The sequence below is a fragment of the Fulvimarina uroteuthidis genome (assembly GCF_034321785.1).
In the GTDB taxonomy this organism is placed as follows: Bacteria; Pseudomonadota; Alphaproteobacteria; order Rhizobiales; family Rhizobiaceae; genus Fulvimarina; species Fulvimarina uroteuthidis.
Map to the genome: position 1 here is coordinate 626,119 of NZ_JAXLPB010000001.1, position 115,343 is coordinate 741,461.

At 65.7% G+C, this 115,343-nt stretch carries 96 protein-coding genes, 1 tRNA gene and 2 pseudogenes; 53 read left to right on the forward strand and 46 right to left on the reverse strand.

Annotation, left to right across the window (positions count from 1 at the left end; genetic code table 11):
* The 9 genes and pseudogenes from U0C82_RS02855 to U0C82_RS02895 all read right to left on the reverse strand — a co-directional run.
* A pseudogene (locus U0C82_RS02855) lies at window positions 1-297 on the reverse strand (DNA-binding response regulator); the annotation flags it as partial.
* Between the two features lie 256 nt (window positions 298-553).
* Window positions 554-997: a tol-pal system-associated acyl-CoA thioesterase gene (ybgC, locus tag U0C82_RS02860; protein ID WP_322185536.1), complete on the reverse strand. Its 444-nt coding sequence runs from the start codon at window positions 995-997 to the stop codon at window positions 554-556.
* A 67-nt stretch (window positions 998-1,064) separates the two neighbouring features.
* Complete coding sequence (locus U0C82_RS02865; RefSeq protein WP_322185537.1) at window positions 1,065-2,312, reverse strand: putative DNA modification/repair radical SAM protein; 1,248 nt, start codon at window positions 2,310-2,312, stop codon at window positions 1,065-1,067.
* 124 nt (window positions 2,313-2,436) lie between these two features.
* A complete protein-coding gene (locus tag U0C82_RS02870) occupies window positions 2,437-2,646 on the reverse strand; it encodes a hypothetical protein (RefSeq protein WP_322185538.1) in 210 nt (69 codons plus the stop codon).
* Between the two features lie 297 nt (window positions 2,647-2,943).
* Window positions 2,944-3,750, reverse strand: a complete 807-nt coding sequence (locus tag U0C82_RS02875) for a formylmethanofuran dehydrogenase subunit C (RefSeq protein ID WP_322185539.1) — start codon at window positions 3,748-3,750, stop codon at window positions 2,944-2,946.
* A complete protein-coding gene (fhcD, locus tag U0C82_RS02880) occupies window positions 3,747-4,667 on the reverse strand; it encodes a formylmethanofuran--tetrahydromethanopterin N-formyltransferase (protein ID WP_322185540.1) in 921 nt (306 codons plus the stop codon). The genes U0C82_RS02875 and fhcD overlap by 4 nt, the downstream gene beginning before the upstream one ends.
* Entirely contained in the window at window positions 4,658-6,295 is a 1,638-nt protein-coding gene (locus U0C82_RS02885) for a formylmethanofuran dehydrogenase subunit A (RefSeq protein WP_322185541.1), read from the reverse strand. The genes fhcD and U0C82_RS02885 overlap by 10 nt, the downstream gene beginning before the upstream one ends.
* 28 nt (window positions 6,296-6,323) lie before the next feature.
* A complete protein-coding gene (locus U0C82_RS02890; protein ID WP_322185542.1) occupies window positions 6,324-7,457 on the reverse strand; it encodes a hypothetical protein in 1,134 nt (377 codons plus the stop codon).
* Window positions 7,458-7,554: 97 nt separating this feature from the next.
* On the reverse strand, window positions 7,555-7,929 hold the full coding sequence (locus tag U0C82_RS02895; protein WP_322185543.1) for a 4a-hydroxytetrahydrobiopterin dehydratase: 375 nt from the start codon (window positions 7,927-7,929) through the stop codon (window positions 7,555-7,557).
* Window positions 7,930-7,982: 53 nt separating this feature from the next.
* Here U0C82_RS02895 and U0C82_RS02900 point away from each other — a divergent pair, with 53 nt between their 5' ends.
* From U0C82_RS02900 to fae, 7 genes are all read left to right on the forward strand, one after another.
* Entirely contained in the window at window positions 7,983-9,005 is a 1,023-nt protein-coding gene (locus U0C82_RS02900; RefSeq protein WP_322185544.1) for a beta-ribofuranosylaminobenzene 5'-phosphate synthase family protein, read from the forward strand.
* 118 nt (window positions 9,006-9,123) lie between these two features.
* The gene (locus U0C82_RS02905) at window positions 9,124-10,023 is read left to right on the forward strand and encodes a methylene-tetrahydromethanopterin dehydrogenase N-terminal domain-containing protein (protein ID WP_322185545.1); all 900 of its coding nucleotides are present in this window, start codon (window positions 9,124-9,126) and stop codon (window positions 10,021-10,023) included.
* A 7-nt stretch (window positions 10,024-10,030) separates the two neighbouring features.
* Entirely contained in the window at window positions 10,031-11,248 is a 1,218-nt protein-coding gene (locus tag U0C82_RS02910) for an ATP-grasp domain-containing protein (RefSeq protein WP_322185546.1), read from the forward strand.
* A 94-nt stretch (window positions 11,249-11,342) separates the two neighbouring features.
* A complete protein-coding gene (gene mch, locus U0C82_RS02915) occupies window positions 11,343-12,317 on the forward strand; it encodes a methenyltetrahydromethanopterin cyclohydrolase (protein ID WP_322185547.1) in 975 nt (324 codons plus the stop codon).
* An 8-nt stretch (window positions 12,318-12,325) separates the two neighbouring features.
* Window positions 12,326-13,264: a RimK family alpha-L-glutamate ligase gene (locus U0C82_RS02920; protein WP_322185548.1), complete on the forward strand. Its 939-nt coding sequence runs from the start codon at window positions 12,326-12,328 to the stop codon at window positions 13,262-13,264.
* A 5-nt stretch (window positions 13,265-13,269) separates the two neighbouring features.
* The gene (locus U0C82_RS02925; RefSeq protein WP_322185549.1) at window positions 13,270-14,166 is read left to right on the forward strand and encodes a triphosphoribosyl-dephospho-CoA synthase; all 897 of its coding nucleotides are present in this window, start codon (window positions 13,270-13,272) and stop codon (window positions 14,164-14,166) included.
* A gap of 242 nt (window positions 14,167-14,408) precedes the next feature.
* On the forward strand, window positions 14,409-14,918 hold the full coding sequence (fae, locus tag U0C82_RS02930; protein WP_322185550.1) for a formaldehyde-activating enzyme: 510 nt from the start codon (window positions 14,409-14,411) through the stop codon (window positions 14,916-14,918).
* 220 nt (window positions 14,919-15,138) lie between these two features.
* On the opposite strand, the gene U0C82_RS02935 is transcribed toward fae, so the two are convergent.
* A complete protein-coding gene (locus tag U0C82_RS02935; protein WP_322185551.1) occupies window positions 15,139-15,852 on the reverse strand; it encodes a HisA/HisF-related TIM barrel protein in 714 nt (237 codons plus the stop codon).
* 64 nt (window positions 15,853-15,916) lie between these two features.
* Here U0C82_RS02935 and U0C82_RS02940 point away from each other — a divergent pair, with 64 nt between their 5' ends.
* Window positions 15,917-16,942 (forward strand): hydantoinase/oxoprolinase family protein, encoded by a 1,026-nt coding sequence (locus U0C82_RS02940; RefSeq protein WP_322185552.1) that lies wholly within the window; start codon window positions 15,917-15,919, stop codon window positions 16,940-16,942.
* Between the two features lie 26 nt (window positions 16,943-16,968).
* Here the strand turns inward: U0C82_RS02940 and U0C82_RS02945 are convergent, their stop codons facing one another.
* The 5 genes from U0C82_RS02945 to U0C82_RS02965 form a co-directional block, all read right to left on the reverse strand.
* On the reverse strand, window positions 16,969-18,381 hold the full coding sequence (locus tag U0C82_RS02945) for an L-serine ammonia-lyase (RefSeq protein WP_322185553.1): 1,413 nt from the start codon (window positions 18,379-18,381) through the stop codon (window positions 16,969-16,971).
* Between the two features lie 234 nt (window positions 18,382-18,615).
* Window positions 18,616-20,214 carry a PQQ-dependent sugar dehydrogenase gene (locus U0C82_RS02950; RefSeq protein WP_322185554.1) on the reverse strand — a complete coding sequence of 533 codons (1,599 nt, stop codon included), beginning with the start codon at window positions 20,212-20,214 and terminating at the stop codon, window positions 18,616-18,618.
* Entirely contained in the window at window positions 20,207-20,662 is a 456-nt protein-coding gene (locus U0C82_RS02955; RefSeq protein ID WP_322185555.1) for a DUF2231 domain-containing protein, read from the reverse strand. Before U0C82_RS02955 ends, U0C82_RS02950 begins: the two co-directional genes overlap by 8 nt.
* 324 nt (window positions 20,663-20,986) lie before the next feature.
* Window positions 20,987-21,934 (reverse strand): prolyl aminopeptidase, encoded by a 948-nt coding sequence (gene pip, locus U0C82_RS02960; RefSeq protein WP_322185556.1) that lies wholly within the window; start codon window positions 21,932-21,934, stop codon window positions 20,987-20,989.
* Window positions 21,935-22,058: 124 nt separating this feature from the next.
* Window positions 22,059-23,192 (reverse strand): carboxylate-amine ligase, encoded by a 1,134-nt coding sequence (locus tag U0C82_RS02965; protein WP_322185557.1) that lies wholly within the window; start codon window positions 23,190-23,192, stop codon window positions 22,059-22,061.
* Between the two features lie 109 nt (window positions 23,193-23,301).
* On the opposite strand from U0C82_RS02965, the gene U0C82_RS02970 reads away from it, so the two are divergent.
* Both U0C82_RS02970 and U0C82_RS02975 read left to right on the forward strand, forming a co-directional pair.
* Entirely contained in the window at window positions 23,302-23,943 is a 642-nt protein-coding gene (locus U0C82_RS02970) for a LysE family translocator (RefSeq protein WP_322185558.1), read from the forward strand.
* Window positions 23,944-24,196: 253 nt separating this feature from the next.
* Complete coding sequence (locus tag U0C82_RS02975) at window positions 24,197-24,514, forward strand: hypothetical protein (protein ID WP_322185559.1); 318 nt, start codon at window positions 24,197-24,199, stop codon at window positions 24,512-24,514.
* 27 nt (window positions 24,515-24,541) lie between these two features.
* Here U0C82_RS02975 and olsB read toward each other — a convergent pair whose 3' ends face one another.
* The 5 genes from olsB to U0C82_RS03000 form a co-directional block, all read right to left on the reverse strand.
* The gene (olsB, locus tag U0C82_RS02980; RefSeq protein ID WP_322185560.1) at window positions 24,542-25,477 is read right to left on the reverse strand and encodes a l-ornithine N(alpha)-acyltransferase; all 936 of its coding nucleotides are present in this window, start codon (window positions 25,475-25,477) and stop codon (window positions 24,542-24,544) included.
* 127 nt (window positions 25,478-25,604) lie between these two features.
* Window positions 25,605-26,597, reverse strand: coding sequence for an acrylyl-CoA reductase (NADPH) (gene acuI, locus U0C82_RS02985; RefSeq protein ID WP_322185561.1), 993 nt, complete (start codon window positions 26,595-26,597; stop codon window positions 25,605-25,607).
* Window positions 26,598-26,675: 78 nt separating this feature from the next.
* Entirely contained in the window at window positions 26,676-27,203 is a 528-nt protein-coding gene (lspA, locus tag U0C82_RS02990) for a signal peptidase II (protein ID WP_322185562.1), read from the reverse strand.
* Complete coding sequence (locus U0C82_RS02995; protein WP_322185563.1) at window positions 27,200-28,054, reverse strand: TrmH family RNA methyltransferase; 855 nt, start codon at window positions 28,052-28,054, stop codon at window positions 27,200-27,202. Before U0C82_RS02995 ends, lspA begins: the two co-directional genes overlap by 4 nt.
* 4 nt (window positions 28,055-28,058) lie before the next feature.
* Window positions 28,059-29,063 (reverse strand): class I SAM-dependent methyltransferase, encoded by a 1,005-nt coding sequence (locus U0C82_RS03000; RefSeq protein ID WP_322185564.1) that lies wholly within the window; start codon window positions 29,061-29,063, stop codon window positions 28,059-28,061.
* Window positions 29,064-29,294: 231 nt separating this feature from the next.
* On the opposite strand from U0C82_RS03000, the gene U0C82_RS03005 reads away from it, so the two are divergent.
* Window positions 29,295-29,774 carry an SRPBCC family protein gene (locus U0C82_RS03005; protein WP_322185565.1) on the forward strand — a complete coding sequence of 160 codons (480 nt, stop codon included), beginning with the start codon at window positions 29,295-29,297 and terminating at the stop codon, window positions 29,772-29,774.
* 230 nt (window positions 29,775-30,004) lie between these two features.
* On the opposite strand, the gene U0C82_RS03010 is transcribed toward U0C82_RS03005, so the two are convergent.
* From U0C82_RS03010 to sppA, 3 genes are all read right to left on the reverse strand, one after another.
* Window positions 30,005-30,427 carry a LapA family protein gene (locus tag U0C82_RS03010; RefSeq protein ID WP_322185566.1) on the reverse strand — a complete coding sequence of 141 codons (423 nt, stop codon included), beginning with the start codon at window positions 30,425-30,427 and terminating at the stop codon, window positions 30,005-30,007.
* 382 nt (window positions 30,428-30,809) lie between these two features.
* The gene (locus U0C82_RS03015) at window positions 30,810-31,094 is read right to left on the reverse strand and encodes an integration host factor subunit beta (RefSeq protein ID WP_322185567.1); all 285 of its coding nucleotides are present in this window, start codon (window positions 31,092-31,094) and stop codon (window positions 30,810-30,812) included.
* 113 nt (window positions 31,095-31,207) lie between these two features.
* Window positions 31,208-32,149 carry a signal peptide peptidase SppA gene (sppA, locus tag U0C82_RS03020; RefSeq protein WP_322185568.1) on the reverse strand — a complete coding sequence of 314 codons (942 nt, stop codon included), beginning with the start codon at window positions 32,147-32,149 and terminating at the stop codon, window positions 31,208-31,210.
* A gap of 221 nt (window positions 32,150-32,370) precedes the next feature.
* On the opposite strand from sppA, the gene lptC reads away from it, so the two are divergent.
* The 7 genes from lptC (at window position 32,371) to U0C82_RS03055 (ending at window position 38,146) form a co-directional block, all read left to right on the forward strand.
* Window positions 32,371-33,138: an LPS export ABC transporter periplasmic protein LptC gene (gene lptC, locus U0C82_RS03025; RefSeq protein WP_322185569.1), complete on the forward strand. Its 768-nt coding sequence runs from the start codon at window positions 32,371-32,373 to the stop codon at window positions 33,136-33,138.
* 2 nt (window positions 33,139-33,140) lie between these two features.
* The gene (locus U0C82_RS03030; protein WP_322185570.1) at window positions 33,141-33,728 is read left to right on the forward strand and encodes an LptA/OstA family protein; all 588 of its coding nucleotides are present in this window, start codon (window positions 33,141-33,143) and stop codon (window positions 33,726-33,728) included.
* Window positions 33,729-33,748: 20 nt separating this feature from the next.
* The gene (lptB, locus tag U0C82_RS03035) at window positions 33,749-34,600 is read left to right on the forward strand and encodes an LPS export ABC transporter ATP-binding protein (protein WP_322185571.1); all 852 of its coding nucleotides are present in this window, start codon (window positions 33,749-33,751) and stop codon (window positions 34,598-34,600) included.
* A gap of 147 nt (window positions 34,601-34,747) precedes the next feature.
* The gene (gene rpoN, locus U0C82_RS03040; RefSeq protein ID WP_322185572.1) at window positions 34,748-36,163 is read left to right on the forward strand and encodes an RNA polymerase factor sigma-54; all 1,416 of its coding nucleotides are present in this window, start codon (window positions 34,748-34,750) and stop codon (window positions 36,161-36,163) included.
* A 223-nt stretch (window positions 36,164-36,386) separates the two neighbouring features.
* Window positions 36,387-36,959, forward strand: coding sequence for a ribosome hibernation-promoting factor, HPF/YfiA family (gene hpf / locus U0C82_RS03045; RefSeq protein WP_322185573.1), 573 nt, complete (start codon window positions 36,387-36,389; stop codon window positions 36,957-36,959).
* Window positions 36,960-37,016: 57 nt separating this feature from the next.
* Entirely contained in the window at window positions 37,017-37,481 is a 465-nt protein-coding gene (gene ptsN / locus U0C82_RS03050) for a PTS IIA-like nitrogen regulatory protein PtsN (RefSeq protein WP_322185574.1), read from the forward strand.
* The gene (locus tag U0C82_RS03055; RefSeq protein ID WP_322185575.1) at window positions 37,478-38,146 is read left to right on the forward strand and encodes a glutathione S-transferase; all 669 of its coding nucleotides are present in this window, start codon (window positions 37,478-37,480) and stop codon (window positions 38,144-38,146) included. Before ptsN ends, U0C82_RS03055 begins: the two co-directional genes overlap by 4 nt.
* A 284-nt stretch (window positions 38,147-38,430) precedes the next feature.
* Here U0C82_RS03055 and rpsP read toward each other — a convergent pair whose 3' ends face one another.
* Both rpsP and ffh read right to left on the reverse strand, forming a co-directional pair.
* On the reverse strand, window positions 38,431-38,877 hold the full coding sequence (gene rpsP / locus U0C82_RS03060; RefSeq protein WP_322185576.1) for a 30S ribosomal protein S16: 447 nt from the start codon (window positions 38,875-38,877) through the stop codon (window positions 38,431-38,433).
* An 89-nt stretch (window positions 38,878-38,966) separates the two neighbouring features.
* Window positions 38,967-40,514, reverse strand: a complete 1,548-nt coding sequence (gene ffh, locus U0C82_RS03065; RefSeq protein WP_322185577.1) for a signal recognition particle protein — start codon at window positions 40,512-40,514, stop codon at window positions 38,967-38,969.
* A 372-nt stretch (window positions 40,515-40,886) separates the two neighbouring features.
* On the opposite strand from ffh, the gene U0C82_RS03070 reads away from it, so the two are divergent.
* Window positions 40,887-41,975 carry an endonuclease/exonuclease/phosphatase family protein gene (locus U0C82_RS03070; RefSeq protein WP_322185578.1) on the forward strand — a complete coding sequence of 363 codons (1,089 nt, stop codon included), beginning with the start codon at window positions 40,887-40,889 and terminating at the stop codon, window positions 41,973-41,975.
* A gap of 101 nt (window positions 41,976-42,076) precedes the next feature.
* On the opposite strand, the gene U0C82_RS03075 is transcribed toward U0C82_RS03070, so the two are convergent.
* Window positions 42,077-43,303: an MFS transporter gene (locus U0C82_RS03075; RefSeq protein WP_322185579.1), complete on the reverse strand. Its 1,227-nt coding sequence runs from the start codon at window positions 43,301-43,303 to the stop codon at window positions 42,077-42,079.
* Window positions 43,304-43,568: 265 nt separating this feature from the next.
* Here U0C82_RS03075 and dapF point away from each other — a divergent pair, with 265 nt between their 5' ends.
* Genes dapF through U0C82_RS03090 form a run of 3 tightly spaced genes read left to right on the forward strand, consistent with a single transcriptional unit; the run spans window position 43,569 to window position 46,107 of the window.
* Window positions 43,569-44,480, forward strand: coding sequence for a diaminopimelate epimerase (dapF, locus tag U0C82_RS03080; RefSeq protein WP_322185580.1), 912 nt, complete (start codon window positions 43,569-43,571; stop codon window positions 44,478-44,480).
* Window positions 44,481-45,755, forward strand: coding sequence for a tRNA (N(6)-L-threonylcarbamoyladenosine(37)-C(2))-methylthiotransferase MtaB (gene mtaB / locus U0C82_RS03085; protein WP_322185581.1), 1,275 nt, complete (start codon window positions 44,481-44,483; stop codon window positions 45,753-45,755).
* Between the two features lie 58 nt (window positions 45,756-45,813).
* Window positions 45,814-46,107: a hypothetical protein gene (locus U0C82_RS03090; protein ID WP_322185582.1), complete on the forward strand. Its 294-nt coding sequence runs from the start codon at window positions 45,814-45,816 to the stop codon at window positions 46,105-46,107.
* On the opposite strand, the gene U0C82_RS03095 is transcribed toward U0C82_RS03090, so the two are convergent.
* Window positions 46,104-46,421 carry a hypothetical protein gene (locus U0C82_RS03095; RefSeq protein WP_322185583.1) on the reverse strand — a complete coding sequence of 106 codons (318 nt, stop codon included), beginning with the start codon at window positions 46,419-46,421 and terminating at the stop codon, window positions 46,104-46,106. The genes U0C82_RS03090 and U0C82_RS03095 overlap by 4 nt on opposite strands.
* On the opposite strand from U0C82_RS03095, the gene ftsY reads away from it, so the two are divergent.
* The 3 genes from ftsY (at window position 46,335) to U0C82_RS03110 (ending at window position 48,451) form a co-directional block, all read left to right on the forward strand.
* Window positions 46,335-47,753: a signal recognition particle-docking protein FtsY gene (gene ftsY / locus U0C82_RS03100; RefSeq protein ID WP_416186607.1), complete on the forward strand. Its 1,419-nt coding sequence runs from the start codon at window positions 46,335-46,337 to the stop codon at window positions 47,751-47,753. The two genes, U0C82_RS03095 and ftsY, sit on opposite strands and share 87 nt — an antisense overlap.
* 153 nt (window positions 47,754-47,906) lie before the next feature.
* Window positions 47,907-47,983: transfer RNA gene (locus tag U0C82_RS03105), tRNA-Pro, on the forward strand.
* Window positions 47,984-48,265: 282 nt separating this feature from the next.
* Entirely contained in the window at window positions 48,266-48,451 is a 186-nt protein-coding gene (locus tag U0C82_RS03110; RefSeq protein WP_322185584.1) for a hypothetical protein, read from the forward strand.
* Window positions 48,452-48,720: 269 nt separating this feature from the next.
* Here U0C82_RS03110 and U0C82_RS03115 read toward each other — a convergent pair whose 3' ends face one another.
* Complete coding sequence (locus U0C82_RS03115; RefSeq protein WP_322185585.1) at window positions 48,721-50,280, reverse strand: tripartite tricarboxylate transporter permease; 1,560 nt, start codon at window positions 50,278-50,280, stop codon at window positions 48,721-48,723.
* A 400-nt stretch (window positions 50,281-50,680) separates the two neighbouring features.
* On the reverse strand, window positions 50,681-51,565 hold the full coding sequence (locus U0C82_RS03120) for a GntR family transcriptional regulator (RefSeq protein ID WP_322185586.1): 885 nt from the start codon (window positions 51,563-51,565) through the stop codon (window positions 50,681-50,683).
* Here U0C82_RS03120 and U0C82_RS03125 point away from each other — a divergent pair.
* The 7 genes from U0C82_RS03125 (at window position 51,552) to U0C82_RS03155 (ending at window position 58,710) form a co-directional block, all read left to right on the forward strand.
* Window positions 51,552-52,538 carry a tripartite tricarboxylate transporter substrate binding protein gene (locus U0C82_RS03125; protein WP_322185587.1) on the forward strand — a complete coding sequence of 329 codons (987 nt, stop codon included), beginning with the start codon at window positions 51,552-51,554 and terminating at the stop codon, window positions 52,536-52,538. The two genes, U0C82_RS03120 and U0C82_RS03125, sit on opposite strands and share 14 nt — an antisense overlap.
* Window positions 52,539-52,615: 77 nt before the next feature.
* Window positions 52,616-53,134 (forward strand): tripartite tricarboxylate transporter TctB family protein, encoded by a 519-nt coding sequence (locus U0C82_RS03130; protein WP_322185588.1) that lies wholly within the window; start codon window positions 52,616-52,618, stop codon window positions 53,132-53,134.
* Between the two features lie 9 nt (window positions 53,135-53,143).
* A complete protein-coding gene (locus U0C82_RS03135) occupies window positions 53,144-54,715 on the forward strand; it encodes a tripartite tricarboxylate transporter permease (protein ID WP_322185589.1) in 1,572 nt (523 codons plus the stop codon).
* Between the two features lie 40 nt (window positions 54,716-54,755).
* Window positions 54,756-56,492 carry an L-arabinonate dehydratase gene (araD, locus tag U0C82_RS03140; RefSeq protein WP_322185590.1) on the forward strand — a complete coding sequence of 579 codons (1,737 nt, stop codon included), beginning with the start codon at window positions 54,756-54,758 and terminating at the stop codon, window positions 56,490-56,492.
* A gap of 23 nt (window positions 56,493-56,515) precedes the next feature.
* Window positions 56,516-57,424 (forward strand): dihydrodipicolinate synthase family protein, encoded by a 909-nt coding sequence (locus U0C82_RS03145; protein WP_322185591.1) that lies wholly within the window; start codon window positions 56,516-56,518, stop codon window positions 57,422-57,424.
* 27 nt (window positions 57,425-57,451) lie between these two features.
* Window positions 57,452-57,997 carry an aldehyde dehydrogenase family protein gene (locus U0C82_RS03150; protein ID WP_322185592.1) on the forward strand — a complete coding sequence of 182 codons (546 nt, stop codon included), beginning with the start codon at window positions 57,452-57,454 and terminating at the stop codon, window positions 57,995-57,997.
* A gap of 2 nt (window positions 57,998-57,999) precedes the next feature.
* Window positions 58,000-58,710, forward strand: a complete 711-nt coding sequence (locus tag U0C82_RS03155) for a ribonuclease activity regulator RraA (RefSeq protein WP_322185593.1) — start codon at window positions 58,000-58,002, stop codon at window positions 58,708-58,710.
* A gap of 336 nt (window positions 58,711-59,046) precedes the next feature.
* Here U0C82_RS03155 and U0C82_RS03160 read toward each other — a convergent pair whose 3' ends face one another.
* A complete protein-coding gene (locus U0C82_RS03160; RefSeq protein ID WP_322185594.1) occupies window positions 59,047-60,039 on the reverse strand; it encodes a glycosyltransferase in 993 nt (330 codons plus the stop codon).
* Between the two features lie 205 nt (window positions 60,040-60,244).
* Here U0C82_RS03160 and U0C82_RS03165 point away from each other — a divergent pair, with 205 nt between their 5' ends.
* A complete protein-coding gene (locus U0C82_RS03165) occupies window positions 60,245-61,309 on the forward strand; it encodes an acyl-CoA dehydrogenase family protein (RefSeq protein WP_322185595.1) in 1,065 nt (354 codons plus the stop codon).
* Window positions 61,306-62,637 (forward strand): bifunctional PIG-L family deacetylase/class I SAM-dependent methyltransferase, encoded by a 1,332-nt coding sequence (locus U0C82_RS03170; protein WP_322185596.1) that lies wholly within the window; start codon window positions 61,306-61,308, stop codon window positions 62,635-62,637. The genes U0C82_RS03165 and U0C82_RS03170 overlap by 4 nt, the downstream gene beginning before the upstream one ends.
* Here the strand turns inward: U0C82_RS03170 and U0C82_RS03175 are convergent.
* Entirely contained in the window at window positions 62,573-63,739 is a 1,167-nt protein-coding gene (locus U0C82_RS03175) for a glycosyltransferase (protein WP_322185597.1), read from the reverse strand. The genes U0C82_RS03170 and U0C82_RS03175 overlap by 65 nt on opposite strands.
* Window positions 63,740-63,833: 94 nt before the next feature.
* Between U0C82_RS03175 and U0C82_RS03180 the strand changes: the two genes are divergently transcribed.
* Window positions 63,834-64,466: a glycosyltransferase family 29 protein gene (locus tag U0C82_RS03180; RefSeq protein ID WP_322185598.1), complete on the forward strand. Its 633-nt coding sequence runs from the start codon at window positions 63,834-63,836 to the stop codon at window positions 64,464-64,466.
* A gap of 206 nt (window positions 64,467-64,672) precedes the next feature.
* On the forward strand, window positions 64,673-65,767 hold the full coding sequence (locus tag U0C82_RS03185; protein ID WP_322185599.1) for a glycosyltransferase: 1,095 nt from the start codon (window positions 64,673-64,675) through the stop codon (window positions 65,765-65,767).
* A gap of 42 nt (window positions 65,768-65,809) precedes the next feature.
* Here U0C82_RS03185 and U0C82_RS03190 read toward each other — a convergent pair whose 3' ends face one another.
* Window positions 65,810-66,673 carry a glycosyltransferase family 2 protein gene (locus U0C82_RS03190; protein WP_322185600.1) on the reverse strand — a complete coding sequence of 288 codons (864 nt, stop codon included), beginning with the start codon at window positions 66,671-66,673 and terminating at the stop codon, window positions 65,810-65,812.
* Window positions 66,670-68,751: an HAD-IIB family hydrolase gene (locus U0C82_RS03195; protein WP_322185601.1), complete on the reverse strand. Its 2,082-nt coding sequence runs from the start codon at window positions 68,749-68,751 to the stop codon at window positions 66,670-66,672. Before U0C82_RS03195 ends, U0C82_RS03190 begins: the two co-directional genes overlap by 4 nt.
* A gap of 61 nt (window positions 68,752-68,812) precedes the next feature.
* On the opposite strand from U0C82_RS03195, the gene U0C82_RS03200 reads away from it, so the two are divergent.
* The 4 genes and pseudogenes from U0C82_RS03200 to U0C82_RS03210 all read left to right on the forward strand — a co-directional run bounded on the left by U0C82_RS03200 (window position 68,813) and on the right by U0C82_RS03210 (window position 73,764).
* Complete coding sequence (locus U0C82_RS03200) at window positions 68,813-69,859, forward strand: glycosyltransferase family 4 protein (protein WP_322185602.1); 1,047 nt, start codon at window positions 68,813-68,815, stop codon at window positions 69,857-69,859.
* Window positions 69,856-71,052, forward strand: coding sequence for a glycosyltransferase family 4 protein (locus tag U0C82_RS03205; RefSeq protein ID WP_322185603.1), 1,197 nt, complete (start codon window positions 69,856-69,858; stop codon window positions 71,050-71,052). The genes U0C82_RS03200 and U0C82_RS03205 overlap by 4 nt, the downstream gene beginning before the upstream one ends.
* 411 nt (window positions 71,053-71,463) lie before the next feature.
* A pseudogene (locus U0C82_RS18915) lies at window positions 71,464-71,763 on the forward strand (PAS domain-containing protein); the annotation flags it as partial.
* A 9-nt stretch (window positions 71,764-71,772) separates the two neighbouring features.
* Window positions 71,773-73,764: a hybrid sensor histidine kinase/response regulator gene (locus U0C82_RS03210; protein WP_416186618.1), complete on the forward strand. Its 1,992-nt coding sequence runs from the start codon at window positions 71,773-71,775 to the stop codon at window positions 73,762-73,764.
* 73 nt (window positions 73,765-73,837) lie between these two features.
* On the opposite strand, the gene U0C82_RS03215 is transcribed toward U0C82_RS03210, so the two are convergent.
* The 10 genes from U0C82_RS03215 to U0C82_RS03260 form a co-directional block, all read right to left on the reverse strand.
* On the reverse strand, window positions 73,838-74,290 hold the full coding sequence (locus U0C82_RS03215; protein ID WP_322185605.1) for a response regulator: 453 nt from the start codon (window positions 74,288-74,290) through the stop codon (window positions 73,838-73,840).
* The gene (locus tag U0C82_RS03220; protein ID WP_322185606.1) at window positions 74,287-75,426 is read right to left on the reverse strand and encodes a histidine kinase dimerization/phosphoacceptor domain -containing protein; all 1,140 of its coding nucleotides are present in this window, start codon (window positions 75,424-75,426) and stop codon (window positions 74,287-74,289) included. Before U0C82_RS03220 ends, U0C82_RS03215 begins: the two co-directional genes overlap by 4 nt.
* Window positions 75,427-75,870: 444 nt before the next feature.
* On the reverse strand, window positions 75,871-76,974 hold the full coding sequence (locus U0C82_RS03225) for an extracellular catalytic domain type 1 short-chain-length polyhydroxyalkanoate depolymerase (RefSeq protein ID WP_322185607.1): 1,104 nt from the start codon (window positions 76,972-76,974) through the stop codon (window positions 75,871-75,873).
* A gap of 335 nt (window positions 76,975-77,309) precedes the next feature.
* Window positions 77,310-78,314: an ABC transporter ATP-binding protein gene (locus U0C82_RS03230; protein ID WP_322185608.1), complete on the reverse strand. Its 1,005-nt coding sequence runs from the start codon at window positions 78,312-78,314 to the stop codon at window positions 77,310-77,312.
* A 13-nt stretch (window positions 78,315-78,327) separates the two neighbouring features.
* The gene (locus U0C82_RS03235) at window positions 78,328-79,158 is read right to left on the reverse strand and encodes a carbohydrate ABC transporter permease (protein WP_322185609.1); all 831 of its coding nucleotides are present in this window, start codon (window positions 79,156-79,158) and stop codon (window positions 78,328-78,330) included.
* Window positions 79,159-79,175: 17 nt separating this feature from the next.
* A complete protein-coding gene (locus U0C82_RS03240) occupies window positions 79,176-80,048 on the reverse strand; it encodes a carbohydrate ABC transporter permease (RefSeq protein WP_322185610.1) in 873 nt (290 codons plus the stop codon).
* Between the two features lie 282 nt (window positions 80,049-80,330).
* Complete coding sequence (locus U0C82_RS03245; RefSeq protein ID WP_322185611.1) at window positions 80,331-81,659, reverse strand: ABC transporter substrate-binding protein; 1,329 nt, start codon at window positions 81,657-81,659, stop codon at window positions 80,331-80,333.
* A gap of 369 nt (window positions 81,660-82,028) precedes the next feature.
* Entirely contained in the window at window positions 82,029-82,835 is an 807-nt protein-coding gene (locus U0C82_RS03250) for an FAD binding domain-containing protein (protein ID WP_322185612.1), read from the reverse strand.
* A 138-nt stretch (window positions 82,836-82,973) separates the two neighbouring features.
* Window positions 82,974-85,319 carry a xanthine dehydrogenase family protein molybdopterin-binding subunit gene (locus U0C82_RS03255; protein ID WP_322185613.1) on the reverse strand — a complete coding sequence of 782 codons (2,346 nt, stop codon included), beginning with the start codon at window positions 85,317-85,319 and terminating at the stop codon, window positions 82,974-82,976.
* A 106-nt stretch (window positions 85,320-85,425) separates the two neighbouring features.
* Entirely contained in the window at window positions 85,426-85,914 is a 489-nt protein-coding gene (locus tag U0C82_RS03260) for a (2Fe-2S)-binding protein (RefSeq protein WP_322185614.1), read from the reverse strand.
* Between the two features lie 543 nt (window positions 85,915-86,457).
* On the opposite strand from U0C82_RS03260, the gene U0C82_RS03265 reads away from it, so the two are divergent.
* The 9 genes from U0C82_RS03265 to U0C82_RS03305 all read left to right on the forward strand — a co-directional run bounded on the left by U0C82_RS03265 (window position 86,458) and on the right by U0C82_RS03305 (window position 106,509).
* Window positions 86,458-88,416 (forward strand): autotransporter assembly complex protein TamA, encoded by a 1,959-nt coding sequence (locus U0C82_RS03265; RefSeq protein WP_322185615.1) that lies wholly within the window; start codon window positions 86,458-86,460, stop codon window positions 88,414-88,416.
* Window positions 88,417-88,418: 2 nt separating this feature from the next.
* A complete protein-coding gene (locus U0C82_RS03270) occupies window positions 88,419-94,979 on the forward strand; it encodes a translocation/assembly module TamB domain-containing protein (RefSeq protein ID WP_322185616.1) in 6,561 nt (2,186 codons plus the stop codon).
* Window positions 94,980-95,190: 211 nt separating this feature from the next.
* Window positions 95,191-95,784: a dioxygenase family protein gene (locus U0C82_RS03275; protein WP_322185617.1), complete on the forward strand. Its 594-nt coding sequence runs from the start codon at window positions 95,191-95,193 to the stop codon at window positions 95,782-95,784.
* A gap of 289 nt (window positions 95,785-96,073) precedes the next feature.
* Entirely contained in the window at window positions 96,074-97,438 is a 1,365-nt protein-coding gene (locus U0C82_RS03280; RefSeq protein ID WP_322185618.1) for an NAD-dependent succinate-semialdehyde dehydrogenase, read from the forward strand.
* Between the two features lie 298 nt (window positions 97,439-97,736).
* Complete coding sequence (gene pgi, locus U0C82_RS03285) at window positions 97,737-99,359, forward strand: glucose-6-phosphate isomerase (protein WP_322185619.1); 1,623 nt, start codon at window positions 97,737-97,739, stop codon at window positions 99,357-99,359.
* A gap of 6 nt (window positions 99,360-99,365) precedes the next feature.
* Window positions 99,366-101,840: a glycogen/starch/alpha-glucan phosphorylase gene (locus U0C82_RS03290; protein WP_322185620.1), complete on the forward strand. Its 2,475-nt coding sequence runs from the start codon at window positions 99,366-99,368 to the stop codon at window positions 101,838-101,840.
* A 209-nt stretch (window positions 101,841-102,049) separates the two neighbouring features.
* Window positions 102,050-103,315 carry a glucose-1-phosphate adenylyltransferase gene (glgC, locus tag U0C82_RS03295; protein ID WP_322185621.1) on the forward strand — a complete coding sequence of 422 codons (1,266 nt, stop codon included), beginning with the start codon at window positions 102,050-102,052 and terminating at the stop codon, window positions 103,313-103,315.
* Between the two features lie 111 nt (window positions 103,316-103,426).
* Window positions 103,427-104,884: a glycogen synthase GlgA gene (glgA, locus tag U0C82_RS03300; RefSeq protein ID WP_322185622.1), complete on the forward strand. Its 1,458-nt coding sequence runs from the start codon at window positions 103,427-103,429 to the stop codon at window positions 104,882-104,884.
* Entirely contained in the window at window positions 104,881-106,509 is a 1,629-nt protein-coding gene (locus U0C82_RS03305) for an alpha-D-glucose phosphate-specific phosphoglucomutase (protein ID WP_322185623.1), read from the forward strand. The genes glgA and U0C82_RS03305 overlap by 4 nt, the downstream gene beginning before the upstream one ends.
* A 134-nt stretch (window positions 106,510-106,643) precedes the next feature.
* On the opposite strand, the gene U0C82_RS03310 is transcribed toward U0C82_RS03305, so the two are convergent.
* Window positions 106,644-107,822, reverse strand: a complete 1,179-nt coding sequence (locus U0C82_RS03310; protein ID WP_322185624.1) for a GAF domain-containing sensor histidine kinase — start codon at window positions 107,820-107,822, stop codon at window positions 106,644-106,646.
* 302 nt (window positions 107,823-108,124) lie between these two features.
* Between U0C82_RS03310 and glgX the strand changes: the two genes are divergently transcribed.
* From glgX to U0C82_RS03325, 4 genes are all read left to right on the forward strand, one after another.
* Window positions 108,125-110,185: a glycogen debranching protein GlgX gene (gene glgX / locus U0C82_RS03315; RefSeq protein WP_322185625.1), complete on the forward strand. Its 2,061-nt coding sequence runs from the start codon at window positions 108,125-108,127 to the stop codon at window positions 110,183-110,185.
* A 173-nt stretch (window positions 110,186-110,358) separates the two neighbouring features.
* Window positions 110,359-111,738 (forward strand): L-lactate MFS transporter, encoded by a 1,380-nt coding sequence (locus tag U0C82_RS03320; protein ID WP_322185626.1) that lies wholly within the window; start codon window positions 110,359-110,361, stop codon window positions 111,736-111,738.
* A 90-nt stretch (window positions 111,739-111,828) separates the two neighbouring features.
* On the forward strand, window positions 111,829-111,948 hold the full coding sequence (locus U0C82_RS18920) for an MFS transporter small subunit (RefSeq protein ID WP_416186608.1): 120 nt from the start codon (window positions 111,829-111,831) through the stop codon (window positions 111,946-111,948).
* A gap of 121 nt (window positions 111,949-112,069) precedes the next feature.
* Complete coding sequence (locus U0C82_RS03325) at window positions 112,070-112,531, forward strand: MgtC/SapB family protein (protein ID WP_322185627.1); 462 nt, start codon at window positions 112,070-112,072, stop codon at window positions 112,529-112,531.
* Here the strand turns inward: U0C82_RS03325 and U0C82_RS03330 are convergent.
* Window positions 112,500-113,528: a COG3904 family protein gene (locus U0C82_RS03330; protein ID WP_322185628.1), complete on the reverse strand. Its 1,029-nt coding sequence runs from the start codon at window positions 113,526-113,528 to the stop codon at window positions 112,500-112,502. The genes U0C82_RS03325 and U0C82_RS03330 overlap by 32 nt on opposite strands.
* Before the next feature lie 127 nt (window positions 113,529-113,655).
* Window positions 113,656-115,008 (reverse strand): hypothetical protein, encoded by a 1,353-nt coding sequence (locus U0C82_RS03335; protein ID WP_322185629.1) that lies wholly within the window; start codon window positions 115,006-115,008, stop codon window positions 113,656-113,658.
* Window positions 115,009-115,343: the final 335 nt, after the last annotated feature.

The following is a 115,343-nucleotide window of genomic DNA, read 5'->3' on the forward strand; positions in this document are numbered from 1 at the left end:
GACGACGTCGTCGATGCCCGCCGCGAAGAGATCCAGCGTGCTGTCGAGGTTGCGGCTTTCCGAAAGCGCGATCATCGGCGCCTTGGAGCGGCTGCGGATCGTGCGGGTCGACAAGGCGCGATCATCGAAGTCGCCCAGGAGAAAGCCTTCCACGGCGGACAGGTCGGCTTCCGGCGCGGTTTCGATCCAGCCCTGAAACTCCTCGGCGGAAAATCCAGCTGCGGACACGCCTTCGCGTGCAAACAGAGACTGGTAGCCGTCTGTGACGAGTTCGCGGTTGTCTACGATCACGATCATGGTCTCAAAATCCCCTCGGCCCCCGCCGCTTTAACTTGTGATTAATCATTAACCCCACGGCGAATCGGCCGGTATCCTGAAATTTAGTGGTCCGGCGCCGATCCGCGTGCGATTTCAAGCAAGCCGTTGAAGACGCATTATAAATTTTCTTAACATTTTTTATGATCCGGCAGCGTCCGGTTCGATCGAGGGCGCTGCGGACGAATGTCGCGCGCCCTTCTCCCAAGCCGAACCCGTTTGCCCTGCCCCCCGGGGGTCAATCGAACTCGGGCTTGAGGACGGCAAGCACGTCCTTGGGCATGCGCATCGGCTTTCCGGCCGGCGAAATGACGGCGATCTTGACGTTCGCCTCGATGAGCGTCTCGCCGCTGCGTGAGATCGTCTGGTCCAGAAGAACCCGCGCACCGCCGATCTGTCGCGTGCGGGTTTCGACGAGAAGCACGTCATCGACGCGGGCCGGGCGCAGGAACTCGATCTCCATCCTGCGCACGGCAAACGACATTGGCTCGCCGAACGCGCCGTCCAGCAGTTCGCGATGGCCGATGCCCTTCAGCCGCAGGAAATCAGAGCGTCCGCGCTCCAGGAAGTGGAGATAGCGGGCATGATAGACGACGCCGGAAAAATCCGTGTCCTCGAAATAGACGCGGACATCGAGTTCGTGGCCGCTGTCGGTCAGACGGCCTGCAAGTTCAGAGTTCATGGCTGCTTGTTCCACGCCGGCCGATCGATCGCAAGCAGGCCTATGCCCGCGCTTTCGTCCGAGCGTTTCAGAAGAGTTCCAGCTGTTCGGTCCGCTTCTTGGCCTTCGGCAGAAAGCGCTCGCGCAGACCGTCGCCGTCGGTGAGACGGCCCGGCGACCAGTCGAGCGCCATGATGAAGGGCCGAACCTTGTCGATCGACTGGCAAAGCTTGCCGATGTCGTCGAGCCGCAGGGTCCGGTAGCGTCGGGTCGAGAGAATGCGCTTGACCGCTCGGGTTCCGAGCCCCGGCACGCGCAGGAGCATCTCGCGGTCTGCGCGGTTGATGTCGACGGGAAACCGCCCCCGGTTCTTCAGCGCCCAGGCAAGCTTCGGATCGATGGCGAGATCGAGCATGCCCGCCTCCCCACCCGAAACGATTTCGCCGCGGTCGAACCCGTAGAACCGCATCAGCCAATCGGCCTGATAAAGCCGATGCTCGCGCATGAGGGGCGGCTTGGACAGGGGCAGCTTGATCGAGGCGTCGGGAATCGGCGAGAACGCGGAATAATAGACGCGCTTCAGCCGGTAGTTTCCGTACAGATTTTCCGATCGACCGAGAACCGCGTCGTCGTTCGCACCATCGGCGCCGACGATCATTTGGGTCGACTGACCGCCCGCGGAAAACTTGGCGGGCTTCGTCCGATCGCGCCTGTCGCCCTTGTGCTCGTCGATCTTCTCGCGCAGATGCGCCATCGCGCGGCGAATGTCGCGCGGATCCTTCTCCGGCGCGAATTGCTCGAGCGCGATATCGGTGGGCAGTTCGATGTTGATCGACAGCCGGTCGGCAAACAGTCCCGCCTCCTCGATCAGCTTCGGGGCGGCATCGGGAATCGTCTTCAGATGGATATAGCCGGAGAAATTCTCCTCCAGACGCAGCTTTCGCGCGATCCGAACCATCTCCTCCATCGTGTAGTCCGAATTCCTGACGATGCCGGACGAGAGGAACAGGCCTTCGATATAGTTGCGCTTGTAGAAGTTCATCGTCAGATCGACGACCTCCTGCACCGAAAAGCGCGCGCGCTGCACGTTCGACGAGGACCGATTGACGCAATAGACGCAGTCGTAGATGCAGAAATTCGTCATCAGGATCTTCAGGAGCGAAATGCAGCGCCCGTCCGGTGCATAGGCATGGCAGATCCCCGAGCCTTCGGTCGAGCCGATCCCTCCGGTTTTCGCGGACGTCCGCTTCTCCGCTCCCGAAGACGCGCAGGAGGCATCGTATTTCGCGGCATCGGAAAGGATCGCGAGTTTGTCTCTGAGGGAAAGCTTGGCCATCTGGACAGTATAGCGTTCCCGATCCGTTCCGGCCAGCGCCCGAATGTCACAGGGGAAAACGCGGCCACGAACCGATCCGCCCGCAAGTGGCGAACCCGATCGCGCCCGACCACCCGACGAGGAGTCAGATCTTCTGCTTGCGCTCGTCCGGCCAGCCGCACTTCCAGCTCTTCACCTTCCAGTTCGGGTGATTGCCGGCCCACTGAGCAACGTAGGGCGTCGAAAGCATGACGCACTGGGCAAGCGAGTTGCGCGCCTGATAGGTCAGCCGTTCCTCCCGGCACGAGTCCGGATTGGTAACCATGCAGATTGTCAGGATCAGATCGACCATCATTGCCTCACGTTCCTTTCAAGAACGAACCGGTCCGGCGAAAGATCGCGAAACGCCGTGCCGCACGAGGTGCCCGGAGGCGATCATGCTTCGCGGCACGTCGTGATCGCAACCCTTCGAAGAAGGGTCATGACGCCGCAGGTTTCCCCTGAGGAAGCCCTGCGGCGTCCGCGTCCCGTCCCATCCGGGTGCGCATGCAGCTACGACCCCGCCATCCCGATGGTTTCATCGACCGAAGGAGATCCGGCGTGCCGTCCGTACGGATCCGTGGTCGGTCCGGCCACCGGACGACGGACACGGTCAGGCCGGCAGATAGATCTCGCCGAGCCCCAGAACCGCGGTGTCGCCGCTGATCTTGCGCATCGGAGCGCCGTCGAACGGGATGTCGCCGATGGTCGCCTCCAGTTCCCTGGCCATGAGGGTCAGTATCAGCAAATCGTGAACGCCCGCGTCGATGAAGGTCGCGGTGAAGCGCTCGGCGCCGCCCATCAGAAACAGGCTGCCGCGCTTCATCAGGCGGCCCGGCGCGCCATGCGTCCGGCCGCCGACGATCATCGTACCGGCGATCATGCGGCTTGCGGCGTCCTTGGCGCAGTCGCCGTCGATGAGGATCACGCCGCGCCGCATCCTGTCGCCGGCCCGCTCGCCCGCATTGCCGGACACGCGGATGACGCCGTTGCCCATCCCTTTCATTTCGCCGGCATCCGGCCCGCCGAGGCGCGCGCCGCAATCGCCTTTCACGCGGATGCGCCCCCCTTGAAGGCCGGAGCCGCAGAGATCCCCCACGGAGCCTTCGACCATGAGCTGTCCGCCGCGCATGAGGCGGCCGGCCCGGAAGCCCGCATCGCCCGAGACGCGGATCGAACCGCCGGACATCGACTCGCCGATCCGGTCGAGACGCGCCGAACCGCCTTCGAACCGGATGTCGGATGCGTCGTCGCCGGAAATCTCGAACAGGTCCCCAGCCCTCAGGCCGCGCCTCGTCGTGCCGACCGGCAGCTTCTCAATATCGGCCGTCGAACGCTTGGCGAGATGGTCGGGCACGAGCGACGAGCAGTCGATCCGCTGGTCCGGTTCGCCCTTCAGCCGAAAGGTCAGCGCGCTCATGGCAGAAGCTCCTTCAACCGGAAATGGTGCGGCCCGAGCCCGCCGCCGTAATTGCCGGCACCGATGCGCAACGCGCCTTCGTCGGGTCCCAGATCGCAGATCGCCTTGATGCCGGCGGCCATGGCCTCGGACACGGCCTTCGCGGACAGGCCGTCGATCACGATCTCGAGCACGGAGCCGATATCGTCGTCGAGCTTCGACTGGGTCGCGCCCTTCAGGGTCGGGCAGTATGCATCGTTGGAGGACGCCATCATGCCGGGATATTTTCCGCCGAGCTTGGAGCCCGAACGCACGATCCCGCCCGGAAACGGCAGGATCACGTCCTCGATGGCGCGCATCGCCTCGGCGGCGGCTTCCGACGCCTTCAACGCGTTCGCGGCATTGGCGGCCATGATCAGGAGATTGCCGCCGCCCACGCCTTCGTCGGTATAGCCGGTCATCGCCTCGCAGACGAATTCGCCTTCCATCACCGGCATCCGCCAGTAATGCCTGTCGCCGAACTTCTTCGACACCTGAAACCCGTCGGCGAAATAGCGGATCGCCGAACCGAGCTCGATTTCCTTGTCCGAGCAAAAGTCGGCATAGCAAGCCGTCGAGGGCGCGGTCAGGACGCACTGACCGAGCCGCGTGCCGAGCTGCCCGGCCAGGCTCTTCCTGTCCATGGCGAACAGGAGGACGCGCACGCCCGGGCGCCCGTCGCGCGTGCGCGACGCCGGCACCACATGATCGATGCCGCCTTCGCAGCCGCAGGCGATGACGGAGGTCGCGAAACCGGTCATCTTGCGCGCCGATTCCACCGCCCATTCTTCCGTCGCCGCGGTGATCTGGATCGCCGTACCGTGCATCGGAAAGGCTTCCGCGAAATCGTCGTCGATGCGCACGCCATTGATGGTCGCGGCAAGTTCGATCAAAGGCATGGGACCTCCCGGAACGGCGTTTCTCGGCGCAATGCCTGTCCCTCGACCCTGAACCAGCTCGACTTCAGCCCGTAGGCATCGTCGAAATAGGTGTCGAGGCGGGCGTTCATCTTCGCGTCGGACTGGGTCTTGAGCGTCAGCGCCCGGCCGTAGGGCTTGGCGACGACGACGCCGTTCTCGACCACCTTCACGCCGTCCTTGAAGAGGTAGGCGGCCGCGGCGAACATCTTCGCCTTGTCGTCGCCGGATCTGTAGACCGAGACGTCCGCCGTCGCGCCGACGCCGAGATGGCCGCGATCGCTTGTGCCCAGAAGCCTTGCGGGCGCCGCACGCGTCATGGTGGCGATCTCGTTCAACGTATATTCGCGATCGATCTCCGCAAGGCTCGTCCACCGGGACACGCCCTTCGGCAGGGCTTCGATCCACCGGGCGCGCACGTCCCGATCCATCAGGAGCGCGAAGATGTCCGGATAGGTCGTGAACGGGGCGCCGTTCGGATGGTCGGTGGTGAAGAAGACGCGGCTCGGATCCTCGATGAGCAGGAACAGTTCGAGCCCGATCGCCCATTGCACCGCATTGAAGAAGCTCTTCTCCTTGTAGTCCATCGGCACGACGCCGCCGCCATTGGCCTCGCCGTCCATGACAATGGACTTGCCCGGGCTTGCCTGGGCGCGGCCCGCGAACTGGCGCATCTCGTCGGACGAGATCGTCACGGTCTGGCCGAACATGACCTGGCCGATATCGACCGTCACCTCCTTGTTCCGGTTGACCAGCGCGGCCAGCTCCTGGCCCCTGGAGGAAAAGGCGCGCCTGCCTTCCGTGCCGTAGCCGTAGAACTGGATGTGGGCGAGGTGGAGAGGCGAGCCCTCGGCTGCCTTGATGGTCGCCTCGGCGGCCTCGGCGGATTTGCCCGGCACACCGAGATTGTTGCAATGGACGTGCAGCGGATGGGGGATGCCGAGATCGCCGACGGCCTTCTGCAGGGTCTTCACGATCTGCCTGGACGAGACCCCGTAATCGGGCACGACGGAATCGAAGGCGTAGGAGCGGACATTCTCCTTGAACGCCGCCGAACCGCCCGCATTGATGCATTTGACGCCGAGCGCCTTGGAAGCGTCGACCGTCCAGGCGACGTAATCGGCGATCGCCTCGTCGCTTTCGCCGTCGCGGATCATCGACATCAGAAGATCGTCATTGCCGAGAACGACGAGCGTCGCCTTGTCGATGATCGGAATGTCGGCAAGCTCGAGATGGGCGTGGAGCGCGGATTGCGGCCCCATGGCCGGCTCGACCACGGTGGTGAAGCCCATTTCGGCGTAGCGGCAGCCGGTCTCGTCGGTCGTCCAGCCGATCTTCGACAGCGCCGTCTCGCCGGGCCGCGCGGAAAAGGCGCGGTGCCATTCGGGCAGGAGCAAACGGGCCGTGTTCACGTGCCCACCGGCGATATGCGAATGGATGTCGATGGCACCGGCCATCACGATCATGCCGCTGCAATCGACGGTTTCGTCCGCCGAATCGGGCTCGGCGGGTGCGGCGACGATCCTGCCGTCCTCGATGAAGAGATCGCGGATCTCGTCGATGCCGTTCGCCGGATCGACCACATGGCCGCCTTTCAGGCGCTTCAGCATGGTTCTGCCTTTCTAACCCGCGTCACGGTCATGCGCGGGCCTCGTCGTTTGAAGAAGAACGTTCGCCGAGAAGATCGGCGATCGCGGACAGAATGTCGGCAGCGTTCACCGCCATGCCGGAATGCTCGGCCTGGCGCGTCACGAAGCTGCCGAAGCGCGGCTCGTGAACGACGCTCGCATGGTCGATGCCGGGCCGGCCGACATGGAAGGCGATCCGCGCACCCGCGCCGTTCGGGGTTTCGGCGGAGGAAAGGAGAATGGTCGGCACGCCGGATCGGTCGGGCGCCTGATCGCCGCCCGCCGCCTCGCCGTGGGTCACCAGAACGCGGCAATCGGCTTCGCCCGCGCTCACGAGCCGGGCACCGTCGTTCAGAACCATGTCGTGCGCCGGACCGCCCCGTCCGAACGCGGTGCGCAAGGGAAACCCCGTCGTCCACAGGGCACCTTCCGCAGCGCCCAAGGCGCCACCGGACAGGAGCGGCAAAGCCGACGCCCGTGTGCCCGCGTTGAGATCCGAGACGAGACCGGCGACCATCTCGATCGCGATGGCGTCGAGTTCGCCGGCGTCGAAGACGATCGCGGCAAAGCCGGCATGCTGCAACCAGCCGGCCAGCGCGCGGGCGGCGCCCTCCTCGAACGGGCCGTTCCCGAACGGGCGTCCGGCAAGGGCCGCGCGGAGAATGCCGACGGCATCGCCGAGATCGCCGATCCCGCATGGGACCGTCCGGACGCTGCCCCTGGCCGCCGCAAAGCGGCCCGGCCCATCCGGCCCGAGCAGCACGATCTCGCGCAGCCCCCCTTTGGCACCGGCACCCAGATCGGGATCGACACTGAAGATCTGTTCGAACAGTGCGGGCTCCGCGGCGAAGGCGTCGCGGCCGATCACGAGAACGCGGTCGGCCCGGCGGCGCAGTTCGGCGGGCGCGATGCGGATGATGCCATTGTCGCGCAGCGCCTCGATCAGCGGAACCGCAGGCGCCAGCCCCTGATGATCGAGGACACCCCTTGCGAGACCTGCGAGCCGTGCGGCCTCGCGCAGGGCGGACATATCGTCGAGGGCACCGGTCACGAGAGGAAGCCGGCATTCCGACAGGAGCGTCACGGCCTCGCGAATGGCCTCGCCGGTCGAGACCGGTCGGCCTTCGATCCATGCAGTCGTCACGTGTTCATCACTTTCTGTGCCCGGTTCAGGAGATATCACGTCGCCACGATCCGGCAACCCGCCGCGACCGTGGCGTCCCCGATATTCGTCTTCGAAATCAGGACGATTTCTCATAGTTGATGTAGGCGAACCGCGCATCGTCCGGCACGCCGGACAGGGGGCCGTCCTCCTTGCCGGGCTGCCACATGACGACCTGCTCGATCATCTTGGCCAGCGCGAAATCGGAATCGGTGATGCCCTTGGCGGCATGGTTCATCAGGCGCACCTCGACCCAGGCGTAAGACGCCGTGATGTCGGGATGGTGGAACGCGGCCTCGGCCAGATGGCCGACGGCGTTGATCACCATCAGCGTTCCCTTCCAGCCATGGGTCTTGTAGGTCCGGCGAATCCAGCCCTCCTCCAGACGCCAGGAGGGCAGTTCCTTTTTCAGGCGTTCTTCGACTTCTGCGTCGGAGTAGGTCTTGGCAGCCATCGGTCTCTCCCTTGTCCGATCGATTCTGTACTCAATAATAGGCGGAAAGCGCGATGACGACAGGATCGAATGTGAAAGAGGACGCCGTCCACATTTCTGCGCCGGCCCGCCTTCACCTCGGATTTCTCGATCCGGGCGCCAATTTCGGCCGACGCTTCGGCGGCATCGGCCTTGCGATCGACGGGCCGGCGACCTCGCTTTCGATCGCGCGTCATCGCGAAACCAGCGTCGAGGGCCCCGAGGCTGCGCGTGCGAGATCCTATCTCGAGAGCCTGATGGCCCATCTCGGCCTCGGCGAGGGCTACCGCGTCGAGATCGAGACGGTGATCCCATCCCATTCGGGCCTCGGCTCCGGCACGCAGCTCGCCCTCGCCCTCAGCTGCGCGTTGCGGACCCTCGAAGGCCGGCCGCTCGACGTGGAGGGTGATTCGGCGATTCTCGGGCGCGGCCAGCGTTCCGGGCTCGGTGCCGCCTTCGTCACGCGCGGCGGCCTCGCCGTCGACGGCGGCAAGGGCGAGGAGGATACGCCTCCCCCCCTCGTCGCCCGGTTTGATTTTCCGGACGACTGGCGCGTGATTCTCGTCTTCGAGACCGATCTTGCCGGCATTCATGGCGAGGCCGAGCTCGACGCGTTCGCCAGCCTGCCGGCGTTTCCGAGGGACGCGGCGGGCGAGGTCTCTGCGCTGACACTGATGCAGGTCCTGCCCGGGCTCGTGGAACGCGACATCAAGACCTTCGGGCATGGTCTTGCCCGGATCCAGGCGATCGTCGGCTCGCACTTCGCGCCGGCGCAGGGCGGCGTCTTCACCAGCCGGCGGGTCGCAAGGGCGATGGACGCCGTGAAGGCCCACGGCGGGCATGGCATCGGCCAGAGTTCGTGGGGGCCGACCGGCTTCGCCTTTGCGCCGAGCGAGGCGAGCGCCCGGCGGATCGTCGAGCGGGCGACGGCGGACGGCGCGCTCGACGGGCTGGCGGTCCGCATCGCGAAGGGCCGTAACGAGGGCGCGCGGATCGAACGCGGGACGGGTGCCGGCCGGCACGTGCGGGTGCTCGCTGGAGCCGGATCGCGCCTTTAGCGCCGGCCGGTTGGACATTTCTACCCGTTCGGGTCCTTCGCCAATCGTGTCCATCGATGCTAGACAGGTCCGGAACTCAGGGCGCCGAAGACGAAAAAGAAGCGAACGGGAAACGCATATGCCTAAGAACATTCTCCACATGCTCACGCCGCACAAGCATGTGAGCCCCTTCGACGTGAACCAGGCGCTCGATGCCGGCTATGATTCGGTGACCCCTTACGAGATGGTCGACATCTCCGAAGTGAGCGACCTCGTTCAGGACGTGATCTTCTCGCGTCCGCCCGATCACGGCCAGGCATCCGCGATCTTCTTCGGCGGTGACGATGCGGTGCTCGCCCTCGACATGATCGAGAAGGCGAAGGCCGCGCTCGTTCCGCCCTTCACCTGCAACATCATGGCCGATCCCGCCGGCTCCTTCACGACGGCCGCCGCGATGGTCGCCAAGGTCGAGAAGGCGCTGAAGGACAAGAAGGGCGTCGCACTCAAGGACACGACGATCGCCGTCTTCGGCGCGACCGGCGTCGTCGGCTATTGCGCGGCGGTGATCGCGGCGTCCGAGGGCGCCAAGGTCAGGATCGTCGGCTATTCGGGCGTCGAGCGCGTGCAGAAGCGCGCCGACGAGATGAAGGAACGGTTCGGCGTCGATGTGGAAGCGGTCGACGGATCGTCCGACGACAAGAACACCGCCATCGTCTCGGACGTCGAGGTCATCCTGTCGGCGGCCAAGGCCGGCGTGCAGGTGCTGGCCCACGACCAGATGAAGAAGGCGTCCAGGCTCCTCGTGGCGGCCGACGTCAACGCGGTGCCGCCGGTCGGCCTCGAAGGGATCGACGTGATGGACGACGTGGTCGCGATCGACGGCACGGACGCGTTCGGCATCGGGGCGCTCGCCATCGGCATGTTCAAGTCGAAGACCGAATACGGACTTCTGCGCCAGATGATCGAATCCGAAGAGGGCCAGGTGCTCGATTTCCGCCACGCCTTCACGCTGGCGCGCAAGCTCGTCAACGAAGGCTGATTAAGACTTGAACGGTTCGAACCCGGTGGCGGCGCGGCCGACGATCCTGTGCGCGGCGTTTTCCGCGCGCCAGATCGCGGAAAGCGCGCGCCTGTCCGGCTTCGACGCGCTCGCCGTCGATTTCTTCGCCGATCACGACCTGACGGCCGCATCGAGGAAGGCCGCCCTCCTCGCCAGCCACTTTCCCGACGGGTTCTCCGATGCCGACCTTCTGGCGGCCCTCGACGGGCTGGCGGAGGGCGAGGCGCCGGTGGGCTTCGTCTACGGGGCGGGCTTTGAGGACAGGCCGGCTCTCCTGCGGCAGATCTGCGAACGCTGGCCGCTTCTCGGCACCGATGCCGCAAGTTCCGCCAAGCTGAAGGACCCGGACGCGTTCGCCCTTCTGTGCCGCGAGGCGGGCGTCGCCCATCCGCAGATCGCGGGGGAGCGTGGCGAACGCCCCGGCGACGGCAGATGGGTGTCCAAGCAGGTCGGCGGATGCGGTGGCAGCCATGTGCGCTGGGCCGGCGAGGGATCGCCGGAGCCGGCAAACGACGCCGCAAGGCGCTACGTCCAGCGGTTCGTCGAGGGTGAGCGCTGGTCGCTGGCCTTCCTGGGGTGCAAGGGCGCCATCGCGATCATCGGTTTTTCGAGACAATGGGCCGACCCCGGCCTTGACGAGCCGTTCCGCTACGGCGGCGCCGTCGGACCGATCGATCCGCCCGAAAGGGTGCGCGAGGCGATCGAACGCGGCGTCGCGGACCTTGTCCGCACGGCCTTCGAGAACGGCGTTCACGTGACCGGTCTTGCCAGCGCGGACTTCGTCGTCACCCGGACGCAGGCCGTGTGCCTCGAACTCAACGCCCGCTTCGGGGCGACCGTCGATGTGTTCGACAGCGCCCGCGCGCCGCTGTTCGCCGCCCACCTCGCCGCCTGCCGCGGCGCGTTGCCGGACGGGCCCTGGCCGCGCGCGGGCCGGGTGCGGGCCGCGGGCCTTGCCTGGGCATCGGGCGGCTTCGATCTCGGCGAAGATTTCGCGTGGCCGCACTGGTGCCGGGACCGCTCGTCCCTGCCCCGCAGCTACGAGGCGGGCGAGCCGATCGCCACCGTTTGCGCGGACGCCGACACCGAGGGCGAGGCGGCCGCGCTGTTCTTCGAACGGGCGGCGATGCTGAACGATCCGGACGCGCGTGGGCGCCTGACGGAACAGCTGCCGGACCAACGGACCGCGTCGGCGAAAAAATGAAACCGCTGCGGATCGAAATACCCTTATAAGCATCGGGCGCCGGGTTTGCGGACGGGCCCCGACGAGACGAAAACAACAAATCGGGAGGAAACCGATGACTTCGGACAGAATGATGATTTCGGTCAACGAGGGTGTCCTGCCCCTGATCGAAACCTTGACCAACAGGGCCGACGCCTTGCGGGTCAAAGTCACCAGGGGCGCGGCGGGCGAGACCATCATCGATGCGGGCGCAGCGGTGCCGGGTTCCTTCGAGGCCGGACGGATCCTCACCGAGATCTGCCTCGGCGGCCTCGGCAATGTTCGCCTCGACGCAGGCTCCTACCTCGATCGCTGGCCGTTCACCCTGACGGTCACCACCTCGCAGCCCGTCATCGCCTGTCTCGGCAGTCAGTATGCCGGCTGGCAGATGACCTATGGCGAGGGCGACAGCGCCTATTTCTCCATGGGCTCGGGTCCCGGCCGCGCGCTCGCCGGCAAGGAGGACATCTTCCGGGACATCGGCTACGCGGATCGCTCCGACAATGCCGTCTTCGTCCTCGAAACCGATACCGCACCGCCCGAAGGGCTCGTTCGCCAGATCGCGGACGCCTGCGATGTCGCGCCCGAAAGGCTGACCTTCGCGATCGCGCCCACCACCTCGCTCGCCGGCTCGATCCAGATTGTCGGCCGCGTCGTCGAAGTGGCGCTGCACAAGGCGCACGAACTGAAGTTCGATCTCTCGCGCATCGTCGAGGGCATCGGCACGGCACCCCTCGCCCCGCCGCATCCCGATTTCATCACCGCCATGGGCCGCACAAACGATGCGGTCATCTATGGCGGACGCATCGTGCTTTACGTCACCGGTCCCGCCGAGGACGCGAAAGCCTTGGCGGAAAAGCTTCCCAGCGCGACGGCCGCCGACTACGGCAAACCGTTCGCCGAGATCTTCAAGGCGTACGATGGCGACTTCTACAAGATCGATCCCATGCTGTTCTCGCCGGCCGAGGTGCAGATCGTGGCGATCGATTCGGGTGAGACGTTCCGCGGCGGATCGATCGACCCGAAGCTGATCGACGCCTCGTTCGACTGACCGACCCCATGCAGAACGCCCCCCGAATCCTGATCGTGACCGCCGCCATCGACCGCCACGCGCGGCAGATGAAGACGGCGTTCGAGGCGCTGGGGGCGGTCGCCCGGTTTTCGAAGCTTTCCGAGATCGCCTTCGATTCCGGGTCCGCGTCCGGCTTCTCGATCCCCGGCTTCGGCGAGACATTGCCCGATGCGATCTGCGTCCGGACCATGGATGGCGGATCCTTCGAGGCCGTGACGCGCAGGCTCGGCATCCTGCACGGCCTCGAAGCGCTCGGCGTTCCGGTTTCCAATTCCGCCCGGTCGATCGAACTGTGCGTCGACAAGGCCGCGACCAGCTTCCAGTTGCGATCCGCGGGTCTGCCCAGTCCCCGCTCGATCTGCGTGGAGCGCCGCGACGACGCGCTGGCGGCAATCGCGGCGGCCGATCGCCCGATGGTGCTCAAGCCCCTCTTCGGCAGCCAGGGCAAGGGCCTGAAGCTCCTGCGCACGCCCGAGGACCTGCCTCCCGACGAGGCGATCGAGGGCGGCGTCTTCTATCTCCAGGAGTTTGCCGGAAAGGCCGTCGGCACCCGCTGGACGGACTTCCGCGTGCTGGTCTCCGATGGCAGGGCCGTCGCCGGCATGCGCCGTGAGGCGGCCAACTGGATCACCAACATCAAGCAGGGCGCCATCGCCCTGCCCATGGAACCGGATGGCGAGATGGAGCGCATCGCGGTCGCCGCCGCCAAGGCGGTCGGAGCCGATTTCTGCGGCGTCGACCTGTTGCGCGACGGGGACGGCGCGATCCAGCTGATCGAGGTGAACTCCATGCCCGCCTGGACGGGGCTGTCGAAAGTGACGCCGATCGACATCGCCATGACGCGCGCCCGGGACCTCCTGGCCCGTCTCGGCGCAAGGGACCGGCCGGGGACCCTCGCCGAAACCCTGCTGCCCAAGGCCGTGTGAGCCTCATGGCGTCCGATCCCCGCATCGAGGCGGCGTTCCTCGCCGCCTGCCGGGCCGAACTCTGCGCGATCAAGCCCGGCAACGTCCACATTCATGCACCCGGCCACGCGATGGACGCGGCAACCTTCGAACGCGCCGCGCTTGCCGCAGCGCCCCTCATCGCGGACGCGGAGCTCGGGGTCGGGGACCGCGTCCTCCAGGCGACACGGGCAAGCTTCGAAGCGGCCGGCTGCAACGCCAATCTCGGCATCGTGCTTCTGGCCGTCCCCATCGCCCGCGCGTTCGAGGTGGCGGAGACGGCCGGCCATGACGGCCTTCGATCCGCGATCGGGCCGGTTCTCGCCGAACTCGGCGATGCGGATGCGAGACAGGTCTTCGCGGCCATCGCCCACGCCTCGCCGGGCGGCCTTGGAGAGGCGGGCGCGCACGATGTGAGGCAGGCCCCCACCATCGGCCTCGTCGACGCCATGCGCCTTGCGCAGGGCAAGGACCGGATCGCCCGGCAATATGCGACGGGCTTCGCCGACCTGTTCGCGACGGGACGTTCCGCCCTTGCCGCGACCCCGCCGGCCGTTCTCGCCCATCCGGCGCTCGGGCCGGCCTTCGCGGTCTATGGCGCGTTCACGGTGGCGTTTCCCGATTCCCACATCGCACGCAAGTTCGGCGTTCCCACGGCCCGGGCCGTGCAGGAGCGATTCGCGGCCTTCTTCGATCGCACGCGACGTGAAATCGACACGCGCACGATCGCCGCGGACGCGCTCCGATTCGATGCGGAACTGAAGGGCGAGGGCCTGAATCCGGGCACGTCCGCCGATCTGACGGTCGCGACGCTGTTCCTCGCCGAGCTTTGCGGCCCGGCTTTTTTCGCGCCTCCCTTGCGGAACGTCGTCGGCAGTGATTGACTGCGCCGCGTCGAGGTCCATGTGACAACGTCGCTATCCAGATAACCGGCCCCGTCTCGGGGCGCCGCCAGCAAGGATAGCCGTATAGGTGAGGCGAGCGTCGCTTCACCGGCCGGGAGGAAGATGGTCTGTACGGCTTGATGAAGGTGGTTTCAAAGCTATCTGGATTCCCGGACTTCAAGAAATTCGATAGGCTGGGCAGGTGAACAACCGGCCTGGCTCACCAACAGGAGGAATTGCTCATGGCAACCATCAATAAAGTCATGGTCGGCGAGTCGCTCGTCGGCGACGGCAACGAAGTCGCACACATCGACCTGATCATCGGCCCCCGCGGTTCGGCAGCCGAGTCGGCATTCTGCCACTCGCTCACGAACAACAAGGACGGCTTCACCACCCTCCTCGCCGTCGTCGCACCGAACCTTGCGTGCAAGCCGAACACGGTCATGTTCAACAAGGTCACCATCAAGGGCGCCAAGCAGGCTGTCCAGATGTTCGGCCCGGCACAGACCGCCGTCGCGCGCGCAGTCGCCGATTCCGTCGAAAAGGGCATCATCCCGGCCGACGAAGCCGACGACCTCTACATCTGCGTCGGCGTCTTCATCCACTGGGAAGCCGAGGACGACGCGAAGATCCGCGAGTACAATTACACGGCCACGATGGAAGCCATCGAGCGCGCCATCAAGGGCACGCCGACCGCACAGGAAGTCGTTGCCGCCAAGGGCACGGCCGAGCATCCGTTCGCCGGCGCTTAGACAAGAGACCATCCCGGGGGAGAGGAAGAATCGGCGATGTCCGGTGGACTTCTCCGGCGATTGGCCGCCAAATTCGGCTTTCAATAAGCCGAGATCCGCTCTCGCGGATACGCATGTGGAAAGGGAGCCGAAAGGCTCCCTTTTTTGTGCGCGGGGTTTCTGGATTCAGGAAACGCCTGCACGCGCTGCCCGGTGGGCCCGCTTGTGACAATGCCCTTCGTCACCCTGCGAGACTGCCCCCATGAAGTGCGCTTGCGACCAGCGCCCCTGCGACGCCGGCCCCTTGGAGGGCGGCAAGATCCTCCGGCCCCCGCACGCCGCCGGCCGCGAACACGTTCCGCGAGCCCGCGTTCGCACCGATCTGGCGAAGCCGCCCGAGATCGGGGCCTGCGTTCGAGCCGACCTTGGCGAGCGTCATGACGATGATGTCGTCCGGCCAAAGGTCGGAGCGATCCAGAAGTCCGGACGGTCCGCGAAAACCCGCACCGTCGAAGTCGAGCGAGAGCACCGAACGCGACGCACCCGACGCGATTCCGGCCCCGCCGGACATACTGAGATCGCCGAGCTGCCCGAGCGTTTCGGACCCGAGGACCGGTACGATGCGGTTCTCGTCCTCGCCGAGACGGAGCGAGACGCCGAAGGCGTGCGCCTCGGCAAGCGACCTGAACCCCGCATCGATCCAGAAGGTTACGGTTGGAAAGGTTGCGATGAGGCATGTCAGGACATCCGCCTGCGCCCGCCCGTGCATGATCGCATCGAGATCGGCGATGTAGAGCGTCGTTGCGCCGGATGCTTCGAGCAGCCCGGCGGCGACATCGATCGGTTCGGCGCTCGGCGCGAGCGGCGTCTCGATCGGGCGATAGCTCTCCCGGTCGCCGCCTTTGCCACGCACGACGAGGCCCTCTTTCAGGTCCAGAACCGGGATCAATCGCATGATGTATCTTTCGGCCAGCTTGGTGCTATGAACGCGGCAACGACAACGGCGTTCGAGGACGGGCATGGCACGGGCATTGGGTTGGGATATCGGCGGAGCGCATCTGAAGGCCGCGCTCTCCGAAGACGACCGTGTGTTGAAGGTTTGGCAGATGGTAACGCCGATCTGGCGTGATTTCGAGAGCCTGCAGTCGGCCGTCGACCGGATCGACGAAGAGGCCGGGGACGTTGTCAGCCACGTCATCACCATGACCGGAGAGGTCGCCGACGTCTTTCCCTCGCGCCGCACGGGCGTCGAGCAGATCGCCCGCATCATGGGCGAGAGGCTTTCGGGCGATATTCGGCTCTATGGCGGCGAAGCGGGCTTCCTGTCCCTCGGCGACGCCCGGTCCAACGTTTTCGACATCGCATCGGCCAACTGGCATGCCAGCGCCACGATCACCGCCCAGCGCATCGAGGAGGCGTTGTTCATCGACATGGGATCGACGACGACGGATCTCGTCCCGGTCTCGGACGGCAAGGTGCGCGCCAAGGGCCATACGGACCGCGACCGTCTCGTGTCGGGCGAACTCGTCTATCAGGGCTACACACGCACCGCGCTGATGGCGGTCGCGCGCGAGGTGCCGTTCATCGGACGCTCGATCCCGGTCATGAACGAATTCTTCGCCACCATGGCGGACGTGCAGCGCGTCATCGGCAATCTCGAGGAAATCGACGATCTGCACGAGGCGGCCGACGGCACCGACAAATCGATCGAGGGCTCGCGTCGGCGCATCGCCCGCATGGTCGGCATGGACGCGGCCGATGCGAGGGACGGCGCTTGGGAATGGCTTGCTCACGCCTTCGCCGAGGCGCAGGTGCGCGCGATCCACGATGCGGCCTTGAAGGTCCTGTCCCACGACGAGATCACCGACGATGCGCCCCTCGTCGTCGCCGGTGCCGGCCGCCCGGTGCTGAGGCGGCTCGCCGCGCGGCTCGACCGGGGCGTCGTGGATTTCTCCGATCTCGTCGATTGCGCCTCGAACGTTCGCGACGACATACGCCGCGCCGCGCCCGCAAGCGCCCTGTCGCTGCTGGCGGCGGGCCGGTAGAGCGGCGAGATTGCCGCGCGCGCGCCTCAGCACTCCGGCAGGTTGACGGCAAGCCCCCCGCGCGAGGTTTCCTTGTAGCGGTCGGACATGTCGATGCCGGTCTGGCGCATGGTCTCGATGCAATTGTCGAGCGGCATGAAATGGGACCCGTCGCCGTGCAGGGCGAGCGAGGCGGCCGATACCGCCTTGATCGCCCCGAACCCGTTGCGCTCGATGCAAGGCACCTGAACGAGGCCGCCCACCGGATCGCAGGTCATGCCCAGATGGTGCTCCAGTGCGATCTCTGCGGCATTCTCGACCTGCTCGTTGGTCCCGCCGAGGGCGGCGCACAGGCCGGCGGCCGCCATGGCGGACGCCGATCCGACCTCGCCCTGGCATCCGACCTCCGCGCCGGAAATCGACGCATTGTGCTTGACCAGCGCCCCGATCGCCGCCGCCGTCAGGAGAAAGACGCGGATGCCCTCGTCGCTCGCGCCGATGCAATGGTCGCGATAATAGCGGATGACGGCGGGGACGACGCCGGCCGCGCCGTTCGTGGGTGACGTCACCACGCGCCCGCCGGCCGCGTTTTCCTCGTTGACGGCCATGGCGTAGACCGAAAGCCAGTCGCTTTTCGAATAGGGCTGGGTCTGGTTCCGCCCCTCGTCCGCGCGCAGGCGCTCCGCGATCGCTTTCGCCCGACGCCTGACCTTCAGGCCGCCGGGCAATTCACCGTCCTGGGCCATGCCGCGATCGATGCAGTCGCGCATGGCGAACCAGATGCGGTCCAGACGGTCGTTCAGAAGATGCCGCTCGACATGGATCTCCTCGTTCGCGCGCTTCATGGCGGCGATCGAAAGCCGCGCGCTCCGGCCGGACGCCAGCATCTCGGCCGCCGTGCCGAACGGAAACGGATAGCCGAGCGCCTTCTTGCCGGCTTCGAGCCCGCCCTTGCGGGTCTCGGCCGACGCCGCGAGCTCGTCCGCCGACAGAACGAACCCGCCGCCGATCGAATAGAAGATCGATTCGACGACCAGTTCGCCGGCCGCGTCATAGGCCTCGAATGTCATGCCGTTGGCGTGGCCGTCGCGCTTCGTCTCGTAGTCGAAGACGAGATCGGCCTGCGGATCGAAGGCGACGTCCCCGAGGCCGGGCACTTCCACCCTCTTTTGCACGTTGAGCCGGTCGAGAAGCGGCACGATATCGTCGGGATCGATCTCGTCGGCTTTTTCCCCCAGCAACCCCAGGCAGCATGCCGTGTCGCTCGCATGCCCCTTGCCGGTAAAGGCCAGCGAGCCGTGCAGGCGGACCCGCAGGCGTCGGGGGGCCTGGGCTTCGGTGGTTGCACACAGTGCCCGCAACTCTTCGAGGAACCGCGAGGCGGCCACCATCGGTCCGATGGTGTGGGAACTCGACGGCCCGATGCCGATCTTGAAGATATCGAAGACGCTGATGAACATGAGGTGCCCTGCAGGTTCCCGGCCACCGACGGCCGTATCCGACCAACGATACGGGGAAATTCGTGCGAGGCAATGCAAGGCGCGTTGGTTTTCAGGCCGTGACGATCCCGGATGAAGACTTTCAGCACCCCTTGTCGCCCGGCGCCGCCGACCCTCATGGTCCGGCGACTGACGTCACCACGAAAAAGGCCCGGCAAAGCCGGGCCTCAAGCAATCGTGGCAGGCGCGCCCCGCCTACTGGTTCGAGGCGTCCGGCTGCGGGCTGGCCGGCTCGATCATGCCCTGCGGCCGGACCGCCGGAGCGATATCGGTCTGCGGCGGCGTGGCGGCACCTGTGCCGGATGGCTGCGCGGCCGGGGCCGGTTCGGCGGAAACCGGTTCATCCGGCGTCCCCGCCGTGCTGTCGCTCGGCTGGGTTTCGCCCGGCGCCTGCGGCTCCTGCCCCGCTTGCGCGCCGACCCGATCGGTGCCGATCACCTGTTCGACCGTCGAGCCATCGCTAGCGGCGACACGCCACACCGTATTGCCCGCATCGTCCGCAACCAGCAATGCGCCGGTTCCATCGATGCCGACGCCGACGGGACGGCCGCGCGCATTGTCGCCGTCGAGGAAGCCGGTGACGACCTCGACCGGATCCCCCGCCGGCTTGCCGTTCTCGAACGGCACGTAGACGACGTGATAGCCGCTGAAATGATCGCGGTTCCACGAACCATGCTCGCCGATGAAGGCGCCGTTCGCATAGGCTTCGGGCAGTGCCGAATCGTAGGAGAATTCGAGGCCGAGGGCCGCGACATGGCTCGAAAGCGCGTAGTCGGGCGAAATCGCCTTCTCCACCATGTCCGGACGGTGCGGCATGACCCGCTCGTCGACATGCTGGCCGTAATAGCTCCACGGCCAGCCGTAGAAACCGTCTTCCTGCACCGAGGTCAGATAATCGGGCACGAGATTGGGGCCGAGTTCGTCGCGTTCGTTGATCACCGCCCAGAGCTCGCCGGTTTCCGGATGGAAGGTCAGGCCGTTCGGGTTGCGCAGACCCGAGGCGTAGACGCGTGCCGCGCCGGTCTCGCGGTCGATCTCCCAGATGGCGGCGCGTCCCTTCTCGGCTTCGAGGCCGCGCTCGACGATGTTCGAGTTCGAACCCACCGAGGCGTAGAGATATTGCCCGTCCGGCGACAGTGCCAGATCCTTGGTCCAGTGATGGTTGATCGGCCCGCCCGGAAGCGGGGTCAGCACCGTCGGTTCGGCGGTGATTTCGCTGTCGCCGAGCTGGTAGGGATAGGAGATGACGGCTTCCGTCGAGGCGACATAGAGCGTGTCGTCGATCCAGGCGACGCCGAACGGCGAAGCGAGGTCGGTCAGGAGATCGGACCGCTCGTCGACCGTGCCGTCCCGGTCGGTGTCGCGCAGGAGCGTGATCCGGTTGGTTTCCGGCGCTTCGCCGCCGCCGCCGCCATGGGCGATCGACATGATCCAGCCGCGGATATAGTCCTTCGGGCGGTTGAGCGGTTTGCCGGACGGCCCTTTCGACTGGACGACGAGCACGTCCCCGTTCGGCAGGGTGTGGACCGTGCGCGGATTGCCGAGATCCTGGGCGTAAGGCGTCACCGTCAGCCCCTCGGGCACGGTGGGCGTCTCGCCCTCGTCCCATCCGGTGACGGCCGCGACCTTCATGTCAGGCAGCAGCGACTGCTCGGGCTCGGGCAGGACGGGATCGGCGCCGAACTGCTGCGAGGGATCGAAATCGCCGTCGTCGCTGCAGGCACCGAATGTAAGAAGGGCGACGGCGCTGACCGTCAGGCCGAGCGCGCGGGTCGTGCGCAGATGCTTATTCATAATTGGAAACTCCAACGCCATGCTTGAAGACGAGCGAACGTCCGAGCCATGCGGTCATGAAAATCACGAGGACGGTGACGGCCGACAGGACGAGGCCCCAGGGCATCACGGCGGTCCAGCCGTCGCCGGCATGGACGAGACTGTTGACGAAGGCGAGCACCAGCGAGGCGACGAAGCCGACTGCGTATGGCAAGGTCGCCGACTGCTCGCGGATCGCCCGGCTGGCGATGAGATCGACGAGACCGGCGAGAAGCGCGATGCCGCCGAAGACGAGGCCCGCAAGCAGAAGCCAGGCGGAAAAGTCCTGCCACATCAGGTTCGTCGTCGCGACATAGGCGAGATCGGTCATCAGCACGAGTGTGAAGCAGACGGTGGGGAACGAGGCGAACATGGCGTGGATCGGTTGTCCGTCGATCGATGCCTTGGACGCTGGGTGCGGATAATCCATGGAAGAAAGGTCTCGCGTGGAAAGAGGGAACGTCTCTGTGATACGAGCCTCGCCCCCTCCAGGTTCCCATGACACACTGTCAATCCTTGCCGCGCCCCCGCTCCGCCCCGCTTGCGCGCCGATGCACCGTCCAAGCGCCCGAGCCCGATGGCTCCCGCCTTCGGGAATTTCGTTCATCTCGCCCGCGCCATGATCCGGTGACGTTACGTGCAGACGGAACCTCGAGCATCGGCCTCAAAAATCGGAATCGATTTTCGGAAAGCCCGATGCGCGAGATCGAAACCATCGTTGAAGCATGGGGCGTTTATCCAGACGCACGATGCTTTAGCGCGCGAACCGGTCCGTCGTGGCGATCAGCCTGTCCAGGATTCCCGGTTCGTCGAAGGCGTGGCCGGCGCCCTCGACCATGTGGAAGGCCGCGTCAGGCCAGGCTTTCGCCAGTTCGAAGGCCGAGCGCATGGGGCACGGCATGTCGTAGCGTCCGTGGACGATCGCGCCGGGCATGCCCTTCAGCCGGCCTGCATCGCGCAGGAGCTGGCCGTCCTCCAGCCAGCAGCCATGCGTGAAATAATGGTTCTCGATCCGCGCGAAGGCGAGCGCGAAGCGGCCGTCCGTGAAGATCGAAGTCAGTTCCTCGCTCGGCAGGAGCTTGATCGTCCGCGCCTCCCACCGGCTCCAGGCTTTCGCCGCTTCAAGCCTCGCGGCTTCGTCCTGCCCGACGAGGCGCCTGCGATAGGCCGCGATCATGTCGCCGCGCTCGTCTTCGGGGATGTGCGCCTGAAAGCGCTCGAATTCGTCCGGATAGATCTCGGAGACGCCGAACGTGTAGTACCAGTCGAGTTCGGCGCGGGTGATCAGATAGACGCCGCGAAGAACCAGTTCGCTGACGCGTTCGGGATGGGTCTGCGCATAGGCGAGCGCCAGCGTCGAGCCCCAGGACCCGCCGAACACCTGCCATGTCTCGCAGCCGACGATGGCGCGCAGCCGCTCGATATCGGCGACGAGATGCCAGGTCGTGTTCGCTTCCAGCGAGGCATGGGGCACGGAGCGGCCGCATCCGCGCTGGTCGAACAGCAGGATGTCGTATCGCGCCGGATCGAACAGGCGCCGCTGATTCGGGCTGCAGCCGCCGCCCGGCCCGCCATGCAGGAAGACGACCGGCTTCGCGCCCTTCGTTCCGCAGCGCTCGAAATAGATCTCGTGCCCCTCGCCGACTTCGAGCATGCCGGTTTCGTAGGGCTCGATCGGCGGGTAGAACGTGCGCAATGTCATGAAACGGTCCTTGGACGAAATCGGAAACGAGGGATGCAGTCGAACCCGATGCGGCGGTCGAAGACAAGGAGGGTGCCAAGGGTTTTCGGCCCTCCCGGGGCCGATGCCGGACCCCCGCAGAGCGTCACAGACCGTCGTCGAACTCCTCGATCAGCAGGCGGACGACGCTGCGGATGGCCTCGGCGTCGCTGGCGCCCTCGCCTTGCCGCTGCGCGAAGCGCTCGACCTGCCGGTCGGCACTGGTGCCGTTCGCGGCGATCCGCCGAACATGCAGCACCTCCTCGAGGCAGCCGAGGGCCTCGGCGTGCGGCGACACCAGTTCGATGAGTTCGTCGATCAGCTCGGCGAAGGGCACGATCTCACCGATGCCGAAGTCGATGAGGCCGTCCGAGACCCCGTAGCGCTGGGCCCGCCAGCGGTTTTCCTGGATCAGGAACCGGTCGTAGCGCCGCCAGCGCATGTTCGACTTGCGCAAGGTGTAGAGCAGGCGGAAGATCGACTGGGTGAGCGCGGCGATCGCCAGCGCGTCCTCGAGCCTCGGCGAGACGTCGCAGATGCGCGATTCCAGCGTCGGGTAATTGGCCGACGGGCGCACGTCCCACCAGATCTTCGAACAGTCCTCGATCATCCCCGTCCTGATGATGACGTTGGCGGCGCGCTGATAGTCGGACCAGCTCGAAAAGCTCGGCGGCAGCCCGGTCCGCGGCATGTTGTCGAAGACGCTGAGCCGGTAGGATTTGAGCCCCGTTTCCTGCCCCTGCCAGAACGGGGACGAGGTGGACAGCGCCAGAAGATGCGGCAGGAAATAGGAGAACTGGCCGAGAAGATCGATCCGCATGTCGTCGTCCTCGATCCCGACATGCACGTGCATGCCGCAGATCAGCATGCGCCGGGCGACGGCGGCGAGATCCTCCTCGAGGTCGCGATAGCGCTTCTTCTCGGTGAACTGCTGTTCGTCCCACTTGGCGAAGGGGTGCGTCGAGACCGCGAGCGGTGCCAGGCCGTAGGAGGCTGCGATGCGGGCGACGGTGCGGCGCAGTCTCGTCAGGTCGTCGCGGGCCTCCGCGATCGTCCCGCAGACCCGCGTCCCGATCTCCAGCTGGCATTTCAGGAATTCGTGGGTGACCTGATCGCCGAGCTCGGCCGCGCAATCGGCGAACAGACCATCGGGAACCGACGCAAGATCAAGGGTTTCGCGATCGATGAGGAGATATTCCTCTTCGACGCCAAGGGAGAAGGTCGGCGCTGTCTCTTTCATCGAACGAGTGTGTGTGGCAGGTCGATCGAAGACAAGTGAGATTTCCGCCACACGCCTTCCGATATCGCCGTTTGACGTTGGAGGAAGGACACAATCACGAGAACGCGCCATGCCGGTCGATCCATCCACCTATCTCGCCTTCGTCGCCGCCTCCATGCTGCTCCTCGCGATCCCGGGACCCACGGTGATCATGGTCGTCGGCCAGTCGCTCGCCCACGGCCGGCCCGCCGCGCTCGCAAGCGTCGTCGGCGTCGGTCTCGGAGACCTGTGCCTCGCCATCCTGTCGCTTGCAGGTGTCGGCGCATTGCTCGCGGCTTCGGCAGGCGCCTTCACCCTCATGAAATGGATCGGCGCGCTCTATCTCGTCTATCTCGGGATCAGACTCTGGCGCGCGCCGGTCACGCCGATCGGAGAGACCGGCATGCACGGCACGTCGGAAACGGTCCCGAAGATGAAGATCCTGCGCGAGGCGTTCCTCGTCACCCTGTTCAACCCGAAGGGGATCGTCTTCTTCGTCGCCTTCGTGCCCCAGTTCGTCGACTGGTCGGCCGCCTACTGGCCCCAGGCGATCATCTTCGTCGCAACCTTCACGACCCTCGCCATGGCGAACGGCTTCGTGTTCGCGCTCGCCGCCAGCCGGGCGAGACGTCTTGCGACGCGGCCCTTCATGCTGCGCGCCCTGCAACGCGCCGGGGGCGCCTGCCTCGCGGGAGCGGGTTTGCTTGCCCTGGCCGCGCGGCGCCCGATCTGAGCGGCAAGGACGAAAAAGGGGAATCCGGTTTGTCGATCGACCCGGCGCGGCAAGCCATAACCCTACAGTCTCGAGCAATGCCGGTTTAGCGTCCGAGGCTGTGAGCGGCGCCGAACTCTTCTCCCGTCAGCCTCGGGCGCGGGCGGCGATCGATGTCGGCCACGCAGCCCGCGCGCCGAGCTTGTGTCCGCAAGCTTCGCACGGCACCATGTCGCACGGGCCCAGGAATTCGACCTTGCCGAAGGAAACGCCGATGTCACGCGCCCTCGCCGCTGCCCTGTTCGTTCTTTCAGCTTTTGCCGCCACGCCATCGGCCGCCGCCGACAGTTGCGGCTTCTTCGCGATCGCGGGCGCGTTTCCGAGTTTTCCCGGTGCCGATCGACGGTCCGACGAGATCGGCGGATCGGCATGGGGGCTCGATTCCTCCGACAGTCCGAATGCGGGCCGCGGTCTCTGGGTCGTCGCCGAAGGGCCCGGCTCGCGGGCGCAGGCGGAAGGCTGGGCGCGCGACTACCGGGCGAAGGGCGTCGGCGACGCCTATGTCACGCGCCGCTGCTTTTTCGGGGAATGAAGGGCGATCCCGTTCCCGAAACGCGCATCAGGCGGCGAAGCGGCTCGCATCGACGCCGTAATGGTTCACGTAACGCGGATTGATCCGGTCGCGCGGCAGGACGATGAGGACGTCGGTGGTCCCGAACTGCTCGTCGATCACAGCGCCCTCGCCGATGCAGCAGCCGATCCGCAAATATCCCTTGAGGAGAGGCGGCAGACCGGCAAGCGCCTGCTTCGGCTCGATCGCGAGCGGCCCCGCTTCGGCAAAGGTCGCGCGATGGGCGAGCGCCCGCACGCGCCATTCGGCCGGCGCCGGTGCCACGTCGCGCAGGAAAGCGAGGGAATTGCCGATCTTCTTGGGGTCGGTTCCCTCGATCGACGCACAGCCGAACAGAACGTCGATCTTGTGCGCGATCACATAGGCCCAGATGCCCTGCCAGAGCAGTTCGACCGTGCGCTTGCCGCGATAGTCCTTCAACACGCAGGACCGCCCGAGCTCCAGAAAGCGCAAGCCCTTGTGCCGCTCCAGCATCGGGGCGATATCGAATTCGCCGGCCGTGTAGAAGCCGCCGGCAAGCCGTGCGCCCGCCTCCCGCATCAGCCGGTAGGTCCCCACGATGCGTTCGGTCACCGGCCCCGTCCGGCCGTGATCGATGACCAGAAGATGGTCGCAATAGCGGTCGAAGCCGTCCTTGTCGCGCCGCGTCAGGGTCTGGACGCGGGAGGGCTTGGCACTCATTTCCTCGTAGAAGACATGATAGCGCAGATGTTGCGCCGCCCTCACCTCGATCGGCGAGCGGGCGAGTCTGACTTCCAGGGAACCGATCCTGCCAAGGGTGGGGGCATTCGCGTCGAACCGTGTGGCCAGATGCACGATCTTGGCGGAAAGATCGCGCGGCAGAAGTTTGGCCGCCTTCGAGCGGGGAGGCTCGGCCCGTTTCAGCACCAGCGCATTCTTTCCGGTACCGGCAAATGCAAACATGCTTCGTCTCGCTCCACCAACTTCAGGCGTCTTCGCGCATCCTCTAGTCTCGTTACACAACGGTCCGATGACAAGGGCTCTTTCGGCACTATCCAGATGAATGATCGGCTCGTCTGCGCGTTCCATGTCATCCGATGTCGACGACGACGCGTCCGCGCACCTTGCCCTCGATCAGCGCCTGCGCGGTTTCGATGACCGCGTCGAACGGGACCTCGGAGGAGATCTCGGCGAGCTTCGTCCTGTCGAGATCGGACGCCAGGCGTTGCCAGGCCTCAATGCGCCGCTCCGGGGTCATCATCACCGAATCGATGCCGTGCAGCGAGACGCCGCGCAGGATGAACGGCATGACGGTGGCCGGCAGATCGGCCCCTTGCGCAAGGCCGCAGGCGGCCACGGCGCCGTGGCGCTTCGTGCCGGCCAGCATGTTGACCAGCGTATGCGAGCCGACGCAATCGACGCCGGCGGCCCAGCGCTCCTTGTCGAGCGGCTTGCCCTTTTCCGAAAGTTCGGCCCGGTCCATGATCTCGCCCGCGCCGAGACGTTTCAGATAGTCATGCTCTGAGGCGCGCCCGGTCACCGCGATCACGTCCCATCCGAGCTTGGACAGGACCGACACTGCGATGGAGCCGACGCCGCCCGTGGCGCCGGAGACGATCACCGGCCCCTTGTCAGGCGTCATTCCGGCGTCTTCGAGGGCGAGGACGGAGAGCATTGCGGTATAGCCCGCGGTGCCGATCGCCATCGCGTCCCGCGCCGAAAACGCGTCCGGCCGCTTCACCAGCCATTCGCCCTTGACGCGGGCGCGCTCGGAATAGCCGCCATAATGGGTTTCCGACAGGCCCCAGCCGTTGAGGACGACCTTGTCGCCCGGCTTCCAGGCCTCATTGCGCGACGCGACGACCTCCCCGGCGAGATCGATGCCGGCGATCATCGGCCATCGCCGCACGATCGGCGACTTGCCGGTGATGGCCAGACCATCCTTGTAGTTGACGGTCGAGGCTTCGACGCGAACGTCGACATCGCCGTCCATCAGCTCGTCCGACGTCATCTCGGTCATTTCGACCGTCTGGTTCTTGTCGTCGTCGCGGCTGATCAGGACTGCCCGGAATGTGTCGGCCATCGGATGCCCTCCCTTTGGATTACGGCCTCTCGGCCCGGCGTTTCGTTGCACATGAGGAGAGGGCGAGCGGCGGGGAAGTCAATCGGTGGACGATCGGCGCCGCGCCCGGCGCTCGCGCAGCGGATGCAGGATCAGCTCGTCGAGCACGATGAGGGCCGCCCCCACGCTGATGAAGCTGTCGGCGAGATTGAACACGGCGAACTCGAAGAGCGGCGTGTGGAAGAACACGTAATCCACCACATAGCCGAGCCAGACCCGGTCGATCAGGTTGCCGATCGCCCCGCCCACGACGATCGCCAGCGCGATATGGGTGAGCGTCCGGTCCACCGGCGTCTTGATCCACAGATAGAACACGGCGACGAGAACGACGCAGGCCAGGAGCGCGAGCCCCATCGGCCCGATGTCGGAAAACATCGAGAAGGCGATACCGGTGTTCCGGGCGTGCAGCAGGGCGAGGAACGGCAGGATTGGAATCGCCTCGCCGAGATCCATGGTCGCCACCACCAGCGCCTTCACCGCCTGGTCGAGCACGACGGCGAGAACGACGATGGCGATGTTCGTCAGGACGAGGTTGCGGGCGGACGTCGTCTTGGTGTCAGGGTTCATAGTGTCAGGGTTCCGCGCCGCGCCTCGAACAGCATGACGCCGGTCGCGACCGCGAGGTTGAGGCTGTCGGCGCGCCCGGCCTGGGGAATGCGCACGAGGGTGTCGCAGGCCTCCGCGAGGGCATCGGTCAGCCCCGCCTGCTCGTTGCCCATGACCAGGACCGTACCCTTCGAGCCATAGTCGGGCTCGCGATAGTCGACCGTCCCGGCCATGTGGGTGCCGATCAACGGGGCCTGCGCGCCCTTGCGCCATTCGAGGAACTGAGCCTCGCTCGTCCGCGCGATCCTCACGGAGAAGATCGAGCCCATGGTGGCGCGGACCGCTTCCAGCGAGAACGGGTCGACCGTATCGCCGACGAGCACCACGCCCGTTGCGCCGACCGCGTCGGCGGTTCGCAGCACCGTTCCCAGATTGCCGGGATCGCGCACCCGGTCGAGCACGACGAGCACCTCGTCCCGTCGCGGCGCGAGTTCGGCGATCGGCACCGTCTGCTTGCGGAAGACGCCGACCGCGTTCTGCGGATTGTCGCGGCGGGTGATCGCCTCGAGAACCTTGTTGTTCGCCTCGATCAGGTCGGCGCCGAGGGCGACGGTGCGCGAGGCGGTCTTTTCGAGAAGCGCATTGTCAAGCGCGGCGCGCGCGACGACCAGCGTCTTGATCTCCCAGCCGGCATCGAGCGCATCGATGACGAGCTTCAGCCCTTCGGCAAGGAACAGCCCGGTCTCGTCGCGATGCTTCTTCTGGACGAGGGCACGGATGTCCTTGACGATCGGGTTGGCGGTGCTCGTCACCTCCTTCACCCGGCCGGGGGCCGAGAGCGGGCGATTGGGCTGATCGGGTCGTTTGTTCATGGGTTCAGGCCGTCCAGCGCGCAAAGAGGGATGTGGAAAGAAGCCGCGGGTCCGCGCCGTCCTCGGCAATGACCAGTTCGCCGGCCTCGATCGCGCCGCCCCTGCCCCGGAACTCCTCGCGCATCAGTTCGGCGAGCGAGTAGAAGGAGGAGCGGATCGAATAGGCGGTGAGGATGGTAAACAGGGCGCGCTCGGACAGGAGCATGCGCGTCAGCGCCAGGAGATAAGGCAGATCCTCCATGATCTGCCAGACCTCGCCCTTCGGCCCGCGTCCGAACTTCGGCGGGTCGAGCAGGATCGCGTCGTAGGTGTTGCCCCGCTTGATCTCCCGCTCGCAGTAGCGCACGGCGTCCTCGCAGATCCAGCGGATCGGCGCACTTTCCATCTCCGCGAGCGCCTGATTCTCCCGCGCCCAGCCGATCGCCTTCTTCGAGGCGTCCACATGGGTCACCTCGGCCCCCGCATCGGCGGCGACGAGGGAGGCAAGCCCGGTATAGCCGAAGAGGTTGAGCAGCCGCACCGGCCGCTTCGACTGGAAGACGCTGTCGCGCACGAAGCGCCAGTGGGCGGCCTGCTCGGGAAAGACGCCCGTGTGCCGGAAGCTGGTGAACCGGCCATGGAACCCGATGCCGTCATAGGACAGCGGCCAGGTCTCGCCGAGCGCCTCGCCGGTGAAACGCCAGCGGCCGGTGCCCTCCTCGTCCGTATCGCCGGTGAAGATCGCATCCGCCATCTCCCAGGCCCGCTCCGGAAGGCGCCGGGGCCAGATCGCCTGGTTCTCCGGCCTGCGGATCGTCAGCGGGCCGTAGCGCTCGAGCTTTTCGCCGGCGCCCGAATCGAGGAGCGCGTAATCCTCGGTCGGCTCGACCGTCAGGATCTGCGGCGCGCGCAGCGCCGGGCGATCGCCCGAAGGCGGCAAGACCTCGATGCGCTCGCGCTCGCCGGGCGCCTGCACGATCTGGGGCTCCGCCCGCTGCGGGCCGGCCTCGGCCGCGCCGGTGCGCGGCATGTCCCGTCCAGGACGCGGGCGGCGTTCGCCGCGTTTATCCCTCGAGCCGTTTTGCTTCCCGCGTTCGCGCGCCACGCGTTCACCGCCGTTTCTTGTCGTTGTCGATCGATCTCAGGTTCAAAGGGCTGCATAAACCCTGGGTCCGCCCTTGGCAAAGCCGTGAAAGAAGCGAAACATGGAAAGCATGCGACGAACCCGTTCGTCGCTCACCGCTTGAACCGGGAGGACATCATGGAACTCAAGGGCGAATACCGCCTGCCGGCCAGTCGCGAGACTGTCTGGAAGGAACTCAACGACCCCGATACGCTGCGCGACTGCATTCCGGGATGCGAAAGCCTGGAGAAGAACGACGACGACACGATGAACGCGACGGTCAAGATCAAGATCGGACCGATGAAGGTCGCGTTCAAAGGCGAGGTTCGCCTGGAGAACATCAACGCGCCCGAAAGCTATTCGATCGTCGGCGAAGGCAAGGGCGGCATTGCGGGCTTCGCCAAGGGCAAGGCCGACGTGCATCTGGCCGAAGCCGGACCCGACGAGACCATCCTCACCTACGAAGTCGATGCGCAGGTCGGCGGGAAGATGGCGCAGCTGGGCGGCCGGCTGATCGAATCGACGGCGAAGAAACTTTCGGCCGAATTCTTCGACTGCTTCGCCAGGAAGGTCTCGGACGGAAACGCCACCGCGGAAGGCGAGACCGTCACCGCCTGAGAGCGGCGACGCCGCGAGCCGTGCAGGCCTGAACCCGGCATCGGCGACGATAGCCGGGTTTCTTTTCGTCGGCAGACCGTGGCGGGGAGAAACGAACGACGCGCCGCATGCTGGCGGCCCGCCGAGACCCTGTCACGCGGAAGAGACAATCGCGCGTGATCACGATGGTTGCAGGCGGGGTGGTCGCGGGCGGCGTGATCGCGGGCGGGATGATCGCGGGAGGGGTTGGATCATGCCGCCCTGTCGGACGAGATCATGCGCGCGGACGATGTCGGCGCACCGGCGATGGAAGCCTGTTGGGGCCGGGACTCGCGCTCGGCGTTCGCGCGCTCGACCCGCTCCTGGCGCAGGCGCTGAAGTGCTTCGGCCTGCTCCTGCTTCTCTTTTTCCATCTTCTCCATTTCGAACTTGCGGCGCCAGGAATCGCGGCGATAGGAGCCTTCGGAGATCCAGGTGAAGACACAACCGGCGACGACGCCGACCAGCGCCGCGACGATGATGATGAGCGAGAGCGGGAGCGAATAGGTGAATTGCGGCATGGTGCCGAACGGATCGAGGCTGAGATCCACGGGCGCGCGATTGATGACGAGGAACGTCACGACCGGGATGGCCACGAGCAGGAGAACGATGATGGTGAAAACGCGCGAAATCATATCGGTCTCTTTCATCCCTTGAAGAGCATGTGATCGTGAAAGCGCCAGGCATACGGTCTGCCGGGCGCGCATGCGTGATCAAATGCGGCAGGACGCCGTCCTGTCAATCGATTCCCCGAAACGAGCCGCCGATCATCGGCCGCATCGATCGGCCCGTCTTCAGGGCAGGAATTGGGGCATGCGCAAGATGAGGACCGGTGTCCTTCGAACGCAGCCCGAAGTGCGGCCGCAACACCGTCGTGACAGCAGGACGACACCATGCGGGAAGACCCGAATGAAAGGCTGGCGATCGCAAAGCTTCAAAACAGGCGGGAAGGGACCGGTCCTGAAACGCGCCGGCAATACCGAGAGGCGCGCAATCGACCGGCCAAGGGCCGCCGGGTCAGTCCTGATCGTTCAAGCGTTCGCGCAGTTCCTTGCCGGGCTTGAAGAACGGAACCCATTTTTCCGACACTTCCACCGCTTCGCCGGTCCGTGGGTTGCGGCCGGTGCGGGGCGGACGGTTCTTTACCGAGAAGGCCCCGAAGCCGCGCAATTCGACACGGTTGGATTCGCACAGGGCTTCGGTGATTTCGTCGAAGATCGCGTTCACGATCATTTCGACGTCCCGCTGGTAGAGATGAGGATTGCGGGTAGCTATCGTCTGAACGAGTTCCGACTTGATCACACGAATGATCCTTCAATGTCCGCCGCCCGGTGCGGGCAATTCTGCGAGAGCCCGGGTTGGGCACCCTCGCCTCGCGTCACGCGCGCCGATCTCTCAATCACGAGATCTACACGTTAATTTGAAGGCTGCCAGAGCGACAGCAATCCGTCAAGCTTCAAAGCGCGGACGGAGACCGGGAGCGTGCCTTCCGAAACCCCGAAAAACGCCCCGGCCGAGCGCATGCTCGCATCGAGGAAGTCGAACGGCGCCGTCTCCTCCTCCGGCTCGCGATCGACGATTTCAAGTCCCGCCGGAACGTCCCGTTCGCCTTCGAGCCATTGGCGCACGACCGCGTCGCTGCCGATTGCATCCACCAGCTTGCGGTCGAGGCCCTGCCGTCCCGAGAAGATCGCGGCATCGGCAACGGCGTTCAGTTCGGACGGCGAGAGATTGCGGCGCTCCTGCACGATGGCGCGGAACCAGTCGTAGGTATCCATGATCAGGGCGTCGATGACCGCCAGCGCCTCGGGCGGCGGCGGGCCGAACGGCGAGGGCTCGGCCTTGATGGGAGACGATTTCACCGCGTTGACCTCGACGCCGATCGTGTCGAGCAGCTCGGATGCGTTGGCGTACTGGAACAGAACGCCGATCGAGCCGACGATCGAGGTGCGTCGCGCTACGATATGGTCAGTCGCGACCGCCACCATGTAACCGGCGGAGGCGGCCAGCGTGCCGACCTCGGCGGCCACGGGCTTGGTCTTGGCCAGGGCGCGGACCGCTTCGTAGAGCGCTTCTCCGCCCACGGTGGTACCGCCCGGCGAATCGATCCGCACGATGACCGCGCGCACGCTCTCCTCCTCCTTCAGGGTCTCCAGCAGCTCCAGCATCGGCTGGTCCTCGGTGATCATGCCCTCGATCGAGACCCGGGCGATCTGGTTGCCGATCGGGGTCTTTTCGAGGTTGAAGAGAACCGCCACGCCGACCGCCAGAAGGACGGCGAGAACGGCAACGACGCGCCAGAACGACACCTTCCGTCTCAACGAACGGCGATCAATCAGGTCATCGGCTCTGGCCACGTCAGTCCCCCGGTTCGTACGGGCAGCCGCATGCAGGCCGCCCTGGTTTCCGGGCAGCTCTTACCCAAATTTTCACGCATCGTCATTATGCGACAAATCGGCTAAAATAACACTCTGCCTCAGAATTCTCGCAATGCGCAGCGAAGAGGCGAAATTCAGCGCGACGATCGCGTATATCGTGTAGGTCATCGAACCTTGCGTCCATCAGGGGGACTTCTGATTTGACGGACAGCCGTGGACAGGACGACGAACCGCGCTCGCGCGAGGTCGACTGGGCAAGCGCAGATTCGGCCGCCGGAAACGCGAAGATCGCCCGCGAGTTCGAGAAGGCCGCCCGGTCCGGCAGACGTTCCAGGATCCTCAAATTCGTGCTGCCGCTGCTTGCGGTGCTGATCGTGATCGGCGGCATCGGCGTGACCCTCGTCGCGCGCGTCGTCCCCGACGGCGTCAACCTTGCGGGCGCAACCATCCAGGATGGCCGCGTCGTGATGGACGATCCGCGCATGTCGGGCGTCGATTCCAACGACCGCCCCTTCGAACTCGTCGCCCAGAAGGCCATGCAGGCAATCACCGGCGGCGCCGTCGATCTCGAGGGCATCGACGCGAAGATCTCGGTCAGCGAAGACACCACGGCGATGATCCGCGCCTCGGCGGGACACTACGATCCGAACGAACAGAAGCTCGACCTCAGCGGCGGGCTGACCGTCGAGACGAACGACGGTCTCAGCGTGTCCCTGCGCTCGGCGGGGATCGACCTTGCCGACGGCAGCATGACGACGCGCGACCCGGTGCACATCCGCACGGCCGATCAGGACATCAAGGCGAACGGCATGACGCTCTCCGACAATGGCGAGCGCGTCCAGTTCTTCGGCGGGGTCTCGATCATCCTGAAGCCCGCCGGCGCCGCCGACGAGACCGATCAGGCCTTGACCATCATCGACGAATCGCGGCTTGCCGAAGCAGCGCCCATTGCCTCTGGAGAACAATAGACATGCGCCTTTCACTTGGGATCATCCCCGCCGCACTGATCGTCGGCGCATCGCTTGCGCTGCCCCTGTCGGCCGCAGCCCAGGAAGGCGGCTTCGGAAGCAATTTCAACGGCCTCCAGCTCGACGGCGATCAGCCGATCTCGATCGAATCAAGCACGCTCGACGTCGACGACAAGGCGGCGATCGCGACCTTCACCGGCAATGTCAGCGTTTCCCAGGGGCCGACTCTCCTGAAGACCGGCAAGCTCGTCGTCCATTACAAGAATGCAGGCGCGGCCGATGGTTCGGAAGGATCGGGCTCCCTGCCAGGCGGCTCGAGCGCGATCGAGCGGCTGGAAGCCACCGAGAACGTCTACGTGAAGTCCGAGGACCAAGTCGCCACGGCCCAGCGCGCCTCCTTCGACATGGCGGCGGACGTCGTCGTGATGACCGGCGACGTGGTGCTCAGCCAGGGCGAGAACGTCGCGGAAGGCTGCCGCCTGACGATCCAGATGGGCAGCGGGCGCGCCCGGCTCGAATCGTCCAACTGCGATGGAAACTCCGGCGGTGGCGGGCGCGTGCGCATGATGCTGACACCGGGCAGCAACTGACATTGTCGCTGGATGAAACCATGACGGCCGATCGTTCGCGCAGCCGCGACGGCGACGGGGCTTTTCGCGACGTCGGCTATGCGAAGGTCGAGGCGGCGGTCGAGAGCGAACCGGCGCACCGGGCCCACGGCGTTCCGCAGGAACAGGCCAGGGGCGTTCTCGTCGCATCCGGCCTGACGAAGACCTATCGCGACCGGCGTGTCGTCGATCACGTGGCGCTGTCGGTCAGGCGCGGCGAAGCCGTCGGTCTCCTGGGGCCCAACGGCGCCGGCAAGACCACATGCTTCTACATGATCACAGGCCTCGTCCCCGTCGATGCGGGAACGATCACCCTCGATGGCCGCGACGTGACCAAGGTGCCGATGTATCGGCGTTCGCGCCTCGGCATCGGCTACCTGCCGCAGGAGGCATCGATCTTTCGCGGCCTGTCGGTCGAGGACAATGTGCGGGCCGTGCTGGAAGTGTCCGAGCCGAACAAGGCGCGGCGCGAGAGCGAGCTTACCGCGCTGCTCGAGGAATTCCACATCGACCATTTGCGCAAGCAGCCCTCGACATCGCTGTCGGGCGGTGAGCGACGGCGCTGCGAGATCGCGCGGGCGCTGGCCTCCAAGCCCACCTTCATGCTGCTCGACGAGCCCTTCGCCGGCGTCGATCCGATCGCGGTCGCCGACATCCAGGCGCTGGTGCGGCACCTGACCCGGCGGGGCATCGGCGTTCTCATCACCGATCACAATGTGCGCGAGACGCTGGGTCTCATCGACCGGGCCTACATCATGCATGCCGGTGCCGTGCTCACCCACGGCAACCCGCAGGAGATCGTCAATGATCCCGACGTGCGCCGGCTTTACCTTGGCGATCAATTCAGTTTCTAAATCCGCCGAAACACCTCCCGATTGATTGACAAGGTGCTGAACGGCGCGCTTCATAAGTGCTCGCCGAAGATGGAAACCGCCCCATGGTCGGCCTTTGAATGTGCGAGTGCTTGTGCGGCTTCAGATGGTCTGGGATGCTCGACGTCCATGGGATTAGCGGCGAAACTTCAGTTCCGGCAAAGCCAGTCCATGGTGATGACGCCGCAATTGTTGCAGTCGATTCGTCTGCTCCAGTACGGCCATGGTGAGCTGAAGACCTTCCTCGAAGCCGAAGTCGAACGTAACCCCCTCCTCGCCATGGCCCCGGGTCGGGCGCTCGGCATCTCGATCGCGCCGTCGCCGTCCGAAACGCCGCCCGCGTCCGACCAGCACGACGCACCGCCAGCGAGCGCCGTGCCGCGGCGGCTTTCGGGGGGAGCGGCGCCCGGCAGGCCCGAGACAGGCTTTGCCAATCTCGCCGACGAGAACGTCTCGCTCCTGTCGCATGCGCTCGGCGAAGCCCGGGACATTGCCGGGGGACGCGACACCCGCGCCATCGCGGAAGCCTGCGCCGATGCGCTCGACGAGAACGGCTATTGCCGCACGTCGCCGGACGACCTGGCCAGGGAACACGGGTTCGACGCGGACCAAGTGCGCGCGGTGCTCGACAAGCTCCGGGCCGAGGCGGTTCCCGCCGGCCTCTTCGCGCTCGATCTGAAGGACTGCCTCGCGATCCAGCTGAAGCGGCAGAACCGCTACGATCCGGTGATCGCTCGCGTCCTCGACAATCTCGATCTCCTCGCCAATCGCGACTTCGCGACCCTTCGACGGCTGACCGGGGAGGACGATACGGGGCTCCTCGACATCCTGTCCGAGATCAGGGCGCTCGATCCCAAGCCCGGGCACGCCTTCGACGGGGCGGGCAGCGAGGGCATCGAGCCCGACGTTCTGATCACGCAGGACGGCGCCGGCGGCTGGATCGTCGAACTCAACCCGGACACGCTGCCTCGCGTGCTGACCGACCGGACCTATCTGAAGCGCGTCAGGAGGAGCGCGACGAGCGAGCCGGACAAGGCGTTCCTGTCGGATTGCCTGCAATCGGCGAGCTGGCTCGAGCGGGCTCTGGAAAGCCGCGCCCAGACCATTCTGAAAGTCGCCGAGGAGATCGTCAAACGTCAGGCCGGCTTCCTGTCCCGGGGCGTCACCGGCATGAAGCCCATGACCCTCGCATCGGTGGCGGATGCCATCGGCATGCACGAATCGACGGTCAGCCGGGTGACCAGCATGAAGTTCATCGCGACCCCGCGCGGCGTCTTCGAGATGCGCTTCTTCTTCACCCGGGCCATCGCCGCCGCCAACGGCGGAGACGCCCATTCGGCCGAAACCGTCAAGCACCGCATCAAGCTCCTGATCGACGCCGAGGTTCCGGGGCAGGTTCTCTCGGACGACGACATCGCCGCGATCCTGAAAAAGGACGGCATCGACCTTGCCCGCCGCACGGTCGCCAAGTACCGCGAGGCCCAGTCGATCCCCTCGTCGATCCAGCGTCGCCGGGAACTCAATGCGCGGCGTCTCGCATCCTGAAAACGTGACGCATTCCCCCCGACCGCCCCTGAACCGACCGAAGGGCTATCGCGTTGACAATGCACGGGACGCCTCATAGAAGGCCCAACCTTCGGGTCCTGCCCGCGATCCCAATCGCGAGGCGGCCGGCAAGAGCGTCTGGTACAAGTGCGCGGCGAGCGTTAGCGTGGCGAACGTGGACTGCGAACCGACCTGTAGAATGAGATGCGAAAAGGATTGCATGATGGCTGTACGTGTTTCGGGCAAGCACATGGAAGTGGGTGACGCCTTCCGGACTCGGATCGAAGAGCGCCTGGGGGCCGCGGTCGACAAGTATTTCGACGGCAATTTCTCCGCGACCGCCGTCGTCACCAAGGATGGCAGCCGCTATTCGTCCGATTGCGTGATCCATCTCGACACCGGCGTCATCTTCCAGTCGCAGGGCCAGGCCCACGATCCCGAGGCAAGCTTCGCGGAAGCCGGCGACAAGATCGAGAAGCGCCTGCGCCGCTACAAGCGCCGCCTCAAGGACCATCACGGCAATGGCGGGCACAAGACGCTCGCCTATCACATCATGGAGTCGATTCCCGAAGAGACCGAGGAGGTCGCCGAGGACTATTCCCCGGCGATCATCGCGGAGACCACCCTCAACATCGGCACGCTCTCGGTCGCCGGCGCGGTGATGGAACTCGATCGCCAGGACGGGCCGCTCGTTCTGTTCCGGAACGCAAGTTCGGGCGATATCAACATCGTCTTCCGTCGTGCCGACGGCAATGTCGGCTGGGTCGATCCTTCGACTTACGCAAAGGACGCGTGAGGATCGGGCAAGGTTCATGGTCGAACGTGCCGGGCTGAAGAGGAAAAGGCGTTCCAGATGGATTTTCAATCGCTCATAGAGCCGGCTGCGATCATGCCGGCCTTGAAGGCTACATCGAAACGCCAGGTGCTCCAGGAAATGGCGACGAAGGCGTCCGAACTCATCGGACGCCCCGAACGTGAGATCCTGGAGACCATCCTCGGCCGCGAGAAACTCGGCTCCACGGGTGTCGGCAACGGCATTGCGATCCCGCATGGCCGATTGCCGGGCCTTACCCGAATCACCGGGGCGTTCGCACGGCTGCAAAAGCCGATCGATTTCGATGCGCTCGACGAGGAACCCGTCGATCTGGTGTTCCTGCTTCTGGCGCCGGAAAATTCCGGCGCCGATCATCTGAAGGCCCTGTCGAAGGTCGCGCGTCTGTTGCGCGATCCCGAAACCGTCGCCTCCATCCGCGGTCTTCAGGACGCCGGATCGATCTTCTCGGCAATGGTGCGTTCGCAGACCCGGAACGCTGCATGAGCGAAACGCTCACCGTCCACCATCTCGACAATTCGCGCTCCCAGCGGGTCCTCTGGCTTCTGGAGGAACTCGAGCTCGACTACCGCGTGGAGCACTACCGGCGCGAAGCCGACATGAGGGCCCCCGACGCGTTGCGCCGAATTCATCCGCTCGGCAAGTCCCCCGTCGTCACGCATGCCGCGCGCACGATCGCCGAAACCGGGGCCATCGTCGAATATATCCTGTCACTGAAACCGGACCACGGCCTGATGCCGCCGGAAGGCACCGACGATTTCTGGCAGGCCCGCCACTTCCTCCATTATGCCGAAGGTTCGGCGATGCCGCCGCTGTTTCTCATGCTGGTGCTCGGCATGATCCCCGAACGCGCGCCGTTCCTCGTCAAGTCTGTGCTGTCCTCGGCCATGGAAAAGGTCGAGAGCGCGTTCGTCGCGCCCGAGATCCGCAGGCATATCGGCCACTGGGAAGATTCGATCGGCCAGACCGGCTGGTTTGCCGGACCGTCCCTGAGCATTGCCGACATCATGATGAGCTTTCCGGTGGAAGCGGCCGGCAAGCGCTTCGGCTACGACAAGCATCCGAGGCTGCGCGAATTCCTCACCCGCATCCACGACCGCCCTGCCTATCGCCAGGGCCTGAAGCGCGGCGGACCCTACGCCTACGCGTGAGCCCTGCTCACCAACCGCATCGCCAGGACGACCTGCCCTCTCCCGTCCGCGGTCGGCGAGGCATGCGCGTCCGCGTGATGCGCGACGCCCCCGGGCGAATTCGCGCCGGCCGCAAAAAACCCGCGCGATGCCGGTGGCATCGCGCGGGTTCTGATAGGTCGGTCGAAAAACCGGAAAGCAGGCTTGGAGCGAAATGCGATAAGTCTGAACCGACATTTCGCTCCAAGTATTTGTTTTCCGCATGATGTTGTCCGAAAAGTCATGCAACTTTTCGGCATCATGCTCTAGGAAGCGGCTTCCTCGGTCGTCGCCTCTTCGGCAGGAGCCTCTTCGGCCGCCGGTGCGTTCTTGGCGGCTTCCGCCTCGGCCGCGGCCTTCTCGGCAGCTTCCCTGGCGTCTTCCTCGCGCTGCTTGCGCTCGGCGAGACGCTCCTGGGCCTTCTTGCCCGGCTCGGCCTTCTTCGGGTTCTTGCGCTCGGGCCGGTTGGCGATACCGGCCTGGTCGAGGAAGCGCAGCACGCGGTCGGTCGGCTGTGCGCCTTCCGAGAGCCAGTACTTGATACGCTCCTCGTTCAGCGTCACGCGCTGGCCGTCCTTGGGCAGCATTGGGTTCCACGAACCGATCTGCTCGACGAACCGGCCATCGCGCGGCGAACGGGCGTCGGCGACGACGACATGGTAATAGGGGCGCTTCTTGGAGCCGGCACGGGCGAGACGCATTTTCAGGGGCATGGTGTTTTCCTTCTTGGATAGGGTGCGGACGATTTTCGCGTCTGCGCGATTTTCATGGTCTGGTTGTCGTTCAAACCGGGGTGAGCCGGCTATTTCTTCTTGACCGGAAGGCCGGGAAGGCCGGAACCGGGGAGGCCTGGAAGACCACCGGATGCGCCGAAGCCGGGCGGCATGCCGGGCATTCCGCCGGACTGCGCCGCCTTGGCCATCGCCTCGATTTGCCTGGGGTCCATCTTCGACAGATCGGGCATGCCGCCCATGCCGCCAGGCATGCCGCCGCCAAGGCCCATCTTGCCGGCCAGGCCGCCCATCATCTGCTTCATCATCCCGCCTTTGCCCTTCTTGCCCATGACCTTCATCATGTCGGCCATCTGGCGGTGCATCTTCAGGAGCTTGTTGATCTCGGCGGAATTGGTGCCGGAGCCGGCGGCGATGCGCTTCTTGCGGCTGTGCTTCAGAAGATCGGGCGCCGCACGCTCCTGCGGGGTCATCGAGCCGATGATGGCGAGCTGGCGCTTGAGCATCTTGTCGTCGAGACCGGCCGAAGCCATCTGGTCCTTCATCTTGCCCATGCCCGGCATCAGGCCCATCATGCCGCCCATGCCACCCATGGTCTGCATCTGGCGGATCTGATCGGCGAGATCGTTCAGATCGAACTTGCCGGTCTGCATCTTCTTGGCCATCGCCGCGGCTTTTTCCGCATCGATGTTTTCGGACGCCTTCTCGACCAGGGAGACGATGTCGCCCATGCCGAGGATACGGTCGGCGATGCGCGAGGGATGGAAATCCTCCAGCGCGTCCATCTTCTCGCCGACGCCGATGAGCTTGATCGGCTTGCCGGTGACCGCCCGCATGGACAGGGCGGCGCCGCCGCGCCCGTCGCCGTCGACGCGGGTCAGCACGATGCCGGTGACGCCGACGCGCTCGTCGAACGAGCGGGCGAGATTGACGGCGTCCTGGCCGGTCAGGCTGTCGGCGACGAGGAGAATCTCGTGCGGCCGGGTCCTGGCCTTGATATTGGCCATCTCGACCATCAGCGGCTCGTCGATATGGGTGCGGCCCGCCGTGTCGAGGATGACGACGTCGTAGCCGCCGAGCCGGCCGGCCTGTTCGGCGCGCACCGCGATCTCGACCGGGCCCTGCCCCGCGATGATCGGCAACGTGTCGACGGACACCTGCTCGCCGAGAACCCGAAGCTGCTCCTGCGCGGCCGGCCGCCGCGTGTCGAGCGAGGCCATCAGGACCTTCTTCTTCTGCTTTTCCTTCAGCCGCTTGGCGATCTTGCCCGACGTCGTCGTCTTGCCCGAGCCCTGAAGACCGACCATCATGATGGTGACCGGCGAAGGCGCGTTCAGATCGATCGGCACCTGGGTCTCGCCGAGCGTCGCGACCAGCTCGTCATGGACGATCTTGACGACCATCTGTCCGGGCTTGATGGATTTGAGAACCTGTGCGCCGACCGCCTTCTCGCGCACGCGCTCGGTGAATTCGCGCACGACCTCGAGCGCGACGTCGGCTTCCAGAAGCGCGCGACGAACCTCGCGCAGGGCCGCGCTCACATCCTTTTCGGAGAGCGCTCCACGGCCCGTGAGCCCGTTGAGAATGGACCCTAGGCGGTCCTGGAGAGTATCGAACATGGCTTCACCTTTCCCCTTTTCGAAGGATGAATTCCCCCGACAAGGTGGCGCGTCCGCTTCCCGTTCGCAAATCCGCCGTCCATGGGCAAATCGCCATAGCAAAACGCCATCCGCGGGCGAAACTCGCTGGCGGATGGTGACCTCCGGGTGGCCTTCTGGAAGGAAGGGAGCCCGGTCGGCGGATCTTGGGAACGTGAATGAACGCGTGAGATCGGGCTGGTTAAAACCACGAATGGGGGCACATTGTCAAACGGCGCGGGACTTGCGGATTGTCCTGCCCGCTCATGACGTTTACCTCGAACGGTGCCGTCCTACCTTCCGGCGCTCCGGCAGATGAAAGCCATTCACTCAGCAACGAGAAGCGAGACCGTTTTGACAGCCACCATCGTGCTCACCGGACTCGCCGTGATCCTCGGCCTTGCGGCCGTCATCCCGTTCACGCGGATTTCCCACGGCATCGTCAGGATGTGCGAATTTCCGCGGCTTCAGATGGTGGCCCTGGCGCTTGTCGGCCTGCTCGCGACGCCGATCTTCATCACCGACCCCGCCTGGCTCTACCCGCTGCTTCTCGTCTACTGCGCGGTACTCGTCATTCACGGCTACGCGATCGGCCAGTTCACATCGATCCGCAAGCAGCAGAGCAAGCTCTACGAGGGCGACCCCCACGGTGACAACGTGGTCTCGGTCCTTTCCTGCAATGTGAAGATGTCCAACCGGGACTATCAGCGCTGCCTCGACATGACGCGGGACGAGGACGCCGATCTCGCCCTCTTCATGGAGACGGACGAGGGCTGGGCCGAAGGTCTCCAGCCGCTAAAGGAAACCTATCCCTACGTCGTCTCCCGGCCGTTCGACAATTCGTACGGCATGATCCTTTATTCGCGGCTCGAATTCGTGAAGGTCGACGTGAAGTACCTGACCATGGAGAAGGTGCCCTGCTTCGTCTGCGACGTACGCCTGCGGAACGGCGAGGTCATCCGCATCTATTGCGTTCATCCGGAGCCGCCGGTGCCGACGGCCGATTCATCGGGTCGCGACGCGGAACTCGTTCGGGTGGCGAGGCTCGCCCAGGCCGACGACATGCCATCGATCGTCTTCGGGGATCTCAACGACGTCGCCTGGTCCCATACGACCCGGCTGTTCCAGCGCCTGTCGCAACTGCTCGACCCGCGCGTCGGACGCGGTTTCTACAACACGTTCGACGCCCGCTACTGGGTTCTGCGCTGGCCGCTCGATCATCTGTTCCACGACCACCACTTCTCGCTGGTGAAGATCGAACGCTGCGCGCACATCCATTCGGATCATTATCCGATCTATTTCAAGCTCGCCCTCACCGACAAGCCGTCGGCCAACGAGAACCCGGAAAAGGCGACCAGCGACGATCGCGAGGAGGCCGAGGAGATCGAGAACCAGTCCGAAGACCTCGACCGCGAGGCGATCGGCACGGACTGGGAAAAGTAGGGATCGTCCGGCGGGGGACCCTGCCGGACCGGATCTCCCGCTTGTTGCGCGAGCTTCTTGCGGTCTCTCATCCCCGCGATGGAGCGCGGCGGCCGGACCGTCTATCGGACATCGCCCGCCTGTCGGATCGTCATGCGCCGCGAGATCGCGAACATGAGGAGCGAGGCTGCGAGGCAATAAAAGCCCATCGCCGCGATCTGGCCCGGATAATCGACGCCCTGGTCGATCAGAAACCCGGTGACACCGGGCCCCAGCGCCGTGAACAGCACCATGCCTGAGACGACGATGGAGCGGATCGCACCCAGATGGGCGGCGCCGTAGAGCTCCGGCCAGAGCGATCCGGCAAGCGTGGAGGAAAAGCCCGTGCTGACGCCGAGCAGCGACATGAAGGCGAAGATCGCCCAGACATCGTCGACATAGGCGGCCACGAGACAGGCCGCCGCCAGCGGCAGCAGGAAGGTCGGCAACAGGCGCACCGAGGAATGGCGATCGACGAGCCATCCGGCGACGAGCGAGAAGCCCATGGTCGAGATCGACATGACCATGAAGCCGAGCGCGAAGATCTCCAGCGGCCAGCCGCGAAGATCGGTGAGATAGACCTGGTGGAAGAAAATCGTCGTGCCGATAAAGGGCGGGGCGAGCACGCCGCACAGGATGACGTAGAAGTTCGGGTCCTTCAGCACCTCGGCCCGCGTGCGGTCCGTCACCGGCCGGATCGTCGCCGGCAACGGGTCGCCCTTCGGATCGCGCTCCTGCCGCACCAGGGCGACGATGAGCGGCAAGGCGAGAAGCGCGACGATGCCGGCGCTGATCATCCACGCGCCGCGCCAGCCGGCAAAGCCGGCGGCGAACACGAACAGGAACGGAAAGATCGCGGTTCCCACGTGATGTCCGAGCGATGCGACCGAGACCGCCCGGCCGCGATTGGCGTTGAACCATTTGCCCACCGCCGTCAGGGCGATCTCGGTCATCATGCCCTGGCCGAACAGGCGCAGGAGATAGAGCGCAAGCCCGAGGGCGATCACCGAGCCGGCAAGCGGAAGCGCGAGCGCGGCGACGGCCAGCATCGCCATAGTTCCGGCCGAGACGGCGGCGACCGGGTAGCGGTCGAGGAGGCCGCCGAGAAAGGGCAGCGTCGCCGCGCTGGAGATGGTGGCGGCCATGTAGAGGACGCCGAACTCTCCATGGCTGAGATCGAAGGCGTCGCGAATGTCCGCGTTGGACAAGGCGATAAAGAAGGTCTGACCGAAGGAGGAAAAGAAGCACAGGAGGAAACCGCCGGCGATCCAGCGCCCGTTGCGGGCGAGGAAGCTGAAGAAATCGGTCATGGAAAGTCGGTCGCCATATCGTGAGAAAGGAACGCGCCCGGTGCCGTGTGGAGCGAGACCGCCGGGATCGAACGGTGGCATAGCAAGATAGGGCGGGCGCGCAGAGCCCCGGCACGCGAATGTGAAACCGGACGGGCGCGCCATGTCCCGCACAGTGCGAAAAACGCGCCGTTGGACGCCGCGGGAGACCGGCCCGCCCCGAAACGGCCGACCGGCAGGGCCCGTTCGTCTTCCAATCCCGCAAACGATCGGCCATATAGCGCGAATGAGCGCACCCAACGACGACAAGACCCGGCGAACCGTGCCGTTCGCGCGGATGAACGGCCTCGGCAACGAGATCGTGGTGGCCGATCTGCGCGGAACCAAGCGCCGCATCACCGCGCGCGCCGCGCGCGCGCTCGCGCGCCACGAAGCGACGCTGTTCGACCAGATCATGGCGATCCACGATCCCGAGACGCCTGGCACCGACGCCTATATCCGCATCGTCAACCGCGACGGATCGGAAGCCGAAGCCTGCGGAAACGGCACGCGATGCGTCGTTCAGGCGCTTGCCGGCGAGAGCGGCCAGCGCGATTTCACCTTCGAGACCCGCGCTGGCATTCTCAACGCCCACGAGGGCGAGGACGGGATGATTTCGGTCGACATGGGCAAGCCGCGCTTCGGTTGGGACGAGATTCCGCTTGCCGACGAATTCCGCGACACGCGCGCGATCGAGCTCCAGATCGGCCCGATCGACGCGCCGGTGCTGCACTCCCCATCGGTCGCCTCCATGGGCAACCCCCATGCGATCTTCTGGGTGAAGACCGATGTCTGGGGCTACGATCTGGAACGCTTCGGACCCATCCTCGAAAATCATCCGATCTTCCCCGAGCGGGCCAATATCTCCATCGCCCACGTGACATCGCCCGAGGCCCTCACCTTGCGCACCTGGGAGCGCGGCGTCGGCCTGACGCGCGCCTGCGGCTCGGCCGCCTGCGCCGCCGCCGTTTCGGCCGCCCGCACGCGGCGCACAGGGCGAATTGTCACCGTCACCGTGCCGGGGGGCGACCTCCTCATCGAATGGCGGGACGACGACCGGGTGACGATGACGGGGCCCGCGACCTGGATGTGGTCGGGCACGCTCGATCCCGAGACCGGCGATTTCCTGGCCGATCCGCAAGATGGGGAGACCGCGTAGATGGGCGTCGAGATCGTCTCGTTCGGCTGCCGCCTCAACACCTACGAGGCCGAGGTGATGAAGCGCGAGGCCACCGCCGCCGGACTTGGGCAGGGTGACGGCGTGGCCATCGTCTTCAATACCTGCGCGGTGACGGCCGAAGCCGTGCGTCAGGCCCGCCAGCAGATCCGCAAAGCGCGGCGCGCAAATCCCTCGGCGAGGATCGTCGTCACGGGCTGCGCGGCGCAGACCGAACCCGGACGCTTCGCCGAGATGGCGGAGGTCGATGCCGTCATCGGCAATGAGGAGAAGCTGAAGGCGACAAGCTATGCCGCCCTGCCCGATTTCGGGGTCTCGACGGAAGAGAAAGTGCGCGTCAACGACATCATGAGTGTGACCGAGACCGCCGGCCACATGGTCGACGCGATCGAGGGCCGCGCGCGCGCGATCGTCCAGATCCAGAACGGCTGCGACCATCGCTGCACCTTCTGCATCATCCCCTACGGGCGGGGCAATTCGCGCTCCGTGCCCATGGGCGCGGTGGTCGACCAGGTGAAGCGGCTCGTGGCGAGCGGCTATAACGAGGTCGTGCTGTCCGGCGTCGACATGACGAGTTGGGGCGCGGACCTTCCGGGCGCGCCGAAGCTCGGCAGGCTGATCCAGGCCCTCCTCGTCCACGTGCCGGACCTGCCGCGCCTGCGCCTGTCCTCGATCGACAGCGTGGAGGCCGACGAGGCGCTGATCGAGGCGATCGCCTCGGACAGGCGCCTCATGCCCCATCTGCACCTGTCGCTCCAGGCGGGCGACGACATGATCCTGAAGCGCATGAAGCGCCGGCACTTGCGCGCCGATTCGATCGCATTCTGCGAGGGAATGCGCGCAAGACGCCCCGACATCGTCTTCGGCGCCGATCTCATCGCCGGATTTCCGACGGAAACCGAGGCGATGTTCGACAATACGCTGAACCTCGTCGAGGAATGCGGCCTGACCTTCCTCCACGTCTTTCCGTTCTCCCCGCGTGAGGGAACGCCCGCAGCGCGCATGCCGCAACTGGCCAAGCCCGTGATCAAGGCGCGCGCGGCGCGGCTGCGCTCCGTGGGCGACGACGCGTTCGAGCGCCATCTGACGCGGCAAATCGGCACGCGGACGACCGTTCTCGTCGAGCGGGAGGGGCTGGGCCGCGCCGAGGACTTCACCCTTTGCCGCATCGAAACCGGGGTTCCCGGCTCGCTGGTCGAGGCCAGGATCGTCGGTGTCGAGAACGGAATGCTTCGCGCCGCGCCGCTTGCGTTTTGACGCCAGACATCCAGATTGAACCTTAACAGACGCCGTTCCCAGGGAAAGACGACACGCCATGGCCGAAAAGAAGGGTTTCCTTCGCAAGATTTTCTCGTTCGGGTCCGCGAGCGAGGAAGAGCGCACACCGCAGCACGGCATGACGCCGCGTCCCAACGATATCGAGATCGGCCGCGAGGACGCGCCCGATCCCGATACCCGACCGGTGGCCGCGGCCAGCGTGATCGCCGACGCGGAGGCGGGGTCCGGCAATGCGGAGGAAGGCGGCATCACGCCCGTGTCCGAGATGGGCAGGAAGCGTGACGCAGACGGGCCGCACACGAACGGCGAAACGCAAAAAAAAACCCCTTAAGTGAGGAAAACCACGCCTTCGAGCCGGCGGACGCCGAGGGGAACGTCGATCCGGCACTGACGTCCGCGTTCGGCACCACCAAGACCGGGCGCGACGACGCCGACGCCGAGAACGGCGATACGGATCTCGATACCGCCGATTTCAGCTTTCTCGACGAGGACGAGCCGGACGACGAAGCCGCGCGATCCGCGGCGGATGCGGACGATTTCACCTTTCTCGACGCGCCGGTGGAGGACACCGGGCTCGGCGAACCGGAAACATCGTCGGTGGCCGGGACGCGGCCGGCTCCCGCTGCAACCCCGCACGATGATCATCGCCCTGCGCAGGCCTCGCGCCCATCCGACCCGGAGACTCAGGGCGCCCCGGTTCCGGGCGAGGATCGCACGGTCACGCCCGGTCCCGGGACAGGGGCGGACGAGGCGCGCCCGACCCACGCATCCGTGCCGGAAGCCGGCGAACATGCGCCGGTCCTCGACGAGGCGGACGAGGCGGCGTTTCTGCGCGCCGACGTGCCGGACGACGAGGCGGAGGAGGCGGATTTCTCCTGGCTCGAAAGCGATGATCCGCTGGATGACGGCGACACGCCTCGCGCCGGTGCCGCCATGCGCGACCGCCCGCTTCCCGAAATTGCCGGTGATGCGGGTTTTCGCCTGCGCGAGGAAGCCCGCCGCGACGACCGGGCGACGGCCGCCGCCGCCCCGCGCCTGCCTTGGCTGCAGCGCCTGCGCCAGGCGCTCGGGCGGTCCTCGTCCGACCTCACCGGGTCGATCACCTCGATCTTCACCAAGCGCCGCCTCGACGACGAGGTGCTGCAGGATTTCGAGGACGTGCTGATCCAGGCCGATCTCGGGCTCGAGACGGCGATGCGGATTACCGATCGTCTCGCGGACGGCCGGTACGGCAAGGAAATCGCGGGCACCGACGTCAAGCGCATCCTCGCCGAAGAGATCGAGAAGACGCTGAGCCCCGTCGCCCTGCCCCTCGAACTCGACCTCGAAAAGGTACCGCACGTCATTCTCGTCGTCGGCGTCAACGGCACCGGCAAGACGACCACGATCGGCAAGCTGGCCGCCAAGCTCACGCGCGCAGGCCTATCGGTGACGCTCGCCGCGGGCGACACGTTCCGTGCGGCAGCCGTCGAACAGTTGAAGGTCTGGGGCGAACGGACGGGCTCGGACGTCGTCGCACGCCCGATCGGCGCGGATGCGGCGGGCCTTGCCTTCGACGCCTACGACGTCGCGGTGAAAAACCGGTCGGACGTGCTGATCATCGATACGGCGGGCCGCCTCCAGAACAAGACCGAGCTGATGGCCGAGCTCGAAAAGATCATCCGCGTCCTCCAGAAGCGTGCGCCGGACGCGCCGCACACGGTGCTCCAGACGCTCGATGCGACGACCGGCCAGAACGCCATGAGCCAGGTCGACATCTTCCGCAACGTCGCGGGCGTCAACGGGCTCGTGATGACCAAGCTCGACGGCACGGCGCGCGGCGGCATCCTCGTCGCCATCGGGGCGAAGCACAAATTGCCGGTCTATTTCGTCGGTGTCGGCGAAGGCATCGACGATCTCGAACCGTTCAAGGCGCGCGATTTCGCCAATGCGATCGCGGGCATCGATCCGGACCGCACGAGCGAGGCGACGCTTTGAGCACTCCGGCGGCGGGCCATTTCCTGCCGGTGACCACGGCTCGGGCACCGGCTGAAAAATCTCATTGCCAGCCCGCTTGCAGGCGTCGAGCGCAACCGTTATACGAGCCTTCACCTATCGGCGATTTCCCGTAACGCGCCGGTTCGGACATGTCGGAGTGTAGCGCAGCCTGGTAGCGCACCTCGTTCGGGACGAGGGGGTCGGAGGTTCGAATCCTCTCACTCCGACCATATTTTTCAGCGGCTTCGAGATCGAGCCGAAAACATCCGCACTGTTATCCGCTCAGATATGCATGAGTTTGCAGTGCGAGACTGTCTTCCCCTCCCCTCATCTCGGTCTGATCTGGAGGGGTGCGTGACGACGCAGCGTTTCGTCTGGATCGGGCGGGCATTATGTTTGTCGTGTTCGCCTAGGTCGCGCACCAGGCCTTGGGACATTGCTGATCGGACGTGAGGCGTTAGATCTGGTCAGGTCGAAGGCGCCGAAGCAGCGCGATCACAGGGCGATATTTAATGGCGAACGATAGTAAGACCGAGACCGTCACGCGGAACGGACCAAAGGCTCCGACGACCCTGCACGATGGCATGCCGATCGCCGACAAGCGGGTTGGGCTCGGGAAGGGCGCGGGCAAATGGCTTCTGGTCTTCTGCGCCGTGATCATCGGCGCCGTCCTGCTCTACGTCGAAGGCGTCATCTGAGCACGAAACCAAGCCGCGGCGCGACGTCCGCCTGCCCGCTGCTCGCTCCCGGACGCCGAAGACGTCGGCGAACACCAACGGCATGGTCTGACTGACGAACATTGGGAGCGAGATCGAAACAGGAGCATCGATTCCGTGTGAGGTCCCGATCGGCCGCCTGCGCCCGATCACGGGCTGACGAACGCAGCGGTCGCCTCGTCCATGCCGTCGGAACGGCCGTCGAGCGCAAGGCCTCACGATCCAGGCTCGAGGTCTCTCGAACGTCGGTTTCAGCGACGAGGTTCGTCCGACATGTCGTTCGGCACGATGGTCTCGACCGAAATGCCGGCGACCGTCCGCCGGTTCGAACGAACCGTGACGATCACTTGCCAGACGATGGAGAGCAAGGCGATCGCAAGGAAAGCGCCCGAGATCGGATTGGTGACGAAGCCGGCATAGTCGCCGTTCGAAAGCTGCAGGCCGCGGCGGAAGTTGGTCTCCGCCATCGGACCGAGGATGAAACCGATAATGAAGGGAGCCGCTGGAATCCCGGCTTTCACGAAGGCATAGCCGAGGACGCCGAATCCCAGAATCGTCCAGATGTCGAAGATGCGGCTGGCGAGACCAAACGCCCCGATGGCGCACAGGACGAGGATGATCGGCAAGAGGATCTGCTTGGGGACCGCCAGCAAGCGGATGAAGAGGCGCAGTCCAAAGAATTCCAGGATCAGCATCAGGAATGCGGAAAGGAGAAGGGCGGCGAAGATGGTATAGACGAGGTCGCCCTGTGTGATGAACAGCATCGGTCCCGGTTGGATGCCGTGAATCATCAGGCCACCGAGCAGGATCGCCGTCACCGCGTCACCCGGAATTCCCAAGGTCAACAGCGGGATCATGGCACCGCCAATGCCTGCATTGTTCGCGGTTTCACTGGCGACGACGCCTTCCGACGCGCCCTTGCCGAACATGTCCGGTGTCTTGGAGCGCTTCTTGGCGACGACATAGGCGATGATGTTCGATGTTCCCGCGCCGATGCCCGGCAAAATCCCGATACCAATGCCGATCAGCGACGATCGGATCGCGTTCGGGATCTGGAAGATGAATTCGGCGACGGAAAAGCCGAACCCTTTGATCTTTCCGATGCTCGGGGCGATCACATCGTCCGACCGGACGGACCGTGCGCCTTCGGCGACCTTGATGACTTCGGCGATCGCGAACATGCCGACGAGGACAGTCAGGATCGAGAAACCCGAATTCAGTTCGACCTGTCCGAAGGTGAAGCGCTGGGTTGCCTCGACCGGCGCGATTCCGACCGTCGATATCGCGAACCCGGCGATGCCGGAGAAAAGACCCTTGACCATCGAACCCGTGGAAAGGGTGGCGATGAGGGTCAGCGAGAAGACGGCGATCGCGAAATATTCGTGAGGACCGAAGGACAGGGCGAAGTTTGCCAGCCAGGGCGCGATGAACATCAACGCAGCGATCGACAGGATCGTCCCGACGAACGAAAAGACGATGCCGAGCCCGAGCGCTTTTGCTCCCTCTCCCTTCTCCATCATGGGGCCACCATCGAAGGTCGTCGCCACGGACGACGGTGTTCCCGGGATCTTCAGGAGAATCGCTGAAATCAGACCGCCGGACGTTGCACCGACATACAGCGCTATAAGAAGCGATATGCCGGCGGAGGCTCCGAGACCGTACGTCATCGGCAGCGTGAGAGCGATCGCCATCACCGCGGTGAGGCCCGGCACGGCACCGAACACGATGCCGACGGCGACGCCGATCGTGATGAGACCGAAGATCTGCGGGGCAAAGACGTTGACGATACCCTGCGTCATATCCACGAGCATGTGTTGGTCACCTTACGAACGAGATCACCGGGCGGCGTGCGCACGAAACTGCCGAACATCGCCGAGCACGGGTGCACCGAAAGGCTGGCGAAGACGGAACGGATTGGATGGAAAGCAGGACAGGCATGGGGGGCGAAGACCCGCCGCAGCGCCGACAGCTCCCGCCGCCGGCAGCCTCGGCTGCGTGTATCGTGCACGCCTCCCAGTCCGCACGAACAGGTTACAGAAATATCAGTGAAAGCGCCTTTGGTCAATCTGCAACGCGCCACGCTTTTCATGACGACAGGTCCGGCGCCGGAGAATGCGCAGCAGGTGAGTTCACCCGCCGTCGCGGATCGTGCCGGTGCGGCCTCCCAACGCGCGGCGCGCCGAACGTCCGCCGCGATGCTCAAGCCCCGGCTCAGCCGTTTCGGCGGCGCGCGATCTGCGCTTTCGTTCCGAAGAGTTCCGGCTTCAGAATCAGCAACTCCTCCATGTAGAGCACCGCGCCTGCGATATGCGCCTTCAAGACGGCCTCGGCGGCCTCCGCGTCCCGGCGCTCGATCGCATCGAGGATCGCCGTGTGCTGCTCGATCAGACGCTTTGGCTTGCCCGGCTGAGGCCCCTGCAGGAAGCGGATGCGATCCAGCTGCGCCTTCTTGGCATGGATCACCCTCCAGATCTCGTCGAGTCCGGCCTGGTCGAAAAGACTTTCGTGCAGTCGGTCGTCGAGGGGTAGAAATTGGGAATAATCACCGGTTTGCAGAGCTTTCTGCTGCTCGGTCACCAGTTCACGCGACAGGCCGAGATCGATTTTATCGTGCTCGCAGAGCTTGCGGACCATCGGCAATTCCAGATTGCTGCGCAGAAAGTGGGCCTGGCGCACCCTGCGGGCATCGATCGGTGCGACGAACGTCGCGTGACGAGGCGCGACCGTGACGAGGCCGTTCCGCGACAGGCGAAGAATGGCCTCCCGCAACGGGGTTCGGCTGACGGAAAAGCGCTCGCACAACGTGGTCTCGTTCAGGATGCTTCCGGGCGGCAGTTCCAGTTTGACGATCAGCATTCGCAAGGCGTCGTAGACGTCGTCCGCGAGCGATTGTGTGAACTGCATCGATTTCACTTGCGTCATTTTCCGTTTGTCATCGCTGAACGCCGAAGAGCGCAACCCGAGCTTCAGCTCTATGCCGAATATGGCGCGCCCTTGCACCCTCTTATCAAATATATTACTGACTGGTTCGCGCCCAAGGGGGGAGGCCCTTGGATCACGCTTGGCATGGGAGGTTATTGCCTTGAGACGTTTCACCACCACACTTGCGATCGCAGCGACGCTGTTCGCCTCGTCCACCGCCTTCGCCCAGTCGGATGCGCAGTCCGGTTCCGACACCGACTGGCCGACCCGACCCATCAATGTCATCATCGGTGCCAGCCCCGGCGGCGACACCGATTTCAATGCGCGAACCTTCGCGCAATATTTCGAACAGGTGACGGGCCAGTCGATGGTTGTCACGAACACCCCGGGCGGCGGTGCGACGATCGCGACGTCGGCGGTTCGCGACGCGGACCCGGACGGTTACACGATCCTCTTCGGTCACACCGGCCACCTGATCGTCGCCGAAGTGTCCGGTCTTGCCGATTATGGTCTCGACGCGTTCGAGATCTGCTGCGTTCCCGCGGTCGACCAGGGGGCCGTCATCGTGACGAGCAGCGCGTCCGGGATCGAGAGCGTTGAGGATCTCGTCTCGCAGACGAAGGAAAGCCCCGACAGCGTCATCTACGGCACGGAACTCGGCGGCTACTCCCATCTCCAGGGACTGATGCTCCAGAACCAGACCGAAGCGCAGATGCGTCTGGTCGATACGGGCTCGGCCGCCGAAAAGATCGCCGCTCTCCTGGGCGGACGCATCCAGGTGGCGGGGATCGCCTACGGCGCCGTGCAGGACTACGTCGAAGGCGGTCAGATGAACGTGATCGGGCAACCCAATGACGCGCGTAATCCCTTGATCGGCGACATCCCGACGTTCGCAGAACAGGACATCGATTTCGTGATGACGAACCCGTACATCATCGCCTTCCCGAAGGGCACCGACCAGGCGATCGTCGACAAGATGGGGGAGATCGCCGAAGAGATCTCTGAAATCCCGGAATATGCCGAGGCGCTCGAACAGGGCTTCAAGCAGCCGGTCAGCTTCATGCCGCGGGACGAAGCCGTCACGCGCCTCAACGAGATCCGCGACCGTTACATGGACTATCGGGACGAACTCCAGGCATCGCGCTGAACCTTGCGATCTGAGCATCGACCGTGCAGCTCCGCTGGGGCTGCACGTCTTCACTCTTCGGTGAAAGGAGGTCCGCCATGACCGCGACCCGTGCGAAGGAACTCGTGACCGGCATCGCCATGCTCGGCATCGGTCTCGTCTATCTCTTCATGACGATGGAATTGCCGGACCGCGGAACGGTCGATGCCGCGACGATTCCCTACGTCCTTGCATTCGGCATGGTGCTTCTCGGCCTTCTTCAATGCATCAGTGTCTTTCGCGGGCCCATGCCTGCCCCGACGGATCGGGAAGACCCGCCACTTACGAAGGACGAAGTTCTAAGCGTCGACTCCCGCCGCGAAAGCTACGTCGTCGTCGCGCTGACACTGGCTCTGGTCGCGCTCTACACCGCCTTGCTGCGACCGATCGGGTTTCCGTTCGCGACGGCGGCCTATCTGTTCCTGCAATTCTGGCTGCTGACCCCGAAGGACACCAAGCCGCCCTTCGGGCTCTATGCCTTGATCGCAGGGGTGGCATCCGGCGCGATCTTCCTCCTGTTCCGCTACGCTTTCGATCTCCTCCTTCCGGCGGGCCCGCTCACCCCGTACCTTCCGTAGGAGACCGTTATGCTGATGGACCTTCTTGGCGGTGCGACGAACGTCCTGGCTCCGCAGATCTTCCTTCTGATCACGCTCGGCGTGGCCGTCGGCATCGTTTTTGGTGCCGTGCCCGGATTGACCGCGGTCATGGCGATCGCGTTGAGCCTGCCGATGACCTACGGGCTGGACCCTGCAGCCGGCATTTCCCTGCTCGTCGCCCTGTTCGTCGGCGCAACGTCCGGCGCCCTGATCTCGGCGATCCTCCTGAAAATTCCCGGCACGCCCTCTTCGGTCGCCACGACGTTCGACGGTGCCCCCATGATGGAGAATGGGGAGGGTGCCAAGGCGCTCGGGCTCGGCATCGTCTTCTCGTTCTTCGGCACCGTCCTGTCGATCGCCGCGCTGATCTTCATCGCGCCCTGGCTTGCGACGGTCGCCTTGACGTTCGGTCCGCATGAATATTTCGCCATCGCCATCTTCTCGCTGACGCTTATCGCCACCCTCTCGACCGGCTCGATGGTGAAGGGCATTTTCTCCGGCATTGCGGGTTTTGCCATCTCGACTGTCGGCATCGCGCCGGTGGAAGCAATCCAGCGCTTCACGTTCGACCAGGTGGAACTCAATGCCGGCTTTTCCATTCTGACCGTTCTGGTCGGCCTCTTCGCGATCGCCGAGGTGATCAAGGTCGCCGAGGGAGCACGCTCGATCTCGGCCGAGGACATGAAGGCGCCTTCCGTCGGCAGGATAAAGGGTTTCGGCTTCTCGGTCCCCGAAGGTCTCAGCCAGATTCCGAACGCGATCCGGTCAGCGTTCGTCGGCATCGGCATCGGAATTCTACCCGGCATCGGTGCCGGGACCTCGAACATCATCGCCTATGTCCTTGCCAAGAAGCGGTCGAAGACGCCCGAGAAATTCGGCACCGGCCATCCCGAAGGCGTCGTGGCCAGCGAAACCGCGAACAATGCGGGCATCGGCGGTGCGATGATCCCGCTTCTGACACTCGGAATCCCAGGCGATGCGGTGACGGCGATCCTGCTCGGCGGCTTCATGATCCACGGGATCCAGCCGGGCCCGATGCTCTTCATCACGCAAGGCGAACTCGTCTACACCGTGTTTGCCGCGCTCATGCTCTCCGCCGTGATGATGCTCGTCCTAGAATTCTTCGGATTGCGCATCTTCATTCGGCTCCTCGCAGTCCCGAAGCATATTCTGCTGCCCATCATCCTCGTCCTGTGTGCCGTCGGAGCCTTCGGCCTTTCCAGCCGAATCTTCGACATCTGGACGATCCTGGGCTTTGGCGTTCTCGGTTACGCCTTCGTCAAGGCAGGCATTCCGGCAGCGCCGTTCATTATCGGATTTGTCCTCGGACCCATGGCGGAAACGAACTTCCGCCGGGGCCTGCAACTGTCCAATGGCGACGCGCTCGGTTTCTTCACCAACCCGATTTCAGGTGCGTTCCTCACGATCGCGATCCTGTCGGTGGCTTGGCAGACGGTTTCGACGATCCGCGCCAGCAAACGGCAGCGGGCGGTCCTTGCGATCGAGGACGAATTGCCGAAGCGCCAACGCCCGTCGGCGGCGCAACGCGCCAAGCCGTGAGCTTTCGCTTTCCCCACGCAGTCCCTCGCCGGAGATGAAAATGAGTCCCACCAAGAAACCCGAAGACCTGCGTTCGGCTCGCTGGTTTGCACCCGACGATCTGCGTTCCTTCGGCCATCGCTCGCGCATGATGCAGCTCGGCTATGCGGAAGAGGATTTTCGGGGCAAGCCGATCATCGGCATCCTCAACACCTGGTCGGAGCTCAATTCCTGCCACGGTCACTTTCCGGAGCGCGTGGAGAACGTTCGGCGTGGCGTTCTGGCGTCCGGCGGTTTTGCCGTCGAGATGCCGGCGCTCTCCGTCGACGAAAGCTTCACCAAGCCGACATCCATGCTCTACCGCAACATGCTGGCGATGGAGACGGAGGAGATGATCCGCTGCCATCCTCTCGACGGCGTCGTGCTGATGGGCGGCTGCGACAAGACCACGCCCGGTCTTCTCATGGGTGCGATCACCGCCGATGTCCCCGCGATCTATCTGCCGGCCGGACCCATGCTGCGCGGCAATTGTGCCGGACGCATCCTCGGCTCGGGATCGGACGCGTGGAAATACTGGGACGAGCGCCGGGCGGGGAACGTCACCGACGAGGAATGGCTCGGCGTTCAAGGCGGCATCGCGCGCTCGGCCGGCACCTGCATGACCATGGGCACCGCCGCCACCATGATGTCGATCGCCGAGGCGCTCGGCATGACGCTGCCCGGCGCATCCTCGATCCCCGCCGTCGATGCCGGCCACCAGCGCATGGCGACCGATTGCGGCCGCCGGATCGTCGATATGGTCTGGGAGGATCTCAAGCCGAGCGACATTCTCGGCGAAGCCGCCTTCCACAACGCGGCGAAGGTCGCGATGGCGACGGGCTGTTCGACCAACGCCGTCGTCCACCTGATCGCGATGGCGCGCCGGGCGGGGGTCGATCTCACCCTCGATCATCTGGACGCGCTCGGGCGCACGACGCCGCTGATCGCCAATGTCCGCCCGTCCGGCAAGGACTATCTGATGGAGGACTTCTACTATGCCGGCGGCCTCCGCGCCCTGATGAAGCAGATGGAGGCCATGCTCGACACCTGCGTCGTCACCGTCTCCGGCAAGACTTTGGGCGAGACGATCGACAGTGCGGAAGTCTACAATGACGACGTCATCCGTCCGCTCTCGAACCCGGTCTACAAGGAAGGCTCGCTCGCGCTTCTGCGCGGCAATCTCTGTCCGGACGGCGCGGTCATCAAGCCGGCGGCATGCGATCCGAAATATCACGTCCACGAGGGCCCGGCGCTGGTTTTCGATTCCTATCCGGAGATGAAGAAAGCGGTCGACGACGAGACCCTCGAGGTGACGCCCGACCATGTGATGGTGCTGCGCAACGCAGGTCCCCTCGGCGGCCCCGGCTTTCCCGAATGGGGCATGCTGCCGATCCCGAAGGCCCTGATCAAGCGGGGCCATCGCGACATGCTGCGACTGTCCGATGCGCGCATGTCCGGCACCTCCTATGGAGCCTGCGTCCTCCATATGGCGCCGGAAGCCTTCGTCGGCGGACCACTGGCGCTTCTGAAGACCGGGGATACCGTCCGTCTCGACCTGCCGAACCGCCGGCTCGACATGCTGGTCGACGAAGCCGAGATCGAGCGCCGCAAGGCCGCGTGGACGGCGCCCGAACCCCGCTACCAGCGCGGCTGGGGCTATATGTTCTCCAAGCACGTCACCCAGGCCGACAAGGGCTGCGATTTCGACTTTCTGGAACGCGGCTTCGGCGAAGCCGCCGGCGAGCCGGACATCTTCTGATACGCGAACCGGAGCTGAACCCGATGGCCCACGATCTCGACGCCGCACTTGTCGGCATATCCGGCATTCTCGTCACGCCCTATGACGGGGCCGGCGAGGTTGCGCCCCAAAGGCTGAAACCCATCCTCGATCGCGCCTTGGGTGCGGGCGTCCATATGCCGGTGGTCAACGGCAACACCGGCGAATTCTACGCGCTGACCGTCGACGAAGCCTGCACCATGGTCCGCGCGGTGGCGGATCTCATCGAAGGACGCGCGCCACTCTTGGCAGGGGTGGGACGCGGCATTCGCGATGCCTGCCGGTTGGCAAGGGTCTCGGCGGATGCCGGGGCTTCGGCGCTGATGATCCACCAGCCGCCGGACCCGTTCGTTTCGCCGCGCGGGACGAGCGATTACGTCGAGGCGGTGTCCGACGCGTCGGGCGGGCTGCCGATCATGCTCTATCTGCGCAACGACGCGATCGGGACGAACGCGATCGCCGAGCTCTGCGCTCTGCCGGGCGTCAAGGGCGTGAAATGGGCGACCCCCAACCCGATGAACCTTGCCAAAGCCATCGCCGCCTGCGAACCGGGTATCGTCTGGGTTGGCGGTCTCGCCGAAGTCTGGGCTCCACCGCTTTATGCCGTGGGAGCGCGGGGCTTCACCTCGGGTCTCGTCAATGTCTGGCCGGAGCGCTCGATGGCGATCCACGCCGCGCTCGAAGCATCCGACTATGCCAGCGCGCAAGCGCTGATCACCGGGATGCGCGCCTTCGAGGACATCCGGGCCGAAGAGATGAACGGCACGAACGTCACCGGCGTGAAGGCCGCGCTTCAGGCGCAGGGACTCGACTGCGGGCCCACGCGCCCGCCCTCGGCCTGGCCGCTGACCGATCGACAGCAGACGATGCTTCTCGACTTCCTCAAAACGAACGATCTGATTGCCGCGCGCTGACGCTAGCGCCGCTCGGAAAGGCACCTCATGACCGATCGACCTGCCGGGCCCCACTTCATTGCAGGGCAAACCCTCGCGCTCGACGCGACATTCCGGTCCGATCCGATCGACGCAGAGCCGCGCGCCTTCTCGCAGGGAAGTCCCGAACCGATCGACAAAGCCGCGAAGGCTGCGGAAGAGGCGTTCGCGCCCTTCTCTGCGGATGCAAGTTTCGGCGAGGGGGTGTTCGGTCCCCTCGGCATCGTCGTCAGTCGCCGACACATGAACGACGTGACGTCGCTCGCCAAGGCGCTTCGCGGGCAGCCGACGCTCACGCTGCACATGGCCGGGAACGACGCCGAAGACGCGCGTGGTCTTCGGCCGATCATCGGGCGCAAGGCCGGCCGCGATTTCGCCAACGGCCTTCCCACCGGCGTTCAGGAGGCCGGCGCCATGGTGCCGGGCGGACCCTGTCCCGCTTCGACGACCCCAGGGCCCACCTCCTTCGGCCCCCGCGCCATCCGCCGCTTCCTGCGGCCGGTCTGCTTCCAAAACATACCGCAGGCTCTGCCTCCGGTCGATCTGAGGTCTTGATGATGGAACAAGCAACACGCAACAAGCTGATGGGAGTGTCGGTCGCGACGCTCGCCACCGCGCTCTACAAACGCGGCCTGCGCAGCCAGGTGATTCAGGGGGTCCATCCGGTCAGGGCGAAGGGCCGGAATATGGTCGGTCCGGCCTTCACCCTGCGCTACATGCCGGCGCGCGAGGACCGCAACCAGCTCGCCGAATTCCGCAATCCGGAGCATCCGCAGCGGGTCGCGATCGAGACCTGCCCGGAAGGCCATGTGCTCGTCATGGACAGCCGCAAGGATGCGCGGGCGGCCTCCGCAGGCGACATCCTGATCACGCGGCTGATGATGCGCGGCGCTGCCGGCGTGGTCACCGATGGCGGCTTTCGCGATGCGGCGACGATCGGCGATCTCGATATCGGTGCCTACCATTCGCGCCCCTCGAGCCCGACGAACCTCACGCTCAACGAGGCGATCGCCATCAACGAGCCGATCGGCTGCGGCGATGCTCCGGTGTTTCCCGGCGACATCATCGTGGGCGACGACGATTGCGTCATCGTCATTCCCGCCCACCTTGCGGATGAGATCGCCGACGAAGCCGTCGAAATGACGGCATACGAGGACTTCGTCGTCGATCAGGTCAAAGCCGGCGCGACGATCATCGGCCTCTATCCCCGGACGAAGGACGAGCATCTGGCAACGTTCGAGGAATGGCGGAAGGCGAACGGCCGATAGCGCATCGGCCCGAAGATCGGAGGCGGTGTTCGGATAGCCCGAGGCGTGACATCGATAAGTCGGCTGGCCCATCTTGCGCCCCGCCGAACAGGGGCCGATCCGGGGAAAGCCGTCGCACCCCGACACGTCTTCATGTCCGGGGGTTTTCCGTGCGGCGCTGTTCTGCGGGACGACGGGGGCCGCAGGTTCGGATCCCCTCACTCCGACCCTTTCTTCGGAAACGTTCGCCTCCCGGCCGTGCCCGGCAGACGGGTCAAGTGGCCGGGTTCCCCTGACAAGGCGCGGCGACGGGCGTCCTTGTCGCGGGACCCGGGCGCGTCATGCCCGCGGCAGCGCTCACCTGCGAAAGGGCGTGCTGAGCGTGCCGCGTTCGAAGGTACGGCCCTCGCCGGGCGCCATGGTATCGTAGATCGCCGACCGGGCGGCAACATGGGCGGCGTCGAGATGATGGTCGATCGCAAGGTTCGGGGCGATGAAGGATTGGCTCCAACCGTTCGGCAGATGCGGACGTTCGTGGACGCGGCCGTGATAGCGCACGCCCCGGCGGTTGAGCCGGTATTGGATGTCGGGATAAAGATCCGACAGGACGCCGCCGACATGGTTGAACCTGACGAGGCCCACCGAAAGCGCGCCGTCCCGCTGCGCCAGCGCCGCGACGCGGCCGAGATCGGACAGGGTCGCCTGGTTCACGCTCTCGTCGGCATCGAGCTGCAGCACCCATTCGTGGCGGGCGGTGGCCTGGGCCGCATTGCGCTGGCCCGAAAAATCTCCGGCAAGCGGGCGATGGACGATCCGGATGCCGGCGTCGGAAGTGTCGCGGGGATTTTCGAGACCCTCGCCATCGACGACGAGCACGATGTCGCCGAACTCGTGCGTCAGGCCGCGTGCCCTGTCCAGTACGCCAGGCAGTTCGCACGAACGGGTCAGCATGGCCAGCGAAACGGGAACCGGAGCGATCCCCTCGATGGGTTCGACGCAGGCGTCGGCGGGCGTCGCACCGTAGGGCTTCGTCAATTCATCCTGCGGGCTTCGATCCGGCGGCAGCACATAGTGCCGGCGTCCGAGCGCAAGGCTGCGAAACGTATAGGCTTCCATGAAGACCGGATCGCTCGGCGCGATCCGGAACCGACCGTCTCGCGATCGCGCCTCGCTCCACTGCATGTCGACGAAGTCGCGGAGACGATCCGCCGTCAACATGTCCGCCCTGGCAAGCAGGCCGCAGTGGCTGCATTCGCGCCAGTCGCGCGGGGCGTATCGCGCCGTGCGCGCCGTCGAACGCCAGTCCCGCGCGCCGCAGATGACGCATCGATCGTGCCTGTCTTCGTGCATTGGCCTGTCCGTTCGCCTGCGTGATCCCAAGGTGCCGTATCCCCGTCCCGGCGCTGTGCCGATGACGGGCCGCGCGTGGGGCTGCGAAAATAGATCCGTGCCGCAGTGATCGTTTTACCGTCTTATGACGTTAATGCACCAACACCCCCCGACGCTCCGTCCCGAGCGTCGGCGGCGGGAAGGAGATCCGGACCTGAACGTAACAGTGACGAAGACAAAGACGAACGGCGCGCGCGACGAACGTGCGGGCGCGGATTATGCCGACTTCGAGACCGCCTTCGACGCGGCCCGGGCAGATGGAATGTTCCGGGCGGTCGGGAGCCTCTACGATGCGAACGGACATCTGGGCGACAGGTGGATCGTGCTTCTCGATCATCTGGCCGAAGCCGGGCGTTCCAATCTCAATCTCGGGCGATTGCTCGAAGGTCATGCCAATGCGGTCCAGCTCGTCCGGCTCTACGGCAACGGCGACCAGCAGGCGCGTCTCGACCGGACGCTTGCGCAGGACGCCATTCTCGGCGTCTGGGGCGCCGACGGGGCGCCGCCGGCCTGCGTCGAGATCGGCGACGCGAACCAGCCGGTGCTGATGGGGTCGAAGCGTTACGCCTCGGGGCTCGGCATCCTGTCTCATGCCGTCGTGCCGGTGGCGCGCGAGGGCGGCGTCCTCCAGCTCTACCTCGTTCCGGCAAGCGAACCGTCGCGCCAGGACGTATCGAAATGGGCGATGAGCGGCATGCGGGAATCGGCTTCCGGCGGATTCTCGCTCGATCAGATCCCCGCCGACGAGACGACGATCCTCGGCGCGCCGGGCGTCTACAAGACCGAGCCCTTCTTCGAAGGCGGCATCTGGCGCTGTGCCGGTGTCCATGTCGGCGCGATCGAGGCGATCGTACGGCTGATGGCGCGTCATCTGGAAGCGAGCCAGCGGATCGATCACCCCCTGCAGGCCGAGCGCCTCGGCCATGCGATCATGCATGCCCGGACGGCTCGCCTTTGGGTGGAGGACGCCGCGCGCCGGATCGAAGCGCCCGGCAAGGGCCAAGCGATCACGCACGCGGTCGCGATCGCTTCCTATGCCCGCCTGCAGGTGGAATCGGATGCGCTTGCCGTGATGGAACTGGCCCGCCGCAGCGTCGGTCTTGCATCCTTCGAAACCGGCAACCTTCTCGACGCGGTCGTCGCCGATCTCTCGGTCTATCTGCGCCAGGCCAATCCGGACGCCCTCCTCCTGCACAAATGCCGGGCGATGGCCGCGGAGTACCTGTCGTGAGCGCAGGCAGCTGGGGCGAGTACCGGGCCCGTTGCGAGACCGCACCGGTGACGCACGCGGCGCGTCTCATCGGCGACGGGGGTCTCGTCGTCCTGGCGCCCCACCCCGACGACGAGACCTTCGGCGCGTCGGCGCTGTTCATCGAGGCGGGCCGTTCGGGTCGCAAGGTTGGGATCGTCGCCCTCACCGATGGCGAAGCCTCGCACAAGGGCTCGAAATCCGTCTCGCGCGCCGAACTCGCCGCGATCCGGCGCGCCGAACAGGCGGCGGCCGTCGCCGCACTCGGCGTCGCACATCCCGAATGGCTGCGTCTCGGCCTGCCCGATGGCGGCGCCTCGCGCGACGCGCGGTTCGCATCGGCCGCGGCGGCGATCGCTTCGCTCTGCGATCGCCTGGGAGCGACGGCCCTTGCGGCCCCCCATCCGGACGATCCGCATCCCGACCATCACGCAGCCGGCGCGCTCGCCGAAACCGTCGTCGCGCTCCGCCCGTCGCTGCGCCTGCTGCTTCATCCGATCTGGTCGCCGCGGCTCGGGAGCGACGCGCCGTATCGCAGCGATCGCCTGCTGCCGTTCCGGGTCAAAACCGATGTCGAGACGAAGATGAAGGCGACCGCCTGCCACAGATCGCAGCTCGGCGAGATCGTCACCGACGATCCGGACGGGTTTTCGCTGCCGGACTGGTTCCTGAAAGCCCAGCGCGCGCCGGCCGAGATCCATGGGTGGGCGTACAGGAACGGCACCCTGCCAGACGCGGCGCATTTCGCGCGGCTCTACGCCGACGACGGCGATCCGTGGCACGTGCGCAGCTCGGCCTACGAGGCGAACAAGCGTGCGGACAATCTCGACCAGCTTGCCGGTCGCAGCTATCGGCGCGGTCTCGACCTTGCCTGCGGCGAGGGTCATCTGGCCGCCGCCCTGACGACGAGCGGCACGGTGGCGGAAATGGTCGCGCTGGATCGGGACGCCTCGATCATCGCGCGTGCAAGGAGCGTTCACGCGGGCAACGACCGGCTGACCTTTCGAACCGGCAGCCTGCCGTTCGAGCTCCCCGACGGCCCGTTCGATTTCGCGGTCGTCTCGGAAGTGCTCTACTTTCTCGACGAGGACCGGATAGCCGCGCTGGCCGACGCGCTGGCCTCCCGTCTGTCGCCGGGCGGCGACATTCTTCTCGTCAGCTATCTCGGACCGACCGATACCCCGCTTTCGGGACGGGACGCGCAGGATCTCTTCGCCGCCTGCCTCGGGGAACGGGTCACGCCGGTCACCCGGCGCGATCGCCCCGGCTACCGGGCGGAGCTTTTTCGAAAAGGTCGCGAAGCCGGATGAGCGAGGGAAGACATCGCGCAAGATCGCTGACGCGCAGGCGTCGGCGCTCAAGACAGCGCAGTTCGGTCTCGGCATGATACCAGGCCATCGATCTCGGTCGCAGGACCGTCAGCTCGCTAGCGCGGCTCTCCGGCAGACCGAATGCGACGAGCCTTGCGCGGACCCGCGCGCGGTCCGGCTCCCGCTCGACGAGCGATCTCAACCTCAACCGGCGCAGCAGCGCGGCGGGGGGCTCCAGCGCTTCGTCCGCAAGCGGGTCGGCCTCGATCCGGTTTCGCTTGAGTTCCGCCGACAGCCCGCCTTCCGTGGCGCTGTCGAGGCGGCAGGAGGTTTCGACCCGCGGCTCGTTCGCGTAGGAAATCCGGAGGCCGGAGGCCTCGAAGCGGCGGCGAAGTGCGCGATCCTCGCCGAAGGGAGTGATCGGCAGTGGCCCGGCGATCTGGTAGGCCCGCGCCGTCATGGCGAAATTGGCGCCGCCTATATTGCCGTGATGGGGCCAGGGATTGTCCGGGTCGGGACAGATGAGTGCAGCGACGTGCCGGCTGGCATCGCGATATGTGCGGATCGTGGCATCGCGCCGAGGGTCCGAGGGCGGCAGGCGCGCGGCCTCCTCCGCAATGAAGCCGATGCGCCCGCAGACCATGTCGAACCCTGCCGCGAACGCAGTGTCATAGGCCTCCCTCAGGCCGGGCAGGACGTTCGTGTCCGCATCGGTGGAAAAGAGCCGGGCCCTCGGCGCGAGGAGACCGGCCAGCGCGAAGGCGAGCGCGCGGGCGCGCGGCGCCGAACCGATCGCCCCGAGCCAGCGCATCGAGACCACCGTGACCGCACAGCGCAGCCGCCCGGCCGTCGCGACGGCGATGTCCGCGGTCTCGTCGACCGTATCGTTGACGAGAAGGACGACGCGGAGCGTCGGTCCGAAGACGCGATCGAGAGCCTCGAGACACGCCGCGACCCGCACGCTCTCGTTGCGGGCGGGGATACAGGCGATATAGTCCGGCTCCGCGACCTCGGCCGTTCCGTGCGCGAGCGCGGCGAGATAGCCGCCGTGAGCGTCGACAATATCGGCGATGGCGTCGTTGAGCCCATCGGGTTTTTGCATCGAACGTCGTATCCAGCGGAACGAGGGGTATGGGCATGCGCCATGCCGGCCGCACCGGTAGCGCATGAAACATGATCTGGGAACGAGACCGGCCGTGACGAGCCGGACCGCGCATACGAAGACGGTCTGGATCGTCGGCAACGCTCCGGCGACCGTTGATCGATCGGCCGAGATCGACGGTGCCGACATCGTCGTGCGGTTCAACAATGCCGCGGGTTTCGGCGGCGTCAACGGATCGCGGACGACGCATCTCTTCCTGATCAATTGCGGCGGCCAGATGCGCGAATGGCTGGACGATCCCGATTTTTCCGAACGACCGCAGGTGCAGGCCGCCGACTGTATCCTGCTGCCGATCCATCCGGACAAGGACGAGCTGATCGATCCGCCGCTGACGCGCGAAGAACGGCTTGACCCGGACGCACGAAACTACGCGCGCGAGGCGCACGCCATGCTGGGCGAACGCAGCGACGCATCGGTGTCGATCCTGCCGGCCCGTCACTTCATCGAGGCCTGCCGCACCATCGGCCAGATAAGGCAGGAGCGGCGGATGCCCGCGCCGTCCACCGGGCTCATCGCCCTGCACTGGGCGCTGGCCACCTGTCGAAGCCCCATCGATGTGACCGGTTTTCGGTTCGACGGATGGCCCGGCCATCGATGGGAGGCGGAACGAGCCTTCTTCCGCGCGATGGAAGCGGGGGGACGGATCCGCATCCACGACAACGAATGACGCCGATCGCGCCCGAGCGCCCGAGCGCCCGAGCGCCCGAAGAAAGCTGCCCGCCCGCTTCTCTTGCGTCCACCGCATGGAACAGGCGAGACCGTTGCGGGCTTTGGTTACCGAAAGAATTGTCGAGGATCTGGACAGACGATGCCGAACGAGACGCACGGACGCGGCCGCATTTCACGCACCATGATCGAGGAGAGCCGCACCGCATGACGAAACCGATCGCATTCTTCGTCCACCATCAGGGGCGTGGACACGCCAACCGGACCATGGCGATGGTCGAGGCGTTCTCCGCGACCCGGCCGGTCTCCGTGATGACGGCCGGGCCGCTGCTGTTCGACGGGTTCTCGCGCGATATCGAACTGATCCCGCTTCCGAACATGATCGGTGCCGGTGTGCCGACCGCGCGCCTCTACGAGGAGCCGACGCCTTCGACGCTGCATTGCGTGCCGCTCGGCCTTGCGGAAATGCGCCGGACGATGCGGACGATCGTCGATCATCTCGACGACCGGGACGTCGGGCTTTTCGTCGTCGACGTCTCGTCGGAAATCGCGCTTCTGTCGCGGATCGCTTCCGTGCCGGCCGTCCAGATCCGCATGCATGGCGATCGCTCCGATATCGGCCATCTGGGCTCCTACGAATCGAGCGTCGGGATGCTGGCGCCGTTCGACGAGCGCCTGGAACAGGACGACTATCCGTCCAATCTGAGGGCGAAGACCTTTTATTCCGGCGGTCTGTGTACGACCCGCGATCCGGTTCGCGAGCGCGAGGCGGCCCGCAGGACGCTGGGTCTCGACCCGGAGCGGGCGCTCGTCGTCGTTCTGACGGGCGGCGGTGGAGCCGGCACGCCCTACGCGCCGCTGACCGTTGCCGCGCGGGCGGTGCCCGATGCCGAATGGCTCGTGCTCGGGCCGACGCTGAAGGAGGGGCACGAAACGAACTTTTCCAACCTTCGCGAACTCGGCTGGGTGGAAAACGTGACCGACTATCTCGCGGCTGCCGATATCGTCATCGCGTCCGCCGGCGACAACACCGTCACCGAGATCGCCCGGGTCGGGCGGCCCTTCGTCGTCATGCCGGAATGGCGTTATTTCGGTGAGCAAACCCGCAAGGCCGAGGCGTTGGCAAGGCTCGGCGCGGCGGTTCACGCACCGCGCTGGCCGGGAGACATTCCTGCCTGGCAGGCCTTGATGGCCGAGGCGCGAGAGCTCGACCCCGCCGCGATCGCGAAGCTTTACGACCCGAAAGCCGCCTCGAAGGCCGCCCACTGGCTCGAACATCTGACGGACACGCTTTGGACGTGACCCGCAGGGTCCCGAGCCCCACGCCTTCGCCCGGATCTGCGATCAGCTGAAGCGGACGCTGTCCGGTTGCCGCGCCGCCGCGATCTCGGCGCCGGTCGGATCCCGCTCGACGACGATGTCCGGGGCGGCGGGGGTCCAGGCGATCAGGCCCATTCCGGCGAACTGGCCGAGCCAGTAATCCATGCACCAGCGACCGTGCTTGGCGTGAAACCGCCGAGCATTGGCGATGATCGCGTGAAAATGCGGAAGCGGCGGGACGTGGACCGCGTGATGCTGATGGTAGGCCACCGCGCCCGCCGTCCAGAAAAGCGGAAGGCCGGCGGGCTTCAGCCGCGCGGCGAGATCGGTCTCCTCGCCCCCATAGCCGACGAAGCTCTCGTCCATGCCGCCGAGCTGCGTCCACGATGCCGCCGAGATCGCGAAGGACAGGCCCCAGAACTCACCCGTGTCCGGCTCCTCCCGAAGGCCGGTCTGCGGCATGGGCGGCTTCGACGGATGGACGATGCCGCACGCATGAAGAGCCTCGAAATCGAGCGGCCGCCCGACCGCGCCGCCGGGAAGATAGCGCACCTCGCCGAGGAACAGGCCCGCCCCTCCTCGGGCGGCCGCCTCGAAGCGCGCGACGAGAGGCGGCGAGGCGATGCAATCCACGTCGAGGAAGACGAGCGTTTCGCCGTTCGCGCGAGCGGCCGCGCGGTTGCGGGCTCTGGCCAGCGGCAGCCGCTCGCCCGGCACCAGGAACTGGCGGACCGGAATGCCGATGTCCGGCAGATCGGGTTCCACCGCCTCCTGCATGCAGGCGATCACCAGCTCGTCCGGTCTTTCCGTCTGGAGGCGCAGGCTCTCCATCAGATTGAGGAGATGGGCCCGGCGATTGCGCGTCAGGGTCAGAACGCTGACGGTCAATGGGGCCGCTCCCGCGAAACGCGCTCCCTGAAGTGCTCAACGCCCTCGATGATCCCCATCGCATGGCTCTGGTGCGAGACGTAGGTGTGAGCAAGATCAGGGCGGCTCGCCAGATCGTCGGAATAGTTTGCGACGATGATCGCCTGGGGAACGGCGCGCAGCATCTCGATGTCGTTGCCGCTGTCGCCCGCCACGAACACGTCGTCCTCGGACAGGCGGAGGCCTTCGCGCAGATAGGCGATCGCCGCACCCTTGGAGGCGGAGACCGGCAGGATATCGAGATAGCGGCCATGGCTGTGGATGACGGACGCCGCAAGGTGCCTGTCCTGAAGCCTCCTGTGGATGCGCTCGGGGAGCGCGCGGTCGCCGTTCGTGAGAAAACTCAGCTTCAGGTCGCGCTGCTCCAGGGGCGCCTGCGGCATCATGCCCGGCATGTCGTGCAGCGCGTCGACGATCCGGGCGCGATGCCAGTCCCTGGCGATCTGGCGGGTCCAGTCGTCGTCCCTGCGATAGGTGACGCCGTCGGGCTGAAGCCGGTAGATCTCCGTCCCGACCGACGAGATGATGATCTTGGGGAACGGTGCGTTCTGCTGTTCGAGGATCGAAAGCGCACTGTGGAAGGAGCGCCCGGAGGCGACCGCGAAGTCGAGATTGGTCTCGGTCTCGTGCCAGCGCGAGAAGCTCTCTATGCAGGTTCGGCATCCCGTCAGCGTGTTGTCGATATCGCAGACGAGCAATTGCCGCGGACCGTCCGCCTCGCGCCTGCGGCCCTGGCTCGTCATCCGGGCCATGAGCGCCGTGCAGCGTTCGGCGTGACGCGTCCAGTCGTAGGCGGCGACCGCCTGCGCGCCGTTCCGCGCATATTTATCCCACAGGCCCGAATCCTCCAGGATCTCCCGGCAGGCCTGCGCGATCGCACCCTGATCCTGCGGATTGACGAGACGCCCGTTGCGGCACAGTTCGACGATGTCGTTCGGCCCGCCGCTGTCGGTCGCCACGACCGGAAGGCCGGCGGCGGCGGCTTCGAGAAGCGTCAACCCGAACGGCTCGTTGAGCGCGGGATTGACGAAGATCCCGCGTCTTTCCCGCGCGAACGCATAGACGGACGGAATGTCGACCGGCTGATGTGTTTTCGGCAGTGCGACCTGACCGTAGAGATCGTGCCTGTCGATCGCCTCGAGGATGTGGCGCATCTCGTTCGCCGTTTCGGCGTCGAGATCGGCGATGTCCTCGCGGGTGCCGGCCAGGATCACGAGATTGGCCTTGTCGCGCAGCCAGGGGTCGCGACCGAACGCTTCGACCAGCATGGGCAGGTTCTTCTTGGCGACCGGGCGGGCGATCGCGAGAATGACGGGCTTGTCCGGCGCGCGCAGGAAGGGCGCGATCATTTCGGTCACCGCATCGCTCGGCGCGGCGTCGCGATAGGCATCGAGCTTGCTGCCGGGTTCGATGATCCGGATCTTGCCGGGATCGTAGGTGTCGAAGCCGGCATACTGGACCTCGGCCTCGTTGCGGGACGATGCGATGACGAGATCGGCTTCGGCGAACGCGGCTTCCTCGATCGCGATGCGGCGCGACAGCATGTCGCGCGTCTGGGGCGAAAGCGCCTGCGCCCCGATCGCGTCCTGCTTGACGCGGCCGAGCGAATGGGCGGTGAAGACGAACGGGACGCCGATGCCCTTGCCGATGGTCGCGGACACCGTTGCCGCGTCGGCATAATGCGCATGCAGATAGGTCGGCTTCGATGGCTGGTCGTCGATCCACCGGCGAAGTGCTGCCGCGAAGCTCGCGGTCTCGGCCCAGAGTTCTTCCTTCGCCAGATAGGCGGGGCTCGCCGTCGGCAGGCGCAGGATCGCGACCTTGTCGTCGATCTCGTCGTAGCCGGCCCGATAATCCTCTCCATAGACGCTGTCGAAGGCGCGCGTTGCGATCACGATCCGCTCGATCGCAGGATCTGCCGCCTGCGCTTCCACCAGTTCCAGCACGTATTTGATATGGCCGCCGGTATCGGGAGTCAGCCCGTACTGAACGTCCCGGGCTTTCAAACATCCCTGAAGAGCGATGTGAAGAATGAACATGAATCGCTTCCCATTACAGTCGTATGATGACCAAACGATTTTGAAGGCCATATGGCTGCATATGAAAACGTTGCGCGTCGCCCAGCTTGCTCCCAACATCGTCCCGACACCGCCCGATACCTCCGGTGGAACGGAGCGGATCGTCCATGATCTCAGCGAAGCTCTGGAATCGCTGGGCGTTTCCGTCACGCTGTTCGCGCCCTCCGACAGCCGCAGCCCGATTGCGCGTATCGGTGATCTACCGAGCCTGAAAGCCCTTGAAGCCGAACATGGACATGTTCCGCCCTCGATCCCCCAGGTTCTGGAAGCCGTTCAAATGGAAGCGCTGCGAAAGCGTCTCGACCTGTTCGACATCGTCCATTGCCACGGCGAGTTCTTCCATGCCGCGCTTTTGGGAGAGCGACGCAAGCACTCGTTGACCACGATCCACTGGCGGGTCGACGAGTTGGACCGCAAGCTCTTCTTCGAGGCGTTTCCCGATCTGCCCGTCGCCGCGATCTCGCGCAGCCAATGGGAGCAGATTCCCACCGCCAACCGTGCCGGCATCGTCCATCACGGACTTGCGCAGGAGCGTTACGCCTTACGCTCCGGCGAGGGAGGCTTCGCCGTGTTCATCGGACGGATGACCGACCAGAAGCAGCCGGACGCCGCCATCCGGATCGCCCGGGCCGCCGGTCTGCCGATCAGGCTCGCGGGCGCCATCGATGTCGGGAACCCCACCTATTTCGATCGGAACGTCAGACCGCTTCTGGCGGATGACGCCGTGTTCGTCGGGCCGAAGGACGATCACGAGAAACAGCACCTGATCGGTGCGGCAAGAGCCTTGCTGTTTCCCATCGACTGGCCCGAGCCTTTCGGTCTCGTGATGATCGAGGCGATGGCCTGCGGCACGCCGGTGATCGCGTTCGATCGCGGCTCGGTTCCCGAAATCGTGGAGGACGGCGTCACCGGCTTCGTCGTGAAGGACGAGGCGGAAGCCGTGGAGGCCCTGAAGCGGGTGGGCAGGCTTGACCGATCGGTGATCCGAAAGCGGTTCGAGGACCGCTTTACCGCAAGACGCATGGCGCAGGACTATCTGGCGCTCTATCGCAGGCTGCGCTCACAATGAGCATTCGGCGAACGGCGCTGATCGCCTGGGACTATCCGCCTAGCGCCAGCGGGCTGGCGGTCGCCGCGCGCGAGATTGCCGAAAGCCTCGCCCTTGCCGGCGTCGAGACCAGCGTGTTCACGCTCGACCGGTCGGGCGACGATTGGCTGAACGGGGTGCGCATCCTGGGTTGCAGCCCGGCGGCGCCCGGCCTTTCGGGTTTTGCCAGAAAGCGCATGGCCCTCGGCCATCTCGTGGCGCCGCGCTGGTTCGGGACAAGGATCGCGGCCGAACACGCGGTCCGGCCCTTCGATTGCCTCGAGGCGACCAACTGGTATGCCCCGGCCGCGCTCGCATGTCGAACGCCCGGCCTTCCCTTCGTCACGCGCCACTCGACGCCCGCGGCCCTGACGGGTGCGGTGAGTGGAGGGTTGCGCGACCGCATCGATGGCCGGGCCGCATGCTGGCTCGAGGCTGCCACGGCGCGCCGTGCCGACGGCCATATCTTCAACACGCAGGAGCATGGAGAGGTCGTCGAAGCGCTCTACGCGCTTTCCGCCAGGCGCCCGAACGCGGTCGTCGGCCTCTCGCTGCCGCCCGAACGCCTGCGCGCGGCCGCGGCGGCGCGATATCCCGCGGCGGGGGACGGGCCGGTGGAACTTCTCTTCGTCGGCCGTCCCGAAAGGCGCAAAGGGTTCGACTGCCTGACAGGCGCGGTGGAGATCCTCAGCAAGGCCGCGATCAAGGGGGCCCTGCCCGCCTTTCGCCTGCGTCTCGTGGGGGTGACGAACCGGGATATCGATGGGCTATCGGACGATGCGCGTCGCTGCGTCGAAGCGCTCGGGTTCCAGAGCGAACCCGATCTCGACGCGCTCTACCGCGCCGCGCATATCGTCGTCGCGCCGTCGCGATACGAATCCTTCGGCCTCGTCTACCAGGAGGCGCTCGCCTTCGGGCGCCCGGTCGTCGCGCTTGCCCAGGATGCCTCGGCGCTGAAGGTGATCGGGGCGAGCGGCGCGGGCTTCCTGGCGAGCGATGCGACCGGCCAAGCACTCGCGGACGCCCTGTTCCCCTTGATCGGCAACGGCGCCCTGCGCCTTCAGCTCCATGGCAAAGCCCTTCAGGCCGCCGGGCAGTTCGATCGCGCACGCCTCGCCCGCGAAACGCTGGCTCTGTATGAAGCCGCGCGCGATCATCGAAGATCGATCCGCTGACTGCCCGAACGGTGCGATCGAAGCCCGCTTGAGGAGAGATCGGGCGGCGAGACGATCGTTTCGATGTCGATGCCTTGCTTCTTCGGTTGGTTCGAGGTTCGAACGAACTTCGCAAAAAACCTGGCCACGCGAGCGCAGGATTTGCAATCAACAGCTTACCACGTGTCCGTTTCGTCGATAATGTCATTTGCAACCGCAGACCGCATTCAGGCCCGATCGCGATTCGAGAAGGATGAGACGTTGGACGAACCGTCACTTCCAGCAAGGCCGGTCACGTTTATGTCCGGAGGCGGCGAAATGGGACGACGTCTGCGCGACCACGACTGGACCGCGACGTCGCTCGGACCGCCGGAAACCTGGCCCGAATCGCTGGCGATCCTCGTGCGGGTGCTTCTCAGCTCCCGCCAACCGATGTTTCTCGCCTGGGGTGAGGACCGCACGCTCATCTACAACGAAAGCTATGCGCCGATGCTCGGCACGCGCGAGGCCAACGCGCTGGGCCGGCCCTTCTTCGATGTCTGGCCCGAAGTGCGCGAGGAAGTCGGCGCGCTGATGGATCGCGTCTTCGCGAACGATCCGGTCCACATGGACGATCTGGAACTGACGCTGCATCGCAACGGCTATCCGGAAGAGGCACACTTCGCCTTCTCCTATACGCCGATCCCGGACGACGACGGCGTGGTGGTGGGACTTTTCTGCGCCTGCGTCGAGACGACCCGAGTGGTCCTTGCCGAACGGCGCGAGACCGAGGCGAACAATCGCCAGCGCCTCTTCCTCCAGCAGATGCCAGGCTTCGTGGCGGTGCTCGCGGGGCCGGACCACCGCTACGAATATGTCAATGACAGCCATATCGCGCTCTTCGGCTCGCGCGATTTCATCGGCATGCCCATCCGCCAGGCCTCCCCCGAGCGGGTGCGGCAGGGTTTCGTCGAACGCCTCGACAGCGTCTACGCGACCGGCGAGCCGTTCAGGGGAAGCGAGATCCCCATCCAGATCGGCAAGGATGGCAGCGAGCATTTCGTCGATCTCCTGTTCCAGCCGATCCGCCACGAGAACGGCCAGATCACGGGCATCTTCATCGGCGGCTACGACGTCACCCAACGGGTCGAGGCGCAGCGCGCGCTGAAGGAAAGCGAGATGCGCCTGCTCGATCTCAACCGGACCCTGGAGGAGCGCGTCGCCGAACGCACGGCCGAACGCGACCGGCTCTGGACGCTGTCGGAGGACATGCTGGCCCGCGCCGATTTCAGTGGCATGATGACCGCCGTCAGCCCGTCATGGACGCGCGTGCTCGGCTGGCCGGAAGCCGAGCTTTTGAAGCGGCCCTATGCCAGCTTCATGCATCCCGACGACGAGGCGCCGACGCTCGCCGGCCTTGCCCGCATGGGCGAGACCATGCGTCCGACGCGCTTCGAGAACCGGATTTCCACCCGTGACGGCCAGTGGAAGCCGATCGAATGGACGGTCGCGCCGGAGGAAGACGGCGTGAACTTCATCGCCGTCGGCCGCGACCTCAACACGGTCAAGGCGCAGGACGCCGAGCTTGCGGCCGTGCAGGACGCGCTGCGCCAGAGCCAGAAGATGGAAGCCGTCGGCCAGTTGACTGGCGGGCTGGCGCACGACTTCAACAATCTCCTGGCGGGAATCTCCGGCAGCCTCGAAATGATGCAGACCCGGATCGCACAGGGTCGCGTCGACGAAATCGAGCGGTACATGGTCGGTGCGCAGGGGGCAGCCAAGCGCGCAGCCGCCCTCACCCATCGTCTTCTCGCCTTTTCGCGGCGCCAGACGCTCGCGCCCAAGCCGACCGACGTCAACCGTCTCGTCGAGGGCATGGTGGAGTTGATCGAGAGGACGGTAGGCCCGCAGATCGAGGTCCGGTTCGTCACGAATGCCGGCCTGTCCACCACCCTCGTCGATGCTCCGCAGCTCGAGAACGCGCTTCTCAACCTTTGCATCAATGCCCGGGACGCCATGCCGGACGGGGGACGGATCACCATCGAGACCGCCAATACCTGGTTCGATGACCAGGTGGCGCGCCAGCAGGACCTGCCGGCCGGCGAATATGTCTCCATGTGCGTCTCGGACACCGGAACCGGTATGACCAGCGACGTGATCGAGAAGGCGTTCGATCCGTTCTTCACGACCAAGCCGATCGGCGTGGGAACCGGTCTCGGTCTCTCGATGATCTACGGCTTCGTGCGCCAGTCCGGCGGTCAGGTGCGGATACGTTCGAAGATCGACACGGGATCCACGGTCTGCATCTACCTGCCCGCCCATATGACCGCGGCCGTCGACGAAATCGAAGTGGCGAAGGAGATCCCGCAGCCGAGCGGTGCCGGTGAAACCGTGCTGGTGATCGACGACGAGCCGCTTGTCCGAATGCTGATCGTGGACGTCGTGGAGGATCTCGGCTACGCCGCGATCGAGGCGGCCGACGGACCGCAGGGCATGAAAATCCTCAATTCGGACACGAAGATCGACCTTCTCGTCACCGATGTCGGACTGCCCAACGGGATGAACGGGCGCCAGGTGGCGGATGCGGCGCGTGAACGCCGGCCGGGGCTGAAAGTGCTGTTCGTGACCGGATATGCGGAAAATGCCGTGCTGAACCAAGGCCAGCTCGACATGGGTATGGACGTCGTGACGAAACCCTTCGACATGGACGCGCTCGCCGCCAAGATCACGGCGATGATCAAGACGAACGCCTGACCGGCATCGGCCCCGTTCGCCTCGAGGCAGGCGCGGCGCTCGGCAATTTGCGTCTCCTCTGACGCCGGCCTCATCAGGCGATCCTGGGGGCCCAATCGTGTCGGAACGCCGAGGACAGGTTGAGATTGGACGGACAGGCGAGCGCCGGTGGTGGATCGAACAATCCCTCGTTCAGATAGCTGAGGGTGGACGAGAGCTGACGGTGCGTGAACGGCTTCGACAAGACCCCGATGCCGCCGCGATAGTCGCCATGCAGCCGCTTCGGCGTCGCGGTGAGGAAGATGAACGCCGTCCCCCCCTTGGACCGGATATGCTCGGCAACCTCGATGCCCGTCGTCCCGTCCAGCAGTTCGACGTCGATGATGCACAATTCCGGTTTCCACCGGTCGTAGAGCGCGATCGCCTCGTTCGCGCACACCGCGGAACCGACGACCACATGGCCTCCATCCTCGATGATCCCTTCGATATCCATCGCGATCAATCCTTCATCTTCGACGATCAGGATATGCAGGGGAGTAAGTGTCATTCGGTCATCCTCGTCTTGTCGGCATCGATGCGGATCGTCGACCGCGTTCCCGGATGGGCAGGCTCCTGTATGAATTGCGCGCGCAGCTGCCGTGCCAGCGACCTGACCAGCTTCGTGCCGAATGTCGGCTTCTTCGGCGCTGGAGCGGCATCCGCTTCGCCGCGATCGGGTAGCCCCACGCCATCGTCCTCGATGACGACGGAGAAGCCGGACGCGTCCTGGCGTGAGGCGATGCGGATCGTCCCGCCCTGGCTCGGATCGGGAAAGGCATGCTTGAGCGCGTTGGTCAGCAGTTCGTTCACGAGCAGCGCGATCGGCGAGGCATTCTGCGCACTGGTCTCGATCGACTGGAGATCGAGATCGAGGGAGATCTCCGGCCGGCTCGACGTGTCGAGAAGGCTGGTGGCGAGATCCCGGATGAAATCGGCCAGATCGAACTGGCTGATATCCTCCGCCTCGTAGAGACGGCGGTGGACGACGCCCAGCGTATCGACGCGGGACAGGGTCTGCGACAGGGCCGCCTTCACGTCCGCGCTGTCGGAGACGCGCGCCTGGTTCCGGATCATCGCGGAGACCATCTGCAGATTGTTCTTCACCCGGTGGTCGACTTCGTGCAGCAACATCTTCTGCTGCTCCAACGCCTGTTCGAGCTCGACCGTGCGCTCCTTGACGGCCGCCTCGAAGAAGGCGCGATCCTCGTGCGCCTTCAGTTCGCGGTCCTTGATCTCGGTCACGTCGAGCTGCGATGCGAAGAAGAACTGGAGGTCACCGTCATGGCCGAAGACCGGGCTCATGTAGAGGGCGTTCCAGAAGGTCGAACCGTCCTTGCGATAGTTCAGGATCTCGACCGATACGTCCGTGCGTGCCGCGACCGCTTCGCGCAGGCGATCGATGGCGGCCGGATCGGTGTCGGGCCCCTGCAGGAAACGGCAGTTCACCCCCATGCATTCGTCGCGCGAATAGCCGGACAGGCGGATGAAGGCATCGTTCGCGAAGACGATCGGATTGTCGCTCTTGCGCGGATCGGTGACGATCATCGGCATGCGCGTCGAGCGAACGGCCGCTGCAAACGGATCGCCCGTGCCCTGCTCCGCATCGAGGGCATCCGTCAGTCGAAACGCATCGATATCTTCCACTACACATCCTAAACGACTGGAACTCATGACACGACTAGAACTGCCGGACAGGCGATTTGTTTCGTGGGACACCGGTATCGGGGACCGGGCGGACCCCATCGTTCGCGCCGCAATATCGTGGCCGATCCCGTTTCTCGCGGAAAATCACGTTTGGAAACATAGCGATAGCCATCAACGCATTCTTCGCGCAGATCCGAAGCACCCGTTTTCACGAAGACGTATGTCGTTGCAGACCCCTCGCATCGTCCGATGACGATCCGGGCGCTTTGCCGCGACCCCGCAGGCCCGATCGTCCATCCCGCCTGCGATCGAGCGCCCGGAGACCGAAACGCCTGTCTTGCGGAATGCGCCATCGGGCCGCGTGCAAACCGGCCGCGCGCGCGCCGTCCGATCGGGCGGCCCTGCCGGACCGAGGCGCCGGATGCCGCCTCTTCAACAGGCGTCCTATGCCGGCAGGGACGTGGCGGGCGTGCGGTTCCTGAACCCCAGGAAAAAACGGATCATCTCGCGCGAGGCGTCGGGCCCTGCCGGGTCCGTATTGCGGCCGAAGACGCTGCCACCGGACCAGGCGTGGCCGCTCCCGTGCACGATCCAGGTCTCGATCATCGGCTTCTCGCGCTTGTGCCGGTAGACCGTGCAGGTGAACGCCCGTCCGCCCTTCGACCGGCCTGTCTCGATCCGGCTCGACACGGCGCCCGGCGCGAGCGCCAGTGCGTCGGCGACGAAGCCGTCCACATTGAGCGGATTGACGACGTGATCCTCGTCTCCGTGGAAGACGATGATCGGGTGTGTGCGGGTCTGCGAGGCGCTCGGCGTTCCCTCGCTGCCGTTTCGCATGGCCGAAAGCGCGGTGTTGATGGTGCGCACTTCGCCCCTGGGCAATCCCGAATGGACGCCGACGGCGGCAAAGAGCTCGGGATAGGCGGCCGCCACGATCGCCGCCTCGGCCCCTCCGGCCGAAATGCCCGCGATGTAGATCCGGCTTCTGTTCGCCTTGCTGAGGCCGGCGATCGCCTGCGTGAGTTCGGCGATCTTCGCCGGCTCCCCCGATCCGCGCTTCTGGCTCCCGGCCAGATGCCAGTTCCAACACCGGTTGATGTTCGCCGATTTCGATTGCTCGGGGTAGAGAACAAGGAAGCCGATCTCGTCGGCGAGCGCGTTCATGCCCGTTCCCGTGGCAAAATTGTCCGCGGTCTGGCCGCAGCCGTGCAGCATCACCACCAGCGGCAGCGCGCGGCGCGCCGAGCCGATCGGCGTATAGAGCTTGTACGCGAGTTTGCCGCAGCTGCTGGCGAACTCCCCGTCGACGAAACTGCCCGGAGCGGGCCGGACGGGGCGGGACGGCGTGCGTGGAACGGCTGCTTTCGGGCGGGGCTTGGCCGCCAACGTCTTGAGCATCGCCGCCGAAATCTTCGGTGTCGACTTGCGCCTCGGCCTCGCCTTCGGCTTGGCGGGGGCCAGCATCGTCTCGACCGCACGCACGGACGCCAGCTGTGCCTTGCGTGCCCGCCGCGTCGTCTTGATGAGCGTCAGGAATGGGTTGCGCATGGCTCTTATCCGATCGATGTGAATGTGAAACCGCGACCTTCCCGCTGAACGGTCCACCTCCCGCCAGATGTCAACGGAAAGCCTGCCCATCAGTTGCTGCACTGCACAAATATTTCTTTTGCCGATCGAATGGAGATCAGACGCTTCGTCTCGCGTTGGGCGTCCGGACACGGAGGATGGTGGGCTCGCGCTCCTTCACACCGGCGTCCCTTGCCTGCCGCTCGCGATGCGACGGGAGACACGCCCCTCGAAACGCTTCGGCGGACCGGCGGCACGGCACGCGGACACCGGCTCTCCGGTCCTCGCCGTTCTCGTGCCGCACAGCAAGGGCCAGGCTACCGGACGGCAAGGCCCTCGGCGTCGAAGCGGTGGATCTTGTCGTCCTGGGGCGTCATGGAAATCCGGTCCCCGTGCTTGACCGGGAACTCGCCGTCGGCGCGCACCGTGAGCGGCTCGTCGCTGACCGGTGAATCGACGTGGAGGAACGTGTCGGACCCCAGATGTTCGGAGACCTTGACCACGCCCGTCCACAATCCCTCGCCGGTGGAGATCCGCACATGCTCGGGCCGCACGCCGATCGTGTGCGCATTGTACTTCTTCGCCTCGGCACCGCCGATGAGGTTCATTTTGGGCGAGCCGATGAAGCCGGCGACGAAGGTGTTGCGCGGATTGGAATAGAGTTCGAGCGGCGAGCCGACCTGCTCGATGTTTCCGGCCCGCAGCACGACGATCTTGTCGGCCATCGTCATCGCCTCGACCTGGTCGTGGGTGACGTAGACCATCGTCGTCTTGAGCCGCTGGTGAAGTTCGGAGATTTCCAGACGCATGCCGACGCGCAGGGCGGCGTCGAGGTTCGACAGGGGTTCGTCGAAGAGGAAGGCGGCGGGCTCGCGCACGATGGCACGCCCGATGGCGACGCGCTGTCGCTGGCCGCCCGAAAGCTGTCCCGGGCGCCGGTCGATGTAGGAATCCAGATTGAGGATCTTGGCCGCATTGTCGACGCGGGCCTTGATCTGCGCCTTGTCCATCTTCGCCATCATCAGCGGAAAGGCGATGTTCTTGCGAACGCTCATGTGCGGATAGAGCGCGTAGGACTGGAACACCATGGCAAGGCGCCGCTGGGCCGGCGGCAGTCCGGTGGCATCGACGCCGTCGATCTCGATCGTGCCCGACGTCGTATCCTCGAGGCCCGCGATGAGGCGGAGTAGCGTGGACTTGCCGCAGCCCGACGGGCCGACGAACACCACGAACTCGCCCTCCTCGATCTTCAGATCGAGATCGGGGATGATGACCACGTCGCCGAAGGCCTTGCGGACGCTCCTGAGCTGAATCTGGCCCATGGGTTCTGACTCCTTACTTGACGGCGCCGAAGGTGAGGCCGCGAACGAGCTGTTTCTGGGAGAACCAGCCGACGATGAGGATGGGGGCGATGGCGAGCATCGAGGCCGCCGAGAGCTTTGCGTAGAAATTGCCCTGGGGACTCGAGAACGAGGCGATGAACGCCGTCAGCGGCGCCGCGCTCGACGTGGTGAGGTTGAGGGTCCAGAACGCTTCGTTCCACGACAGGATCACGTTGAGGAGAACGGTCGAGGCGATGCCCGGAACGGCCATCGGCGCGAGCACCTTGGTGATTTCCTGGCGCAGCGTCGCCCCGTCCATCCGGGCCGCCTCCAGAATGTCGACCGGGATCTCCTTGAAGTAGGTGTAGAGCATCCAGACCATGATCGGCAGGTTGATCAGGAACAGGACGACGATCAGGCCGAGCCGCGAATCCAGAAGGCCGAAGCGGATGAACAGGAGATAGATCGGAATCAGGACGCCGACGGCCGGGAGCATCTTGGTCGACAGCATCCACAGGAGGATGTCCTTCGTCCGCTTCGTCGGCGAGAACGCCATCGCCCAGGCAGCCGGGATGGCGAAGATCAGGCCGAGCGCCGTCGAACCGAGCGCCAGGATGATCGAGTTCATCATGAAGTGGAAATAGTTCGACTGGGTCTGGATCGCCTCGTAGTTCTCGAGGGTCCAGTCGAAGCTGACGAACTGCGGCGGGATCGAGATCGCGGCGAGTTCGGTCTTGAAGGACGTCAGGAACGTCCAGAGGATGGGAAAGAAGATCAGCAATCCGACGGCCCAGGCCAGGATCGTCATGCCGATCTTGCGCCCGGTGGAAACTTTGCGTGCCATGGTCGATCAATCCTGGTTCAAGCGTCGAGATTCTTGCCGATGAGGCGGACGAGGAAGATCGCGACGATGTTCGCCAGGATCACCGCGACGATGCCGCCGGCCGAAGCCGCGCCGATATCGCCGAAGGACGTCGCCTGCTGCGACACGAGATAGGTGATGTTCGTCGACTGCGCGCCCGGCCCGCCCTGGGTCGTCACCAGGATCTCGGCGTAGATCGACAGGAGGAAGATCGTCTGGATCAGGATCACGACGGTGATCGCACGGCCGATATGCGGCAGGGTGATGTACCAGAAGATCGACAGCGCGCCCGCGCCGTCCATCTCGGCGGCCTCCTTCTGTTCCTCCGACAGCGATTGCAACGCGGTGAGAAGGATGAGGGTCGCGAAAGGCAGCCATTGCCATGCGACGATGATGATGATGGCCAGCAGCGGCACCTCGGTCATCCAGTCGATCGGCGCAAGACCGATCGACTGGAGGAACTGGCCGATGACCCCGTAGACCGGGTTCATCATCATGTTCTTCCATACCAGGGCCGCGACGGTCGGCATGACGAAGAACGGCGCGATCACCAGGAGGCGTACGATGTTGACGCCGTAGAACGCCTGGTCGAGCAGCAGCGCGACGAGAATGCCGCCGCCCACGGTGATGCAGAGCACGCCGACCACGAGGATCAGCGTGTTGCCGAGAGCCATGAGAAAGGTCGGATCGGAAAGGAAGTAGCTGTAGTTCTCGAAGCCCACATAGGGCTGCGACATCGGGTTGTAGAGCGTATAGTTCAGCGTGGAGAAATAGAGCGTCATCGCCAGGGGGACGATCATCCACAGGAAGAGGGCGATCACCGAGGGCGCCATCATCAGGCGCGCAATTTTCGTCGTATTCCGTGTCGCCATGGGCCCCCCTCACACGGTTCGCCGGGCGGACCGTTGGGATTGTAACTCACCGGAAAAAGCGTCGATCACCGGGGGCGTGCGGACCGCCGGGACGGTCGATCGCATCGCGATACCCGTCCGGCTTCGGTCCGTCTTTCCGCTCCAGAAGCAAAGGGTCGCTCGCGCGCCGCGAGGGACTTCGGGTCCTGGAACGCACATCGCGGTTTCGGCGTCATCCTCCCGAGATGCCGAACCCGGGCGGCGACGGGCCGCCCGGAGCGTCTTTCGTGAAGCCGGAACGGCTTACTTGATGTAGCCGCCGCGCGTCATCTCGCGGGTGGCGATCGCCTGGGACTGGGCCAGCGCCTGATCGACGGTGGACGAGCCCGAGAGAGCCGCCGCCATCTGCTGGCCGACCGCCGTTCCAAGCCCCTGGAACTCCGGAACCGCGGCGAACTGCAGGCCGACATAGGGCTTGTCGTCGGTGATCGACGGATCGGCATTGTTGATGGCGTTCAAGGTCGCCTCGGCGAACGGAGCCGCGGCGATATAGTCCGGGTTCTCGTACAGCGAGGTGCGCGTTCCGGGCGGCACGTTCGCCCAGCCTTCCTTCTCGGCGACGAGCTCGAGATAGGCCTTGGAGGTCGCCCAGGAGATGAACGTCTGCGCGGCTTCGGCCTTCTCGGAAGAGGCCGGGATCGCCAGCGACCAGGCCCAGAGCCAGTTGAAACCGTCGTTCGGGCAATTCTCGACACCGCACGGAGCGGGCGCGAAGCCAACCTGGTCGGGAACCTGCGACTGCTCGGGATCCGTCACGAAGGAGGCGGCGACGGAGGCATCCATCCACATGCCGCACTTGCCCTGGCCGAACAGCGAGAGGTTCTCGTTGAAGCCGTTGGAAGCGGCGCCCGGAGGGCCGTACTTCGTCATCAGGTCGACATAGAGCGTGACGGCCTTCTTCCAGCCTTCCGACTCGAACTGCGGCTGCCAGTTCGCATCGAAATAGTTCGCGCCGAAGGAGCGGGCCATGTTGCCGAGGAACGCCATGTTCTCGCCCCAGCCCGGCTTGCCGCGAAGACAGATGCCGTAGACGCCGGCTTCCTTGTCGGTCATCTTCTCGGCCGCTTCGGCGATGAAATCCCAGGTCGGCTGTTCCGGCATTTCCAGCCCGGCCTTCTCGAGAAGATCCTTGCGATAGAGCGTCAGCACGCTCTCGGCATAGAACGGCGCGGCATAGAGGGTGCCGTCGACCGACAATGCGTTGGCGATGGCGGGGATCAGGTCGTCCTTGTCATAGTCTTCGCCCAGATCGTCCAGCGGCTTCAGCCAGTCCTGCTTGGCCCAGATCGGAACTTCGTAGGTGCCGATCGTCATCACGTCGAACTGACCGCCATTGGTGGCGATATCGGTGGTCACGCGCTGGCGGAGAATGTTCTCTTCCAGGGTCACCCAGTTCAGGGCGATGTCCGGATGTTCCTGCGTGAAAGCGTCCGTCAGGCCCTGCATGCGGACCATGTCGGAATTGTTGACCGTGCCGATGGTCAGCGTCGTTTCCTGCGCCGCGACGGATGCCGTCACGGCAAGAAGCGCGCCGAACGCGGCCGTCGTCTTCAAAAGGGTCTTGATCGTCATGGTTCCTCCCGATGAATGGTTTGTTTCCGCAACCTTTTTCCGGTCGTCATTGGTGCGAGGAGTTTAGACGGGCCATGTTCGATGTCGAGGATTAAATCATCAGATTCACAATCTCGAATCGAATTCCCTCCGCCTCTCCGCTTCTCGCCCATGAGGCTCCCACGATAGCGGGCGCCTGTAAAAATTCAATCTTTTTGATTTATCGGGCGGCCCGCGTCCGTCGAGCACGCCCACGCGGGCGCAACGTCCTGTCGCATACGAAGAAGCCGCACGCGGCCGACGGCCCATTCCCGTGCTTCATACAACAGAAGACCCGGACCGCCGTTCCGAGCGCTCCGGGTCCTGTCGTCCTGATCGGGATGCGTGCGGTCAGCCTTGCGCGTTCTTCACCGCGCGCCTCGTCACGACCTTGACGAGATTGGCGCGGTAGCCGGACGAGCCGTGCATGTCGCCCATCATCGCGTCCGCCGAGATCGACAGGGGGTCGATCGCCGACGGCTCGAAGCTTGCCGACAAGGCGTTTTCGGCGTCCGCCCACCGGAACACGCCGCTGCTGCCGGCACCCGTGACGCCGACGCCGACGGACCCGTCGCTGCGCTTGGCCACGAAGACGCCGGCCATCGCGTAGCGCGAGGCCGGGTTGCGGAACTTCTCCCAGCCGGCCGCCTGCGGGGGCGTGAAGGAGACGCCGGTGACGATCTCGTTCTCCTCGAGCGCCGTCTCGAACATGCCGGTGAAGAAATCGTCGGCCGCGATCTCGCGCGTGTTCGTGTGGATCGTGCCGCCGAGCGCGAGAAGCGCGGCGGGATAATCCGCCGCCGGGTCGTGGTTGGCGACCGCGCCGCCGACCGTGCCCATGTGGCGCACGGCAGGATCGCCGATGAGGCCGGCGAGATGGGCGAACGTCGGGGCGTGCTGCCTGACCGTGTCGCTCGCATGGATCTCGGCATGGGTCGTGCCGCCGCCGATCGTCAGGCGGCCGTTCTCGAAGCTTATGCCCTTCAGGGCGTCGATATGGCGCAGATCGATCAGCGTGCTCGGCATGGCGAGCCGGGCCTTCATGGTCGGGATCAGCGTCATGCCACCGGACATCAGCTTGCCCTCGCCCTCGCTCGCCGAGAGCATCGCGACCGCCTCGTCGATGCTGGCCGGCCGTTGATAGCTGGTTTCATACATGGAAATTTCCTCCCTTTGGTCCTTGCCGGCGCGGGCTCTTCGCCTGGAAGAGACGCGCGCGCCGGTTCGAAAGACCGTCCTGTTCGAGATCGACGCGAAGCGGGCGGCAGGCCTGCGATGGCCCGCGCCCGTCCATCGTCAGGCGACGGCGTTGATCGCGTTCCACACCTTTTCCGGGGTTGCCGGCATGGTCAGATCATTGTTGCCGATGGCGTCGGTGATCGCATTGATGACAGCCGGCGGCGAGCCGATCGCCCCCGCCTCGCCGCAGCCCTTCAGCCCCAGCGGATTGGTGGTGCAGGGCGTGACCAGGGTCTCGACCTTGAACATGGGCAGATCCCAGGCACGCGGCATGGCGTAGTCCATGTAGGACGCGGTCACGAGCTGGCCGGTCTCGTCATAGTTCACGCCCTCCATCAGCGCCTGGCCGATGCCCTGCGCCAGTCCGCCATGGACCTGACCCTCGACGATCATCGGGTTGATGATGTTGCCGAAATCGTCGGCGGCCACGAAGTCGATGATTTCGGTCACGCCCGTCTCCGGGTCGACCTCGACCTCGCAGATGTAGGTGCCGGCCGGGAAGGTGAAGTTCTGCGGATCGTAGAAGGCGCCTTCCTTCAGGCCCGGCTCCATGCCGTCCGGCAGGTTGTGGCCCGTATAGGCGCTGAGACAGACCTCGTGCCAGGCGAGCTTCTTGTCGGTGCCGGCGACCTTCACCTCGCCGTTCTCGATGACGATGTCGCCCTCGTCGGCCTCCAGCAGATGCGCGCCGATCTTCTTGGCCTTGGCCTCGACCTTGTCGAGCGCCTTGGAGATGGCCGAGCAGCCGACCGCGCCCGAGCGCGAGCCGTAGGTGCCCATGCCGAACTGCACCTTGTCCGTATCGCCGTGGACGATCTGGATATTGTCGACGGAGACGCCGAAGCGCTGGGCGACGACCTGCGCGAACGTCGTCTCGTGGCCCTGGCCGTGGCTGTGCGATCCGGTGAGGACCTCGATCGTGCCGACGGGATTGACCCGGATCTCGGCCGATTCCCACAGGCCGACGCCCGCGCCCAGCGAGCCGACGGCCTTCGACGGCGCGATCCCGCACGCCTCGATATAGCAGCTCATGCCGAGGCCGCGCAGCTTGCCGCGGGCTTTGGCCTCCGCACGGCGCGCCTCGAAGCCGGCAACGTCGATGGTCTTCATCGCCGCTTCCATCGTCGCTTCGAAGTCGCCCGTATCATAGTTCATGATGACGGGCGTCTGGTGCGGGAAGGAGCGGATGAAGTTGATCCGGCGGAAGTCCGCCGGCGAGATGCCGAGCTCGCGCGCCGCCGTCTCCATCGTGCGCTCGATGAGGAAGGTGGCTTCGGGACGACCCGCCCCGCGATAGGCGTCGACGGGCGCGGTGTTGGTGTAGACGCCCTTCACGTTCGCGTAGATCGCCGGAATGTTGTACTGGCCCGACAGCAGCGTCGCGTAGAGATAGGTGGGCGTCGCCGACGAGAACAGCGACATGTAGGCGCCGAGATTGGCGATCGTGTTGACGCGCAGGCCGAGGATCCTGTGATCGGCGTCGAGCGCCATCTCGACGTCCGAGACGTGATCGCGGCCATGGGCGTCGGTGAGGAAGGCCTCGGTGCGGTCGGATGCCCATTTCACCGGGACGAGCGCGCGCTTGGAGGCCCAGAGGCAGACGATCTCTTCGGGATAGATGTAGATCTTGGCGCCGAATCCGCCGCCGACATCCGGGGCGATGACGCGCAGCTTGTGCTCGGGCGCGACATTGTAGAACGCGCTCATCACGAGGCGCGCCACATGCGGATTCTGGGATGTGGTGTAGCAGGTATAATGGTCTTCGGCCGGATTGTAGTGGCCGAGCGTCGCGCGCGGCTCGATCGGGTTCGGCGACAGGCGGTTGTTCAGGATATCGAGCCTGACGACCTTGGCCGGGTTCTCGAACGCCTTCGCGGTCGCTTCGGCATCGCCGATCTCCCAGTCGAAGGAAATGTTGTTCTCCGCTTCCGGATGAAGCTGCGGCGCGCCCTCCTTGATGGCGTCCGGGCCCTTCACGACCACGGGCAGTTCCTCATACTCGATCATGACCGCCTCGGCGGCGTCCCGGGCCTGGGCCTGGGTGTCGCCGATCACGATGCCGATCGGCTGCCCGACATAGCGCACGATCTGGTCGGCGAGCGCGGGATAGGCGCCCATCTTCATCGGCGAACCGTCCTTCGACGTCACCTGCCAGCCGCAGATGATGTTGCCGATGCCGTCCGCCTTGAGCTGCTGTCCGTCGAGAAACTCGACGAAGCCCGGCATGTCCCGCGCGGCCGACGCGTCGATCGAGACGATCCTCGCATGGGCGTGCGGCGATCGAACGAACGCGGCATGCTTCATGCCCGGAACGGACATGTCGTCCGTGTAGCGTCCCATCCCGGTGATGAAACGACGGTCCTCCTTGCGCAGGACCTTTGCGCCAATACCTTCGACACCCATTGGTGTTCCTCCCAAAAATCTTGCCTGCGGCGGCCGCGTCCATGAAATTCATGCGCGCCGCCCGTCCGAATTCATGCTGTCCCATGCCGCCGCCGGCGGCATCGCGTCACTCGGCCGCGACGGCCCGGGCGCCCATCTTGGACGCGGCGTCGAGAGCGGCCTTCACGATGTTGTGGTAGCCGGTGCAGCGGCAGATATTGCCGTCGAGTTCCTCGCGCACGGTCGCCTCGTCGAGCTCGGAGCCATGGCGGGAGATCATGTCGGTGACGGTCATGATCATGCCGGGCGTGCAGTAGCCGCACTGCAGACCGTGATGTTCCTTGAATGCCGTCTGAACGGCCGACAGGTCCTGACCCTTGGCGATGCCTTCGATCGTCGTCACATGCGATCCCGAGGCCTGCACCGCGAGCATCGAGCAGGATTTGACCGCCTTGCCATCGAGATGAACGACGCAGGCCCCGCACTGCGAGGTGTCGCATCCCACATGCGTACCCGTCAGATGAAGGGTTTCGCGCAGGAAATGCACCAGCAGCGTGCGATCCTCGCATTCGCCGGCAACGTTCCGCCCGTTCACCGTCATGGAAACTTTGCTCACTGAATTCCTCCCGTAAAATCCACATGCGACCCGATCGAACGGCGCGCATTCTCCAGATGCCGTCCTGCCCGGCGGCACTCCCACGCCACCCGCAGTTTCGAAACCGAACGTGCCGTCTTTCGGTGGCGGATGCAAGACGAGCGAACGGTCGCGGCGTCGTGGCCGAAACCGGGAGACCGAGGCGCGCCCGGCGATCCCCACAGCGCTCCCGGGCTGCGGGCGGCGAGGCGCTCGGCGATCCGGCGGGCATGGCCGCAATCGCGCGGCGGCGTCCGGCCCGCGAACCTTCGCGGTCCTGTGACAGGTTCGGCACAAGGCGCCGGCGTTCCGCACGCCGCCGGGTCGAATCGACGCAAGTGTGATCGGTCGGCGGTTGTTATCTTTAACCAAATCGTTCTTTTTGTCGGCAAGTATCTAGGAGCGCCCGTCGCGATGGAATCGATTTCGGTCGACGCCATCGGGTCCGATACGCGATCGCCGTGGGGATACGGCCGATCGTCGACGGGGAGCGTCATGAGGACGCTGCGAGGGGGTAGTTGCGTTTTGAGGATTTGGCCCCGCCAGATCGTTCGGGTCGTCGTCGCGACGATGCTCGCCGGGGTGCTTGCACCGAGGCCGGCTTCGGCGTTCGAGCTGTTCGGATTCAAGTTTTTCGAAAGCGAGAACGAGGACGACGGCTTCGACGTCATCAATCCGCTCGACTATTCGGTCCGCATCGAGATCACGCCGACGCCCGACGGCGACGAGGATCTGGCCTCGACGCTCGAGGACGCCTCGGTTCTGGTGTCCGACGAGGACGATCCCGCGGCGGGCTCGCTCGGGCTCATCGCCAAGGCCAAGAACGATCGCAAGCGTCTCGTCGCCGCACTCTACGAGAATGCGCGCTATGACGGGCTCGTCTACATCTTCATCGACGGCCAGAACGTCGCCGACATTCTGCCCGACACCAAATTCGACGATTCCCGGCCCGTCCCGGTGCTGATCCGGGTGCTGCCGGGACCGAAATATACGCTGGGCCAGGTGTCCGTGGATGCCGGCGGCATTCCCGTCGATCCCTCCGAATTCGGCCTCGAGACCGGCGGCTCGGCCTCCTCGGTCGCCGTCCTCGAGGCCGAGGCCAAGCTCTACAACGATCTTCGCGAGGAAGGCCGGCCCTTCGTCGCCGTCACCCGGCGCGACATCCTGGCGGACGCGGCCACCGACAGGCTCGACTATCTGACCGACCTGTCGCCGGGAAATCCGGTCCCGTTCGGCGAGACCTGGGTTTCAGGCCCCGAAGATGTCGATCCCGGCTTCGTCGCCTACATGGCCGGCATCTATCCGGGAGAGGTGTTCTCGCCCGAGGAGCTCGAGAAAGCCCGCCAGCGCCTCGTCGATCTCGGCGTCTTTTCCTCGGTCGTCGTCAAGGAAGCCAAGGGCCAGGCGCCGGACGGCAGCCTGCCGGTTCAGGTCACCGTCGCCGAACGCCAGAACTTCGGATTCTACGGCCTCGGCGCGACCTATTCGAACACGGAAGGCGCCGGCGCGTCCGGCTATATCGGCCATCGCAACCTGTTCGGCCGGGCTGAGAACATCCGCCTCGACGCGTCCGTCTCGCGCATCGGCGCAACCGCGATCTCGGGCAATGCGCGCGAGCTCGACGGTTTCGACTTCGCGACGTCGCTCGTCTTCAAGAAGCCGGGCGTGCTCGGTCCGGATTCGGTCTATGTCGGATCGATCGCGGCGGGCCGCGAACAGCCGCTCGCCTACGACCGCCTGTTCGTCAACGCGACCAGCGGCGTGGAATACGAACTCGACGACGTCCAGACGATCGCGGCGGGCGTGAAGGTCGAGTATGAAGAGATCACCGACTTCCTCGACACGCGGGACTATCTCATCGGCTCGGTGCCGATCCTCTACACGTTCGACAATCGCGACAACGAGTTGAACCCGACGGAAGGGTTCTACGCGCAGGCCCGGCTGGAGCCCTCCTACGGCGTCAACACCCAGACGTTCTTCCTCAACACCCGCCTCGACGGCCGCACCTACTATTCGCCGCTCGAAAGCGACCGGCTCATTCTCGCCGGCCGGCTCGGCTACGGCACGGTGTTCGGCGCCGACCTCGAGGACGTCCCGAACGATCGCCGCTTCTATGCCGGCGGCGGCGGATCGGTGCGCGGCTACGAGTTCCAGTCGATCAGCCCCTATTTTCCCGATGTCGCCGGTCCCGGCCAGAACGAGATCTTCGTCGACACGCCGCAGGGCGGGCTTTCGCTGCTCGAAGGTGCGGCCGAAGCGCGGATCGGCGTCACCGAAAACATTCAGGTGGTGCCCTTCGTCGATTTCGGACTTGCCTCGCAGGATCTCGTTCCCGATTTCGGCGACCTCAAGATCGGGGCCGGCATCGGCGCGCGCTACCTGACGAGCTTCGGCCCGATCCGCGTCGATGTCGGCGTCCCGCTCGATCCGGGCCCGCGCGACGCGAGCTTCCAGTTTTACGCAGGCATCGGACAGGCCTTTTGATCATGACCGCATTCGCCCGCTTCCTCGCGATCCTGTTCGGCGTCCTGCTCGCAGGCTCGCTCGCATCCCCGCGTGAAGCCGGCGCCCAGGAATTCGTCGCGAACCAGATCGAGAACCTGATCAATTCCGAGACGTTGACCGTCGACATCCAGGGTCTGTCGGGCGCGATCAGCGGCAATGTGCGGATCGAGAGCGTCACGGTCGCGGACCCGCAGGGTGTGTTCCTCACCGCGAGCGATCTCGCGCTCGACTGGTCGCCCTTCTCGCTCGTTCGCTCGAACGTCAGCGTCGAGAACCTGACCGCCGGCCAGATCGTCCTGGAACGCCTGCCCGTCGGCCAGCCGCAGGCGGCGGAAGACGAGACCGGCGGCGGCTTTTCCCTCCCCTCGATCACCGCCGATATCGACAATATCGCCATCGACGAGTTCATCCTCGGCGAGGCGATCGCGGGAACCCGGGCGCGGCTTTCGGCGCAGGCCTCCCTGTCGCTCGCGGACGATCCGGTCAATCTCGCCCTTTCGGCCAATATCGAACGGCTCGACCAGCCGGGACGCATCGCGCTCGATCTCGCCTTCGCGCCGGCCGAGAACCAGCTGACGGTGGATATCCAGGCGAGCGAGCCCCAGGGCGGCCTCGTCGCGACGCTTCTCGACATTCCCGATCGCCCGGCCGTCGAGCTTTCGGTGAACGGGTCCGGCCCGCTGTCGAACTTCATGGCGAACGGCGAACTGACCATTGCCGGCGAACAGGCCGCCTCGCTGACCGCGCGCGCCGACGAGATCGAGACGGGGCGCCGCATCTCCCTCGCACTCTCGGTCGCGGCCGCGCGCTTCGTTCCTGACGCCTACAGCCGCTATGTCGAGGGCGGCGCCAATCTCGACGCGCAGATCGTCCTGAATTCCGACGGCACCTACCGGATCGAACAGGCCCAGCTCGCCTCGAACGCGCTGCGGCTGAACGCCGAAGGCACGCTCGATCCAAGCGGTCCGGGCAACGATCTCACCCTCTCGCTCACCTCCCCCGACCAAGGCGCGATCGACATCGCGTTCGGAGAGACGAGCCTCTCGATCCAGTCGTTCACCGCCGCGATCGACGGCGCGCTCTCGAACGCGGCGCTCGACCTTGCCGCACAGCTTCCCGCCGGCGGCTGGGGCCCTTATCGGGCGACCGGCGTCGACGCTGCGGTGACGAGCGCCGGCTTCGACGTCACCGGCCTGCGCGGCCCGCTGCGGATCGTCGCGACGGCCGAAGGCATGGCCGCGCCCGAAGGCATCCAGGAACGCGTCCTCACCGCGCCGCTGCGCATCGCGGTCGACGGCGCCCTGACCGAAGCGGGCCTGCGCTTCGATCCGTCGACGGCGACCACCGAGACGGCCGAGCTTTCCGTGCAGGGCACGGCGGCGCTCGACTTTTCCGTCTTCGACCTGACGGTGGATTCGACCTTCCAGACATCGGCGCTATCCGCCGCGCTTGTCCCCATCGCGGGCGAAACGCTCGGCCTTGCGGGCAATGTCGAGCGCACCCCGACCGGCGGATTTCGCGTCTCGGACCTTGCCCTCGATTCGACCGGCCTTGCGATCGCGGGCAATGCGGCGCTCGAAAACGAGAGCGTGTCCGCCGACATCACCGGCCAGCTCAAGGAGGCGGCCAGCCTCAACGCGTCCCTTGCGGGCACCGCGGAGTTCGCGCTTGAGGCAAGCGGCCCGCTCGACAAGCCGGACATCGACCTGACCCTCGACGGCAACCAGCTCTCGATCAACGGCCAGGAACTGGCCGATCTCGAAGTCTTGGCGCGCGGCTCGCTCGCGTCCGACGCCCCCACCGGCACGCTCCGGATCACCGGCACCCTCGACGGCGCGCCGCTCGAGGGACGCGCGGACCTGCGCACCCAGCCCAATGGCGACCGGCAGATCGCCGATCTCCTCATCCGCCAGGGCGAGAACCGGGTGACCGGCGATCTGACGCTGACCGAAAACTTCACGCCGCTCGGTTCCATCCGGGTCGCGATCGAGGATCTCGGTCCGCTCGCCGCGCTCGGCGGCCTCGATGCGTCGGGCGACGTCAACGGCACGATCGGCCTCGACCGGGCGGCCGACGGCACGCCGATCGCCCGGCCCGAGATCACGGCGAGCAATCTGACCGTCGCCGGCACGACGCTGCAGGGTGCGGCCATCGATGTCGATGTCGCCGACTATCTTGGAACGCCTTTCGCGACCGGCTCCGTGACCGCCACGGCGATCGATACCGGCGCCGTCGCCCTCTCCGATCTCGACGTCCAGCTGACCCGCGAGGGCGAATTCAACGCGCTTGCCGCGACCGCCCGGGCGAACGGGGTGCCGATCGACCTGGGCGCGCGCGCGCGCTTCGCCCCGGACGAGACGGTCCTGGCGCTGACCCGGCTCATCGCCGACATTCCCGAGGCCCGCGTCGCGCTTCAAGACAGTGCGCAGGTCCGCATCGCGGACGGCACGACCAGCCTCGACGGGTTCACCCTCGCCGTCGGCGACGGCTCGCTCTCCGTCGAGGGCAGCATCGGCGAACGCCTCGATCTCACCGCCGCCATGAACGCGGTTCCGCTGGCGGTCGCCGGACCGTTCGTCGACGGCGTCGATCCGGCCGGCACGATTTCGGGCACCGCCGAGGTGTCCGGCACGAGCGCCGATCCGACGGCCGTCTTCGATGTTTCGGGGCAAGACCTGACCACGCGGCAACTCGCCGAGACCGACGTTCCGCCGGTCGATCTCAGCGCGAACGGCCGGTACGCAGACGGCGTTCTGACGCTGACCGAGGCGAACGCGACCTTCGGCGAAGGATCGCTCACCGCCTCCGGCTCGATCGGCGAGACCTACGATCTGACCGCCACCTTGCGGGAACTGCCCGTGGGTCTTGCGAACGGCTTCGTGCCGGGGCTCGACGCCAGCGGCGATCTGTCCGGCAATGCGCGCGTCACCGGACCGCGCGACGATCCGAACGCGACGTTCGACCTTTCGGGTTCCGGCATCACCACGCCGCAGGTTTCGCAAGCCGGCATCCAGCCGCTGACCCTCGACGTCGCGGGCGCCTATGCGGACGGGACGGCCACCATCGAACGGGCGAACATCGTCGCGGGCCCGGCATCGCTGACAGCGTCCGGCACCGTCGGCCAGACCCTCGACCTCGAGGCGCAGCTCGACCAGTTCCCGGTCGGCATCGCCAACGCCTTCGTCGAGAACCTCAACGCCGCCGGCACGCTTTCGGGCACGGCGACGGCGACGGGCCCGGTGGGCGATCCGGCCGCGACCATCGACATTTCCGGCTCTGGAATCACGACGCGCGAGATCGTCCAGTCCGGCATCCAGCCGCTCAGCCTGCAGCTTTCGGGCACCTACGCGGAAGGCACGGCAAGGATCGCCACGGGCACCGTCAATGTCGGCGACGGCTCCCTCGCCCTGTCGGGATCGGTCGGGCAGGATCTCGACGTCGACCTGGCGATCGACCGCTTGCCTGTCGGGCTCGCGAACGGCTTCGTCGAGGATCTCGGCGCGAGCGGCACGATCTCGGGCACGGCTTCGGCGACGGGCTCGATATCCGATCCCGCCGCCGAATTCACGCTGACCGGGCGCCAGATCACGACGCAGGCGATCTCGGCGAGCGGCATCGATCCACTCAGCCTCGACGTTTCGGGCGCCTACGCCAACCAGACGCTGACGCTGACCAATGCAGAGCTCGATGTCGGCACCGGCTCGCTGACAGCGTCGGGCACGGTCGGTGACGAACTCGTCCTCGATCTTGCCATCGACGAGTTGCCGGTCGGCCTTGCCAACGGCTTCGTCGAGGGGCTCGGCGCACAAGGCACGATCTCCGGCACCGGCATGGCGACGGGTTCGCTGTCCGACCCCCAGGCCGAATTCTCGCTTCAGGGTCGCGGCATCACCACGGCCGATATCGCCCGCTCCGGCATCGCGCCGCTGACGCTGGATGCGGCCGGTTCCTTCAGCGACGGCACCCTGTCCCTCCAGACGGCGGAACTCGATGTCGGAACCGGATCTCTCATCGCATCGGGAACGGTCGGCGAAAATCTCGATATCGACGTCGATCTGAACGCCCTGCCTGTCGGCCTCGCCAACGGCTTCGTGGAAGGGCTTGGCGCGGAAGGCACGATCTCCGGCACGGCCTCGGCCACCGGCTCCCTGTCCGATCCGAACGCGGACTTCCAGCTGAACGGATCCGGTATCACGACCCGGCAATTGAAGGACGGCGATGTCGCCCCCCTGACGCTCGAGGCGGCTGGCTCCTACGCAAACGGTACGCTGACCCTTGCCAACGCGGCGCTGGACATCGGCTCGGGTTCGCTGACGGCGTCCGGCACGGTCGGCGACAGCCTCGACATCACCGCCGATCTCGAAGCGTTGCCCGTGGCGCTGGCCAACGGCTTCGTCGAAGGCCTCGGCGCGCAAGGCACGATCTCCGGCACGGCGCGGGCAACCGGCCCCCTGGCGAACCCCGACGCCAGCTTCGACCTTCAGGGTTCGGGCATCACGACAGCCCAGATCGCGCGCTCGAACACCCCGCCCCTTTCCTTCGATGCCGCCGGTGCATACGCGGACGGAACCGTGCGGCTCGAAACGGCGGCGGTGAATGTCGGCAACGGATCGCTCACGGCATCGGGCACGATCGGCCAGACCCTCGACGTCTCGCTCGCCCTGAACCAGCTACCGGTCGGCCTTGCCAACGGTTTCGTCGAAGGTCTCGGCGCACAGGGCACGCTCTCGGGCACGGCCGAAGCGACCGGTTCGGTCTCGAACCCGAACGCCGCCTTCGATATCTCGGCGTCCAACGTCTCGGTCGCCCAGAGCCGCGCCGCCGGCGCGCCCGCGATCGACGCCGCCATCGCCGGCACCTATGCCGACCAGGCCGTCGACCTGTCGCAGGCCGTGTTCAACGTCGGCCCGGGTCGCATCACGGTGACGGGCTCGGCCAGCGCCGGCAATCTCGATCTCGACGTCGCCATCGCGAACCTGCCGGCCTCGATCGCCAGCGCCGCGGCGCCAGGCATCGATCCGCAGGGCACGATCAACGGCACGGTGTCGGTCGACGGCTCGCCATCCAGCCCGTCGGTTCAGTACGATATCGATGCGTCCGGCGTATCGGTCGCGCAGACCCGCAACGCCGGCATCGGTGCGCTCGCCATCGATACGAGCGGCACCTTCGCCAACAATGTCGTCACGACCGATACCAGCGTTTCGGGCGCGGGGATCGCGCTCGACGCCAGCGGCTCGGTGAACCTGTCCGGCACGCCGACGCTGAACATCGCCGTCGACGGCACCGCCCCTCTGGAACTGGCCAACCGGACGCTCGCGGAAGGCGGCCGCTCGATCACCGGCACCGTCGCTGTCGACGCCAACATCACGGGACCGGTCACCCAGCCGAACGTCACCGGCTCGATCTCGACGTCGGGCGCGCGCTTCGTCGACGCCACGGCCAATCTCGTCGTCGACAACATCACGACGAGGATCGACCTGAACGGCCAGACGGCGACGATCAGCACGTTCTCGGCCAATCTCGGCCAGGGCGGCACCATCGAAGCCGGGGGCACGGTCTCGCTCGCCGCCCCCTTCGACGCGAACATCTCTGTGCGCCTCGACGACGGTCGCTATACCGATGGCGAGATCGTCACGGCGACGCTCTCGGCGGACCTTGCCATCACCGGCCCGTTGACCGACGGGCCGACGATCGCCGGCACGATCACATCGGACGAGATCAACGTTCTCGTTCCCGAAAACCTGCCGAGCTCGCTCGCCCGCATCGACGTGACCCATGTGAACGCCAATCCGGCGGTCTACGAACAGCAGCGCGAACTCAATCCGGAAAGCGCCGCCGGGACTTCGGGCAGCGCCGGCGTCAATCTCGACATCACCTTCTCGGCGCCCAACCAGGTGTTCGTGCGTGGCCGGGGGCTTGATCTGGAGCTCGGCGGAACGATCCAGATCGAGGGCAATTCGGCTTCCCCCGAAATCACCGGCGCCTTCGACCTGATCCGGGGCCGCTTCGGCATTCTGGGCAAGCGGCTTGACTTCCAGGAAGGCACCTTGACCTTCACCGGCAATCTCGTGCCGACCCTGGATCTTTTGGCAAGCTCGACCAGCGGCGACGTCACCGTGTTCATCGCCGTGACGGGCCCGGCGGACGATCCGAGCTTCACCTTCTCGTCGAACCCGAACCTTCCCCAGGACGAAGTCTTGGCCCGCCTGATCTTCCAGCAGGGCACGAGCGATCTGTCGCCCTTGCAGATCGCGCAATTGGCCGAGGCCGCCGCGTCGCTGGCGGGCGTCGGAGGCTCGACCGGGCTTCTGGAGAACCTGCGCTCGCAGCTCGGCGTCGACGATCTCGACATTTCGACGACGGCCGATGGCGAAACCGCGGTCGGGGCCGGCAAGTATATCAACGACAACATCTATCTTGGCGTCGATTCGACCGGACGCGTGTCCGTCGACCTGAACCTGGGCGCGGGCCTCAAGGCGCGCGGCTCGGTGAACGGCGAAGGCAGCAGCGAGGTCGGCGTCTTCTACGAAGGCGAATTCTGATCGCAGCTTGCCGTTTTCGACCAGCCGGGGCGGGTCCGGTTCGAGCCCGGCGCACGGGCGGGACCCGGCCGGCTCCCCGATCGCGCCTTCGGCAGACATCCGAACCGGGCGGCGATGCGTAGCTATGGGAACAGGATCCGCGTCCTTCCCGTCACGCAGGCGCTGGGGGAAGGACGCCGGATCGAACCCTTGCCCAAACGGAGGTCGTCGCATGGCTTTGAGACCCGTCAATCGCCGGACGTTCGCGGCCGGGCTCGTCGCCGCGCTCGCCATGCCGCATCTTGCCGCGAATGCGCGCGCAGAGACCGGCTTCGGGACCGTTCGCCTCGTCCGCACGCCCGCCTGCGGCAACGATCCGCTGACGCCGGCGCAGACGGCGGGCCCGTTCTTCTCGTCCGGGTCCCCGCGCAAGGCCAACTTCACCCGCGACAGCGAGGGCGGCGCGCCGATCCTCCTCTTCGGTCTGGTTCTCGACCGGGACTGCCGCCCGGTCCCGGGCGCCAAAATCGATATCTGGCATGCCGATGCGGCCGGCCGCTACGACAATTCCGGGTTCCGGTTGCGCGGCCACCAGTTTTCCGACGATCAGGGCCGATGGCGCGTGCAGACGATCCTTCCCGGGCTCTATCCCGGCCGCACGCGCCATATCCATGTGCGGGTCCAGCCACGCGGCGGGTCGATCCTGACGACCCAGCTCTATTTTCCGCGGATCGCGCAGAACCGCCGGGACGGTCTCTTCGACCCCAATCTCCTGATGGCGTTCGATCCCGGGGCCGGGCGCGGCCGCTTCGACTTCGTGGTGTGAGCCGGCCGTCCTTGCGCCGGCCCGATGGCTGGACTTCTCTGTCCGACGGTCGATATCAGACGGTCGGAAACAGGCGTGCGATCGGAGCCTCCCGGACGATCCGGATGCGCCGGGCAATGCGGCCCGGAGCGTATCGGGATCGGCGCGGCGAGCGCGGGGTTCGCACGCGCTGACCTGCCTGCAACCAGCCTCCGGCCTGCGTGCGCGGGGGCATGCGGGGCGAAGATGCGCGTCGATTTTCGCGTTTCGAGCCCGTATCCGTCACCCACAAGCTTGAGCGAGAGCCTTCATGCCCATCAGCATCAATCCCGCCACCGGCGACATCATCGAGGAATATGCCGAGCACACCGACAGCGATATCGAGCGCGCCCTCGGCAATGCCGATCTGGCCTATCGCGACTGGCGCAGGTCGAGCCTTCGGGACCGCTCGGACCTTCTGATGCGGATCGCGGACGGCCTCGAGGCGCGCAAGGAGGATCTGGGCCGGATCGCGACCCTCGAAATGGGCAAGCGTATCAAGGAGGCGGTGGCCGAGGTCGAGAAGTGCGCGATGGCCTGCCGCTACTATGCCGAGCACGGCCCGCAGATGATCGCCGACGATCATCGCGCCGGGGGCCCGGCTTCGGAGAACTTCGTCGCCTATCTGCCGATCGGGCCGATTCTCGCCGTGATGCCGTGGAACTTCCCCTACTGGCAGTGCCTCCGCTTCGTCGCGCCGGCCGTCATGGCGGGCAATGTCGCGCTCCTCAAGCACGCCTCGAACGTGTCGCGCTGTGCGCTCGAGATCGAACGGGTGATGCTCGATGCCGGCGCGCCTCAGGGCGTGTTCCAGACACTCCTGATCTCCTCCTCCAAGGTCGAAGGCATCCTGAAGGACCGTCGCATCAGGGCGGCGACGCTCACCGGATCTGAAGGCGCGGGCGCCGCCGTCGCGGCAACGTGCGGGCGCGAGATCAAGACGACCGTCCTCGAACTCGGCGGCTCCGACCCGTTCATCGTCATGCCCTCGGCCGACTTGCCGAAGGCGATCGATCTCGGCATCACGGCCCGCATGCAGAACAACGGCCAGAGCTGCATCGCCGGCAAGCGCTTCATCGTTCACGCAGATGTCTACGAGCGCTATCTCGAAGCCTATGCCGAACGGGTCGAGGCGATGACGCTCGGAGATCCGATGGATGCGCAGACCGATCTCGGTCCGCTTTCGACGCAACAGGGCGTTGCCGATCTCAAGGACCAGATCGACCGCTCCGTGAAGGCCGGCGCACGGCTCGTTGCCGGCGGCGAGGCACCGGAGGGACCGGGCTTCTTCTACAAGGCGTCCATCCTGGCGGACGTTCCCGAAAACGCCCCGGCCTATCGCGAGGAGCTCTTCGGCCCCTGCGCCATCATGTTCAAGGTGACATCCATCGACGAGGCGATCGATCTGGCGAACGATTCCGATTTCGGGCTCGGCGGCGCGGTCTTCACGAACGATCGGGCCGAACAGGATCGCTTCATCCGCGAACTCGATACCGGCGGCACGCACATCAACCGGATGACGGCGTCCCACCCGGCTCTGCCCTTCGGCGGCGTGAAGCTCTCCGGCTACGGCCGCGAACTGTCCCACGAGGGCATCCGCGCCTTCATGAACGCCAAGACCGTCACGCGCGACTGACGCTTCGGGCGAGGATCGTTCGCGGGCGGGCTCTGACGCGGAGGCGTCCGAGCCCGCCCCGCCGTCCGGGGCGCGCCGGGCGACCCGTGCCGACGAGACGCGTCTATCGGGGCCGGTCGGTCAGCCTCATAAAAGTGCAATCTTGCAATTTGTTCGAATGGAGGGCACCCATGTGTCCCGATGCGGCGTACCGCCTTCGCGCGGTCCGTTTGAACTATTCGCACCATTCGCTAGGATTGCCGGAATGCGCATGATAGTTCGTCGGGCCGAAGAACACAGCCAGATCTGGGAGTGAGCCTTGTATCCTGACGCGATTGCAAGCGCGGCGGCACGTGCCGAGAAGATCGGCATCCGCGCCCTGTTCGAGACCGACGGCAACCGCTTCGACACGATGTCGTTCGCGCAGGACGATCTGATCCTCGATCTGTCGAAGACGGCGATCGACGGCGAGGCGCTCCGGGCGCTGCTCGCCTTCGCCGGCGACCGGGGCGTCGAGGCAGGGCGCGACGCGATGTTCGCCGGCCGGAAGATCAACGAGACCGAGGGCCGCAGCGTCCTCCACCCTGCCCTGCGCGGCCTGCCCGAAGACGGCTTTGCCGCCGACGGAAGGAAGGTCGGCGACGATGTCGAGAGCGTGCTCCGGCAGATGGGCGACTTCGCGGACGGCGTGCGCGACGGCGGCGAGACCGGCGCGATGGGTCACGCCTTCACCGACGTGGTCAATATCGGCATCGGCGGCTCCGATCTCGGCCCCGCCATGGCGACGCTGGCGCTGCGCCCCTATCATGACGGGCCGGACATCCATTACGTCTCCAACGTCGACGGCGCGCACCTGTCCGACACGCTGGAGACGCTTGATCCCAGGACCACCCTCGTCATCGTCGCCTCGAAAACCTTCACGACGATCGAGACCATGACGAACGCGGCGACGGCGCGGCGCTGGATCGTCGCCGCGCTCGGCGAGGATGCGGTGAAGCATCATTTCGCCGCCGTCTCGACCGCGCTCGACAAGGTCGCCGAATTCGGCATTTCGGACGATCGCATCTTCGGCTTCTGGGACTGGGTCGGCGGGCGCTATTCCATCTGGTCGGCCATCGGCCTGCCGCTGGCGATCGCGGTCGGCCCCGAAGGGTTCCGCGAATTCCTCGCCGGGGCGCGCGAGATGGACCGGCATTTCCTGTCGGCCCCGATGGCGGACAATCTACCCGTCCTGCTCGGCCTTGCCGGCTGGTGGCACCGGGTCGCCATGGACTGCCCGACGCGGGCGATCATCCCCTACGACCAGCGCCTGTCGCGATTTCCCGCCTATCTCCAGCAGCTCGACATGGAATCGAACGGCAAGCGTGTCGGCCGCGACGGCGAGCCGGTGGCGATCTCCGGTCCCGTCGCCTGGGGCGAGCCCGGCACGAACGGCCAGCACGCCTTCTTCCAGCTGATCCATCAGGGCACCGACATCGTCCCCGTCGAGTTTCTCGTCGGCGCCAACGCCCATGAGGGCGAGGACATGCGGGTGCACCAGGATCTGCTCCTGGCCAACTGCCTTGCCCAGTCGGCCGCGCTGATGCGCGGGCGCACCCTCGACGAGGCCCGCAGGCAGCTGCTCGATGCGGGCGCCTCGCCGGAAGAGGCCGACCGCATCGCCCCGCACCGGGTGTTTCCCGGCGACCGCCCCTCGATCACCCTCTTATATGCGACGCTCGACGCCCGAACCCTCGGGCGCCTGATCGCACTCTACGAACACCGCGTTTTCGTCGAAGCCCAGCTCTTCGGCATCAACGCATTCGATCAATGGGGTGTCGAACTTGGCAAGGAACTCGCCAAAGACCTCGTCCCGGTCGTGACGGGAGAACAGGACGCCGGGGACCGCGACGGCTCCACGCGCGGCCTCGTTGCGGCCATCCAGGCTTTGAGAAGGAAATAGGACATCATGTCAGCCACGACCCGCATCGACGCTCCCGTTCCAGAGCGGCGCTCCAACGACACCGACGCGCTTGCCAAGCAGATCCTCGAAAAGATGACCTATTCGATCGGCAAGCATCCCGATCAGGCGCGCAAATATGACTGGCTTCGCGCGACGACCCTCGTCGTTCGCGACCGGATCATCGACCGGTGGTTCGAGTCCGGCAACCGGATCGAGACCAGCGGCGGCAAGGAAGTCTGCTACCTGTCGATGGAGTTTCTGATCGGCCGCCTCCTGCGCGATGCGATCAACAATCTTCAACTGACCGGGCCGATCACGGATGCGCTGGCCAAGTTCGGCGTCGAGCTCGACATGGTCGAACTCCTGGAGCCCGATGCCGCGCTCGGCAATGGGGGCCTCGGGCGCCTGGCCGCCTGCTTCATGGAATCCATGGCCTCGACCGGCGTGCCCGGCTATGGCTACGGCATCCGCTACGTGCATGGCTTCTTCCGCCAGGAAATCTCCGATGGCAGCCAGGTCGAGCTGCCCGAGACCTGGCTCGTCCACGGCAATCCCTGGGAGTTCGAGCGCCGCGACGCATCCTACGAGATCGGCTTCGGCGGAACCGTCAACACCATCCACGAAACCGGCAAGCCGCCGCGCCAGATGTGGCGCCCGTCCGAACGGGTTCTCGCCGTCGCCTACGACACGCCCATGGTGGGCTGGCGCGGCGAGCAGATCAACACGCTTCGCCTGTGGAGCGCCCAGGCCGTCGATCCGATCCTTCTCGACGCCTTCAACCAGGGCGACCATATCGGCGCGCTGGTGGAATCCAACAAGGCCGAGGCGATCACCCGCGTCCTCTACCCGGCCGATTCCCACCAAGCCGGCCAGGAGCTGCGCCTCCGGCAGGAATACTTCTTCTCGTCCGCCTCCCTCCAGGACATGATCAAGCGCCACCTGAAGCGGCACGGCACCATCGAAACCCTGGCCGACAAGGTCGCCGTCCAGTTGAACGACACCCATCCGGCGGTCTCGATCGCCGAGCTGATGCGGCTTCTGGTCGACGTGCACGGCGTTGCGTGGGGGCAGGCCTGGGACATCACCCGCGCGACCTGCGGCTACACCAACCACACGCTCCTGCCCGAAGCGCTGGAGCACTGGCCGATCCACCTCTTCGAGCGGCTCCTGCCGCGCCAGATGCAGATCATCTACACGATCAACGCCGAGATCATCCGCTTTGCGGCCCAGGAAAAGCGCTTCGAGAGCTCGGACATCGCCGCGATCTCGCTGATCGACGAAGGCAACGGACGCCGGGTCCGCATGGGCCAGCTCGCCTTCGTCGGCTCCCACGCGGTCAACGGCGTCTCGGCGCTCCACACCGACCTGATGAAGGAAACGGTGTTCCAGGCGCTGCACAAGCTCTATCCCGACCGCATCCAGAACAAGACGAACGGCGTGACGCCGCGCCGCTGGCTGATGGAGTGCAATCCCGAGCTGACCGACCTCATCCAGGAAGCGATCGGTCCGGCGTTCATCGACGATATCGAGAAGATCAAGGATATCGACAAGTTGGCCGGCGATGCGGGCTTTGTCGAGAAGTTCGGCGCCGTGAAGCGCCGGAAGAAGGAGCAGCTCGCCCATCTGATTTCCGAGCGCATGGCGCTGCAGGTGAACCCGGACGCGATCTTCGACATCCAGGTCAAGCGCATCCATGAATACAAGCGCCAGCTTCTCAACATCATCGAGGCGGTCGCCCTCTACGACCAGATCCGCTCCCATCCGGAGAAGAGCTGGACGCCGCGCGTCAAGATCTTCGCCGGCAAGGCCGCACCGAGCTACGCGCAGGCCAAGGAGATCATCCAGCTTGCGAACGATGTCGCCCGGCTGATCAATTCCGATCCGGTGGTGCGCGATCTTTTGAAGGTCGTGTTCATTCCGAACTACAACGTATCCGTCGCCGAGATCATCATGCCTGCCGCCGATCTGTCCGAGCAGATCTCGACCGCCGGGCTCGAGGCCTCGGGCACCGGCAACATGAAGTTCGCGCTCAACGGCGCCCTGACGATCGGGACGCTCGACGGCGCCAATGTCGAGATGCGGGAGCATATTGGCGACGAGAATATCTTCATCTTCGGCCTGACCGCACCGGAAGTCGCCAGACGCCGCGCCCAGGCCCATTCCGGCCGGTCGATCATCGAGGATTCGCCGATCCTTCGCGAAGCCCTGCACGCCATCTCGTCCGGCCTGTTCAGCCCGGAAGAGCCGGCGCGCTATCACGGCCTCATCTCCAATCTCTACAACAATGACTGGTGGATGATCTGCGCCGATTTCCAGGCCTACTGGGACAAGCAGCGTGAACTCGACCTGCTCTACCAGGACCAGAGGGCGTGGCAGGCCAAGGCCGTCCACAACACCGCGCGCATGAGCTGGTTCTCCTCGGACCGCTCGATCCGCGAATATGCCCGGGACATCTGGCAGGCAGGACCCGGCGCGGCGTAGCGCATCGGCCCGCAGATCGGAAGAGCCATGGTGGCGCCCTGCAAAACGTCGGGGCGCGGCCGCAAGTCCTAGCCTTGCAGATCTTTTCCGGGCTAACCTTCCTCGCAACGCGGCGCGCCATATCTCAAGACGTGCTTCGAACGACCGGGCCTTCAGATCCGGCGGGAGCCGCCGTCTGCGCGATGGCGATTGGAACGGGAGGAACATTCATGACGGACCAGAGGCCACCGGCCCCCCTTGCGCGTGACACGATGGCCTATGTCCTGGCCGGCGGACGCGGTTCGCGGCTGAAGGAATTGACCGACACGCGCGCCAAGCCGGCCGTCTATTTCGGCGGCAAGACCCGCATCATCGATTTCGCCCTGTCGAACGCCATCAATTCCGGCATTCGCCGCATCGGCGTGGCGACGCAGTACAAGGCGCACAGCCTCATCCGCCATCTGCAGAACGGCTGGAACTTCCTGCGCCCGGGGCGCAACGAAAGCTTCGACATCCTGCCCGCATCGCAGCGCGTGTCCGAGGACCAGTGGTATGCCGGCACCGCCGACGCGGTCTACCAGAACATCGAGATCATCGAGGATCACGCGCCGAAATACATGATCATTCTCGCCGGCGATCACATCTACAAGATGGATTACGAGATCATGCTCCAGAGCCACGTGGACTCCGGCGCCGACGTCACGGTCGGCTGCCTGGAAGTGCCGCGCATGGAAGCGTCGGGCTTCGGCGTCATGCATGTCGACGAAAGCTTCAAGATCACCGAATTCGTGGAAAAGCCCAAGGACCCGCCGTCGATGCCGGGCCGGCCCGACATCGCGCTGGCATCCATGGGCATCTACGTGTTCGAGACCCGGTTCCTGATGGAGGTGCTTCGCGAGGACGCGGAGGATCCCAATTCCTCGCGCGATTTCGGCAAGGATATCGTCCCGAAGATCGTGAAGAAGGGCGGCGCCTACGCCCATCGCTACAACCTGTCCGTCGTGCGGTCGAGCAACGAGCCGACCCACGAGGCCTATTGGCGGGACGTGGGAACGATCGACGCCTACTGGCAGGCCAATATCGACCTGACGGACGTCGTCCCCCCGCTCGACATCTACGATCGCGACTGGCCGATCTGGACCTATGCGGAAATCGTGCCGCCGGCCAAGTTCGTGCACGATATCGATGGCCGCCGCGGGTCCGCCACCTCCTCGCTCGTATCGGGCGACTGCATCATCTCCGGCGGCGCGCTCAATCGCTCGCTCCTGTTCACCGGCGTTCGCCAGCGCTCCTATTCGCAGCTCGACCATGCGGTCGTGCTGCCGGGCTGCCGCATCGGGCGCCATGCGCGCGTGACGAACGCGATCCTCGACCGCGGCGTCGAGATCCCGGACGGGCTCGTGATCGGCGAAGATCCCGAGCTCGACGCAACGCGCTTCCGGCGCTCGGAGAACGGGATCTGCCTCGTCACCAAGCCGATGATCGACCGGCTGTGACCTGACCGCTTCGATCCTTGCGAACGACACACCCACCCGGAGCCGATCGCTCCGGGTGTCGGAACTTTGAGAAATGACGTCCGCGGGCGTACAGTTGAGAGTGAACCTTCGATGAGCCTTCAAGTCCTGTCGGTCGCGTCCGAAGTCTATCCCATCATCAAGACGGGCGGTCTTGCGGATGTGGCCGGAGCGCTTCCGGGCGCGCTGAAGGGTCAGGGCGTCACCATGAAGACGCTGATGCCGGGCTATCGCGATGTCGAAGCGAAGCTCGGCGCCGGCCGGACGGTGGCGGTTTTCGACGATCTCCTGGGGGTCGAGGCGGAGGTGCGCGCCGTCCGGTCCGGCGGGCTCGATCTTTTCGTCCTTCACGCCCCAGCGCTCTACGACCGCGAGGGCGGCCCCTATCTGACCGCGCTCGGCTACGATCATCCGGACAATTGGCATCGCTTCGCCGCCCTGTCGCTCGCCGGCGCCCGGATCGCCGAGGGCGCGATCGAAGGCTACGCGCCCGACATTCTCCACGCCCACGACTGGCAGGCGGCGCTCGCGCCGGTCTATCTCGCCTTCCCGAAACGGAAGAAGAAGACGGTCCGAACCGTCCTGACGATCCACAATCTGGCGTTTCAGGGCAATTTCGCGCCGACGATCTTCGGAAGGCTGGGGCTCGCAGACGAGGCCTGGTCGATGGACGGGGTCGAATTCTTCAACAATGTCGGTTTCCTCAAAGGCGGCATCTATGCCAGCGACCGGGTCACCACGGTCAGCCCGACCTATGCCCGCGAAATCCTCACCGAAGAGGGTGGCATGGGACTCGGCGGTCTTTTGCGCGAGCGCGGCGAAGCGGTCTGCGGCATCGTCAACGGCATCGATACCGGCGCCTGGAATTCGGCCGACGACGCGATGCTGCCGGCGACCTACGATGCCGCGACGCTCGACCGGCGCGCCGTCAACCGGACCGCGCTTCTGGAGGAAATGGGCCTTGCGCCGACGCAAGGGCCCATCGTCTCCATCGTCAGCCGCCTGACATGGCAGAAGGGCCTCGACGTGGTGGCCGAGATCGCCGAGGCGATCGTCGAGAAAGGCGCGAGCCTGATCGTCGTGGGCACCGGCGACGCCCAGATCGAGGGGGCGTTCCAGAAGCTCTCGGTCGCCCATCGCGACAGGATCGGCGTGCGGATCGCCTATGACGAGGCACTGTCGCACCGGGTGCAGGCGGGCGCGGACGCGATCCTCATCCCATCGAGGTTCGAGCCCTGCGGCCTCACCCAGCTCTACGGCCTGCGCTATGGCTGCATCCCCCTCGTGGCCCGGGTGGGCGGCCTCGCCGATACGGTCATCGATGCCAATTACGCCGCCCGACAGGCCGGCTGCGCCAACGGCATCATCTTCGACGATGCGTCGCCGCAATCGATCCTGACCGCGATCGACCGGCTGATCGAAATCTACCAAACCCCCGGCCCGTGGCGCGCGATGCAGACGGCGGCGATGGGCAGCGACGTCTCGTGGACGGCGAGCGCCGAGCTTTACGCGAACCTCTATCGCGATCTGATGAAGGACGATGCACGATGATCGAAACGATCGCCACCAGACCCTATGACGACCAGAAACCCGGCACGTCGGGCCTTCGCAAGAAGGTCCCGCACTTCAAGCAGCCGCACTACGTCCACAACTTCCTGCAGGCGACCTTCGACACGGTGGGCAGGGGCGATCTGGAAACCCTCGTCATCGGCGGCGACGGCCGGTACTTCAACCGGGATGTCGTGGCGATCGCGATCCGCATGGCGGCGGCGAACGGCTATGGCCGGGTGATCGTCGGCCAGGGCGGCATCCTGTCGACCCCGGCCGCCTCGAACCTCATCCGCAAGCGCGGCGCCGCCGGCGGTATCATCCTGTCCGCCAGCCACAATCCCGGCGGCCCGAACGGCGATTTCGGCATCAAGTACAATATCGAGAACGGCGGGCCGGCACCCGAAAGGATCACGTCGGCGATCTACGAGAAGACCCGGTCGATCGAGAGGTTCCGGATCTTCTCCGCCCCTGCCCCCGAGTTCGATGCCGTCGGGGAGCACAGGCTCGGCGACATGGTGGTCGAGGTGGTCGATCCCGTATCCGACTATGCCGACCTGATGGAGGAGCTGTTCGACTTCCCGAAGATCCGCGCGCTGATCGACGGCGGCTTCACGCTGCGCTTCGACGCCATGCATGCGGTGACCGGGCCCTACGCCACCGAAATCCTCGAAAACCGGCTTGGTGCCGCCAAGGGCAGCGTCGTCAACGCGGTGCCGATGGAAGATTTCGGCGGCGGACATCCCGATCCGAACGCGGTGCATGCCGCAAATCTCATCGCGGCCATGATGAGCGAGGACGGTCCCGATTTCGGCGCCGCGTCCGATGGCGACGGCGACCGCAACCTCATCGTCGGCAAGGGCATCGTCGTCACGCCATCCGATTCTCTTGCGGTTCTGGCGGCCAACGCCCATCTGGCGCCCGCCTACAGGCAAGGAATCGCCGGGGTCGCCCGCTCCATGCCGACGAGCCAGGCGGTGGACCGGGTGGCCGACAAGCTCGGCATCAAGACCTTCGAGACGCCGACGGGCTGGAAATATTTCGGCAATCTGCTCGATGCCGGCAAGGTCACGATCTGCGGCGAGGAAAGCGCCGGGACCGGGTCCGACCATGTGCGCGAGAAGGACGGCGTCTGGGCGGTGCTCCTGTGGCTTAACATTCTGGCGGAGCGGCGGGAAAGCGTCCGCGGCATCGTCGAGGGCCACTGGTCGGAATTCGGCCGCACCTTCTATCAGCGCCACGATTTCGAGGAGGTCGACAGCGACAAGGCCGAGGGCCTGATGGAATCCCTGCGCGACCGGCTCGCCTCCATGGCCGGCCAACGCTTCGGCTCCCTCGTCGTCTCGGAAGCCGACGATTTTTCCTACAAGGATCCGATCGACGGGTCGGTCGCGACCGGCCAGGGCGTGCGCATCGTGTTTTCGGGCGGGGGGCGGATCGTCTTCCGGCTTTCGGGGACCGGCACCGCGGGCGCGACACTGCGGGTCTATATCGAGCGGTACGAGAGCAATCCCGACAGACATGGCGACGCACCTGGAGAGGCCCTCGCCGAGCTGATCTCGATCGCCGACAGCGTCGGCGAGATCCGCAGGAGAACCGGCCGCACGGAACCCGACGTCATCACCTGATCGGTCGCGCTCGCCGATGGCGACGCTGCGACCGGACTGTCGCGGCCGGCCTTCGGGCGCGGCGCGGCGCATGGCCGGGCTCGATCCGGGGGCCGGCGCGCCGAGTTCGGGCATGGCCTGTGCCAAGCGGGTCTTCAGCCCATCCGGGGCATCTTGAACGTCATGCGGGTTCCTTCATCGTCGGACACCGCGTCGAGGGTCCCGTCGTGGGCTTTGGCGATCTCGCTGGAGATGAACAGGCCGAGACCCAGCCCCTGCTGGGTGTTCGTCGCATCCCCCCGCGCGAACGGCTGGAAGATGTTCTTCATCGCATCGTCCGACATCGGCTTTCCCGAATTGCGAACCCGGATCGTGAAGAATTCCTGCGTCGTCGCGATGTCCACCGAGACGACGCCGCCGCGCGCCCCGTGCGTCACCGCATTGCCGAGAAGGTTGGACAGGAGCTGCCCGATCCGCAGGGAATCGCACAGAACCGGCGCGCCAATGTCGATCCTCTTGTCGATGGCCTGATCGGGATGGGCCGACTGCAATTCCTGGATCACCTGCCCCAGCGTCGTCTCCAGATCTTCGTCGACGGTCTTTTGCAGCGTGATGCCACCCCCGAGTCGGCCGCGCGCGAAATCGAGAATATTGTCGACGAGGCTGCGCATTCTGAACACGCTGCCGTTCACCAGGGTCGCTATATATTGGGCGCGCTCGTTCAGCGGCTCGCGCCTGATCATCTTCATGCCGGAATCGATCGATGCCAACGGGTTGCGCAGATCGTGGCCGAGAACCGCGATGAACTGCTCGCGCAATTGCGCGACCCGGCGTTCGTCGAGAAGATTGGCCGTCGCCAGGGCCAGCCGCTCGTCGGCATCGAGCTGCGTGGCGATCAGGTCGGCGAACAGCGCGAACATCGCGACGGTTTCCGGATTGTCCAGCTTGGCGGGTTCGGGATCGAGCGCACAGAGCGTCCCGAAGAATTCGCCGTTCTCGCGAATGATCGGGACCGAGATGTAGCTCTCGAAGCGATAGGTGCGCGGGGTCGGATGATCGCAATAGTGTGGATCGCTCGACGCATGATTGATGACGATGGGCTCGCGGCGGCGCTCGACCTCGTGGCAGAGCGTCGTCTTCAGATCCAGCGCGTCGCCGGGCTTCAGGCCGAGATGGGTGTGGTCGAGCGTCTGGCAGGTGATCCAGGCCGTGTCCGTCACCCGCGCAACGGCCGCAAACCCCATGCCCGTCGTGCGGCAGATCACGTCGAGGATCGTCGGAACGGCCTTGACCCGGCCAACGGCTTCGATGTCTCCCAGGAACTGCTCGTTCAAGCCCTCACGATCCCCTTCGCGCGTGCAATATCCGTCTTCCGTACCCTTCGCGCTGACCGTTGTAAACCGGACGCAGCCCCCCTTAGGAGAACCGGTCTCACGGTTGGACGGAGGCGGCAGGCGCACGTGCCGGACCGACAAACGCACTGAAACATAAAGCGGATTGAACGGGGCCATAATCGGCAACCCGGGCGGGCTCCACGCCGCCCCCTTGGCCGACGCCGGAGCAAGGGTTTTGCCGGGGACGGAGCTGACGTCGCGCCGCTCTGGCATGGACCGGTTTCTGACGTTAAAGCGATGCCATGATCGATATCACATCAGACCAGGGATGCCCGACGCGCCTCGGGGCGACGCCGGCGCGGGACGGCACCCATGTCGCGGTCGTCTCCCGGCATGCCGAGACCATTGAGCTATGCCTCTTCGACGCGGCCGGGACGCTCGAGACAGCACGGCTCGCCCTGCCCGGCGCCAAGGGCGACATCCGATTCGGCTTCGTGCCGGGCCTTGCGCCGGGCACGCGCTACGGCCTTCGCGCCCATGGCCCAAACGCACCGGGGGAAGGCCATCGGTTCGATCCGGCAAAGCTGCTCGTCGATCCCTACGCGGTTGCGATCGACAGGCCGTTCCAGTTTCATCCGGCCATGAAGGCACCCCTTTCGCACCGGATCGACAGTGCGCCCTACATGCCGAAGGCGATCGTCAGCGATCTTTCGCGCGATGCCGCACCGATGCCGTTCGCAGCGCCGGGCCTGACTTACGAGGTTCTCGTCCGGGCGTTCTCGCAGAATCATCCGGACGTGCCGGAGCGCTTTCGCGGAACCGTCTCCGCGCTTGCCCATCCATCTCTGCTCGACCATCTGGAACGGATCGGCGTCGACACGGTCGAACTCATGCCGCTGGCCGCCTGCATCGACGAGGAGCATCTGGTCAGGTTGGGCCTGACGAATGCGTGGGGCTACAATCCGGTGACGCACATGGCCCCCGATCCCCGGCTCGTGCCCGGCGGCTTCGCCGAATTGCGCCGGGTCGTCGATGCCTTGCACGCGCGCGGCATCCGCGTGCTCGTCGACGTCGTCCTCAACCATTCGGGCGAAGGCGACGGGAACGGACCGACGCTCTCCTATCGCGGGCTCGACAACAAGCTCTACTATGCGCACGACAGCGACGACCCCGCCAGGCTGATCAACGATACCGGCTGCGGCAACACGTTCGCGGCATGGCGGGAGCCGGTGGCACGGCTGTTCGTCGACAGTCTGAGAACCTGGGTGGAAGCGGCGGGAATCGACGGCTTCCGCTACGATCTCGCGCCGGTACTCGGGCGCACGCCGCACGGGTTCGACCCCGCCGCACCGTTCCTGCGGTTGGTGGCGCGCGACCCCGTCCTGAAGGATCGCATCCATGTCGCGGAAAGCTGGGACATCGGCCCCGGCGGCTATCAGGTGGGCCAGTTCCCGCCCCCCTGGTTCGAATGGCAGGACCGGTTCCGCGACGATGTCAGGCGGTTCTGGCGCGGCGACAAGGGCACGATCGCAAATCTGGCGACGCGGATCGCCGGCTCGCAGGACCTGTTCGGCCAGCCCGGGCGCAAGCCCTCCGCAGGCGTGAACTTCATCGCCGCCCATGACGGGTATGCGCTCGCCGATCTGACGGCCTACGTGACGAAGCACAACGAGGCGAACGGCGAAAAGAACCACGACGGCCACGGCGAGAACTATTCCTGGAACAATGGCAGGGAGGGCGACACCAAGGATCCTGCGATCTTGGCGGCGCGAAAGCGCGATATCCGCGCCATGCTCGCCACGCTCTTCATCTCGCGCGGCACGCCGATGATCGTCGCCGGCGACGAGTTCGGGCGCAGCCAGGGCGGCAACAACAATGCCTACTGCCAGGACAACAAAACGACGTGGCTGGACTGGGAGGGCGCGGACGAGGCGCTGATCGCCTTCACGGCACGGCTTTCGAGGCTGCGCCGGGACCATCCGGCCTTGTCGGCCGACGCCTTCCTGACGGGCCATCACGGCGGCGGTCCGATGGAAGACGTCGTCTGGCTTCGCGAGGACGGCCAGCGCATGCGCACGAGCGACTGGCACGATTCCGACCGGCATTTCCTCGGAATGAGCCTCTTCGAGCGCCGGGAGGACGAAGGCCGGCAGATCGAGCGGGTCATCGTCTATCTGAATGCTGCGGGCAGCGATGTCGAGACGTTGCCGCCATCGGCGCGCCCGCACCACGGGCTGACCCTGTTCCTCCAGTCCGACAGCCCGGAACTCCCACCCCGGCGCCTCGGGGCGGGCGAGCGCCTCATCGTCAAGGCGCGATCGGTCTTCGTCCTTGTCGAGACCGATCTTCGGGTCGCTCGATGAGAAGAGAGACATCGAAGCCACGTCAACGGCTGCGTGCACTTCGATCACATGAACGTGTACTTGTGCTCGTCGTCGCCCCCTCCCCATTATGCGGGCGAGGCAGGAATGCTCGCATGGCTGACATTAACGCACTGCCAGGTGAGCGCTCGGCCTGAAGGGCGGGAGAAACAATCATGACGCAACGAACGGGGACGGCCGCGTCCGGCGGATGGCTGTCGCGTGAACGCACGGTCGCAGGTCCGGGCTTCAATCGGTGGATGGTTCCGCCGGCGGCCTTGTGCATTCACCTGTGTATCGGCCAGGTCTACGCCTTCTCCGTCTTCAACAAGCCGATGACCATGCTGATCGGCGGAACCGAGCCGGCGGCCGCCGACTGGACGATCTCCGAACTCGGCTGGATCTTCTCGATCGCCATCCTGTTTCTCGGCCTCGCCGCCGCCTTCGGCGGCACCTGGGTGGAACGGGTCGGGCCGCGCAAGACGATGGCGACGGCCGCCTGCCTCTTTGGCGGCGGCTTCGTCGTCGCCTCGCTCGGCGTCGTGTGGCACCAGCTCTGGCTGGTCTATCTCGGTTACGGCGTTCTGGGCGGCTGCGGTCTCGGCCTCGGCTACATTTCGCCAGTGAAGACGCTGATGACCTGGTTTCCCGACCGGCCCGGCATGGCGACGGGCATGGCGATCATGGGCTTCGGCGGCGGCGCCTTCATCGCCTCGCCGCTCTCGGTTCTGTTGATGAGCCAGTTCGGCGTCTCCGGCGCCTTCCTCGCCCTCGGCCTCATCTATTTCACCTACATGATGGTCGGCGCGATCATCGTGCGCGTGCCCGCCAGGGACTGGCTGCCGGAGGGCTACACCCCGCCGCGGACCTCGAAGGGGATGATCACGACGGCCAACGTCCATGTGGACGAGGCGTTGAAGACCCGTCAGTTCTGGCTCCTGTGGGGCATCCTGTTCCTCAACGTGACCGCCGGCATCGGTGTTCTGGGCCAGGCCTCGCTGATGAGCCAGGAAATGTTCCCCGGCACCATCACGGCGGCTGCGGCAGCCGGCTTCGTCGGGCTTCTCAGCCTCTTCAACATGGCCGGCCGCTTCTTCTGGGCCTCGACCTCCGACTATATCGGGCGCAAGCCCACCTACATGATCTTCTTCGCCCTCGGCGTCGTCCTCTATGCCCTCGTCCCCACCGCCGGGAACATGGGCTCGATCGTTTTCTTCGTCGCCGCCTACGCCGTTATCCTCTCCATGTATGGCGGGGGCTTCGCCACCATTCCGGCCTATCTGAAGGACGTGTTCGGCAAGGATTATGTCGGCGCGATCCACGGGCGCCTGCTGACCGCCTGGTCGGCGGCCGGCATCGTCGGCCCGGTGCTCGTCAACTATCTCCGCGAGTTCCAGATCGATGCCGGCGTGCCGAAGGCCGATGCCTACACCGTGACCATGTACATCATGGCGGGGCTTCTCGCGATCGGCCTCGTCCTCAATTTCCTGATGTCCCCGGTCCACCGGAAACATCACATGCAAGCCGACGCACGCGCCAAGCCTCTCGCGGCCTGACCGGGCGCGCGCGGTGGTATCGCGCGCGGGCTGCGGCGGTGCCGCCCCCTTCCCATCCCGCCTTCAGCCCCTTCAACGGAGCCTTTCCCCATGGCAGAACCATCCGCCACCAGCACCGGACAACTCGTCGCCGCCTGGGCGTTCGTCGGCATTCCCCTTGCCTGGGGCATCGTGATGACCGTGAAAAACGCGTCCGCACTTTTCTACTGACGCGCGATTGCATCCCGTCCGCGATGCGAGGCAGCTGCCGGGAAGAACGCGAGGAACCAAACGCCGGTCCCACTTTTTCACCTTCGGACTCTTTTCCACCGTTTATGGCGCGAGGAACGAGATGTACGAAGCCTGGAATGTCATCACAGCCGCGATACCTGGCTGGCCGCTCGCGGAGCGGACGCTCCAATTGTCTCTCGCAGCCATCTTCGCGGGCGTCGTCGGCTACGAACGCGAAGCCCGCGAACAGTCCGCCGGTCTTCGCACCCACATGATGGTCGGGATCGGCGCCTGCCTCTTCACGATCCTGATGATTTCGCTCGTCGATCGCTTCGACGACGGCGGGAGCGGCGTTAGATCCGACCCGATCCGGATCGTCAGCGCCATAACCTCCGGTATCGCCTTCCTCGCGGCCGGCGCGATCATCCAGTCGCGCGGCGAGGTGAAGGGTCTGACGACGGGCGCATCCCTTTGGGTGGCGGGCGCGCTGGGTCTTGCCTGCGGTCTCGCCGAATACGCGCTCGCCATCGTCTCCGTCGCCATGACGCTGCTCATCCTTCGCGTCGTAAAGAAGCTGGAATAGGGCCCGCGTCGGTTCCATCCGGCTCGCGCGAGGCAGGACCGCCCGGCCCATCCTCGCGCGGGTCCTCCGTAGCCACCCCCGGCGACGGTCGGGGCGCATCGAGGCGGAAATCGTCCGGCCGGCGGGGCCCGATCAGTTCGGGACCGTCGGGAAAGGCGCGGACGTAGCGCGATGAGACGAGTTCTTCCTCGGTGAGGACATAAAGATCGGCCGGCGGCGTCTGCATCGCCTTGATCCAGATCGCCGGACTAACGCCCATGTCGGCGAGAAGCTGCTGGCAGCGGGCGATGGTCTGCTGGATCTCGGAGATCGAGCGATCGAGTTCGCCGGCGCTTCGCGTTCCGGGAACCTCGGCCGCATAGACCTGGTGAAGCCCGATCCAGGCCGATTCCCCGGCGTGGCGCGTCAGCCCGCCGGCAAAGACGAGCGGACAGGCGGACGCGCAATAGCCGTCGGCGGGAACCTCGGTCGAGATGCCGGCGGCGCGCAGATCGGCCGCCATCTGCAGCGCATCCTCGACGGAGCCACCTGGAGAATGCAGGAAAAGCCGCGTCACCTCCTTGCGCGCCTCGGCCTGTGCGGCGAGAAACGCGCGCAGCTCGCCGGCCGTGCCGATCTCGATCCGCCCGACAGCGGACACGAGACCGCCGCCCGCCTCGAAGAAGGACATGGGCCGGGTCATGGCTTCCGAATCCACCGGTCCGTCATAGCCCGGAAGCGCCGGCTCGCCGCGATCTGGACCGACGGGGATGGTCTTCGGCAGATAGGGCCGGACCTGATCGCCCGGCTCGGGGCGCTTGAGCGGCATCGGCGCCGTCCGCTCGGTGCGGGCGGTATCATACCGCGCCTCGCGCTCGGCCACGTCCCGATAGTCGAAATAGACGATGCAGATGCTGACGACGAGCAGGCCGACGAAGATCGCGCGCAGGATCGCCCCGTCCGGAATGGCCTGGACCAGCCGTTCCAGCCGACCCGGACTTGCCTCTTCGCCGATCATCGCCGCGCCATCCGCTTCAGGATCCGGAGCATCGGCCCGAACATCGAAACCGAAGTCCGGAAAGCCTGATGCGTGACATCAAAAGGATTGCTGGAGCATCGTGGATCTGGAGAGACGGCACGATGCGTCAGCGGGATATGGTCTTGGGAAAGGGCGTCGGCCCGTCGGGATCGTTCCGCTGGGGGATCTCGCGGTCGTCGGCCGCGCTTCGCGGGCTCTCGGTTCCCGCGCGAGGCTCGAGCGATCTCGCCGCCGTGGCCGGCCTCTCCACGCGCTCGGGGACCCATTCGTCCTCCTCCACCCGGATCCGCTTCTGGATGCGGATCGCGCGCATCAGGTCGGCGGCGGACATGTCGCCGGTCTCCATTTCCTCGCCGTCCTCGCGCCGGATCACGTCCTGGACGATGCACAGGATGAAGATGAGGACCGCCGGCAGGAGATCGATCGAGATCGCGCCGGCCCAGGACGGCAGGAAATCGCCGGCATAGCGGATGACGGCTTCCGGCGCCGAGAGCGGGGTGAAGCGGAAGGGCTCCACGGTGGGGCGCGTCAGGATCTCTTCGGCGGCGGCGACAAGCTGCACGCTCTGGGCACGCACGGCCTCCTCCACCCTTACGACGACCTCGCTCTGGCGGGCGCGCAGGCTTTCGTCGCCGCCGTCCGAGACCGGGGCAATGAAGGACCGGCCGAGATCCTCGGCCGCGCGCTTGACCGCGGGCGCGACGGAATCCTGCTGGAGCCCGGTGATGATGCCGGACAGTTGCACCGCTTCTTCCGCGAACGCATTGGCCCGGTCGGCCACCGGACCCTGGCTGGAGACCAGCGTTCGCATGGCCGAAAGCCGCGCGGTGCCCTCGCCGAAGACTTCCGCGACGCGGACGCGGCTCGCCTGGATTTCGTTCTGGAGACCGGACAGCTGGTTCGACATCTGGCGCAGCAGCGCCACCACCGTTCCGGAACCGGAGGTTCCGGTGAGCGAGCCCGAGCGAGCTTCCTGCACCGCCAGCGTATCGAAACGCTGGGCTGCGAGCTGGATGTCGGGCAGCAGGGATTGGGCGGCGAGCGCGTTCTCGTGCGCCTCGTTGAGCTTCTGCTGATATTCCTCCGTGGTCACCGACAGGTGCTGTTCCAGCGCCGCCGAACCGGCGAGCGCCGAGGCGTTCAGCCACGACGACATGGCGATGATCATGAAGGAGCCGATCGCCATGGCAAGGTACAGCATGCGCCGGCTGCCGGGCTGGCGCACATGCGGCATGAAGCGCATGAGATAGGACCAGAAGGCATAGATCGCGACCGACACGGCGGACGCGTAGACGATGGCGCCGAGGAACACGGCTGTGGCACTGCCGTCGAGCAGTTCGCGGACACCCAGATAGGTGTAGACGCCCGACGCGAGCGCCAGGACGGCGAGCGTGATCTTGGTCGTCGTATCGAGGCGCGTCTGCTGGCCGCGAAGGGTGTAGGACTGGGATACGCTCATACGCTGCAACATCCTCGAGATCGACCGCGACGCCGGGTCGGCGAACCGACGGGCGGGCGGGCGACGCCAGATTGGCCATGACGCCGTTTCGGACGGGCAACAGCTACGATCCGTCCCCTGAACCGAACTTGAACCATGCCCGGTTCGTTAACGTCACATTAAGGCTTTCGCGTGAGGCAAGACAATGCGTCGGGGTCGAGCGTGTCCGGGTTTCGTCCAACAGGGTTAGCGCAAAGATTGGGCAATCCGGGAGAGGCCGTTGCAGTTCGAACGCCGACTATTTTAACGAAGTCTCTATCGAGAGTTCAGTTTCTATCGAATATTTCTATCATCGG

Bases quoted from the DNA above. Each gene is read 5' to 3' on its own strand.
- ybgC (WP_322185536.1), bottom strand. From the start codon at position 997: ATGAACTCTGAACTTGCAGGCCGTCTGACCGACAGCGGCCACGAACTC.
- U0C82_RS02865 (WP_322185537.1), bottom strand. From the start codon at position 2,312: ATGGCCAAGCTTTCCCTCAGAGACAAACTCGCGATCCTTTCCGATGCC.
- U0C82_RS02870 (WP_322185538.1), bottom strand. From the start codon at position 2,646: ATGATGGTCGATCTGATCCTGACAATCTGCATGGTTACCAATCCGGAC.
- U0C82_RS02875 (WP_322185539.1), bottom strand. From the start codon at position 3,750: ATGAGCGCGCTGACCTTTCGGCTGAAGGGCGAACCGGACCAGCGGATC.
- fhcD (WP_322185540.1), bottom strand. From the start codon at position 4,667: ATGCCTTTGATCGAACTTGCCGCGACCATCAATGGCGTGCGCATCGAC.
- U0C82_RS02885 (WP_322185541.1), bottom strand. From the start codon at position 6,295: ATGCTGAAGCGCCTGAAAGGCGGCCATGTGGTCGATCCGGCGAACGGC.
- U0C82_RS02895 (WP_322185543.1), bottom strand. From the start codon at position 7,929: ATGGCTGCCAAGACCTACTCCGACGCAGAAGTCGAAGAACGCCTGAAA.
- U0C82_RS02900 (WP_322185544.1), top strand. From the start codon at position 7,983: ATGACGACAGGATCGAATGTGAAAGAGGACGCCGTCCACATTTCTGCG.
- U0C82_RS02905 (WP_322185545.1), top strand. From the start codon at position 9,124: ATGCCTAAGAACATTCTCCACATGCTCACGCCGCACAAGCATGTGAGC.
- mch (WP_322185547.1), top strand. From the start codon at position 11,343: ATGACTTCGGACAGAATGATGATTTCGGTCAACGAGGGTGTCCTGCCC.
- U0C82_RS02920 (WP_322185548.1), top strand. From the start codon at position 12,326: ATGCAGAACGCCCCCCGAATCCTGATCGTGACCGCCGCCATCGACCGC.
- U0C82_RS02925 (WP_322185549.1), top strand. From the start codon at position 13,270: ATGGCGTCCGATCCCCGCATCGAGGCGGCGTTCCTCGCCGCCTGCCGG.
- fae (WP_322185550.1), top strand. From the start codon at position 14,409: ATGGCAACCATCAATAAAGTCATGGTCGGCGAGTCGCTCGTCGGCGAC.
- U0C82_RS02935 (WP_322185551.1), bottom strand. From the start codon at position 15,852: ATGCGATTGATCCCGGTTCTGGACCTGAAAGAGGGCCTCGTCGTGCGT.
- U0C82_RS02940 (WP_322185552.1), top strand. From the start codon at position 15,917: ATGGCACGGGCATTGGGTTGGGATATCGGCGGAGCGCATCTGAAGGCC.
- U0C82_RS02945 (WP_322185553.1), bottom strand. From the start codon at position 18,381: ATGTTCATCAGCGTCTTCGATATCTTCAAGATCGGCATCGGGCCGTCG.
- U0C82_RS02950 (WP_322185554.1), bottom strand. From the start codon at position 20,214: ATGAATAAGCATCTGCGCACGACCCGCGCGCTCGGCCTGACGGTCAGC.
- U0C82_RS02955 (WP_322185555.1), bottom strand. From the start codon at position 20,662: ATGGATTATCCGCACCCAGCGTCCAAGGCATCGATCGACGGACAACCG.
- pip (WP_322185556.1), bottom strand. From the start codon at position 21,934: ATGACATTGCGCACGTTCTACCCGCCGATCGAGCCCTACGAAACCGGC.
- U0C82_RS02965 (WP_322185557.1), bottom strand. From the start codon at position 23,192: ATGAAAGAGACAGCGCCGACCTTCTCCCTTGGCGTCGAAGAGGAATAT.
- U0C82_RS02970 (WP_322185558.1), top strand. From the start codon at position 23,302: ATGCCGGTCGATCCATCCACCTATCTCGCCTTCGTCGCCGCCTCCATG.
- U0C82_RS02975 (WP_322185559.1), top strand. From the start codon at position 24,197: ATGTCACGCGCCCTCGCCGCTGCCCTGTTCGTTCTTTCAGCTTTTGCC.
- olsB (WP_322185560.1), bottom strand. From the start codon at position 25,477: ATGTTTGCATTTGCCGGTACCGGAAAGAATGCGCTGGTGCTGAAACGG.
- acuI (WP_322185561.1), bottom strand. From the start codon at position 26,597: ATGGCCGACACATTCCGGGCAGTCCTGATCAGCCGCGACGACGACAAG.
- lspA (WP_322185562.1), bottom strand. From the start codon at position 27,203: ATGAACCCTGACACCAAGACGACGTCCGCCCGCAACCTCGTCCTGACG.
- U0C82_RS02995 (WP_322185563.1), bottom strand. From the start codon at position 28,054: ATGAACAAACGACCCGATCAGCCCAATCGCCCGCTCTCGGCCCCCGGC.
- U0C82_RS03000 (WP_322185564.1), bottom strand. From the start codon at position 29,063: ATGCCGCGCACCGGCGCGGCCGAGGCCGGCCCGCAGCGGGCGGAGCCC.
- U0C82_RS03005 (WP_322185565.1), top strand. From the start codon at position 29,295: ATGGAACTCAAGGGCGAATACCGCCTGCCGGCCAGTCGCGAGACTGTC.
- U0C82_RS03010 (WP_322185566.1), bottom strand. From the start codon at position 30,427: ATGATTTCGCGCGTTTTCACCATCATCGTTCTCCTGCTCGTGGCCATC.
- U0C82_RS03030 (WP_322185570.1), top strand. From the start codon at position 33,141: ATGCGCCTTTCACTTGGGATCATCCCCGCCGCACTGATCGTCGGCGCA.
- lptB (WP_322185571.1), top strand. From the start codon at position 33,749: ATGACGGCCGATCGTTCGCGCAGCCGCGACGGCGACGGGGCTTTTCGC.
- rpoN (WP_322185572.1), top strand. From the start codon at position 34,748: ATGGGATTAGCGGCGAAACTTCAGTTCCGGCAAAGCCAGTCCATGGTG.
- hpf (WP_322185573.1), top strand. From the start codon at position 36,387: ATGGCTGTACGTGTTTCGGGCAAGCACATGGAAGTGGGTGACGCCTTC.
- ptsN (WP_322185574.1), top strand. From the start codon at position 37,017: ATGGATTTTCAATCGCTCATAGAGCCGGCTGCGATCATGCCGGCCTTG.
- U0C82_RS03055 (WP_322185575.1), top strand. From the start codon at position 37,478: ATGAGCGAAACGCTCACCGTCCACCATCTCGACAATTCGCGCTCCCAG.
- rpsP (WP_322185576.1), bottom strand. From the start codon at position 38,877: ATGCCCCTGAAAATGCGTCTCGCCCGTGCCGGCTCCAAGAAGCGCCCC.
- ffh (WP_322185577.1), bottom strand. From the start codon at position 40,514: ATGTTCGATACTCTCCAGGACCGCCTAGGGTCCATTCTCAACGGGCTC.
- U0C82_RS03075 (WP_322185579.1), bottom strand. From the start codon at position 43,303: ATGACCGATTTCTTCAGCTTCCTCGCCCGCAACGGGCGCTGGATCGCC.
- dapF (WP_322185580.1), top strand. From the start codon at position 43,569: ATGAGCGCACCCAACGACGACAAGACCCGGCGAACCGTGCCGTTCGCG.
- mtaB (WP_322185581.1), top strand. From the start codon at position 44,481: ATGGGCGTCGAGATCGTCTCGTTCGGCTGCCGCCTCAACACCTACGAG.
- U0C82_RS03090 (WP_322185582.1), top strand. From the start codon at position 45,814: ATGGCCGAAAAGAAGGGTTTCCTTCGCAAGATTTTCTCGTTCGGGTCC.
- U0C82_RS03095 (WP_322185583.1), bottom strand. From the start codon at position 46,421: ATGATCATCGTGCGGGGTTGCAGCGGGAGCCGGCCGCGTCCCGGCCAC.
- U0C82_RS03110 (WP_322185584.1), top strand. From the start codon at position 48,266: ATGGCGAACGATAGTAAGACCGAGACCGTCACGCGGAACGGACCAAAG.
- U0C82_RS03115 (WP_322185585.1), bottom strand. From the start codon at position 50,280: ATGCTCGTGGATATGACGCAGGGTATCGTCAACGTCTTTGCCCCGCAG.
- U0C82_RS03130 (WP_322185588.1), top strand. From the start codon at position 52,616: ATGACCGCGACCCGTGCGAAGGAACTCGTGACCGGCATCGCCATGCTC.
- U0C82_RS03135 (WP_322185589.1), top strand. From the start codon at position 53,144: ATGCTGATGGACCTTCTTGGCGGTGCGACGAACGTCCTGGCTCCGCAG.
- araD (WP_322185590.1), top strand. From the start codon at position 54,756: ATGAGTCCCACCAAGAAACCCGAAGACCTGCGTTCGGCTCGCTGGTTT.
- U0C82_RS03145 (WP_322185591.1), top strand. From the start codon at position 56,516: ATGGCCCACGATCTCGACGCCGCACTTGTCGGCATATCCGGCATTCTC.
- U0C82_RS03150 (WP_322185592.1), top strand. From the start codon at position 57,452: ATGACCGATCGACCTGCCGGGCCCCACTTCATTGCAGGGCAAACCCTC.
- U0C82_RS03155 (WP_322185593.1), top strand. From the start codon at position 58,000: ATGGAACAAGCAACACGCAACAAGCTGATGGGAGTGTCGGTCGCGACG.
- U0C82_RS03160 (WP_322185594.1), bottom strand. From the start codon at position 60,039: ATGCACGAAGACAGGCACGATCGATGCGTCATCTGCGGCGCGCGGGAC.
- U0C82_RS03175 (WP_322185597.1), bottom strand. From the start codon at position 63,739: ATGCAAAAACCCGATGGGCTCAACGACGCCATCGCCGATATTGTCGAC.
- U0C82_RS03185 (WP_322185599.1), top strand. From the start codon at position 64,673: ATGACGAAACCGATCGCATTCTTCGTCCACCATCAGGGGCGTGGACAC.
- U0C82_RS03195 (WP_322185601.1), bottom strand. From the start codon at position 68,751: ATGTTCATTCTTCACATCGCTCTTCAGGGATGTTTGAAAGCCCGGGAC.
- U0C82_RS03200 (WP_322185602.1), top strand. From the start codon at position 68,813: ATGAAAACGTTGCGCGTCGCCCAGCTTGCTCCCAACATCGTCCCGACA.
- U0C82_RS03205 (WP_322185603.1), top strand. From the start codon at position 69,856: ATGAGCATTCGGCGAACGGCGCTGATCGCCTGGGACTATCCGCCTAGC.
- U0C82_RS03215 (WP_322185605.1), bottom strand. From the start codon at position 74,290: ATGACACTTACTCCCCTGCATATCCTGATCGTCGAAGATGAAGGATTG.
- U0C82_RS03225 (WP_322185607.1), bottom strand. From the start codon at position 76,974: ATGCGCAACCCATTCCTGACGCTCATCAAGACGACGCGGCGGGCACGC.
- U0C82_RS03230 (WP_322185608.1), bottom strand. From the start codon at position 78,314: ATGGGCCAGATTCAGCTCAGGAGCGTCCGCAAGGCCTTCGGCGACGTG.
- U0C82_RS03235 (WP_322185609.1), bottom strand. From the start codon at position 79,158: ATGGCACGCAAAGTTTCCACCGGGCGCAAGATCGGCATGACGATCCTG.
- U0C82_RS03240 (WP_322185610.1), bottom strand. From the start codon at position 80,048: ATGGCGACACGGAATACGACGAAAATTGCGCGCCTGATGATGGCGCCC.
- U0C82_RS03245 (WP_322185611.1), bottom strand. From the start codon at position 81,659: ATGACGATCAAGACCCTTTTGAAGACGACGGCCGCGTTCGGCGCGCTT.
- U0C82_RS03250 (WP_322185612.1), bottom strand. From the start codon at position 82,835: ATGTATGAAACCAGCTATCAACGGCCGGCCAGCATCGACGAGGCGGTC.
- U0C82_RS03255 (WP_322185613.1), bottom strand. From the start codon at position 85,319: ATGGGTGTCGAAGGTATTGGCGCAAAGGTCCTGCGCAAGGAGGACCGT.
- U0C82_RS03270 (WP_322185616.1), top strand. From the start codon at position 88,419: ATGACCGCATTCGCCCGCTTCCTCGCGATCCTGTTCGGCGTCCTGCTC.
- U0C82_RS03275 (WP_322185617.1), top strand. From the start codon at position 95,191: ATGGCTTTGAGACCCGTCAATCGCCGGACGTTCGCGGCCGGGCTCGTC.
- U0C82_RS03280 (WP_322185618.1), top strand. From the start codon at position 96,074: ATGCCCATCAGCATCAATCCCGCCACCGGCGACATCATCGAGGAATAT.
- U0C82_RS03290 (WP_322185620.1), top strand. From the start codon at position 99,366: ATGTCAGCCACGACCCGCATCGACGCTCCCGTTCCAGAGCGGCGCTCC.
- glgC (WP_322185621.1), top strand. From the start codon at position 102,050: ATGACGGACCAGAGGCCACCGGCCCCCCTTGCGCGTGACACGATGGCC.
- glgA (WP_322185622.1), top strand. From the start codon at position 103,427: ATGAGCCTTCAAGTCCTGTCGGTCGCGTCCGAAGTCTATCCCATCATC.
- U0C82_RS03305 (WP_322185623.1), top strand. From the start codon at position 104,881: ATGATCGAAACGATCGCCACCAGACCCTATGACGACCAGAAACCCGGC.
- glgX (WP_322185625.1), top strand. From the start codon at position 108,125: ATGATCGATATCACATCAGACCAGGGATGCCCGACGCGCCTCGGGGCG.
- U0C82_RS03320 (WP_322185626.1), top strand. From the start codon at position 110,359: ATGACGCAACGAACGGGGACGGCCGCGTCCGGCGGATGGCTGTCGCGT.
- U0C82_RS18920 (WP_416186608.1), top strand. From the start codon at position 111,829: ATGGCAGAACCATCCGCCACCAGCACCGGACAACTCGTCGCCGCCTGG.
- U0C82_RS03325 (WP_322185627.1), top strand. From the start codon at position 112,070: ATGTACGAAGCCTGGAATGTCATCACAGCCGCGATACCTGGCTGGCCG.
- U0C82_RS03330 (WP_322185628.1), bottom strand. From the start codon at position 113,528: ATGATCGGCGAAGAGGCAAGTCCGGGTCGGCTGGAACGGCTGGTCCAG.
- U0C82_RS03335 (WP_322185629.1), bottom strand. From the start codon at position 115,008: ATGAGCGTATCCCAGTCCTACACCCTTCGCGGCCAGCAGACGCGCCTC.